94 protein-coding genes, 1 tRNA gene, 1 pseudogene and 1 riboswitch are annotated in these 101,943 nt (G+C 40.7%); of the genes and pseudogenes, 71 read left to right on the forward strand and 25 right to left on the reverse strand.

The features are described from left to right. The first annotated feature begins 134 nt into the window (after positions 1-134). Positions 135-527, forward strand: a complete 393-nt coding sequence (locus ACQRD1_RS09545; RefSeq protein WP_235233791.1) for a PepSY domain-containing protein — start codon at positions 135-137, stop codon at positions 525-527. A gap of 82 nt (positions 528-609) precedes the next feature. On the opposite strand, the gene ACQRD1_RS09550 is transcribed toward ACQRD1_RS09545, so the two are convergent. Then, complete coding sequence (locus ACQRD1_RS09550) at positions 610-807, reverse strand: hypothetical protein (protein WP_235233790.1); 198 nt, start codon at positions 805-807, stop codon at positions 610-612. Continuing rightward, positions 800-2,020, reverse strand: a complete 1,221-nt coding sequence (coaBC, locus tag ACQRD1_RS09555) for a bifunctional phosphopantothenoylcysteine decarboxylase/phosphopantothenate--cysteine ligase CoaBC (RefSeq protein WP_427787402.1) — start codon at positions 2,018-2,020, stop codon at positions 800-802. Before coaBC ends, ACQRD1_RS09550 begins: the two co-directional genes overlap by 8 nt. Positions 2,021-2,217: 197 nt before the next feature. Between coaBC and ACQRD1_RS09560 the strand changes: the two genes are divergently transcribed. Continuing rightward, positions 2,218-2,862 (forward strand): ECF transporter S component, encoded by a 645-nt coding sequence (locus ACQRD1_RS09560; protein WP_427787403.1) that lies wholly within the window; start codon positions 2,218-2,220, stop codon positions 2,860-2,862. Positions 2,863-3,034: 172 nt separating this feature from the next. Here ACQRD1_RS09560 and ACQRD1_RS09565 read toward each other — a convergent pair. Continuing rightward, positions 3,035-3,105 (reverse strand) — tRNA-Trp (locus ACQRD1_RS09565). A 496-nt stretch (positions 3,106-3,601) separates the two neighbouring features. Between ACQRD1_RS09565 and ACQRD1_RS09570 the strand changes: the two genes are divergently transcribed. The 9 genes from ACQRD1_RS09570 (at position 3,602) to ACQRD1_RS09610 (ending at position 15,138) form a co-directional block, all read left to right on the forward strand. Beyond that, complete coding sequence (locus tag ACQRD1_RS09570) at positions 3,602-4,369, forward strand: ZIP family metal transporter (RefSeq protein WP_427787405.1); 768 nt, start codon at positions 3,602-3,604, stop codon at positions 4,367-4,369. 137 nt (positions 4,370-4,506) lie between these two features. Continuing rightward, the gene (locus ACQRD1_RS09575) at positions 4,507-5,742 is read left to right on the forward strand and encodes a dicarboxylate/amino acid:cation symporter (protein ID WP_427787407.1); all 1,236 of its coding nucleotides are present in this window, start codon (positions 4,507-4,509) and stop codon (positions 5,740-5,742) included. Beyond that, positions 5,726-6,169 carry a prepilin peptidase gene (locus tag ACQRD1_RS09580; RefSeq protein WP_235233782.1) on the forward strand — a complete coding sequence of 148 codons (444 nt, stop codon included), beginning with the start codon at positions 5,726-5,728 and terminating at the stop codon, positions 6,167-6,169. Before ACQRD1_RS09575 ends, ACQRD1_RS09580 begins: the two co-directional genes overlap by 17 nt. A gap of 76 nt (positions 6,170-6,245) precedes the next feature. Continuing rightward, positions 6,246-6,444, forward strand: a riboswitch (cobalamin riboswitch). Between the two features lie 169 nt (positions 6,445-6,613). Continuing rightward, a complete protein-coding gene (locus ACQRD1_RS09585; protein WP_427787408.1) occupies positions 6,614-9,736 on the forward strand; it encodes a hypothetical protein in 3,123 nt (1,040 codons plus the stop codon). Positions 9,737-9,790: 54 nt separating this feature from the next. Then, positions 9,791-10,999: an ABC transporter substrate-binding protein gene (locus ACQRD1_RS09590; protein WP_427787409.1), complete on the forward strand. Its 1,209-nt coding sequence runs from the start codon at positions 9,791-9,793 to the stop codon at positions 10,997-10,999. A 41-nt stretch (positions 11,000-11,040) separates the two neighbouring features. After that, the gene (locus tag ACQRD1_RS09595) at positions 11,041-12,105 is read left to right on the forward strand and encodes a FecCD family ABC transporter permease (RefSeq protein ID WP_427787438.1); all 1,065 of its coding nucleotides are present in this window, start codon (positions 11,041-11,043) and stop codon (positions 12,103-12,105) included. Positions 12,106-12,107: 2 nt separating this feature from the next. After that, on the forward strand, positions 12,108-13,199 hold the full coding sequence (locus ACQRD1_RS09600; RefSeq protein ID WP_347376259.1) for an ABC transporter ATP-binding protein: 1,092 nt from the start codon (positions 12,108-12,110) through the stop codon (positions 13,197-13,199). 20 nt (positions 13,200-13,219) lie between these two features. After that, positions 13,220-14,149: a cation diffusion facilitator family transporter gene (locus ACQRD1_RS09605; protein WP_235233776.1), complete on the forward strand. Its 930-nt coding sequence runs from the start codon at positions 13,220-13,222 to the stop codon at positions 14,147-14,149. A 122-nt stretch (positions 14,150-14,271) separates the two neighbouring features. Beyond that, positions 14,272-15,138, forward strand: a complete 867-nt coding sequence (locus ACQRD1_RS09610; protein ID WP_427741946.1) for a DegV family protein — start codon at positions 14,272-14,274, stop codon at positions 15,136-15,138. 95 nt (positions 15,139-15,233) lie between these two features. Here the strand turns inward: ACQRD1_RS09610 and ACQRD1_RS09615 are convergent, their stop codons facing one another. Then, positions 15,234-15,584, reverse strand: coding sequence for a hypothetical protein (locus ACQRD1_RS09615; protein WP_235233773.1), 351 nt, complete (start codon positions 15,582-15,584; stop codon positions 15,234-15,236). Positions 15,585-15,713: 129 nt separating this feature from the next. Here ACQRD1_RS09615 and ACQRD1_RS09620 point away from each other — a divergent pair, with 129 nt between their 5' ends. Both ACQRD1_RS09620 and ACQRD1_RS09625 read left to right on the forward strand, forming a co-directional pair. Next, complete coding sequence (locus tag ACQRD1_RS09620; RefSeq protein WP_235233772.1) at positions 15,714-16,019, forward strand: metal-sensing transcriptional repressor; 306 nt, start codon at positions 15,714-15,716, stop codon at positions 16,017-16,019. Between the two features lie 28 nt (positions 16,020-16,047). Continuing rightward, positions 16,048-18,567, forward strand: a complete 2,520-nt coding sequence (locus ACQRD1_RS09625) for a heavy metal translocating P-type ATPase (RefSeq protein WP_427787412.1) — start codon at positions 16,048-16,050, stop codon at positions 18,565-18,567. Between the two features lie 151 nt (positions 18,568-18,718). Here ACQRD1_RS09625 and ACQRD1_RS09630 read toward each other — a convergent pair whose 3' ends face one another. Next, on the reverse strand, positions 18,719-20,023 hold the full coding sequence (locus tag ACQRD1_RS09630; RefSeq protein WP_347376256.1) for a glycosyltransferase: 1,305 nt from the start codon (positions 20,021-20,023) through the stop codon (positions 18,719-18,721). Between the two features lie 203 nt (positions 20,024-20,226). Here ACQRD1_RS09630 and ACQRD1_RS09635 point away from each other — a divergent pair, with 203 nt between their 5' ends. From ACQRD1_RS09635 to ACQRD1_RS09645, 3 genes are read left to right on the forward strand one after another with little or no spacing between them, the layout of a single operon-like run. Then, positions 20,227-21,045: a pyridoxamine kinase gene (locus ACQRD1_RS09635; RefSeq protein ID WP_427787413.1), complete on the forward strand. Its 819-nt coding sequence runs from the start codon at positions 20,227-20,229 to the stop codon at positions 21,043-21,045. Continuing rightward, complete coding sequence (locus ACQRD1_RS09640) at positions 21,045-21,311, forward strand: TIGR04076 family protein (RefSeq protein WP_235233765.1); 267 nt, start codon at positions 21,045-21,047, stop codon at positions 21,309-21,311. Before ACQRD1_RS09635 ends, ACQRD1_RS09640 begins: the two co-directional genes overlap by 1 nt. A gap of 48 nt (positions 21,312-21,359) precedes the next feature. After that, the gene (locus tag ACQRD1_RS09645) at positions 21,360-22,526 is read left to right on the forward strand and encodes a M20 family metallopeptidase (protein ID WP_427787415.1); all 1,167 of its coding nucleotides are present in this window, start codon (positions 21,360-21,362) and stop codon (positions 22,524-22,526) included. Positions 22,527-22,599: 73 nt separating this feature from the next. Here the strand turns inward: ACQRD1_RS09645 and ACQRD1_RS09650 are convergent, their stop codons facing one another. From ACQRD1_RS09650 to ACQRD1_RS09665, 4 genes are read right to left on the reverse strand one after another with little or no spacing between them, the layout of a single operon-like run. Beyond that, positions 22,600-23,400, reverse strand: coding sequence for an ABC transporter permease subunit (locus ACQRD1_RS09650; RefSeq protein ID WP_235233762.1), 801 nt, complete (start codon positions 23,398-23,400; stop codon positions 22,600-22,602). Continuing rightward, the gene (locus ACQRD1_RS09655; RefSeq protein ID WP_235233761.1) at positions 23,390-24,283 is read right to left on the reverse strand and encodes an ABC transporter ATP-binding protein; all 894 of its coding nucleotides are present in this window, start codon (positions 24,281-24,283) and stop codon (positions 23,390-23,392) included. The genes ACQRD1_RS09650 and ACQRD1_RS09655 overlap by 11 nt, the downstream gene beginning before the upstream one ends. After that, positions 24,280-24,900 carry a TetR/AcrR family transcriptional regulator gene (locus ACQRD1_RS09660; RefSeq protein ID WP_235233760.1) on the reverse strand — a complete coding sequence of 207 codons (621 nt, stop codon included), beginning with the start codon at positions 24,898-24,900 and terminating at the stop codon, positions 24,280-24,282. Before ACQRD1_RS09660 ends, ACQRD1_RS09655 begins: the two co-directional genes overlap by 4 nt. A 54-nt stretch (positions 24,901-24,954) precedes the next feature. Then, on the reverse strand, positions 24,955-25,605 hold the full coding sequence (locus ACQRD1_RS09665) for a YwaF family protein (RefSeq protein WP_235233759.1): 651 nt from the start codon (positions 25,603-25,605) through the stop codon (positions 24,955-24,957). Between the two features lie 144 nt (positions 25,606-25,749). Between ACQRD1_RS09665 and ACQRD1_RS09670 the strand changes: the two genes are divergently transcribed. The 7 genes from ACQRD1_RS09670 (at position 25,750) to ACQRD1_RS09700 (ending at position 33,059) form a co-directional block, all read left to right on the forward strand. Beyond that, entirely contained in the window at positions 25,750-26,652 is a 903-nt protein-coding gene (locus ACQRD1_RS09670) for a DMT family transporter (protein ID WP_235233758.1), read from the forward strand. Next, the gene (locus ACQRD1_RS09675; protein ID WP_235233757.1) at positions 26,645-27,133 is read left to right on the forward strand and encodes an HD domain-containing protein; all 489 of its coding nucleotides are present in this window, start codon (positions 26,645-26,647) and stop codon (positions 27,131-27,133) included. Before ACQRD1_RS09670 ends, ACQRD1_RS09675 begins: the two co-directional genes overlap by 8 nt. A 16-nt stretch (positions 27,134-27,149) precedes the next feature. Then, positions 27,150-27,596 carry a D-aminoacyl-tRNA deacylase gene (gene dtd, locus ACQRD1_RS09680; RefSeq protein WP_235233755.1) on the forward strand — a complete coding sequence of 149 codons (447 nt, stop codon included), beginning with the start codon at positions 27,150-27,152 and terminating at the stop codon, positions 27,594-27,596. A gap of 196 nt (positions 27,597-27,792) precedes the next feature. After that, positions 27,793-28,302, forward strand: coding sequence for a MarR family winged helix-turn-helix transcriptional regulator (locus ACQRD1_RS09685; RefSeq protein ID WP_235233753.1), 510 nt, complete (start codon positions 27,793-27,795; stop codon positions 28,300-28,302). A 29-nt stretch (positions 28,303-28,331) separates the two neighbouring features. Next, positions 28,332-30,575 carry an ABC transporter ATP-binding protein gene (locus tag ACQRD1_RS09690; RefSeq protein ID WP_427787417.1) on the forward strand — a complete coding sequence of 748 codons (2,244 nt, stop codon included), beginning with the start codon at positions 28,332-28,334 and terminating at the stop codon, positions 30,573-30,575. A gap of 1 nt (position 30,576) precedes the next feature. Beyond that, complete coding sequence (locus ACQRD1_RS09695; protein WP_347376249.1) at positions 30,577-32,406, forward strand: ABC transporter ATP-binding protein; 1,830 nt, start codon at positions 30,577-30,579, stop codon at positions 32,404-32,406. A 38-nt stretch (positions 32,407-32,444) separates the two neighbouring features. Then, a complete protein-coding gene (locus ACQRD1_RS09700; protein ID WP_235233750.1) occupies positions 32,445-33,059 on the forward strand; it encodes an HD domain-containing protein in 615 nt (204 codons plus the stop codon). A 98-nt stretch (positions 33,060-33,157) separates the two neighbouring features. On the opposite strand, the gene ACQRD1_RS09705 is transcribed toward ACQRD1_RS09700, so the two are convergent. From ACQRD1_RS09705 to ACQRD1_RS09715, 3 genes are read right to left on the reverse strand one after another with little or no spacing between them, the layout of a single operon-like run. Next, positions 33,158-33,418 (reverse strand): spore coat protein, encoded by a 261-nt coding sequence (locus ACQRD1_RS09705; RefSeq protein WP_235233249.1) that lies wholly within the window; start codon positions 33,416-33,418, stop codon positions 33,158-33,160. A gap of 13 nt (positions 33,419-33,431) precedes the next feature. Beyond that, positions 33,432-33,614 (reverse strand): hypothetical protein, encoded by a 183-nt coding sequence (locus ACQRD1_RS09710; protein ID WP_235233250.1) that lies wholly within the window; start codon positions 33,612-33,614, stop codon positions 33,432-33,434. Between the two features lie 34 nt (positions 33,615-33,648). Continuing rightward, positions 33,649-34,392 carry a gamma-glutamyl-gamma-aminobutyrate hydrolase family protein gene (locus ACQRD1_RS09715; RefSeq protein ID WP_235233251.1) on the reverse strand — a complete coding sequence of 248 codons (744 nt, stop codon included), beginning with the start codon at positions 34,390-34,392 and terminating at the stop codon, positions 33,649-33,651. Between the two features lie 87 nt (positions 34,393-34,479). On the opposite strand from ACQRD1_RS09715, the gene ACQRD1_RS09720 reads away from it, so the two are divergent. Then, on the forward strand, positions 34,480-35,442 hold the full coding sequence (locus ACQRD1_RS09720) for a dipeptidase (RefSeq protein WP_235233252.1): 963 nt from the start codon (positions 34,480-34,482) through the stop codon (positions 35,440-35,442). Positions 35,443-35,504: 62 nt separating this feature from the next. Here the strand turns inward: ACQRD1_RS09720 and ACQRD1_RS09725 are convergent, their stop codons facing one another. Further along, the gene (locus tag ACQRD1_RS09725; protein ID WP_235233253.1) at positions 35,505-36,734 is read right to left on the reverse strand and encodes an argininosuccinate synthase; all 1,230 of its coding nucleotides are present in this window, start codon (positions 36,732-36,734) and stop codon (positions 35,505-35,507) included. Between the two features lie 623 nt (positions 36,735-37,357). Between ACQRD1_RS09725 and proB the strand changes: the two are divergent. From proB to hemW, 17 genes and pseudogenes are all read left to right on the forward strand, one after another. Continuing rightward, positions 37,358-38,327: pseudogene (proB, locus tag ACQRD1_RS09730) on the forward strand (glutamate 5-kinase). Further along, positions 38,302-39,549 carry a glutamate-5-semialdehyde dehydrogenase gene (locus tag ACQRD1_RS09735; RefSeq protein ID WP_235233254.1) on the forward strand — a complete coding sequence of 416 codons (1,248 nt, stop codon included), beginning with the start codon at positions 38,302-38,304 and terminating at the stop codon, positions 39,547-39,549. The pseudogene proB and the gene ACQRD1_RS09735 overlap by 26 nt, the downstream one beginning before the upstream one ends. A 217-nt stretch (positions 39,550-39,766) precedes the next feature. Further along, on the forward strand, positions 39,767-40,807 hold the full coding sequence (argC, locus tag ACQRD1_RS09740; protein ID WP_235233255.1) for an N-acetyl-gamma-glutamyl-phosphate reductase: 1,041 nt from the start codon (positions 39,767-39,769) through the stop codon (positions 40,805-40,807). Between the two features lie 53 nt (positions 40,808-40,860). After that, positions 40,861-41,304 (forward strand): GNAT family N-acetyltransferase, encoded by a 444-nt coding sequence (locus tag ACQRD1_RS09745; protein WP_427787420.1) that lies wholly within the window; start codon positions 40,861-40,863, stop codon positions 41,302-41,304. A gap of 31 nt (positions 41,305-41,335) precedes the next feature. Then, a complete protein-coding gene (gene argJ, locus ACQRD1_RS09750; RefSeq protein ID WP_427787422.1) occupies positions 41,336-42,559 on the forward strand; it encodes a bifunctional glutamate N-acetyltransferase/amino-acid acetyltransferase ArgJ in 1,224 nt (407 codons plus the stop codon). A gap of 78 nt (positions 42,560-42,637) precedes the next feature. Then, complete coding sequence (gene argB / locus ACQRD1_RS09755; RefSeq protein WP_427787440.1) at positions 42,638-43,537, forward strand: acetylglutamate kinase; 900 nt, start codon at positions 42,638-42,640, stop codon at positions 43,535-43,537. A gap of 4 nt (positions 43,538-43,541) precedes the next feature. Continuing rightward, positions 43,542-44,717 carry an aspartate aminotransferase family protein gene (locus ACQRD1_RS09760; protein WP_347376240.1) on the forward strand — a complete coding sequence of 392 codons (1,176 nt, stop codon included), beginning with the start codon at positions 43,542-43,544 and terminating at the stop codon, positions 44,715-44,717. A 56-nt stretch (positions 44,718-44,773) separates the two neighbouring features. Continuing rightward, positions 44,774-45,205: a DMT family transporter gene (locus tag ACQRD1_RS09765; RefSeq protein ID WP_347376239.1), complete on the forward strand. Its 432-nt coding sequence runs from the start codon at positions 44,774-44,776 to the stop codon at positions 45,203-45,205. A gap of 65 nt (positions 45,206-45,270) precedes the next feature. Continuing rightward, positions 45,271-45,864, forward strand: a complete 594-nt coding sequence (locus tag ACQRD1_RS09770; protein ID WP_235233260.1) for a ComEA family DNA-binding protein — start codon at positions 45,271-45,273, stop codon at positions 45,862-45,864. Positions 45,865-45,879: 15 nt separating this feature from the next. Then, the gene (locus tag ACQRD1_RS09775) at positions 45,880-46,569 is read left to right on the forward strand and encodes a response regulator transcription factor (RefSeq protein WP_235233261.1); all 690 of its coding nucleotides are present in this window, start codon (positions 45,880-45,882) and stop codon (positions 46,567-46,569) included. After that, the gene (locus ACQRD1_RS09780; RefSeq protein WP_347376266.1) at positions 46,514-47,992 is read left to right on the forward strand and encodes a sensor histidine kinase; all 1,479 of its coding nucleotides are present in this window, start codon (positions 46,514-46,516) and stop codon (positions 47,990-47,992) included. The genes ACQRD1_RS09775 and ACQRD1_RS09780 overlap by 56 nt, the downstream gene beginning before the upstream one ends. 19 nt (positions 47,993-48,011) lie before the next feature. Then, the gene (locus tag ACQRD1_RS09785) at positions 48,012-48,938 is read left to right on the forward strand and encodes a GerMN domain-containing protein (RefSeq protein WP_427787425.1); all 927 of its coding nucleotides are present in this window, start codon (positions 48,012-48,014) and stop codon (positions 48,936-48,938) included. Between the two features lie 2 nt (positions 48,939-48,940). After that, complete coding sequence (locus tag ACQRD1_RS09790; protein ID WP_427787427.1) at positions 48,941-51,142, forward strand: DNA internalization-related competence protein ComEC/Rec2; 2,202 nt, start codon at positions 48,941-48,943, stop codon at positions 51,140-51,142. A 92-nt stretch (positions 51,143-51,234) separates the two neighbouring features. Next, the gene (locus ACQRD1_RS09795; RefSeq protein ID WP_235233265.1) at positions 51,235-52,248 is read left to right on the forward strand and encodes an alpha-hydroxy-acid oxidizing protein; all 1,014 of its coding nucleotides are present in this window, start codon (positions 51,235-51,237) and stop codon (positions 52,246-52,248) included. Positions 52,249-52,251: 3 nt separating this feature from the next. After that, on the forward strand, positions 52,252-53,232 hold the full coding sequence (gene holA, locus ACQRD1_RS09800) for a DNA polymerase III subunit delta (RefSeq protein ID WP_235233266.1): 981 nt from the start codon (positions 52,252-52,254) through the stop codon (positions 53,230-53,232). A 65-nt stretch (positions 53,233-53,297) separates the two neighbouring features. Beyond that, positions 53,298-55,109 (forward strand): translation elongation factor 4, encoded by a 1,812-nt coding sequence (gene lepA / locus ACQRD1_RS09805; RefSeq protein WP_235233267.1) that lies wholly within the window; start codon positions 53,298-53,300, stop codon positions 55,107-55,109. Then, on the forward strand, positions 55,109-56,221 hold the full coding sequence (gene hemW / locus ACQRD1_RS09810) for a radical SAM family heme chaperone HemW (protein WP_427787430.1): 1,113 nt from the start codon (positions 55,109-55,111) through the stop codon (positions 56,219-56,221). Before lepA ends, hemW begins: the two co-directional genes overlap by 1 nt. 68 nt (positions 56,222-56,289) lie before the next feature. Here the strand turns inward: hemW and ACQRD1_RS09815 are convergent, their stop codons facing one another. From ACQRD1_RS09815 to ACQRD1_RS09835, 5 genes are read right to left on the reverse strand one after another with little or no spacing between them, the layout of a single operon-like run. Continuing rightward, positions 56,290-56,844 (reverse strand): chromate transporter, encoded by a 555-nt coding sequence (locus tag ACQRD1_RS09815; RefSeq protein WP_235233269.1) that lies wholly within the window; start codon positions 56,842-56,844, stop codon positions 56,290-56,292. Next, positions 56,841-57,392, reverse strand: coding sequence for a chromate transporter (locus ACQRD1_RS09820; protein WP_235233270.1), 552 nt, complete (start codon positions 57,390-57,392; stop codon positions 56,841-56,843). The genes ACQRD1_RS09815 and ACQRD1_RS09820 overlap by 4 nt, the downstream gene beginning before the upstream one ends. Positions 57,393-57,408: 16 nt before the next feature. After that, on the reverse strand, positions 57,409-57,921 hold the full coding sequence (locus ACQRD1_RS09825; protein WP_235233271.1) for a DUF4364 family protein: 513 nt from the start codon (positions 57,919-57,921) through the stop codon (positions 57,409-57,411). Positions 57,922-57,923: 2 nt separating this feature from the next. Next, a complete protein-coding gene (locus ACQRD1_RS09830) occupies positions 57,924-58,847 on the reverse strand; it encodes a TIGR01212 family radical SAM protein (RefSeq protein ID WP_235233272.1) in 924 nt (307 codons plus the stop codon). Between the two features lies 1 nt (position 58,848). Then, entirely contained in the window at positions 58,849-59,997 is a 1,149-nt protein-coding gene (locus tag ACQRD1_RS09835; protein ID WP_235233273.1) for an NAD(P)-dependent malic enzyme, read from the reverse strand. A 186-nt stretch (positions 59,998-60,183) separates the two neighbouring features. On the opposite strand from ACQRD1_RS09835, the gene rho reads away from it, so the two are divergent. From rho to ACQRD1_RS09885, 10 genes are all read left to right on the forward strand, one after another. Continuing rightward, positions 60,184-61,521 carry a transcription termination factor Rho gene (gene rho, locus ACQRD1_RS09840; protein ID WP_235233300.1) on the forward strand — a complete coding sequence of 446 codons (1,338 nt, stop codon included), beginning with the start codon at positions 60,184-60,186 and terminating at the stop codon, positions 61,519-61,521. 98 nt (positions 61,522-61,619) lie between these two features. Beyond that, entirely contained in the window at positions 61,620-61,823 is a 204-nt protein-coding gene (rpmE, locus tag ACQRD1_RS09845; protein WP_235233274.1) for a 50S ribosomal protein L31, read from the forward strand. Positions 61,824-61,895: 72 nt separating this feature from the next. Beyond that, positions 61,896-62,834 carry a DUF1385 domain-containing protein gene (locus tag ACQRD1_RS09850; RefSeq protein ID WP_235233275.1) on the forward strand — a complete coding sequence of 313 codons (939 nt, stop codon included), beginning with the start codon at positions 61,896-61,898 and terminating at the stop codon, positions 62,832-62,834. Then, entirely contained in the window at positions 62,797-63,657 is an 861-nt protein-coding gene (prmC, locus tag ACQRD1_RS09855; protein ID WP_235233276.1) for a peptide chain release factor N(5)-glutamine methyltransferase, read from the forward strand. The genes ACQRD1_RS09850 and prmC overlap by 38 nt, the downstream gene beginning before the upstream one ends. A 50-nt stretch (positions 63,658-63,707) precedes the next feature. After that, a complete protein-coding gene (prfA, locus tag ACQRD1_RS09860) occupies positions 63,708-64,784 on the forward strand; it encodes a peptide chain release factor 1 (RefSeq protein ID WP_235233277.1) in 1,077 nt (358 codons plus the stop codon). Between the two features lie 117 nt (positions 64,785-64,901). Next, a complete protein-coding gene (locus ACQRD1_RS09865; RefSeq protein ID WP_235233278.1) occupies positions 64,902-66,875 on the forward strand; it encodes a bifunctional metallophosphatase/5'-nucleotidase in 1,974 nt (657 codons plus the stop codon). Between the two features lie 35 nt (positions 66,876-66,910). Continuing rightward, on the forward strand, positions 66,911-67,828 hold the full coding sequence (locus tag ACQRD1_RS09870; RefSeq protein ID WP_235233279.1) for a DUF2156 domain-containing protein: 918 nt from the start codon (positions 66,911-66,913) through the stop codon (positions 67,826-67,828). Positions 67,829-67,846: 18 nt separating this feature from the next. Continuing rightward, positions 67,847-69,034, forward strand: coding sequence for a pyridoxal phosphate-dependent aminotransferase (locus ACQRD1_RS09875; protein WP_235233280.1), 1,188 nt, complete (start codon positions 67,847-67,849; stop codon positions 69,032-69,034). A gap of 22 nt (positions 69,035-69,056) precedes the next feature. Further along, positions 69,057-70,115 (forward strand): histidinol-phosphate transaminase, encoded by a 1,059-nt coding sequence (gene hisC / locus ACQRD1_RS09880; protein ID WP_235233281.1) that lies wholly within the window; start codon positions 69,057-69,059, stop codon positions 70,113-70,115. Positions 70,116-70,128: 13 nt separating this feature from the next. Further along, positions 70,129-70,641 carry a COG2426 family protein gene (locus tag ACQRD1_RS09885; protein ID WP_235233282.1) on the forward strand — a complete coding sequence of 171 codons (513 nt, stop codon included), beginning with the start codon at positions 70,129-70,131 and terminating at the stop codon, positions 70,639-70,641. Positions 70,642-70,731: 90 nt separating this feature from the next. On the opposite strand, the gene ACQRD1_RS09890 is transcribed toward ACQRD1_RS09885, so the two are convergent. Then, the gene (locus ACQRD1_RS09890) at positions 70,732-70,908 is read right to left on the reverse strand and encodes a hypothetical protein (protein WP_235233283.1); all 177 of its coding nucleotides are present in this window, start codon (positions 70,906-70,908) and stop codon (positions 70,732-70,734) included. Positions 70,909-71,154: 246 nt separating this feature from the next. Between ACQRD1_RS09890 and ACQRD1_RS09895 the strand changes: the two genes are divergently transcribed. Genes ACQRD1_RS09895 through ACQRD1_RS09905 form a run of 3 tightly spaced genes read left to right on the forward strand, consistent with a single transcriptional unit; the run spans position 71,155 to position 74,196 of the window. Beyond that, entirely contained in the window at positions 71,155-72,114 is a 960-nt protein-coding gene (locus tag ACQRD1_RS09895; protein ID WP_235233284.1) for a carbohydrate kinase family protein, read from the forward strand. 7 nt (positions 72,115-72,121) lie between these two features. Beyond that, entirely contained in the window at positions 72,122-73,462 is a 1,341-nt protein-coding gene (locus tag ACQRD1_RS09900) for a MurT ligase domain-containing protein (RefSeq protein ID WP_235233285.1), read from the forward strand. Between the two features lie 14 nt (positions 73,463-73,476). Next, positions 73,477-74,196 (forward strand): type 1 glutamine amidotransferase, encoded by a 720-nt coding sequence (locus tag ACQRD1_RS09905; protein WP_235233301.1) that lies wholly within the window; start codon positions 73,477-73,479, stop codon positions 74,194-74,196. A gap of 20 nt (positions 74,197-74,216) precedes the next feature. Here the strand turns inward: ACQRD1_RS09905 and ACQRD1_RS09910 are convergent, their stop codons facing one another. After that, positions 74,217-74,570 (reverse strand): helix-turn-helix domain-containing protein, encoded by a 354-nt coding sequence (locus ACQRD1_RS09910; protein WP_235233286.1) that lies wholly within the window; start codon positions 74,568-74,570, stop codon positions 74,217-74,219. Between the two features lie 145 nt (positions 74,571-74,715). On the opposite strand from ACQRD1_RS09910, the gene ACQRD1_RS09915 reads away from it, so the two are divergent. The 6 genes from ACQRD1_RS09915 (at position 74,716) to ACQRD1_RS09940 (ending at position 82,678) form a co-directional block, all read left to right on the forward strand. Then, positions 74,716-74,949: a hypothetical protein gene (locus ACQRD1_RS09915; RefSeq protein ID WP_235233287.1), complete on the forward strand. Its 234-nt coding sequence runs from the start codon at positions 74,716-74,718 to the stop codon at positions 74,947-74,949. 84 nt (positions 74,950-75,033) lie between these two features. Continuing rightward, positions 75,034-75,495 carry a hypothetical protein gene (locus tag ACQRD1_RS09920; RefSeq protein WP_235233288.1) on the forward strand — a complete coding sequence of 154 codons (462 nt, stop codon included), beginning with the start codon at positions 75,034-75,036 and terminating at the stop codon, positions 75,493-75,495. Positions 75,496-75,586: 91 nt separating this feature from the next. Further along, entirely contained in the window at positions 75,587-76,642 is a 1,056-nt protein-coding gene (ispG, locus tag ACQRD1_RS09925; protein ID WP_235233289.1) for a flavodoxin-dependent (E)-4-hydroxy-3-methylbut-2-enyl-diphosphate synthase, read from the forward strand. After that, entirely contained in the window at positions 76,635-81,152 is a 4,518-nt protein-coding gene (locus tag ACQRD1_RS09930) for a PolC-type DNA polymerase III (protein WP_235233290.1), read from the forward strand. Before ispG ends, ACQRD1_RS09930 begins: the two co-directional genes overlap by 8 nt. Positions 81,153-81,171: 19 nt before the next feature. Further along, positions 81,172-82,041 carry a DMT family transporter gene (locus tag ACQRD1_RS09935; protein ID WP_235233291.1) on the forward strand — a complete coding sequence of 290 codons (870 nt, stop codon included), beginning with the start codon at positions 81,172-81,174 and terminating at the stop codon, positions 82,039-82,041. Positions 82,042-82,108: 67 nt separating this feature from the next. Next, positions 82,109-82,678, forward strand: a complete 570-nt coding sequence (locus ACQRD1_RS09940) for a tRNA (mnm(5)s(2)U34)-methyltransferase (protein ID WP_235233292.1) — start codon at positions 82,109-82,111, stop codon at positions 82,676-82,678. Here the strand turns inward: ACQRD1_RS09940 and ACQRD1_RS09945 are convergent. Further along, on the reverse strand, positions 82,660-83,838 hold the full coding sequence (locus ACQRD1_RS09945; RefSeq protein WP_235233293.1) for an iron-containing alcohol dehydrogenase: 1,179 nt from the start codon (positions 83,836-83,838) through the stop codon (positions 82,660-82,662). The genes ACQRD1_RS09940 and ACQRD1_RS09945 overlap by 19 nt on opposite strands. 133 nt (positions 83,839-83,971) lie before the next feature. Here ACQRD1_RS09945 and ACQRD1_RS09950 point away from each other — a divergent pair, with 133 nt between their 5' ends. From ACQRD1_RS09950 to ACQRD1_RS09975, 6 genes are all read left to right on the forward strand, one after another. Further along, positions 83,972-84,454, forward strand: coding sequence for a pyridoxamine 5'-phosphate oxidase family protein (locus ACQRD1_RS09950; protein WP_235233294.1), 483 nt, complete (start codon positions 83,972-83,974; stop codon positions 84,452-84,454). A gap of 160 nt (positions 84,455-84,614) precedes the next feature. After that, the gene (gene iorA, locus ACQRD1_RS09955; RefSeq protein WP_235233295.1) at positions 84,615-86,369 is read left to right on the forward strand and encodes an indolepyruvate ferredoxin oxidoreductase subunit alpha; all 1,755 of its coding nucleotides are present in this window, start codon (positions 84,615-84,617) and stop codon (positions 86,367-86,369) included. After that, complete coding sequence (locus ACQRD1_RS09960) at positions 86,369-86,938, forward strand: indolepyruvate oxidoreductase subunit beta (protein ID WP_235233296.1); 570 nt, start codon at positions 86,369-86,371, stop codon at positions 86,936-86,938. Before iorA ends, ACQRD1_RS09960 begins: the two co-directional genes overlap by 1 nt. Positions 86,939-86,967: 29 nt before the next feature. Beyond that, positions 86,968-88,299, forward strand: a complete 1,332-nt coding sequence (locus tag ACQRD1_RS09965; protein WP_235233297.1) for a phenylacetate--CoA ligase family protein — start codon at positions 86,968-86,970, stop codon at positions 88,297-88,299. A 21-nt stretch (positions 88,300-88,320) separates the two neighbouring features. Further along, positions 88,321-88,758: an ACT domain-containing protein gene (locus tag ACQRD1_RS09970; RefSeq protein ID WP_235233302.1), complete on the forward strand. Its 438-nt coding sequence runs from the start codon at positions 88,321-88,323 to the stop codon at positions 88,756-88,758. 23 nt (positions 88,759-88,781) lie between these two features. Then, positions 88,782-89,549 (forward strand): SseB family protein, encoded by a 768-nt coding sequence (locus ACQRD1_RS09975; RefSeq protein WP_235233298.1) that lies wholly within the window; start codon positions 88,782-88,784, stop codon positions 89,547-89,549. A gap of 115 nt (positions 89,550-89,664) precedes the next feature. Here ACQRD1_RS09975 and ACQRD1_RS09980 read toward each other — a convergent pair whose 3' ends face one another. Then, a complete protein-coding gene (locus ACQRD1_RS09980; protein WP_328282612.1) occupies positions 89,665-89,862 on the reverse strand; it encodes a cold shock domain-containing protein in 198 nt (65 codons plus the stop codon). A gap of 313 nt (positions 89,863-90,175) precedes the next feature. Here ACQRD1_RS09980 and ptsP point away from each other — a divergent pair, with 313 nt between their 5' ends. From ptsP to dsdA, 3 genes are all read left to right on the forward strand, one after another. After that, entirely contained in the window at positions 90,176-91,801 is a 1,626-nt protein-coding gene (gene ptsP / locus ACQRD1_RS09985; protein ID WP_235234110.1) for a phosphoenolpyruvate--protein phosphotransferase, read from the forward strand. Positions 91,802-91,945: 144 nt separating this feature from the next. Continuing rightward, positions 91,946-93,328, forward strand: coding sequence for an NCS2 family permease (locus tag ACQRD1_RS09990; RefSeq protein WP_235234109.1), 1,383 nt, complete (start codon positions 91,946-91,948; stop codon positions 93,326-93,328). Between the two features lie 33 nt (positions 93,329-93,361). Next, positions 93,362-94,684, forward strand: a complete 1,323-nt coding sequence (dsdA, locus tag ACQRD1_RS09995) for a D-serine ammonia-lyase (protein WP_235234108.1) — start codon at positions 93,362-93,364, stop codon at positions 94,682-94,684. Positions 94,685-94,757: 73 nt separating this feature from the next. Here dsdA and glgD read toward each other — a convergent pair whose 3' ends face one another. Beyond that, positions 94,758-95,873, reverse strand: a complete 1,116-nt coding sequence (glgD, locus tag ACQRD1_RS10000) for a glucose-1-phosphate adenylyltransferase subunit GlgD (protein WP_235234107.1) — start codon at positions 95,871-95,873, stop codon at positions 94,758-94,760. A 1-nt stretch (position 95,874) separates the two neighbouring features. Then, a complete protein-coding gene (locus tag ACQRD1_RS10005; protein WP_235234106.1) occupies positions 95,875-97,014 on the reverse strand; it encodes a glucose-1-phosphate adenylyltransferase in 1,140 nt (379 codons plus the stop codon). A gap of 258 nt (positions 97,015-97,272) precedes the next feature. On the opposite strand from ACQRD1_RS10005, the gene ACQRD1_RS10010 reads away from it, so the two are divergent. Beyond that, positions 97,273-99,084 carry an ABC-F family ATP-binding cassette domain-containing protein gene (locus tag ACQRD1_RS10010; RefSeq protein ID WP_235234105.1) on the forward strand — a complete coding sequence of 604 codons (1,812 nt, stop codon included), beginning with the start codon at positions 97,273-97,275 and terminating at the stop codon, positions 99,082-99,084. Positions 99,085-99,200: 116 nt separating this feature from the next. Beyond that, positions 99,201-99,701 carry a CarD family transcriptional regulator gene (locus tag ACQRD1_RS10015; protein WP_235234104.1) on the forward strand — a complete coding sequence of 167 codons (501 nt, stop codon included), beginning with the start codon at positions 99,201-99,203 and terminating at the stop codon, positions 99,699-99,701. Positions 99,702-99,746: 45 nt separating this feature from the next. Here ACQRD1_RS10015 and ACQRD1_RS10020 read toward each other — a convergent pair whose 3' ends face one another. Further along, positions 99,747-101,936 carry an alpha-galactosidase gene (locus tag ACQRD1_RS10020; RefSeq protein ID WP_427787442.1) on the reverse strand — a complete coding sequence of 730 codons (2,190 nt, stop codon included), beginning with the start codon at positions 101,934-101,936 and terminating at the stop codon, positions 99,747-99,749. Positions 101,937-101,943: the final 7 nt, after the last annotated feature.

A 101,943-nucleotide genomic window follows, 5' to 3' on the forward strand; every position in this document is an offset into this window, starting at 1 on the left:
CATAAGTTTAAGACAGTCGGTTTGACTGTCTTTTTTGCATAATTTGTAAAAAATATAATGTGAATTTTAGTCTTTCTTTCAATTTAAATGGATATACTAAATGCAAGAAAAAATGAAATCTTAGGAGGAAAGATATGCGAAAAAAATACATTACTTTATTAGTAGCTTTTATGATGTTTTCTACAATAGTTTTGAGTGGATGCACGAATGGAAATTCGAATACTGCTTCCAATACCGGAAAAGATGGAAATACTACGTCAACTAATACGCAACAGAATCAAAATAATAGCCAGAATAACGAACAAATACCTTCACAAGAACAAGTGACTGTCAGTGAAGAGGAAGCAATAAAACTTGTTCTTGAAAAAGTCCCTGGAGCAACAGAGCAAAATGTCAAAATCAAATTGGAATATGATGATGGATATTATAAATATGATGGTGATATTATATATGAGCAGAAAGAATATGATTTTGAGATAGATGCATATTCAGGAGAATTTCTGGAATGGAGCGAAGAAAAGCTATAATATCAGATGATAATTATGAAAATCCTGCCTATTATATGAAAGAAAATCTATATAGTAGGCAGGATTTTTAATGTGATAATATTTAAAATTCCATTTCCACCAAATGTGCTACAGCAATCGGATCGTCTTCTGTAAATCCTTGTGCACAAGTCAAAATGAGTTTAATATAATCTATGGAAAAATCTAGCCGCTCAGCAATCTCAGCCATATTTTTTCCGTTTTCGTTGAGTTCAATTACGTGTGTTACATCTTGTTGAATTTGGGAAAAATCTTTATTCATGAGACGTATTCTCCTTTTTCAATCTTAATTCTAAAATGGCATCCAATAGTCGGAATGCAACTTCATCTTTTTCCATAATTGGAAGCTCAGTCTCGGAGTTTTTAGTAATTAGAGTAACTATATTTGTATCGGTTTCAAAACCAGCACCTTTTATTTTTAAATTATTTGCTACAATCATGTCCAGATTTTTTTTTGCAAGTTTCTTTCTGGAATTTTCAAGCATGTTTTCTGTCTCCATAGAAAAGCCACATAAAAATTGGTTAGGAAGTTTATGTTCTCCGAGATACTTTAAGATGTCATCTGTTCGCTCTAATGGAATTGATAACTCTGCGTCTGCCTTTTTTACTTTTTCATCTGAGACTTGACTTGGGCGATAGTCTGCAACAGCTGCAGCTTTAATTATAATATCCATATCTTTGCTTCTGGAAGTAACGGCATTAAACATATCTTTTGCTGTGATAATTGGAACAACATGAACGAATTTAGGCGGTTCTAATGCCGTCTTTCCAGTTACGAGTGTGACATTGGCACCTCTTAACATACAAGCTTTGGCGATACTGTAACCCATTTTCCCAGAAGAATGGTTGGTGATATATCGAACCGGATCAATAGCTTCCTGAGTTGGGCCAGCAGTAACAAGAACTTTCAATCCTTCCATATCATTTGGACAAGCACAATGACGAAGAATATGTTCATACAAGTCTGAAGGCTCTGGCATCTTTCCAGTTCCGGTGTCACCACATGCAAGATAACCACTGGCAGGGGTTACAATATCCATACCATAACGACGTAAAGTTGCAAGATTATCTTGAGTGATGGGATTCTCATACATGGCTGTATTCATGGCTGGTACTATGATTTTAGGACATTTACAGGCAAGAATGGTAGTAGTAAGCATATCATCGGCAAGACCATGTGCAAGTTTAGCGATAACATTGGCAGTTGCTGGTGCAATCATAACAACATCTGCTTTTTTGGCAAGCGCAACATGTTCTACGTTAAATTCAAAATTACGATCAAAAGTATCTGTTACACATTTATGGCCTGTTAAAGTCTCAAATGTAATGGGATTTATGAAGTTCTTGGCATTTTCCGTCATAAGAACATGGACTTCTGCGCCAGACTTTACCAACAGACTGGTCAGAGATGCACTTTTATAAGCAGCAATTCCTCCAGTAACACCAAGAAGAATTGTTTTATTTTTCAATTGCATAGTAAATCCTCTCTTTATATTGATATAATATAAAATAACTATAGCGTGTTTCTGCTTATCTTGCAAGAATCAAGGACCTAAATTAACAGGATTGTACTCGATTTTATACTTGTTCTCAATAAATTCCGATGATATAATGACACAGTAATTGTATTGTATCCCGGCAGTCGGGAATGATAACAAGGAGGAATTGAATAATGAAAGAAAAGAAACATGACACTCGATGGATGGTCAGTGTCGCACTTATGGCAGCAATTGTCATTGTGTTGGCGAATACACCTTTAGGTATGATCCAACTGCCAATTATTAAGGCGACAACTGTACACATTCCTGTAATTATTGGAGCGGTTCTGTTAGGACCTTCTGCAGGAGCAATCTTAGGATTTGTTTTTGGTATGTGTTCGATGATTAGTAATACAATGGCACCTACACTCTTATCCTTTGCATTTTCGCCATTTATGAGCACAACAGGAATTCCAGGAGCACTGAAAGCAATCTGGATATCTGTAGGATGCCGTATTTTGATTGGAGTGGCTGCAGGATGGTTATGGATTTTACTAAGTAAACTAAAAGTAAATCAGGTAATTGCACTTCCAATTGTAGGATTTGTAGGTTCTATGGTAAATACCATAACAGTTATGGGAAGCATTTATCTGCTATTTGCACAGCAGTATGCAGAAGCAAAAGATGTTGCTGTGACAGCTGTATGGGGACTCGTTATGGGAACTGTAACAGCATCAGGTATTCCAGAAGCAATTGCAGCAGCAGTTCTTGTATTGGCGCTTGGAAAGGTATTGATTCAAGTGTTCAAGAAGATGAATATTAACATAGTGAGCGCCTAGACTGCAAAATAAATTAGTTATGATAAATGAATAGAGATTAAGAATAAAACCAAAAGCCCCGAAAATCCGGGGCTTTTATTTTAAAATAAAGTAAAACAAAAATTTGATTGCTTGGAAATTTTCTCGAAACCAAAAAGAAGTCTTGTAAATTCAAGACTTCTTTTTGATTAAGCAGGGGATGAGAGAATCGAACTCCCGCCAAAGGTTTTGGAGACCCCTATCATACCACTTGACCAATCCCCTATATTTCTCTGTCGCACTAGATATTTATACCATATAACATTGATAGTTGTCAATAGATAAATTGAAAATAACACATTAAATTTTAACACCCTGGAGCGTGATCAATTTTCCGAAGATAGAAGACTGTAAACCCAGCGCAACGGAATCGGCGTATTCCAATTTTATTGGAGGGAGAAGAATCTCGCCCATTTCAGTTGGAATACTGCGATAATGCTTTTTGGATTTTAAAAATTCCGTTTTTTTCTTGTTTGCGAACCTCGCATAGATCTCTGTGATTCCCGCTCAGGAATGGCACATATAGACTTCGATAAAGATATTTGAAATGTCTTTTTTTCTCATATATTCTTTTAAAGGTTCTTCATAATGAAAATTCATGCAGCTTTCTCCTTTTTTATTGTATGGACTAGTTTTATTATAGCCTGGAATAGGAGAGAATTCCAGATATATGAAGAACAATCTTTATTTAATTCCATATATTGACTAATGGGTGAGAAGAATGAATGGAATTATATGGACTTTTTTGGGAACTTTATTGACGCTTTCTGTGACGACACTTGGAGCAGCAGGAGTATTTTTCGTAAAAAAGGAGATTGGAGGAAGATTACAGAGTGGATTTCTGGGGTTTGCCGGCGGTGTGATGATTGCGGCTTCGGTATGGTCTTTGCTGTTGCCGGGAATCGAATACGCAGAAGAGAATGGACAGATTAGCTGGCTGGTCATTACCTGTGGTTTTTTGATAGGTGTATGGCTGTTGATTCTAGTGGATTATTTGATTCGAAAGTGGGAGAGTTTTCAGGTTAAAAGGAATACGGCGATGCTGGTGACGGCAATTACAGCGCACAATATCCCGGAAGGAATGGCGATTGGCATTGCATTTGCATTGGCAGCTCAAGATCTTCAGGATGCATCAAGGTTGTCAGGGGCCATTGCTTTAACGGTCGGTATTGCAATTCAGAATTTTCCAGAAGGGACTGCCGTTGCATTGCCACTAATTAACAATGGAATAAGTAAGAAAAAAGCCTTTTTTATTGGGAGCATGTCGGCGGTTGTGGAGCCAGTCTTTGGAGTTCTGGCAGCTGCAGCAGCAAATATGGTGCAGGGAGGGATGCCATGGTTTCTGGCATTTGCAGCAGGAGCCATGATTTATGTCGTAGTACAGGAGCTGATACCGGAAGCATATATCGGAGAAGAAGAAAAATCAGGGACGTTGGGATTTATTGTGGGATTTCTTGTGATGATGATTCTGGATGTCGCGTTTGGATAAGGGAGTAAATTGTATAGTAAATATGCATAGAAAAACCAGAGTAAGTGAAAAAATAAACAATAATAGTAATAAAATCGGGGTTGTGATATACTAATTTAATATGAGAGTAATAAAAAAGATACTGATGAGGAGGACTTATGGAAAAGAAAAAGTTAAGTATGCCTGTGAAGACATTAATAGGATTAGCGCTTGGTGTCATAGCGGGATTGGCATTGCAGAATCATGCTGATTTTGCCAATACATATATCAGCCCATTTGGAACATTGTTCCTGAATTGCATCAAGATGATTGTTGTACCAATGGTATTTTCTTCAATTATCGTGGGCGTATGTGGAATCGGTGATGCAAAAAAGATTGGAAGAATCGGCGGAAAGACAGTGGTATATTTCTTATGTACAACTGCTTGTGCAGCAACACTTGGTATTATTGTGTCCAATATATTTAAGATTGGTCAGGGCTTTGAGATTACAGGAGAAGTTGCAGAGGTAACGATTCCGGAGAGTACGGGAGTTATCAATACCTTAGTTAATATTATTCCGTCAAATCCGATACAATCACTGGCAAATGGAGATATGCTCCAGATTATTGCGTTTGCCATTGTCATTGGCGGCGGAATTGTGATGATTGGAGATAAGGGTAAACCAATTCTCAAAGCATTCGATTCACTGGCTGAAGCAATGTATGCCATTACCGGAGTGATTATGAAGTTTACACCTGTTGCAGTATTTGCGTTGATTACACCGATTGTGGCAGAAAATGGGGCAGAAGTACTGCTTCCGTTGGTCAGTGTGGTTCTGGCAGTTTATGGTACTTGTATATTGCATGCAATCATTGTATATTCATCTTCTGTAAAATTATTTTCCGGCGTGGGACCAAAAGAATTCTTTCAAAAAGCAGCAGAAGCAATCGTATTTGCTTTTACTTCAGCAAGTAGTTCAGCGACATTGCCATATTCTATGAAATCAGCAGAACAGTTGGGTGTCACAGAAGAGGTGCGTTCTTTTGTGATTCCGCTCGGTTCTACGATCAATATGGACGGAACTGCTATTTATCAGGGAATCTGTGCATTATTTATTGCAAATGTATATGGAATTCATCTGAGTCTGGTGCAGCAGATTACAATTGTGCTGACGTGTACATTTGCGTCTATAGGGGCGGCAGGAATCCCAGGGTCTGCAATGGTCATGCTTTCCATGGTTCTGCAGTCTGTAGGGCTTCCGCTGGAAGGTATCGGACTGGTGGCTGGAATCGACCGGATTACAGATATGGCTCCAACGGCTACGAACATTACTGGAGATATTGCATGTTCTGTTGTGATTCAGGCAACTGAGAACAAAAAACAGAAGGAGAGATCGGATGGTGAATGTCTGTAGAATATTATTTGCGGCAGGATTCTTAAGTTTATTGGCAATGATAGCCTATAATGATTGGAAGACAATGAAGATTCCGAACAAATTAATCATAATAACTGGAGGGGTTGGTCTGGCATCAACCCCTTTTTTCACAGAAATCAGTCTGATGGAGAGAGGAATCGGCGTCTTATGTATCAGCATACTGCTTCTCATTATTACGTGTATTGTTCCGGGAAGCTTCGGCGGCGGTGATATCAAACTCACGGCTGTCTGTGGATGGTATCTTGGATGGCGGTGTATGATGCTTGCATTCGTAATGGCGGTATTTAGCGCAGGAATCTATGTAGTATGGATTCTGGTGCAAAAAAAAGTTGGATATAAAACATCATTTCCATTTGGGCCATTCTTATGCCTTGGTATGGCTACAGCTTATTTTTTGAGAATGTGAAAAAGGAAGGACTTTCTTTGGGAAATATTGTAATTGGCTGATAAGTCTGCTACAATGAAGTAGTGATTGATAATATCAAATATATGGGGTTTTCAGTGCCAGACAGATGTTCATCTGTAGGGGTAAAAGGGAATCAGGTGCAAGTCCTGAGCGATCCGGTCACTGTAAGCAAGGAGTAAGGCTGTGATATGCCATTGCATATATTTTATATGTGAGAAGGTGCAGCCGAGCGTTGATATGTAAGTCAGGAAACCTGCTGAAAATGTTGGTGAATAGCTTCCGAAGAAAGTGTTTTCATGTAATAAAGATAAAGTTGTGGGAATATGTTTTTCACAGCTCTTGAAGAATGTCTGCTTTCGGAATGATAGCAGGCTTTTTCTTTGCAATACCAACAAGGGGCCACTTCCCCAGAAGGCCGAAAATAATCAAAAGGAGAGGATTTAAGTGAAAAGTAACACGAAAAAATTTCTTGCCCTTCTTCTGGCTGTGGCTATGGCAGTAATGCCTGTAACTTCGCTTCGAGCAGAAGAGTCCAATGTACAAGGACAGGAAAATGCAGAGAATGAACAGCAAGAAGAAGTGGCAGAAGGAGAAGAAGATGGACAGGGAAATACTTCTGAAGCTTTGCAGACTGTAGAGGTGCCTAAAGTTGAAGAAAGTGCAGAAAATGGACAGACATCGGAAAATGAAACAGTACAGCAGCCGATGGAATCTCAATCTTCCAATTCCCAGGGAAATGTGGAAGATGACACGGAAGAATTCAAGGTCGTTAAGTCAGAAGCAAAGGAAAATTGTGAGAAGGTCAGTATTTCCGTTTTTACAGCGAAGCTGACTTATAATAAGATCTATATTGGAAATAAAGAAGACACAGTAAAAGAACCAGTGATTGAAGGTCAGAAAAATGACCTGGGCGGTTATACATTTACTTTTGATGTAGAAAAAGAACAGCTTGGACAAAAGATATTGATTGTGCCTTATTATGCAGAAAAAAATGAATGGTATGTAGAAAAAGATGTACGTCTGGAGATTCCTGAAGAGGTAGAAGCAGAAAATATAGATTCGGATGCAGAAGAAGGCACATTTGAATCTGCGAAAATGACAAGGCAACTTCCAATGTTATTGGAAGCAGAAGCATCAGAAGAAACGTCCAAGACAGTGGAGCTTATTAGCGGTGCGGAATATAGTACGACTGTTGAAAGCAGCAGCTCTATGTTTAACATTGTGTCTTGTAAAATGACAAGTGAGAATGGTAAGGTGTGGGCTGACATTACACTCAGTGGAACCTCTTATACAAAACTTTTTATTGGAACAAAAGAAGAAGCGGCAGGTGCAGAAGAGCCACAATATATAGGTTATACAGAAAATGCAGAGGGGCAATATGTATTTAGAATTCCAGTGAGTAAATTGGATGAACCGTTAAAGGTGGCGGCATATTCCAAAAAGAGTTGTGACTGGTTTGACCGTGAATTGACATTCAGTTCGGAAAATCTAAAGATTGAAAAAATACCCGATGGAATATACGAGAATGTTGCTGTGGAATCCAGCAGTACGATGTTTAATGTTGTAGATTGCACATTATTTAATGAAAATGGCACTATGCAGGCCGCAATTACATTAAGTGGAACTGGATATACAAAGCTTTACGTGGGAACTGCAGAGGAAGCAGAGCAGGTAACAGACTATATAGATTATGCGGTAGATGCAGATGGGAAATATGTATTCACAATTCCTGTATCAGGGTTAAATACAGAAATAAAGATAGCAGCATTTTCTGAAAAGAGCCAAAAATGGTTTGATCGTATTCTGGTATTTAATCCGGAAGTAAATAATCTGAAAACGTTACCGGATGGAACATATGATGATATAATCGTGACTTCAAGTAATAAAATGTTTAAAGTCATTGCTTGTACCTTAAGTAGTGAAAATGGTTCAATGCAAGCTGCAATTACATTAAGCGGAACTGGATATACAAAGCTTTATATGGGAAGTGCAGAAGAAGCACAGACTGCAGAAAATTATATAGAATATACAGAGGGTGCAGATGGAAGATATGTATTCACAATTCCCGTATCGGGGTTAAATACAGATATAGAGATAGCGGCACTGGGTTCAAAATGGTATGATCGTACTTTGGTTTTTTCATGGGGAACAAGCAGTATACCTTGTGGCGTACAAGAAGAAAGTACAGATAATCCAGAAAATCCGGGCGGAAGTACTGGAAATACTGGCAACACTGGTAATTCAGGTTCCAGCGGCAGCACCGGTTCTTCCGGCAGTCAGAATAATAGCAATCCAGATTCCGAATCCAAGTATGAGTCTGACTTAAGCGGTTCGACTGGAAAAGTGAACAATACCACCAAGTTAAAAGACGGCGTCTATACACCAGACAGCTTCACATGGTCGGGTGGAACCGGACGTGTAAGCATTTCTTGTACAAAGATTACAATAACGAACGGTCAGGCATATGCGACAATCGTATTCAGCAGTCCGAACTACAGTTATGTAAAGGCTAACGGCAATAAATACTATGCTACAGTTGTGGGCGGAACTTCTGTTTTTACGATTCCGGTTGAGTTGAATAAAAATAACCAGATTATTGGTATGACAACGGCGATGTCAACGGCACATGAAGTTGCTTACAATATCTTTATATATCTTGCAGCAGCAGGAGAAGCAGACGACAAAACAGTTATTGGAAGCGGTATGGGAAGCAGCAAGAAACTGGACGAAGAGGCACCGGATATTCTTGGTTTAGAATACGAAGATGAAGTGACTTTGGATTATGCTGAGTACTTTAAGATCTATAAATATGAACAGGGCATTACGCTTCTTGAGATTGATCTGGTATCAGGTACGGTAAGAGAAGATGCAGAGGACGAAGAGACAGAGAAAGATTCTAAGAAGAAGGTTGAGTCAGAAGACGAGACAGAGAATGTAGAAGATGATGATTCGGCAGAAACTTCGGAGGAAACGGCTTTGGATGTTCAGACACAGGAAGAGATCGTAGCAGAGCTTTATAAAGAAAATGTTGTGAAATATCTGATCGTTCCGGAAGGTGTAGAGATTCCGGCCGGACTTGATAAAGAAGTTGTTGTGATCCAACAGCCGGTTGATAAGACCTATGCGGCTTCCGATGATATTCTGGAACAGTTGGAACAGATGGATATGCTGGATCAGGTGGCAGCAGTTGCCTGTGAGGAAGATGACTGTAAGATTGATGCGATAGCAGATAAGATGGAGAAGGAAGAAATATCCTTTGCAGGTACATATGAGGAACCGGACTTTAAGAAATTAATCAGCAGTAAATGTAATCTTGCCCTTCTTCCGGCTGACATTCTTCCGCAGGAAGATGAGAAAGAAGACCTGACAGTAGAAGAACAGGAAGAGCGTTTCTTTGAACAGGCAGAGAAATATGCGCTTCTTGATATCCCGGTGGTTATAGATTGTTCTGCAGATGAAGAAGAAGAGCTGGCACAGAAGGAATGGGTAAAGGTTTATGGAGCCATTTTCGGGTGTGAAGAGAAAGCAGAAGAGCTTTTTCATGCGGCTGTAGCAGCAAAAAAATAATACGGTAGAGACAGGGACGGCGTAACGGCCGTCTCTGTTAATGGAGATGGTGAAATGAAAAAAAACAGGAAGAAAATAATCAGTCTGCTTTTGGTTTTGCTGATGGTGATGGAAGGAATTATTGGATGTGCTTCTGAAAGTAAAGAGACACCTGATGATGCAGGGCAATCAGAAGAGACGATACAGACAGAGCAGAAAGAGGAAAGTAAAAAGGCTTTGGAGATTCCCGGGCTTACTTATGAACGGACACTGGAACTTGATTATGCAGAGGGCTTCGATGTATATTATTACAATGATGGCTATGAAGTGATTGAAGTTTATGACAGTGCAACGTATCTGCTTGTACCGGAAGATGGAGAAGTTCCGGAAGGAATAGATGAAGATATTGTTATATTACAGAAACCTTTGGATAAGATATATTTGGCGGCAACCTCCGCAATGGCTTTGTTTGATGCGATTGATGCATTGGGATCAATCAGACTCAGCGGAACAGATGTTTCAGGGTGGTATATTGATCATGCGGTCGCTGCAATGGAGGCAGGTGATATCCTGTTTGCAGGCAAATACAGTGAGCCGGATTATGAGCTTATGATTGACGAAGGATGTAATCTTGCGATTGAATCTACCATGATTCAGCATTCGCCAAAAGTAAAAGAGATGATTGAAGATCTTGGCATTCCGGTATTTGTTGACCGCTCCAGCTATGAGATACATCCTCTTGGAAGAACAGAATGGATCAAGTTGTATGGGGCGATGGTAGATAAAGATGATGAAGCAGAAGCCTTTTTTGAAGAACAGACAAAGGTCATTGAAGAATTAAAGGATTTTAAGAATACAGAAAAAACGGTAGCATTTTTCTATGTGAAGTCGGATGGCTCTGTTGTTGTACGTAAAACGGAAGATTATATTCCGACGATGATAGAGATTGCCGGCGGACGTTATATTTTTGATGATCTGGAAAATACAGAGAATAACAGTGCGGCTGTGAATCTTACGATGGAAGAATTTTACGCGACCGCTGTAGAGGCGGATTATCTGATCTATAATTCATCGATTGACAGCCCGATTGCGAGCATCGATGATCTGTTGGCAAAAAGTGAATTATTTGCAGATTTTAAGGCGGTCAAGGATGGAAATGTGTGGTGTACCGGAAAGTATCTGTATCAGGCAACCGATATCGTTGGGAATCTGATCATGGATATTCATCTGATGCTGACGGATCAGGGTGAGGATGGTATGACATTCTTATATAAAGTGCAATAAGCATAGAAGACGGATATATGAAAGAATTTGGTGAGGAAATGATGCAGAAGAAGGTTAGTACTGCACAGGAAACGGGAAGCTTTCACAGTGAGAATTTTAGAAGACGGACCAGATATTCGATGGTTTTCATTGTTCTGGCAATAGCATTTTGCGTAATTACAGTATTGAATATTAATACAGGGAATGTAAGAATCTCTGTACCAACGATTCTCGATATACTATTCCAGCATGGCGGAAATGATGTGGAATACAGTATCATATGGAAGATCAGGCTGCCAAGAATCCTTATGGCTGCTATATTAGGCGGGGCGCTGTCTTTGTCAGGATTTTTACTGCAGACATTTTTTGCGAATCCGATTGCCGGACCATATGTGCTGGGAATCTCTTCCGGGGCAAAGATGGTTGTTGCGCTGACGATGATCATATTTTTGGAATATATGGGATCATTTTCTTCCTATACTTTGATTTTCGCGGCGTTCATCGGATCGCTGATTTCCACGGGATTTATCCTTATGCTGTCAAGAAAGATCCACCATATGGCATCTCTGTTGGTGGGAGGTATTATGATTGGTTACATCTGCTCGGCAGTGACGGATTTTGTCGTAACTTTTGCGGAAGATTCGGATATTGTGAATCTGCATGGCTGGTCTCAGGGAAGTTTTTCAGGTATGAGCTGGAGTAATGTAAAGGTTGCAACGATTGTCGTTGGTATCACACTGGTATTTACTTTCTGTTTGTCAAAGCCGATCGGTGCGTATCAGTTGGGAGAGGCTTATGCACAGAGTATGGGAGTGAATATCAAGGTGTTCCGTGTGGTGCTGATTCTCCTTTCCAGTGTGTTTTCTGCATGCGTCACAGCATTTGCCGGACCAATTTCTTTCGTAGGAATCGCGGTTCCTTATCTGGTTAGAAAATCTTTGAATACGTCCAGACCGCTTGTGGTGATCCCGGCGACGTTTCTGGGCGGGGCGGTGTTCTGTATGTTGTGTGATCTGATTGCACGTATGGCATTTGCACCAATGGAACTGAATATCAGTACGGTGACTTCTGTACTGGGGGCTCCGATTGTGATTATTATGATGTTGAAGCGGGAGAAAGGAAGATAGATATGGCTGATTATTATTTTCAAATGCAGAATACGACGGTCGGCTATAATGGAAAGCCGCTGATCCATGATATTAATATTGGAATAGATCAGGGAGAGATCGTGACACTAATCGGGCCCAACGGCTCTGGAAAATCGACGATTCTTAAGAGTATTACACGCCAGCTGAAACTGATCGGCGGGAAAGTTTTTTTTGATAACAGTTTCCTCCAGACATTATCATATAAGGAATTATCCACTCGTATGGCCGTAGTGCTGACGGAACGTATGAAGCCGGAACTTATGACGTGCCATGATATTGTTGCGACCGGCCGGTATCCATATACGGGCCGACTTGGTATACTGTCCAGGGAGGACGAAGAAAAGGTAGATAAAGCGATGGAAGCTGTCCATGCCCAGGAACTGGGATGCCGTGATTTCAATGCAATCAGTGATGGACAGCGTCAGAGAATCCTTCTGGCACGCGCTATCTGTCAGGAACCGGATATTATTATATTGGATGAGCCGACTTCGTTTTTAGATGTACGTCATAAACTGGAGCTTCTTGCGATTCTTCGCAGAATGGCGAAAGAGAATGGAATTACAGTGATCATGTCTTTGCATGAGATTGATCTGGCCCAGAAGATATCGGATAAGATCATATGCGTGAAGGGTGAGACAATCTCCCATTATGGAATTCCTGAGGAAGTATTTCAGGAAGATATCATCCGGGAATTGTATGAGATAGATAACGGTTTCTTTGACCCGACGCTAGGAAGTATTGAATTGCCGCGTCCTACAGGAGATCCGGAAGTGTTTGTAATCTCTGGATGTGGAAGCGGAATCCCGGTTTATCGTCAGCTTCAAAAAGAGAATACACCTTTTATAGCGGGAATCCTGTATACGAACGATATGGATTATCAGCTTGCAAGATTACTGGCATCACAGGTCATTGTAGAAAAGCCGTTTTTTGAGATTACTGATGGGACCTATAAGGAAGCGGTGCGGGCGATGGAGAGATGTAGGAGAGTCATCAATGCAGGAATAGAGATTGGCCCGTGTAACCGGCGAATCGAAGATCTTGTCAGAGAGGCAGAGCGAATGGGGAAAATGTAGGAAGGGAATGATTAAAGGGTATGCATTCAAATCGAAAAAAGCGAAAATCAGAAATGTCAGCCTTGGAGGTATCTCTTGCAGGGAACTGTCTGTTCGTTATCCTTGAATTGATTATGGCGATATATACATGTTCTCAGGCAGTGTTATTAGATGCTGTTTATGATGGCGTGGAACTATCAATGATCTTTGTGTCAATGTCATTGCTTCCACTTTTGTATAAGCCATCTAATGAGAAACGGCCTTTTGGGTATCTTCAGGTAGAGTCGTTGTTTGTAATGATAAAAGGAATTGTTATGACAGCGGTTACGTTTGGCCTGATTGTCAACAATTTTCAGCTTATGCTGCATGGAGGCCGCCATGTGGACTTTTCAGTGATAGCTTATTTTGAATTGTCTTCGACAATCCTAAGTGTTATTTTTATCGTTATTCTAAGCAAATTGAATAAGAATCTGGATTCTCCAATCGTAACGGTCGAGATTCAGGAATGGAAGGTCGATACGATTGCATCAATGGGAATGACAGTGGCTTTCTTTTTGCCGGTCATTATTACATCAAATTGGTTTCAGCCGTTTACCCCATATCTGGATCAGATTATTGCAATTATTCTATCTGTTTTTATGTTGCCTACGCCGATGAAGAGTGTGGTTGTTGGTCTGCGGGATTTGTTCTTGCTCCCGCCGGAGGAAGAAACTGTACAGCAAATTAAAGATATTATCGTTCCAATCTTAGATGCGTACGGATATGACAAGCTTTATTTTGATATTGTAAGAACTGGGCGTAAGCTGTGGATCAGTGTTTATATTACATTTGACAAGGATGAAGTGTCTATCTCTAGATTTAAGATTGTACAGGATTTTATTATCCGTGCTTTGGCAAAACATTATCAGGATTTTTACTTTGAATTGTTGCCGAATATTGAGTACAATGGAAATACAGAAGTAATAGAATAAATTGTTTTTTGAATAGTTATTAATTTATATATAAATATGTTGTGAACCGATTCATAAGATGATACAATTGTGACGAAATAAGTGTTACATATTATAACGTTTTGTAACAATTGGAGGTTATTATGAACGATTATATCATTTGTATGGATGCTTCCGGTGATATTATTGCGGAAGCGGCCAGAGAAAATAACGTAGCATTTGTCCCGATGGAATATTCCCTGGGGGATGAGATGCGTACATCACAAGGCTGCGAAGAAGAAGAAGTGTTGAAGAAATTTTATGATGGACAACGCGGTGGTGATATGACAAAGACTTCGCAGATCTCACCGTTTATGTACGAGAAGTATTTTAAAAAGTTCTTAGAAGACGGAAAGTCAGTCTTGTATTTCTGTCTGTCGAGCGGGCTTTCTTCCACTTATAACAGTGCTATGCTTGCAGCTGGGAATTTGAAAGAGGAGTATCCGAATCAGGAAGTTCTTCCAGTAGATACATTAGCGGCAACAGGCGGAATTGGGATTCTGGTTGAGAAGGCAATAGAAAACCAGAAAAAAGGAATGGATATTCATGAGAACTACGATGCAATCAATGCGGTGATTCCAAAGCTTCGCCATTATTTTATGGTTCAGGATCTGATGTATCTTAAGCGAGGGGGACGTGTCAGTGCAGCGACTGCAATCGTTGGGTCTGCACTCAATATTAAGCCGATGCTTGAAATCGATAAAAATGGTAAATTGATAACCGTGGATAAAAAACGTGGTAATAAAGCTGCCATCACATCTTTGTATAAGTTTTTTGTTGAAAACTATGATCCAGAGCAAGGAAGTATCATATATGTCTGTGATGCTGATGCACCTGAATTAGCAGAGGAATTAACGCATAAAGTGCAAGATTCTCATTCTGATGTCATAGTGAGACGAACAATGTTGTCACCGATTATCGGGGCACATACAGGCCCGGGAATGTTATCCATGATTCTTGTAGGAAAATAAATAATAGGGAAATGAATATTAAATATTATGAAAAAAGATGCTCGATTGAATCCTTTCAGGATTCGTCGGAGCATCTTTTTACTTTGATATCTGAATTATAATTTGCCGCAGTATTTCAGACAGTCTTCTTCAAAATTCTGCATCTGAGTATCCAAAGAGGCGAAAGAGGCATCAGATAGATTCTCTGTAACTGTCTGCATATCTTTTTCAATCTTTTCTGGATTATAGGGAATCTCCAGAGCAAAATCGCTGAATGCACGAATCTTCTGGAAATACATATTTGTCTCCGGCTCTTCGTGATTGCTTCGGCACATCTGATACATAGAAACACAGTCGGTTGCCTCTATATCTGTACATTTTTTGCAGATCCATTTCCCAAGATAATAATAAGTGCCATTGATATCATAGATAAATCCGGGGTATTTTAATAAACGTTCTGATAACATAGGAATCCCTCCATTTCTTACTCTTTAACAGTAACAAATCTGTCCTCAAAAAGCAAGGAAACAAAAGAATTTGTTGCAATATACCCGATAGGGGTATATAATGATGGATGTAAAGGAGATGAATGTAATATGGAGGAACAAAAGCAATGTTGCTCTCACAGAACCAAAGAGAGATCAGATAAAGAGTATAAAGACCTGATTCATCGGTTAAATCGTGTCGAGGGACAGGTCCGTGGTATAAAAAGAATGGTTGAGGAAGATGCTTATTGTACGGACATTCTAATACAGGTATCCGCAGTCAATGCTGCACTGAACAGTTTTAATAAAGTGCTGCTTGCCAATCATATCCGGACCTGTGTTGCGGAAGATATTCGTGCAGGTAAGGAGGAGACAATCGATGAACTTGTAGCTACCTTACAGAAACTAATGAAGTAATACGAAGTAATTAAAGGAGACCAAGGAAATGAAACAGTATACTGTGACAGGAATGAGTTGCGCGGCTTGTAGTGCGCGCGTTGAAAAGGCGGTTTCACAAGTCCCTGGGGTGACTTCCTGTTCGGTCAGCCTGTTGACCAATTCAATGGGAGTGGAGGGGACTGCCTTGCCGGCTGCTGTCATCGCTGCTGTGGAAGAAGCCGGGTATGGAGCTTCTGAAAAAGGAGCAGGCGGATCAAAGGAACAGTCTTCATCAGGCATGGCGGATGAGGAACTTCTCATAGACAAGGAAACCCCGATATTAAAGAAGCGATTGATCGCATCATTATGTTTTCTGATTCCTCTAATGTATGTTTCCATGGGACATATGATGTGGAACTGGCCGCTTCCGGCTTTTATGGAAGGAAATCATGTGGCGATGGGGTTGATTCAACTCCTGCTTACAACTACGATTATGATTATCAATCAGAAGTTTTTTATCAGCGGATTTCGAAGTCTGTGGCATAAAGCGCCGAATATGGACACACTGGTAGCGTTAGGAGCAAGCGCTTCTTACATCTACAGTACCTATGCATTATTTGCCATGACAGATGCCCAGATGCGAATGGACATGGAGGCTGTCATGTCTTATATGCATGAATTTTATTTTGAATCGGCAGCAATGATATTGACATTAATTACTGTGGGAAAGATGCTGGAGGCCCATTCCAAAGGGAAGACGACGGATGCTCTTAGGAGTCTGATGAAGCTGGCGCCAAAGACAGCAGTGGTAATCCGGGAAGGAATCGAACAGAGTGTGGCGATTGAGCAGGTGAGGAAAGGGGATCTCTTTGTAGTCCGGCCGGGAGAAAATATTCCGGTGGATGGAATTGTCATAGAAGGAAGCAGTGCGGTCAACGAGTCGGCTTTGACAGGAGAAAGTATTCCGGTGGATAAATCTTCTGGCGATTCGGTATCTGCCGCCACATTGAATCAGTCTGGATTCTTAAAATGTGAGGCTTCGAGGGTTGGAGAGGATACTACTTTATCGCAGATTATTCAGATGGTCAGTGATGCTGCGGCTACAAAGGCCCCGATTGCCAAAGTGGCGGACAGAGTATCGGGTGTGTTTGTTCCGGCAGTTATCTCAATTGCTGTTGTTACCATTGTGATCTGGTTACTTGCCGGGCAGAGTATTGGATTTGCACTGGCAAGAGGGATCTCTGTTCTGGTCATCAGCTGTCCATGTGCATTGGGGCTTGCGACACCGGTTGCAATCATGGTCGGAAATGGAATGGGTGCCAGAAATGGGATTATGTTTAAGACGGCAGTTTCGCTGGAGGAGACTGGAAAGATGCAGATTGTGGCCTTGGATAAGACTGGAACTATTACCAGTGGAGAGCCGAAAGTTACGGACATTATTCCAGTAGACATATTAGAAGAAGATCTGCTTCGAATGGCATATGCATTAGAAAGAAAAAGTGAACATCCACTGGCAAAAGCCATTCTTGCGTTGGCAGAAGAAAGGCATCTTACAGAGAAGGAAGTTACAGAATTTCAAGCGGTGCCGGGAAATGGACTGTCAGGAAAACTGGGAGAGGATGTATTGTGTGGCGGTAATCTGGAGTATATTTGTGCAAATGGAACGGTACCGGAGAAGTTACAGCGCCAGGCAGAGGTATTGTCACAAGAAGGAAAGACGCCTTTGTTCTTCAGTCAAAATGGTCAGCTTGTGGGAATCATTGCGGTAGCTGATGTAATCAAGGAAGACAGCCCTCAGGCAGTAAAAGAATTACAGAACATGGGGATTCATGTAGTTATGTTGACGGGAGATAACGAAAGGACTGCACAGGCGATTGGAAAGCAGGCTGGTGTGGATGAAGTGATTGCCGGTGTCCTTCCGGAAGGAAAAGAACGCGTGATACGCAAGCTGAAGAAAAAAGGCAAGGTTGCTATGGTTGGTGATGGAATCAACGATGCACCTGCACTGACACGGGCGGATATCGGAATTGCCATTGGGGCAGGAACGGATATAGCCATTGATGCCGCAGATGTAGTATTGATGAAGAGCAGGTTAAGTGATGTGCCGGCAGCAATCCGTTTAAGCAGGGCAACTCTTCACAATATTCATGAGAATCTGTTCTGGGCATTTTTCTACAATGTGATTGGGATTCCGCTGGCAGCCGGTGTGTGGTATCCGCTGTTCGGGTTAAAATTGAATCCAATGTTCGGCGCAGCAGCAATGAGTCTGTCGAGTTTCTGTGTGGTGACCAATGCACTGCGGCTGAATTGGTATGATATGCATGATGCAAAAAAAGATAAAAAAAGAAAATCAAAAAAGAGACAGGAGGAAATTATAATGGAAAAGACAATGAAAATCGAAGGAATGATGTGTGGACACTGTGAGGCAAGGGTGAAGAAGTGTCTGGAGGCTCTGCCTGAGGTGGCTGAAGCAGCAGTAAGTCATGAAGCAGGTACTGCTGTGGTAACATTAAATGCCGAACTGGCCGATGATGTGTTAAAGAAGACGGTAGAAGATCAGGATTATAAAGTTCTGGGAATTGAATAAGCATCAGAGCAGTAGATTACAGACAGGGCAGGATTCCAACTTTCGGATATCCTGCCCTTAATTGTGCGTTCACGTTGTCTGTGCTCATTAAGTACTTATTATGAGAAAAGAGTCAGACAGACACCTGGCAAAACGGAATTCCACAGTGATATTAAAGGATTTTCTGTGTATTCTGTTTGATCTTTTCCGTAAAATATGCGTATTGGATAAGTTCTTCATCGGTAAAATCTGTAAATCGTGCTTGATCATAGTTATTCTGTACGGCTGCGAGTTCATTTAGAATCGGTGTGGCAGCAGGAAGAAACAGGATATTTAACTGCTTTTGGCTTCGTTTATTCTCAATCTTTATGAATCCTTTAGAAGTAAGTTTTTGAAGCAGCATATTTAGATTCCTAGTAGTGATATTTACAAAATCTGCAAGTTCCCGGCGGTTACTGCTCTGGTGTGGCTGATTCAAAAAGAGAAGCAGGCGTGTTTCGTCCAGAGTCAGATCATTTTTGTGGGCGACAGGTTCCAGATAATAATCCAGAAGCTTGCGATTGCGATATTCATCCATAAGAAATCCCTCTCCGCAAAGAGCAGCTTCGGAGATGCGGCTGCGCTCTTCGCCAAGCTTTTGAGAATTGGGCATAATAGAAGGCGGCACGGCTCCATCTTTGGCAGCATCGATCAGAAAATGATAGACCTGCAGGCGGTTTTTCTCGTAGTCTTCCTCATCTAATACATGCTTATAGAAATTATTATAATACTCAAATACCATAAGCTTCATTTTAATTGTTTTCGTAATATTCATGCCCTGACTTGCCAGCGAACCCTTTGTCTTTACATAATAATAGATCGGTACCTGAAGAGCATAAAAAACATCGGCGTGTCGGATATATTCCAGATTAAACATAAAGTCCTCACACCAGCTGATATCAGGGTTCATGCGAAGGTGATATTTTTCCACAATATCACGGCGGAACAACTTATTCCACAGTACACCATAATAGAAATCAGCCGGATTCTCCATCATATGTGTGGCAAATTCCTCCTGAGTCAGAACACAGTCATCCTCAATATCCCCCTTGTGAGAGACACGCTCCCCAATGACACGATAAAAATCAGAGATAACCATGTCACAATGATAATACTCGGCAGTCTGCACCAAAAGATCCGTCGCATTCGGCGTAATCCAGTCATCACTATCCAAGAATTGGAGATAAGTTCCCCTTGCATGATCCAAAGCCATATTTCTGGAATCAGAGACCCCACTGTTCTCCTTGTGAATAACATGGACACGAGAGTCCAAAGAAGCATATCGATCACAGATGGCACCAGAAGAATCCAAACTGCCATCATCCACAAGCAAAAGCTCAAAATCAGTGTACTCCTGATGAAGAATACTGTCGACACAGCGCGAAAGCGTATTTTCAGCATTATATACAGGAACAATAATACTCACGGTAGGATTCATAGTGAAAAACACCCCTTTTAAAAATCATTTACTATATTTTACACTAAAATGGGGACGTAGTAAAATTAAAAAATACTACGTCCCCATTTGAAAAATGCCCTGTACCTTTTTGAAATATTTTAAGCCATAATCTAGAGAATGTGTTATGATTATTGTATTTAGAATTGGGATTTTTATTGAATATGTGAAGTGGAGGATATATGATGAGTAAGCAGATATTGTTGATTAATGATCTGGCTGGTTATGGGAAGGTTGCGTTATCGGCAATGATACCGGTATTGTCGCATATGGGGCATCAGATTTATAATCTTCCTACAGCGTTGGTTTCGAACACGTTGGATTATGGGAAATTTGATATTTTGGAAACGACGGATTATATGAAGAATACGATTAGTGTGTGGGATGATTTGGGGTTCCAGTTTGACGCGATTGCGACGGGCTTTATTGTTTCGGAAGTTCAGGCGAAGATGATTGCTGACTATTGTCGAAAGAAGTCTGAGAATGGGACGTTGATATTTGTAGATCCGATTATGGGAGATGAAGGGGAACTGTATAATGGTGTATCACAGGAGACAATTTCGCATATGCGAGAGCTGGTAAAGGTTGCGGATTATATTGTGCCGAATTATACGGAAGCGGTTTATCTGGCCAAAATGCAATATCATTCACAGGATTTGACAAAGGAAGAAGCGGATGAATTGGTCGAGAGATTGCGGATAATGGGTGCAAAATCTGTGATTATAACGAGTGCGCGTTTGGATGGAAAGGATGTGGTCATTGGGTATGACCATGAACTGGATGAAAAATTTGTTCTTCCATTTGACATTATTCCGATAAGATTTCCGGGAACAGGAGATATATTTTCATCTATTTTGATAGGGAAAGTACTTTCGGGAAATAGGCTTGTGGACAGTACAAGAAATGCCATGGATGCGGTAAGGGAATTGATAAAAAGAAATCAGGATAATGCTGATAAATATAAGGGAATCCCTGTGGAAAATTATCTGGAGGTGCTTGATTGATGAGGCGACCGAAAATAAAGATCACATTGATAGACCGAAAAGGACCGAAAGGATGCCACAGAGGTCATGAGATTGGGGAAAGTTTCGATTTTGATACGGAACGGGGCAATTTATGCCCGATGGCTATGCATGTGGCGTTTCCATATATTGATATTCTCAGATATGGGGGCGAGATCCCGGGGCAGGAAAAAGGAACTGCAGTATTTGCATGTCCAGATGTGGATACACTGAATGTATTTAAAATAGAAAGAATAGAGGAAGATTAAAAAATTATTTTTGTGGAATAACAAATAAATAAAAGGAGATGCAGAATTATGAATTATTATGAAAGAGCAAAGGAATTAAAAGAAGAAACGATTGAGAATCGGCGTTACTTTCATGAAAATGCGGAAGTAGGACTGGATATGCCAAAAGCAAAGGCATATGTCATGGAAAAACTTAGAGAATATGGCTTGGAGCCGAAGGAATGTGGTCATGGGGTGACGGCCACATTGGGAAAAGGTGGGAAAGTTCTTCTGCTCCGTGCAGACATGGATGCATTGCCGATGCCGGAGGAAAGCGGCCTTTCATTTGCATGTAACACAGGGAAAGTACATGCATGTGGGCATGATTTTCATGCAGCAATGCTTCTTACAGCGGCAAAAATGCTGAAGGAAAATGAATCTGAACTAAAAGGTACGGTTAAGTTCATGTTCCAGCCGGCTGAGGAGACATTTGAAGGAAGTAAAGACATGATTGAACATGGAATCTTAGACAACCCTTCGGTGGATGCGGCTCTTGCCTATCATGTATCACCAGGAAAGATGCCGGTTGGGATATTCATGTATAACAGCACAGGAACCATGATGTATTCTGTAGATGGATTTAAGATAACGATCCATGGAAAAGGTGCACACGGTGCATATCCACAGAATTCAATTGACCCGATTAATATCGGTGTGCATGTCTATCTTGCTTTGGAAGCTCTGATGGCAAGAGAGGCGGATCCGTCCAAATCCTGTGTCATGACGATCGGAAATTTTGAGGCAGGAACAGCTGCTAATATCATTCCAGATACAGCAATCCTTCAGGGAACTATCCGTACAAATGATCCGGATGCCAGAGAATTGCTGGTACGAAGAATGAAAGAAGTCACGGTAAAAACGGCAGAAGTATACAGTGGAACCGCCGAGATTGAGATGATCTCCGAAGTTGCACCACTGATCTGTGATTCACAATTTACAGAAGAAATCGTTGAATATATGAAAGAATTAGAGATTCCAAGCTTGACGCCATATCCGAATATATCCGCAAGTGCGTCCGAAGATTTCGCATCCATTGCAGAAAAAGTACCAAGTGCATTCATGTATCTTTCCGCAGGATATCTGGATGAAAGAGGAGAAAGCCCTGCTCATAATCCAAAGGTACAGTTCAATGAAGATGTGTGCCCGATCGGCGCCGCCTGTATGGCACATTGTGCAACAAGATGGTTAGGGAAGTAAAATGGTAAAAAGGGGACGTAGTATTTTTGCAAAATACTACGTCCCCTTTTTACTTTTGCCCTGTACCTTTTTGTCAAATAGAAAGATTTTTATGGCTAAAGACACGTATTCCCATCAAAAATGCCAGGATTCCGATTATATATAATATTCCGCATCCTACCCAGGCCTTGGAGGCGGATTGTGCCAGTCCGTCGGTGTCGAATAAGGTCAGTGGTGTGACATATTTTAGATTTTCGAATTTGTCTCCTACCTGAGAGATCATCTGGATCAGGATGGAGTAGATAACGATTCCTGCGCTGGCTCCGGTACAGTATTTGCTTTCGTTGAAGAAGCAGGAGAAGAAAAAGCAGATGCCTCCGAGGAACAGGAACAGCCCGAATAGTCCGATGTTTATGCGTAGAAATGCATGAATTTCCAGTTCTTTTGGGAATAATAATTCACTTTCGATGATGATCAGGCTGGTTACGTATACTGCCATGATCAACAGGCAGAATCCCATGAAGATTGCCTGTGTAATTGCGAGCTGGCTGCGTTTACGTGGTATGGCAAGCAGGTAAGCCATGGAGCCATTGTCTACATATCGGGCAATCAGCCGGTTGGACAAGAGAATGATGAATACACCCGGAAATGCAATGAACAGCATTCCATAGAGGTAATTGGTGACAAACTCTAACAGTGTCGTTCCGGCATCTGCCATTCCAAAAGCAGCGAAGATCTCAGGCATGCTGTCTGCCATGGCCTGGAGACTGTCCCCAAGTTTCGGATCAAACATGGAAACGATCATGCAAGAATACATGGTGAGGATGCCAAGAAAGATAAGAAGCAATATGTAATTGGCTTTGAATTCTTTTCGAAATAGTGTTTTATTGATCATCTGTAGTTCCTCCATAAAAATGCATGAATATTTCTTCTAGGGTCTGAGCCTTGATATCCAGGTCGGTGACAGGATAATTGGCAACTTGTTTAATAAAGTCATCCATGTTTCCTTTTATCTTTACAGAAACAATGCTGCCTTTTTGCGTAGAAGAAGGCATGGATGCAGCACATGCTTTGGCAATCTCAACAGTCGGGAAATGTACTTCTACGATTTTTTGCTTGTTCTGGCGCAAGGCGTCTATATTTTCCACAGCAGCCAGCTTTCCTTCACGGATGATAGCAGCGCGATCACAGGTTCGTTCGACTTCTTCGAAAATGTGGGAAGACAGGAGGATGGTTTTTCCTCTTTCTTTCTCTTCTAGTATCAAGTCTATGAATTCATTTTGCATTAAAGGGTCTAGACCGCTGGTTGGTTCGTCAAGAAGTAGAATATCAGGGTCTTGCATAAATGCACATATGATGCCGATCTTTTGTTTGGTTCCCTTGGACATCTTTTTAATTTTGGCAGAAGGATTCAACTCAAATCGTTCCATTAATTCTGGCGCACGTCCCAGATCTTTCATCCCTTTCATATTTGCGATAAATCGGATGAACTTTATACCGGTCATAGCGTCAATGAATGCGATCTCACCGGGAAGATAGCCGAGTGAATCGGCGATTTTATGTGCATCATGGAAACAATCCATGCCAAGAATCTGTACACTTCCGCTGTCTGGTCTGAGGAATCCCATCAGCTGGCGGATTGTGGTGGTCTTGCCGGCACCGTTAGGCCCCAGGAATCCGAGAACTTCTCCTTTTTTTACTTGGAAACTGATATCGAACACACCACGTCCATTGCCGTAATCTTTCGTGATGTGATCTATTTCGATTATATTTTTCATAGGTATTCCTCCTTGTAAAATAATTTTCGGAACATGGTGACCCATTTGTGGAATTCAGCTTTCAGCTCTGCAACATCCAGTGTTTTTTTCATAACGCGAAGCTCGTGAAGATAACCATCGGTCATCCAGACCAGCATCTTGAAGATGTCGTAAAAATTACAATTATCCTTGAACTTGAAAGTATCTACATGTCCAAGATATTGCTGGAAAATAGCAGCCTGCTGTCCATAATTGAGATCCTGAAGCTTATCTGAGACTTCTTCTTTCTCGGAGTAGAAAGATTTTACTGCAAAATCAAGAACATAAGGATTCTTTTGCAGGATTTCTGCCTTTTTATTGGCGGAATATTCCAGAAGTTCAAAAAAGTCGGTAATTTTTGTAAAATCATTATCAACGACCTGTTGCGTGATTATCTGAGTCAGGTAAGTGAATAGATAAAGATAGAGTTCTTTTTTGTTATGAAAATAGTAAAATAATAAACCTTTGGAGATTCCTGCTTTGGAAGCAATTAAATCCGTGGAAGCATGTTTATAATCATATTTTGCAAATACTTCCGTAGCAGCGTTAATAATCTGCAATTGTTTTTCTTCCGGCAGGGAAAAGAATTTTTCGTTCATAATATGTTTTCCTTATTGTTAGATTTGATTGACCAGATGAGTCATTCCTTACTATCAGAATAATGAATTGACTGAAATTTTCAACCCTCTTTTTAGAAATATCCATATACAATGAAAAATCCATGCACCAAAAAGTGTAGAGGCAATGTAGATTGCGATTCCAGCGTTATTTCCAAGAATCAATGCCAACTTGCAGAACACCTTTTGCGCCATTACGTAATACGGGCTGATATAGAACATATTGATATTGCCGTATGGATGAAAAAGAAGGTTCCATATTGTTGCGATTACGCAGCAGATCAGATAGATACCTGCGCTTTTCAGATAATTTCGTATGGAAATGTTCTTGCCTATTGTGAATCCTGCATAAAGGCCAAGAATAATCAGAAGGATATGCCATGCAAAAGAATGAATGGTCAATGGAGGATAGTGATAATACATTCCGCTTGTATCACAAAAAGCAAAGATGCCTCCCAACATCCCAAAGTCCATTAAGAAAGTAAGAAAAGCATCATATATCTGAGGTGATCTGATCCAGGGCAGTATCAGGCAGATGTACATAGGAATGCTGCATAATTGAAATGGAAAATACCACCAGTTATAATGTCCGTTATTTAATATGTAAGTGAGGCACCATTGTTTCCAGACCTCACTGAAAAGCATAAGAAGGCCGCAATAAAAAAAGATGTTTTTGTGTTTCTGCATATGTTTCTCCCAGAGAAGATTATCGGATTATTATTTATTATACACGGAATTGGATAAATATGCTATAATACGAATGTTGTCTGTCCTGAAACTTCGGACAGAGACAATCTACAAGAAAAGAATGACATAAGATGAGGTGCACGTATGAGACCAAAAAATGCATTTATGCTGATATTAACGGCATTTATATGGGGAACCGCTTTTGTGGCCCAGAGTGTAGGAATGGATTATCTGGGACCATTTACATTTAACGGAGTCCGCAGCCTGATTGGAGGTGTAGCGCTGATTCCATGTATCTGGATTTTGCAAAAATTAAATGATAAGTCAGATCCTGTGACAGAAGAAAGAAACAGGAAAGATCTGCTGATCGGTGGTATTTCCTGTGGAGTACTTTTATTTGCCGCCAGCAGTCTGCAACAGGTGGGTATCCAGTATACAACAGCAGGAAAAGCCGGATTTATCACAGCATTTTATATTGTATTTGTTCCGGTGTTAGGAATCTTTCTTGGAAAAAAGACAGGATGGAAAGTATGGACGGCAGTTATACTTGCGTTGGCTGGATTGTATTTTCTGTGTATTACAGAGAAATTTACAATTGGAAAAGGAGATATTTTCCTCTTTGCATGCGCGCTGGTATTTTCACTTCATATTCTTGTCATTGATTATTTCTCTCCTAAAGTGGAAGGTGTGAAGATGTCTTGCATTCAATTCCTGGTCTGTGGAATCATATCATTGCCTTTTATGTTTTTGCTGGAGATACCGAAAATGGGAGCGATTGTTGATGCCGCATGGCCATTGCTTTATGCTGGAGTCTTGTCTTGTGGTGTGGCATATACGCTGCAGATCATCGGACAAAAGAATGTAAACCCCGCAATTGCATCTCTGATTCTGAGTCTGGAGTCCTGTTTTTCAGTATTGGCCGGGTGGGTGATACTTGGAGAGAAGCTGTCTGTCCGTGAGTCCATCGGATGTATTCTGATGTTTGCTGCAATTATTCTTGCACAGCTGCCGGACAAAAAAGATAAGGAAATGGTGAAAAATGGATAACCATGAATTGATCATGCGTATGATAGAATATGAGACAGATTGTCCCAGACATATTCAGCATTTTATGAAAGTTTATGCTTTTTCCAAAATGATTGGGGAGATGGAGTGCATTTCCCCAGAAGAACAGGAGATTCTTGAGACAGCAGCGATTGTTCATGATATCGGAATCAAAGAAAGCAGGAAAAAATATGGGGACAGTCTGGGAAAACATCAGGAACTGGAAGGCCCGCCAATAGCAAAGAATATGCTGGAACAATTAGGATATCCTGAGAAGATCATTTCCAGAGTATGTTACCTGGTGGGACATCACCATACATATTCCAATATAGACGGGATGGATTATCAGATACTGGTAGAAGCAGACTTTCTGGTAAATCTATATGAAGATCAGGAAAGTAAAGAATCTGCACGTACCGTTATGGAACGATTATTTGTGACCAAAACAGCAAAAAACATCTGCAAAACAATGTTTGCATTATGACAGGAGGTTTTAGAATATGAGATTTGTAATACAAAGGGTGAGTGAAAGTGAAGTCAAGGTGGATGGAAAAGTACTTGGCAAGATAGGGAAAGGCTTTATGGTATTGATCGGCGTAAGTGATTCAGATACAAAAGAAATCGCCGATAAGATGGTAAAAAAGATGCTAGGACTTCGAATCTTCGAAGACGAACAGGGAAAGACCAATCTGTCTTTAGAGGCGGTAGGTGGAGAGTTACTGCTGATCTCTCAGTTCACATTATACGCTAATTGTAAAAAAGGCAATCGCCCAAGCTTTATCGAAGCAGGCGCACCTGACATGGCATCCGATATGTACGAATACATCATCGCAAAATGCAAAGAGCAGGTAAACGTGGTAGAAAGAGGTCAGTTCGGAGCAGATATGAAAGTCAGCCTCGTAAACGACGGTCCATTCACAATCGTTCTTGATTCCGACACACTGTAATAGTTGGGGACGGGGGATTTTTCATTTTCCCCCGTCCCCTATTCTTAATTTATCTAATTATTCTTTTGTTAAATTTCCCATAATAATTCTTAAATAAATATAAAAGTGTTGACATATATATCTATAATGCCTAATATAACCGTTAGATATCTAATTAATTTTAGATTTGTTTTATGAATATATAAGGAGGTGCAGTATGGAAAAATTTGAGGATGCTTCTATTTTTATATTATTGCATCAGGTAGCACATATCAGTCGATATCGGGCGATGAAAGGTATGGAAGCGCTGGGTGTCAAGCCAAATCAGGCTGGAATCTTGTTTGTTCTGTATTGTGAGGGGAAGATGTCTCAACGGCAATTGGCAGAGAAGATTGGAATTACACCGCCTTCTATGACGGTTGCGTTGAGAAAGTTAGAGGACCAGGGGCTGATTTTGAAGAAACCGGACGCAAAAGACCAAAGGGTTATTCAGATTCAGTTATCTGATCGGGGAAGAGAATGTATAGAGGAATTAAAGCATGTACTGACTGGCATGGAAGACATTGTATATCATGGAATTTCTCCGGAAGAGAGGATGCTCCTCCGTCGGCTTCTTATGGAAATGAGGCAGAATCTTCTCGATTCCAGAGAGTTTAAGGGTATGGACATCAAAACGGTCATGGAAAAGACGCGTCCCCCGATGCCGCATGATTGCAGACTTGAATAGAAAATACTAGTTGAAAGGAAAGGTAAGATATGCGCAAATTAATAAAATTCTTAAAACCATATGCAGGTGTTGTTTTCGCTGTGTTGTGTGTATTAGTTGTACAGGCGTACTGTGATCTGTCTTTGCCGACATACACATCTGATATTGTCAATATAGGAATTCAACAAAGTGGTGTTGATGAGAAAGTTCCTTTGACGATTGCAGAAGAGGACTTGAATCATTTGCTTCTGTTCGTGCATTCTGATGATCAGGAGACAGTGAAAAATTCTTATGAAAAGAGTGAGCAGGATTATGATTATGACGGAACTGTACTGGAATTGAAAGAATCGGTAGAAGATAATAATAGGAAAATGGATGATCTGGCAGCAATTCTTGGGAAACCGATGCTTTTGACCGAAGGCTTTGACTCGGGAAGTGACACCACAAAACAGATGGAAGAGCAGATGAAGAGTCAGATGGAAGAGCAGATGCAGCAGGTACCTGATATAAGTCAGATGTCCATCTATGATCTCTTCGGTATGATGGAAGAGGAACAGAGAGATTCGGTCATAGATGAGATAGAGAGTCAGTTGGATTCCATGCCGGACTCTATGGTTGAACAGACGGCAGCAGTGTATATTAAGCATGCTTATGAAAATGTAGGAATTGATACAGATGCTTTAGAGAAGAAGTATATTTTGATTACAGGAGGAAAAATGCTTGCGCTGGCAGCGTTGGGAATGGCAGCAAGTATTATTGTTGGTCTGTTGGCTTCGCTTGTAGGTGCAAAGGTCGGCCGCGGACTTCGAAGAGACGTCTTCCGTAAAGTAGTCGGATTCTCCAACAGTGAGTTTGACAAGTTTTCAACAGCATCTCTGATTACGAGAAGTACGAATGATATTCAGCAGATTCAGATGCTGACAGTTATGATTCTCAGGATGGTCCTGTATGCTCCAATCATGGCGTTTGGAGGCGTCTGGAAAGTGTTTAATACCAACGTTGATATGTCCTGGATTATAGCACTTGCAGTTATCTTGATCTTAATGGTCGTCAGCGTATTGTTCATCGTTGTAATGCCAAAGTTCAGAATTGTGCAGAATATGGTAGACCGGTTGAATCTGGTCAGTCGTGAGATTTTAACAGGCCTTTCAGTCATTCGTGCTTTCAGTACAGAAAAATATGAAGAGCAGCGATTTGATAAAGCGAATAAAGATCTGACCAGAATTAACCTGTTTGTAAATAGAGCCATGACCTTTATGATGCCATTGATGATGCTGATCATGAACTGTATTTCTATATTGATCGTATGGACTGGCGGTCACAGTATCAATGACGGGAACATGCAGGTGGGAGATATGATGGCGTTTATTCAGTACACGATGCAGATTATCATGTCTTTCCTGATGATATGTATGATATCTGTTATGCTGCCGAGAGCGGCTGTCTCTGCAGATCGTGTGGATGAAGTCTTGACCAGTGATGCATCAATTCTGGATCCTGACCAGCCTCAGAGTCTTCCAGAAGATGGAAAGGGAGAGGTTACTTTCGATCATGTGTCATTCCGATATCCTGGAGCGGAAGAAGATGTTCTGCATGATATTTCATTTACCGCGAAGCCAGGACAGACAACTGCGTTTATCGGAAGTACCGGATGTGGGAAATCAACATTGGTAAATCTGATTCCAAGGTTCTATGATGTGACAGAAGGAAAGATTACAATTGACGGGGAAGACATTCGTGATATCACACAGCATGACTTACGTGCGAAGTTGGGATATGTTCCACAGAAAGGAATCCTTTTCTCTGGTGATATTGCTTCCAATATTCTGTATGGAAACTCCGAAGGAACAGAGGATGAGATGAAAGAAGCGGCAGAGATTGCACAGGCAACCGAGTTTATCGATACGAAGAAAAAGAAGTATCATAGTACGATCTCACAGGGAGGCTCCAATGTATCCGGTGGACAGAAGCAGAGACTATCCATTGCCAGAGCAATTGCGAAACATCCGGATGTCTATATCTTTGATGATAGTTTTTCTGCGTTAGATTATAAAACGGACGTAACCTTACGTGCTGCATTAAAAGAAAAGACGGAAGACAGTACAGTAATGATCGTTGCACAGAGAATCAGTACTATTTTGCATGCGGAACAGATTATTGTATTGGATGATGGAAAGATTGTGGGCAAAGGAACGCATAAAGAGTTATTGAGAAACTGTGACACTTATTATCAGATTGCATCTTCCCAGTTGTCAGAAAAAGAACTGGAAGAAGATATGAAGGAGGTAGGTTAATATGGCAAAAGGCATGGGACATGGACATGGACCTGGCCACGGCAATATGCCGGGTGAAAAGGCCAAGGATTTTAAAGGAACAATGGGAAAATTGATGACCTACCTCGGGCGGTATAAGATTGCATTGCTTTTTGTGATTTTATTTGCCATTGGAAGTACGATATTTAATATTGTAGGTCCAAAGGTTCTTGGAAAAGCGACCACAGAGATTTTTAATGGTCTGGTTGGAAAGATATCCGGCGGAAGTGGAATTGATTTTGACAAGATTGCCAGAATATTGCTGACGTTATTATGTCTGTATATCTGTAGTGCATTATTTTCCTTTATCCAGGGATACATTATGACGGGAGTGTCACAGAAGTTAACTTATCGTTTAAGAAAAGAAATCTCTGAGAAAATCAATCGGCTCCCGATGAATTATTTTGATAAGATGACTCATGGAGAGATATTATCTCGTATTACCAATGATGTAGATACGTTAAGTCAGAGCCTTAACCAAAGTGCAACACAGGTCATTACATCGGTAACGACAATTATAGGTGTACTGGTCATGATGCTTAGCATCAGTCCTCTGATGACTGTGATTGCTATTTTAATCCTGCCGCTTTCCATGGGATTGATTTCTGTAATCGTTAAGCATTCTCAGAAATATTTCATGAGGCAGCAGGAGTATCTGGGACATGTCAATGGACAGGTGGAAGAGGTCTATGGTGGACACAATATTGTGAAGGCATTCAATAAAGAGGATGACGTAATCGCTGCTTTTGATAAGGATAATGATATCCTGTGCCAGTCAGCCTGGAAGTCACAGTTCTTGTCAGGAATGATGATGCCGATCATGCAGTTTGTCGGTAATCTTGGATATGTAGCAGTCGTTATTCTGGGCGGATATCTGGCAATGAAAAATGCCATTGAGGTTGGTGATATTCAGTCATTTATCCAATATGTACGTAACTTCACACAACCAATTCAACAGGTGGCACAGGTAGCAAATATGCTACAGTCAACGGCAGCAGCTTCTGAGCGTGTGTTTGAATTTTTGGAGGAACCAGAAGAAGATCAGACAGTTCCAAATGCTGTATCTGTAGAAGGTCTGGAAGGCCGGGTGGAATTTGACCATGTAAAATTCGGATACAATCCGGATCATACGATCATTAAGGATTTCAGCGCAAAAGTCGAACCGGGACAGAAGATTGCAATTGTGGGACCGACTGGCGCCGGAAAGACAACTATGGTAAAATTATTGATGAGATTCTATGATGTGAACAGTGGCTCTATCAAAGTTGACGGGCACGATATCCGTGATTTTAACAGAAGTGAATTGCGACAGATGTTCGGAATGGTATTGCAGGATACTTGGCTGTTTAAGGGTAGTATTGAAGAGAATATCCGTTATGGGAAGCTGGATGCAACTCATGAAGAAGTGGTAGAAGCAGCCAATGCGGCATATGTACATCGGTTCGTTCAGACGCTGCCGGGTGGCTACAATATGGAATTGAATGAAGAAGCAAGTAATGTGTCTCAGGGACAGAAGCAGCTTTTGACCATTGCGAGGGCAATTCTGGCAGATCCAAAGATCCTGATTCTGGATGAAGCGACCAGTTCTGTAGATACACGTACAGAAGTAAGAATCCAGAAAGCGATGGATAACCTGATGCGTGGAAGAACAAGTTTTATTATTGCACACCGTTTGTCTACGATTCGGGATGCGGATCTGATACTGGTCATGAAGGATGGAGATATCATAGAACAGGGCAATCATGAAGAACTGCTGGCTCAAAATGGTTTCTATGCAGAGCTTTACAATTCGCAGTTTGAGAGAAGTGCCTAAGATAGAAGTGTTTGGTCAGGATAATGGAGGAATGAGAGATGGATCGTCTGGAACAACAATTTGAATTTATACGTGAGATTGACAAAGAGAAATTTATCGGCCGTCAGACCTATCTGTCGGATGGCAGGCGTAAGGAAAATGATGCGGAACATGCATGGCATATGGCAATCATGACGATTCTGCTCAGCGAATATGCCAATGAAGAGATTGATGTGCTTAAGACGGTCACCATGCTTTTGATCCATGATATTGTCGAGATTGATGCCGGCGATACGTATGCTTACGATGAAGAGGCGAAGAAGACACAGAAGGAACGTGAACAGAAAGCGGCAGAACGAATCTTTGGGTTGCTGCCGCCTGATCAGGGTGAAAAATTCAAAAAGATATGGGAAGAATTTGAAGCAAGAGAGACGAAGGAAGCCCGTTTTGCACGAACGATGGATAATCTGCAGCCGGTGATGCTCAACGATGCAACCGATGGAAAAGCCTGGGTAGAGCATGGAGTGCATCTGGAACAGATTATGAAAAGAAACCAGAATACTGCCGAGGGGTCAGAGACTCTCTGGGAATATGCTTATCAGAATTTCATTCTTCCAAATGTAGAGAAGGGACGTATTAAGAGCGAGAATATCCAGGGAGAACAGGAAGTATAAACATCCTGGGATTATTTCATAAACAAGGCGCTGTCAGTCAGGGATATCCTCTCTGTTTTCTGACAGCGCCTTGTTTAGGGTAAGACTTTTTATTTTTGCTATTTCATGGAAAGTCCGGTCAATACTGATTTGACATGATTGATTTCCTGCTGTGAAGCTTTTTGAGCAGGGACATAATAACTTTTTTCTCTTGCTACCTGATAGAGCTTTTCCTGTGACATTTCACACTGATTGCGGATCTGTTTCAGGCATTGCTTTAATTCTTGGTTTTCTGTCTGGGAAATCATTTCTCCATAGCGGACAAGCTCGCCGTTGACGCCAGCCAAAGCGTCACTCACCATTGTCTTTTCATCTAACATCTCTTATTACCTCCTATAAGAATTTCATCAAGTCCTGCTTATTTTTCATGGCAGAATCGGCAGCATCCTGAAAAAGTTTTTTTACTTCAGGGTCTTTTGCCTGAGAAGCATAATCCTGCATTTTGCAGTGACTTGTGTCGTATCCGCCGATCAGGTGGCGCAGGTTCTGTAAATCGAGTACTGATATTTCAGCCATATCTGTTTCCTCCTTTTTCCCTATGGTTTCCTGATTATTGTGTCCTGTGATGAGCGGAAATATACGGAATATCTTTTGCATTTTTTGCTTTTTCCACAAATGTAAGAAATAATTTCTGCATGGGCTGGAAAGAATGATACATACATTCTGGATGCCATTGAACACCAATAATGAAAGAAGAAGTAACAGATTCAATAGCTTCTATAACACCATCGGAAGCGATGGCTGTAATTTTAAGATTTGTGCCAAGAACATGGATGCTCTGATGATGAAAACTATTAACAGAAGCAGAAGTACCAAGAATATTATATAGTATGCTATTTGATGAAATGGTAATCTTATGGCTGGTATCTTCTCGGTTCTCCGATAGCTGCATGTGATTCAGAGAAGAAATCGGGCGCAGAGACAGATCCTGAAAAATGGTTCCGCCAAGTGCAATATTCAGAATCTGCATTCCACGACAGATAGCAAGGATGGGAAGGTGGGACGATAATACATATTTCATCAAAGACAGATGGAAAAGATCTGTCTGTGTGTCTGTTCTGCCTTGCGTTGTCAATAATTCCTCTCCAAAAAGAAGGGGCGTGACATCGTCACCTCCGCAGAATAAGAAACCATCACACATTCTCACGTAATAAGAATAAGATTCTTCTGCCTGTGTGCAAGGGAGGATGACAGGAATACCGCCTGCATCCTGGATGGCTTGAAGATAGGTCTGGGTGACAAACTGGCGGTTATTCGTGTATCCACAAGAAACGACTCCAATAATTGGTTTCATAAGATAATTTCCTTTCAGAATGGGATTCATTTCGGGGCAAATAAGAGTATACTTGTAATATGAAGGTATGAGAAGGAGACAGTAGATATGAAACTTATTGATATGCATTGTGATACTTTATGGAAACTCATAGATCTCGATCAGACCGGTGATTTGATGGATAATCATTGCAGTGTTAACATTCCTTTTATGAAACAGGCCGGAACAAAAGCACAATTTTTTGCCTGCTTTACACATTTTGATGACTATAAAAATATAGGAGGCTATGAAAAAGCGTATGAACATGTACTGGAAATGATCTCTTATCTGAAGAGGCAGTTGGAGGAGTATTCGGATGAGATCGCATTTGCCAGATCTTATGCGGAACTTAGACAGAATGTGGAAAAAAATAAAATATCCGCTGTCCTTACTGTGGAAGAAGGAGGAATTCTAGAAGGGAAGATGGAACGTCTGGAAAAACTTTACAAGGAAGGGATCCGCCTGATAACGATTTTATGGAATTATAATAATTGTATTGGACATCCCAATAGTAAGGACGTAACTTGCATGTGGCAGGGGCTGACGTATTTTGGAAGAGAAGTTGTAGAACGAATGGGAGAACTGGGAATGATTATAGATGTATCCCATGCATCAGACGGAACATTTCGGGATGTTATGGAGCATGCAAAAGGACCGGTCGTGGCTTCCCATTCCAATTGTCGAGAACTCTGTAATCATCCAAGAAATCTGACGGATGAAATGATTCGGGAACTGGCTAATTGCGGTGGCGTAGCCGGATTGAATTTTTACGGACCATTTCTGGGCAATCCCAAAGAGTCCAGAATTAATGAAATGACCGCACATATCTTACATATGATTCGAGTAGGAGGAAGCTCATTTCCAGCAATAGGTACGGATTTTGACGGATTCGACGGTATGGAAGTCCAGGAGATTGCAGATGCTTCTCAAATGGAACGATTGTGGGATGCGTTAAAAAAAGCCGGATTAACAGAACGACAGTTAGATAAGATCTGGGGAGAAAATGTCGAAAGAGTACTTCGAAGAATATAATTAGGGACAGGGTAAATTTAATTTGGGACGGAGGAAAATGAAAAAACCCCCGTCCCAAATTACTATTTTTGATTATTTTTATCTAATTCTTGCATTTTCATTGCGCGAACTTTTAATGGAAGTCCGAACAGGTTGATGAATCCGCTGGCATCGTGATGATCGTATAAATCACCGGTTGTAAAGCTTGCCAGAGATTCGTTGTACAGTGAGTATGGAGAAGTTGTTCCGGCTTTAATGATATTTCCTTTGTAGAGTTTGAATTTCACTTCACCAGTTACATATTCCTGTGTGCTTTCAATGAATGCCTGAATTGCTTCACGCAGTGGTGTGAACCATTTTCCTTCGTAGATAACCTGAGACAATTTGTTACCCATCTCTTCTTTTACTTCATATGTAGCACGGTCTAATACCAGTTCTTCCAATTGCTGATGAGCTTCATACAGGATGGTTCCACCAGGAGTTTCATATACGCCACGAGATTTCATTCCGACAACACGGTTCTCTACGATATCGCAGATGCCAATTCCGTGCTTGCCGCCAAGTTCATTTAACTTGCGGATGATGTCGGAGACTTTCATCTCTACGCCATTAATGCTCTTTGGCACACCTTTTTCAAATGTCATCGTTACATATTCACCTTCATCTGGTGCTTTTTCTGGTGTTACGCTGAGAACCAGTAAATGCTCATAATTTGGTTCCTTTGAAGGATCTTCCAGTTCCAGACCTTCATGACTGATATGCCATAAGTTACGATCGCGGCTGTAACTGTGACTTGCATCAAATGGAAGATCGATACCGTGCGCTTTACAATATGCAATTTCATCTTCACGAGACTGCATAGTCCAGAGATCTGTCATTCTCCATGGAGCAATGATCTTGATGTCCGGAGCGAGTGCACGGATACCAAGTTCAAAACGAATCTGATCATTTCCTTTTCCGGTTGCACCGTGACAGATAGCGACAGCACCTTCTTTTCTTGCAATCTCAACCAGGCGTTTTGTAATTGCCGGACGTGCCATGGCAGTTCCTAACAGATATTTGTTTTCATATACTGCATGTGCCTGTACACATGGGACAATATAGTTGTCGCAGAAATCGTCTACAATATCTTCAATATATAATTTGGAAGCACCGGATAATTTTGCTCTCTCATCCAGCCCCTCTAATTCTTCTCCCTGTCCGCAGTTGATACAGCAGCAGATAACCTCGTAACCAAAAGTTTCCTTTAACCATGGAATAACCGCTGTGGTGTCAAGTCCACCAGAATAGGCTAATACAACTTTCTCTTTCATGATAGATATCCTCCTAAAATAACATATATTTTTACACGCAAGTAAATTCTGCATTCTTAATCGCAAGGATTACTATACACCATTTTACATAAATATGCAAGAATAATTTATAAAAAGATTGAAGAGTGTAATATTATGCAAAAATAATGTATAATATATGCAATTATGCAAGGGCGCAGATAATATTTATAAATATTGGTTAAAATAAATATGGTAAAGTATAAATAAAATTTGACAAATTGATTTGAGAGTGTAAAATAATTAGAAAAAATGAGAAATGATTAATAGTTATGACACAACAAGGAGCGGTTATAATGAAAAGCTTATACATTAAAAACTTAGATAACATCATTTATAACGTGAACTCTACTCTGCCATCTTATGACAGTGTTGTTTTTGTGCCGTGTAACCCCAATCCCTTTGGGGTATATTTGGCATAAAATTCAATAGTGACATGAGATAGGATAGGTTGTACTTGGAAGGGTCTTTATAGATTTTTGTAATTTATAATTAAGAAACAGAAGTGTAACATATGCTTCTGTTTTTTTGTTGCTGTGAATCCAGATGGAACTGCCGGCAAAAGATTCGAAAAGAGACCAGTAACTGATGGTGGAGGAGAAGACATGGACTATAGACAGGAATTGAAAAGTAAGAAAAAAATTGTAATAAAGGTTTGGGACTTCGACGATTACGTATCCGGAGACGGGAAATATTAATCTGGAAAAACTAGAGAAGTTTGTGAGAATACTAATCAATCTTAGAAATAAAGGGAAAGAAGTAATTGTCGTATCATCAGGGGCAGTTGGAATCGGAAGAAATGTTTTGGGTTTTTCAAAACGCCCGAAAGAAAAACCTGTCAGGCAGGCCTGTGCGGCAGTTGGGCAGGGGAGGTTGATGATGATGTATGAGAAATTATTTGCGGAATACAGTCAGATTACTGCTCAGATTCTTTTGACAAAAGAATCGATTACAGATCAGGAATGTGCCCGAAATGCCAGGAATACATTTGACCGGTTGGCGGCAATGAAAGTGGTGCCGATTGTTAATGAGAATGATGCGATCTCAGTTGCGGAGGAAAACCATGGTAATTTCGGGGATAATGATACGATGGCGGCTTATGTTGCGGCATTGGTGAAGGCAGATCTTCTGATACTGATGTCGGATATAGAGGGGCTATATACGGACGATCCTAAGAAAAATCCGAAAGCGCGTTTTGTCCATACAGTAGGTCATATTGATGAAGAGCTTGAAGCAATGGGGAAAGGCGCAGGAACAGAGCTGGGGACGGGAGGTATGGCGACAAAGATAGAGGCAGCGAAGATTGCAACCTGTGCAGGTGCTGACATGGTGATTGCGGATGGACATAATATTTATACAATTAACGATATTATGGCTGGAAAAAAGATAGGAACATTGTTCTTATCTGAGGATAAAGAATATATCGGGGAAAATGAGTACGCACCGGCCAGAGAGGAATTTCGCAGGAAGGCAAAGCGGAGAAAAAAAGAGCATATTTGCAAAAAGGATATTCAGAAACATAGTCAGACATGCAAGGGAGGAGTTACAAATGAGTTATATGCAGGTAATTGGTAAAAGAGCAAAAGAAGTATCCAAAACAGTACAGTTTTTGGGGCAGATAGAAAAAAATGAAGGATTGCGGTCTGTGGCCAGAGAACTTCGGCTTCAGACACCCTATATTTTACAGGCAAATGCAATAGACGTGGCTAAGGCAAGAGACGAAGGTATGAAACCATCGTTAATTGATAGATTACTCCTTACTTCACAGCGGATTAATGGAATGGCAGAAGGACTGGAACAGGTTGCAGAATTAGATGATCCGATTGGCGAGATTATCTCCATGAAAGTAAGACCAAATGGCCTGCAGATTGGAAAAAGAAGAGTCCCTCTGGGAGTGATTGGAATTATCTATGAATCCAGACCAAATGTAACGGCAGATGCATTTGGCCTGTGTTTTAAGACTGGAAATGTAGCGATATTAAGAGGTGGCTCGGATGCATTTTACTCGAATCAAGCAATCGTAAAAGTAATAAAAGATGGACTCAGGAAAGAGCATCTTCCCGAAGATGCAGTTCTCATGATAGAAAAAACAGATCGGTCAATTGTACAGGAGATGATGAAACTGAAGGAGTTTATCGATGTATTGATTCCAAGAGGTGGGAAGGGATTAATCTCAAATGTTGTGCAGAACAGCACGGTGCCTGTAATAGAAACCGGAACTGGAAATTGTCATATATATGTAGATGAATATGCAGATATCGATATGGCGGTTGAGGTTATCGATAATGCAAAGACTCAGCGGATGGGAGTCTGCAATGCATGTGAATCATTGGTGATACATGAGGATATAGCAGAGGAAGCAATTCCTGCAATTTTTAGCAGGCTAAAACAAAAGCAGGTTGAAGTAAGAGGCGATGAAAAAGCATGCAAAATTCAAAGCGGAATAGTCCCTGCTGTTGAAGAAGACTGGGGAAGCGAATACCTGGATGCTATGATATCGATAAAAACAGTTTCTTCTATAGAAGAAGCAATCACGCATATCAATCGTTACAATACCGGACATTCCGAATCAATTATAACCAAAGATTATGATCATGCTTTAAAGTTTCAGAATGAAATAGATGCAGCGGCAGTATATGTCAACGCGTCGACCAGATTTACCGATGGTTATGAGTTCGGATTCGGAGCAGAAATAGGCATCAGCACACAGAAATTACATGCAAGAGGACCAATGGGACTGGAGGCATTAACAACGACAAAATACATCATATTTGGAAATGGTCAGATACGTTCCTAAAGATTGTTATAAAGAAAACCCCCGAAAAGTGCTTGCATAATATACATTTTAGATGTATACTTATGCAAGCACTTACAATTTGGGACACGGCAAATTTAATTTGGGACGGAGGAAATTGAAAAAACCCCCGTCCCCGACCTAGACAACCTGCGTAAATTGGTTTAATATTGTCAAGTGTGCAATTTATAAAAATTCAATCGGGAAGGATGTAATATATATGATTAAAGTTGGAATTATTGGAGCAACTGGATATGCTGGCGGTGAACTGGTTCGATTGCTCATGGGGCATAAGGATGCGAAGATTGTGTGGTATGGTTCCAGAAGTTACATAGATAAGAAGTATGCGGATGTGTACCAGAATATGTTTCAGATTGTGGATGCGAAGTGTCTGGATGATAATATGGAAGAGTTGGCCGAGCAGGCGGATGTGATTTTTACTGCGACGCCGCAGGGATTCTGTGCTTCTGTAATTAATGAGGAGATTCTTTCCAAGACGAAGATTGTAGACTTGAGTGCAGATTTCCGTATTAAGGATGTGGCAACTTATGAGAAGTGGTATGGTATTGAACATAAGAGTCCTCAGTTTATTGAAGAGGCGGTGTATGGGCTGTGTGAGATTAACCGCGAGGCTGTGAAGAAGGCAAGGCTGGTTGCAAATCCTGGTTGTTACACAACCTGTTCGATTCTGACGGCTTATCCGCTGGCAAAAGAAGGTATCATTGATATGAATACATTGATCGTGGATGCAAAGTCGGGCACATCGGGAGCAGGAAGAGGGGCTAAGGTGCCGAATCTGTTCTGTGAAGTCAATGAGAATATGAAGGCTTACGGAGTTGCCTCTCACAGACATACACCAGAGATCGAGGAACAGTTGGGATACGCATCAGGAGAAGAAGTCGTTATCAACTTTACTCCGCATCTGGTTCCGATGAACCGAGGAATTCTTGCTACAGAATATGCAACTTTGAAAAAAGAAGTTTCTTATGAAGAAGTAAAAGCAATTTATGATAAATATTATAAAGATGAGAAGTTCATCCGTGTTCTGGAAAAGGATGTCTGTCCTGAGACCAAATGGGTGGAGGGAAGCAATTATGTAGATATTAATTTTAAGATAGACCCGAGAACGAACCGTATCATTATGATGGGAGCAATCGATAACCTGGTAAAAGGAGCAGCCGGCCAGGCAGTACAAAATATGAATCTCATGTTCGGATTGCCGGAAAGTGAAGGTCTGGAACTAGTTCCAATGTTCCCATAGACATTTCTGGCATGGAACAATCATATCAAAATGAAATCAGATGGGAGATACATATGGTAAGAGTTATGTCAATCGATGATTACGATCAGGTATATGCACTTTGGACGAAGATTCATGGCTTTGGTCTTCGAAGTGTCGATGATTCACGAGAAGGAATCGAACGTTTCTTACAACGCAATCCGACGACCAGTGTGGTGGCAGAAGAAGAGGGTAAAATCGTTGGGGCGATCCTTTGTGGGCATGACGGACGACGAGGCTGTCTGTATCACGTGTGTGTGGATGAAGAATATCGTATGCGGGGAATCGGGAAGTCCATGGTCGTATTTGCAATGGAGGCATTAAAAAAAGAAAAGATTAACAAAGTTTCTCTGATTGCATTTACAAAAAATGATATTGGAAATGCATTTTGGAACGAAATCGGCTGGACAAAGAGATTGGACTTGAATTATTATGATTTTACTTTGAACGAAGAGAACATTACAGCATTTATTCAGTAAGAAAAATATAGCAAGAGAGGAAGAGATGAATATGAAACAGATCAAAGGCGGAGTAACCGCAGCAAAAGGATATGAAGCAGCAAGTACAGCAGCAGGAATCAAGTATAAGGACAGAACGGATATGGCAATGATCTATAGTCAGGTACCATGTGTGGCTGCAGGAACATTTACGACAAATGTTGTAAAAGCAGCACCGGTCAAATGGGACCAGCAGGTAGTAAAAAGTGGCGCAAAAGTACAGGCTGTTATCGTGAATTCAGGAATTGCCAATGCCTGTACGGGTGCGGAAGGCTTTGGATACTGTAAGGATACGGCAGTGGCAACAGCAAAAGCACTGAATATCTCGGAAGATGGTGTCCTGATCGGTTCTACCGGAGTCATTGGAAAGCAGATGCCGATCAATCGTCTGGTGGCTGGTATCGATGCTCTGGCAGGAAAGAAGAATGACACTTTGGAAAATGGAACCGAAGCAGCAAAAGCAATTATGACCACAGATACCTGTGAAAAAGAGCTGGCAGTAACGATTGAAGTCGGAGGAAAGACGGTGACTATCGGAGGGATGGCAAAAGGATCTGGTATGATTCATCCGAATATGTGCACGATGCTTGCATTTATCACAACAGATGCAGTGATTTCCAAAGAGACTCTTCAGAAAGCATTGAGTGAAGATGTGGACGATACCTATAATATGATTTCTGTAGATGGAGATACTTCTACAAACGATACCGTTATCTTGCTGGCAAATGGACTGGCTGAGAATCCGGAGATTATATATGGAAGTGATGACTACAAGAACTTTGCAGAGGCACTGCATACCATCAATGAATATCTGGCCAAAAAGATTGCTGGAGACGGAGAGGGAGCTACTGCTTTATTTGAGGTAAAAACCGTTGGCTGTGAGAGTGTGGAGCAGGCAAAGACGCTGGCAAAATCAATCGTTTGTTCAAACCTTACAAAGACAGCAATTGCAGGACATGATGCGAACTGGGGAAGAATCCTTTGTGCAATGGGGTATTCTGGAGCACAGTTTGATCCGGAAAAAGTGGATCTGTTCTTTGAGAGCAAGGCCGGCAAGATCCAGATTATTGAAAATGGAACGGCGGTAGATTACAGTGAGGAGGAAGCAACGAAGATACTGTCAGAAGCTGAAGTAACTGCAATTGCAGATGTCAAGATGGGTGATGCCTCTGCAACGGCATGGGGATGTGATCTGACCCATGGATATATTGAGATTAACGCAGATTACAGAAGCTAATTGTGATGCTATATAATGACAGAAGAACATAATGCTGCAATCATGGCGATACAGCAATATAGAAAGGAAGTAGATGAGATGAACAAAGATATGCAGAAGTATCTGGAAAAGGCAGAAGTACTCATAGAAGCACTTCCGTATATTCAACGGTTCAACCGAAGGATTATCGTAGTAAAGTATGGCGGAAGCGCCATGGTAGATGAAGCATTAAAGGCACAGGTGATTCAGGATGTGACTCTTCTGAAACTGGTAGGATTTAAGCCGATTATCGTGCATGGAGGAGGAAAAGAGATCAGCAGATGGGTCAGCAAGGTCGGTATGAAGCCAGAATTTGTCAATGGACTTCGTGTGACGGATGAGGCAACTATGGAACTTGCAGAGATGGTATTAGGTAAGGTAAATAAAAGCCTGGTGCAGTTGGTAGAGAGTCTGGGAGTCAGAGCAATCGGAATCAGTGGAAAAGATGGAAAGCTCTTATCGGTGAATAAAAAGTATTCAGAAGGAGAAGATATCGGATTTGTGGGTGAAGTAAAAGAAGTCAATGCGCCGATTCTGTATGATCTGCTGGAGAAGGATTTCCTGCCAATCGTATGTCCAGTCGGCCTGGATGATGATTACAATACTTATAATATTAATGCAGATGATGTGGCATGTGCGATAGCCAGAGCAATGCGGGCGGAAAAGCTTGCATTTCTGACGGATATTGAGGGTGTATACAAAGATCCAAAAGATCCGTCAACTTTAATCTCAGAATTGACGGTATCCGAAGCACATAAGCTTATGAATGACGGATATGTGGGAGGCGGTATGCTTCCGAAACTTCACAATTGTATTGATGCAATTGAACATGGAGTGTCCAGAGTACATATATTGGATGGACGGATTCCACACTGTCTGCTTCTGGAAATATTCACGAATAAAGGTATTGGTACAGCAATTATTAATGACAGCGATCGAAGATTTTACTATGGAGAATAAGCATATGAATAAATATATTGAAGCAACACAAAATGGACTGGTCCATACTTATAATCAGTTTCCAATTGTGTTAGAAAAAGGAGAAGGCGTCTATCTGTATGATACCGAAGGGAAAAAGTATCTGGATTTTGCTGCAGGCTATGCAGTATCGTCTCTTGGATATGGCAATCAGGAATTGAATGATGCACTGAAAGCACAGATAGATCAACTGTTTCATACATCCAATCTTTATTATCATACGGCATGTGGGAAGGCAGCAGAAGATCTAAAACGAGTAACAGGTATGGATCGTATTTTTTTCACCAATAGTGGAGGAGAGGCTGTCGAAGGAACATTAAAAGCTGCAAGAAAATATGCCTATAAGAGAAAAACAGGGCGTTATGAATTCATTGCGATGAAAGAGTCTTTTCATGGAAGAAGCTTTGGCGCAGTATCTGTTACTGGACATGATGCTTACAGAGAGCCGTTTGAACCATTGGTTCCTGGTGTATCATTTGCAGAATACAATAATCTTGAAAGTGTGAAAGCGCTTGTGACAGATAAGACCTGTGCAATTATTCTTGAGCCGTTACAAGGTGAAGGCGGTATCAATGTGGCTTCGGAAGAGTTCATGAAAGGGATCCGTAAGCTCTGTGATGAAGAAGGAATTTTGATGATCTGCGATGAAGTACAGTGTGGCATGGGACGGACTGGTTCGATGTTCGCATGGCAGTCTTATGGCATTAAGCCAGATATTATGTCCATGGCAAAAGCAATCGGAAGCGGAATTCCTGTCGGTGCATTTGCTATGACAGAGGAAGTAGCACAATATTCTCTTGAACCGGGGGATCATGGCACAACATACGGAGGTAATCCACTGGCATGTACAGCTGTCAGTAAGACGGTAGAGATCTTTGAACGGGAGAATCTTGTATCCCATGTGCAGGAGATTGGAGCATATCTGTCAGAACAGTTGGATATTCTGGTACAGGAATCTGACTGCGTGACAGCAAGAAAGGGCAAAGGTCTGATGCAGGGAATTCAGGTTACAAAACCGACCGGAGAGATTGCGAATGCTGCTTTGCAGGAAGGTCTTCTTGTAATCGGTGCAGGAGCGGATGTAATTCGTTTTGTTCCGCCACTGATTATTGAAAAAGAACATGTGGATGAAATGATAGAGAAATTGAAGAAAGTGCTGTAGACATAAAAAATCAATCGTTGGATATACTATTTACAGGAATGTAGGAGGTAGATCGGATGATTGGTTTTTTAATTGCTCTTTTGTCAGGGGCTTTAATGAGTGTACAAGGCGTGTTTAATACACAGGTGACGAAGACGACAGGAATGTGGGTCAGTAACGGATGGGTACAATTGAGTGCTTTTGCATTATGCTTTGTGGCATGGTTGATCTCGGGCAGGGATAATGTAATGACGCTCGCAAAGGTAGAACCCAAATATGTACTTTTAGGCGGTGTGATCGGGGCCGGAATTACATGGACAGTAATCAAGAGCATGGAACAGCTGGGCCCGGCAAAAGCAGCGTTGTTGATCGTAATCTCTCAGTTAATCGTTGCGTATATTATTGAATTGTTGGGATTGTTCGGGGTAGAGAAAGAACCACTTGAGTGGAGAAAGGTAATCGGCATGGGGATTGCTTTGATTGGAGTTGCAATTTTTCAGTGGAAATAGTACAATAACTTTATCTAGGCATATGCGGGGTATTTGCAGTTACGACAGACTGTAAAGGAGAATTTATGCGTAGAAAGATCTGGAAAAAAAGAAAAGTTATCATTATGGCGGCAGTTTTGCTTCTGCTTGCAGGATGTTCAAAAGAAGCGGAAAAAGAGCAGGTGCAATTGGCAGAAGTAAAAGAAGATACATCGCAAGATGCAGAGACAGAAGATACGGAAGAGAAACAGGAGGCAATCTATGTCCATGTATGTGGCGAGGTTGTGAATCCAGGAGTATACAGACTTCATACAGGCAGCCGTATCTATGAGGCATTGGAAGCGGCTGGGGGACTTAGTGATGAAGCATCAGCAGAAGCGTTGAATCAGGCGGAGCAGATAGAGGATGGACAGCAGATATATGTTCCTTCCAGAGAAGAAAAAGAACAGCAAATCTTAGAAAATCAAAGCGCAGATCCAGAAGAAGATGGCAAAGTGAATTTGAATACAGCATCGAAAGAGCAGCTTAAGACTTTAAATGGAATTGGTGAGGCAAAGGCAACAGCCATTATCCAGTACCGAGAAGAGCATGGCGGTTTTCAGAAGATTGAAGAATTAATGGAAGTGGAAGGCATTAAAGAAGGTACGTTTCAAAAGATTATGGATCAGATAAAGATTTAGCGAGGGAGAGCGTGAATGGGTAGAAGAGTATTGGTAGTAGACGATGAAAAATTAATTGTAAAAGGAATTCGTTTTAGCTTAGAACAAGATGGAATGGAAGTAGACTGTGCTTATGATGGGGAGGAAGCATTGAAACTTGCCAGAGAGAATGCCTATGACATGATTTTATTAGATGTTATGCTGCCAAAGCATGATGGATTTGAAGTATGCCAGCAGATTCGTGAATTTTCAGATGTTCCTATTGTTATGCTGACTGCCAGAAGTGATGATATGGATAAGATACTGGGATTGGAATATGGCGCAGATGATTACATAACGAAGCCATTTAATATTCTGGAAGTAAAGGCACGTATCAAAGCAATCATGCGTCGTGTCAGCAAAAGTAATCAAAGCAAGGTGAACGATAAGATTATTGTGAAAGGTGATATGACGATTGATTGTGAGAGCCGGCGCGTGGTTATCGGAAAAAAAGAGGTTAATCTGACGGCAAAAGAATTCGATCTTCTGGAATTGTTGGCAATGAATCCGAATAAAGTCTATAGCCGTGAAAATCTGTTGAACATTGTATGGGGATATGAATATCCTGGAGATGCAAGAACAGTAGATGTACATATACGTAGGCTTAGGGAGAAGATTGAGACGAATCCAAGTGATCCAAAGTACGTATATACAAAATGGGGAGTGGGTTATTATTTTAGGGGTTAAAAAGTATTTTAAACAGAATGTATTTAAGAGCTTGCGTTTTCGAATCACCCTGTTGATATTTTTGGCTGGGATTGTGCCGGGCCTTATTATGAGAGGGGTGATTCTGAGCAGTTATGAGAAAAGAGCAGTAGAAGTACGAACTGCAGAGATACAGAATCAATGTACTATTCTTGGCAATCAACTGAGTAATTCCAATTACTTGGCTGGTGAAGCGTCTGAAGTGATCAGAACGGAGCTGGTGCAGCTATCCAATATCTATAGTGGACGTGTTCTGATCATAGATCAAGAGTTCCATATTGAAGAAGATACATATGATATGGATATGGGAAAAACCATCGTATCCGAAGAAGTAATCCGGTGCTTTCAGGGAAAGGGCACCAGTAATTATGATGCAAAAAACAGGTATATAGAGGTGACTTCTCCAATCTATGAGATGGGATCGGATAAAGTATTAGGAGTCATGCTTGTAAGTGTATCGACGGATTCGATTGTTGACAGTATGCAGATATTAGATGAAAGAATCTTGATTGTGGAACTTACGATTGCTGTAGTACTGTTGGCGTTGGCTTTTGCGGCAGGTATCATTATGGTGAGGCCATTCCAAAGAATCAGTCGTTCTTTGGCGGCGGTAACGGATGGATATGAGGACAATTATCTGCATGAGAACACCTATACAGAGACTATATTGATCTCAGAATCATTTAACAGAATGGTAGAACGAATGAAAGTGTTGGATGATTCTCGCAATGAATTCGTGGCAAATGTGTCACATGAATTAAAGACACCGCTGACATCAATGAAGGTATTGGCAGATTCGTTGTTGGCACAGGAAGATGTTCCGGCAGAACTATATCAGGAATTTATGGGAGATTTGTCAGAAGAGATTGAAAGAGAGAATAAGATTATCAATGATCTCCTGTCTCTGGTGAAGATGGACAAGACGGCAAATACTTTGAATATCAAGTCTGAAAGTATCAATGCCCTGGTAGAAAGAATACTGAAGCAGCTTCGGCCAATAGCAGCGACACGCAATATCGAAGTGGTATTTGAAAGCTTCCGTCCGGTAACTGCTGAAGTAGATGAGATGAAACTGTCACTTGCGATTACAAATCTTGTAGAAAATGCTATTAAGTATAATAAAGAGAATGGATGGATTCATGTATCTTTGAACGCGGATCACAAAAATTGTTATATTGAAGTTGCCGATTCTGGAATTGGAATCCCTGAAGAGGCGCTGGAACATATATTTGAAAGGTTTTATCGTGTCGATAAATCCCATTCCAGAGAAATCGGTGGAACTGGGTTGGGTCTTGCCATTGCAAGAAGTGCGGTGGTGATGCATCGAGGCGCAATTAAGGCTTATAGTCAGGTGGGAGAGGGAACGACATTTACAATACGAATTCCGCTGACTTATGTATCTTAGGACAGGAGGAAAGAGCAATATGAGTCGAAAAAGATGCTATACGATTGTTTGCATACTGCTGTGTCTTTCACTTCTGGCAGGATGCAGAAAAGGAAAGGAACCAGAAGAAGGAGAGTCTTTTATCTGTTACGTGAATACAGAAGATACCGCTTTGGTAAAAGAAAAGTATGAGATGAAAGGAGAGAATGCGGAGGAAAAGGTTCAGAACTTATTGAATGCGATGCAAAAGGAACCAGATTCTATAGAATATAAAAGCGTGTTCCCGGAAAAATTAAAGATACAAGACTGGACGTTATCCGATAAAAAATTAGAGATTCATTTTAACAGTACTTATGAGAAACTGAGTGCTACCAAAGAGGTGCTGCTGAAAGCAGCTGTGGTACAGACTTTGTCGCAGCTTTCAGAGGTAGAGTATGTCTGCTTTTTTATTGAGAACAGTCCATTAACTGATAATCTGGGTAAAGAAGTGGGGTATATGCGTGCAGAAGATTTTGTGCAGAATACAGGTTCATTGTTGTATTCTTACCAGGTTGGAGAATTGAAACTATATTTTGCCAATGAGCAAGGAAATGCTATGATAACAGAAAATATCAGCGTCCGTTATAATAGTAATACATCGATAGAAAAGCTGATAGTAGAACAATTATTGAAGGGTCCGTCTAAGGAAGGAATGTATCCGGTGATTCCGCCGGAAACTAAGGTGCTTGGCGTGTCGGTCAAGGATAATGTGTGTTATGTGAATCTTGATGAAGGATTTCTGAATAATACTTACACGATAGATCCTAAAATTACAATATATGCAATTGTTAATTCTATTGTTGATGGAGGTGCATCCAGTCAGGTGCAGATTCTGGTGAATGGGGAATCCGATATCACATACATGGGAACAGTAGATCTTAGTAAGCCATTATCACGAGATCAGAACCTTGTGGAGGAGAAAGAATAGTCATGAAAAACAGGCCATTGTTAAGTGTGTGCCTGATAATATTGATGATGGTTGCTGTGAGTATAGCGGTTGGAGGAGAGAGGTTTGTAAAAGAACTTCGTCCTTCACCGCTTGAATGTATTGTGTCCCAAGGCGATACAATATCTTTACAGGGACAAATCTATTATTTTGAGCAGAAGGATAAATATCAGGCAGTATATCTAAAGAACAATTCTATTCAATATGAGAAACAATCGTTTCAAGAATCTAAGATTATCGTATACATAGATCCCGATTTACAAGTGAATATAGGAAATGTCATACAGGCAGAAGGAGAAGTCTCATTTTTTCAACATGCCAGAAATCCAGGAAATTTTGATCAGAAACAGTACTATCAGTGTCAGAATATTCATGGGTTGATGTGGGCAGAAAAAGTGACTGTAATTGATAGACAAGAATGGAAATTACAGTCTGGGCTTATGAAGTTCCGGCTTCAGTGGAAAGAGCAATTGATCAGAATGATGGGAGACGAAGATGGGACTGTATTAAGTGCCATGATGTTGGGGGAAAAGTCCTCTATGGATCAGGATTTAAGAACGCTTTATCAGGCAAATGGGATTGCGCATATACTTGCAATTTCAGGGCTGCATCTTTCCTTTGTAGGACTGGGAATGTATCGGATGTTACGTCGGCTGACAGGTTCATATTCTGTTGGAGGGGTGGCTGGAATATTTTTTCTGTGCATGTATATCTTGATGATCGGATGTACAGTATCAGCTATGCGTGCACTTGTAATGTTCCTGTTCAGAGTCGGGGCAGATATGACCGGTCGGCATTATGATGCGCCGACAGCATTTGCTTTTGCCGCAGTGGTAGTATTGTTGTGGAGACCGCTTTATCTGTTCGATGGCGGATTTTGGTTATCTTTCGGAGCAGTGTTGGCAATTCTACTGGTACTTCCAGCGTTTCAAGACTTCGCGTTTCAGGGAATTTGGGCCAGCGTCAGTATCAATCTCGTATTACTTCCCATTTTGTTATACTATTTTTTTGAGTTTCCACTTTATTCATTTCTGTTGAATCTTTTTGTAATTCCACTTATGTCAGTCTTGTTATTCCTGGGAATGGCAGGAAGCGGAATCTATGTGGTGTGTATGCCAATAGCTAAAATCCTTATGAAGATATGTGGAGTAATTCTCTGGATTTATAAAAAGGGTTGTAACATCGCCATTAGGCTTCCGGCATCTAGAATCGTGACTGGCAGACCACAGTTGTGGCAGATTGCAGTATATTATGTTGTGTTGTGTATGGTCTTACTTTTGCTATGGAAGAAATCAAACCGGTGCAAAGTACTGGCAGCAGCACTTTTGGGAATGGCAGTATTTGTGCTGGGATTACGCTGGGGTGAAGATGGAAAACTGATGACGACAATCTTAGATGTCGGGCAAGGGGATGGGATTTTTATCAAAGGACCGGATGGAGGAACATATCTGATTGATGGAGGAAGCAGTGATGTGAAAAAGATAGGACAATATAGAATTGAGCCTTTTTTAAAGTCACAGGGAGTATCTAGACTTGACTATGTAATCGTGACGCATGGAGACAGTGATCATATGAATGGGATTGAAGAATTGATAGATCGGAAGAAAATAGGAGTGACCATAGATACTCTGGTTCTTCCGGTGCAGGAAGTGTGGGGAGAAGAATTGGTGGCATTGGCAGAGAGAGCAAAAAAAGAAGGGATTCGTGTAGTTGTGATCGCTCCAGGTCAGGAGATCATGGAAGAGGAGCTGACTCTGACTTGTCTGCAACCAAGTGAAGCCGAAGAAGGATTAGAGACGGGAAATGAGACATCCATGGTAATGGCAGTGTCCTATGGGGAATATGATATGCTCCTTACTGGAGATGTAGAAGGCAAAGGAGAAGAAGAATTGACGGATCTTTTGAAGCATAAGTATAAAAATTGTTCTTGGGAAGTACTGAAAGTAGCCCACCATGGCTCTAAGAACTCTTCAAGCAAAGAATTCTTAGATGTGGTGAAACCACGATATGCTATTATATCAGCGGGACAAAAGAACCGATACGGACATCCGCATCAAGAGACGATTGCCAGGCTGGAAGAAGCAGAATGTAAAATTAAGTCAACACAAGAAACAGGTGCGGTAATGATAATTATCCATAAAAATGAGATGTACATAAAGTGGAATTGTTACGCAGACAATTCGTGATTACATTGGGGAAACAGTTGAATTCAAGAAAAAGATTCAGTATAATTCTAAAAGGAAGTTGATTTAAATGATACGAAAAGAGGTAATAGAAGATGACATATGAAGAAGTATTGAATCATGCAAAAACTTGCATGGGAGAACATTGCAAAGCCTGTCCGGTATGTAATGGAAAGGCTTGTGGCAATAAGATGCCGGGACCTGGAGCAAAGGGAAGTGGAACGGTGGCAATTCGTAATTATGATAAATGGCAGGAATTATGTGTGAACATGGATACGATCTGTGAAAATAAACCAGTAGACACTACATTGAATATTTTTGGAGAGTCTTTTAAATATCCGATTTTTGCCGCTCCAATCGGAGCGATGAAGTTGCATTATGGAGATAAATATGATGATCTGGAGTACAATGATATCCTGGTATCTGCCTGTGCAGATGCAGGAATTGCAGCATTTACCGGAGATGGTACTAATCCGGCAGTTATGGTGGCAGCAACCAAAGCAATCAAGGGAAAGGGAGGAAAAGGAATCCCGACAGTAAAACCGTGGGACATGAATACTTTAAGAGAAAAGTTGTCTATGATTCAGGATTCTGGTTCTTTTGCGGTGGCAATGGATATCGATGCGGCAGGTCTTCCGTTTTTGAAGAATCTTACTCCTCCGGCTGGAAGTAAATCAGTGGAAGAACTTCAGGAGATTGTGCGAGAAGCAAAAGTTCCTTTTATTCTGAAAGGTATCATGACTGTAAAAGGTGCGTTGAAGGCGAAAGAAGCCGGGGCGGCAGCAATTGTTGTATCGAATCATGGAGGACGTGTGCTGGATCAGTGTCCGGCAACAGCAGAAGTATTAGCAGACATTGTGGATGCAGTCGGAAAAGATATGAAGATATTTGTCGATGGAGGAATTCGTTCAGGTGTCGATATCTTTAAAGCGTTAGCACTTGGTGCAGATGCGGTTTTGATTGGACGTCCATACGTGACGGCTGTATATGGTGGAGCCGGAGAAGGTGTCGCAGCCTATACGGAAAAACTGGCTTCAGAATTAAAGGATACTATGGCAATGTGTGGGGCACATTCCCTGGAAGATATTTCAAGAGACATGGTAAGATAATTCATGAAAAGTTTGAATGAGGATATTAAATTAGGTCAATTTAAGCAAATATATCTCCTGTATGGGGAGGAGGCTTATTTGAAAAAACAGTATAAAGATAAGCTTACCAAAGCGATACTCCCAGATGGGGATACCGTGAATTATGCTTATTATGAGGGGAAAGGAATCAATCCGGCAGAATTGATCGATCTGGCGGAAACGATGCCGTTTTTTGCTGAGCGCAGATTGATCGTGATAGAAAATTCTGGCTTTTTTAAAAGTGCAACACCAGAATTAGCAGATTATATGAAAAATATGCCTGACACTGTCTGCTTCTTATTTGTAGAAAATGAAGTGGACAAGCGCGGTAAGATGTATAAGGCGGCAAAAGATAAGGGGCGGATCGTTGAAATGGGACGCCAGGATGAGAAGACACTTTTGTATTGGATTGCCGGTAATGTGAAAAGAGAAGGCAGACAGATCAAGGAATCTACAGCTCGTTATCTGGTGTCAAAAACAGGCACAGACATGGAGAATCTGGAAAAAGAGATGGAAAAGTTATTCTCCTATACATTGGGCAGAAACGAGATTACGGTACAGGATATTGACGATATCTGTACGACCCAGATTACCAACAAGATTTTTGAAATGGTGGAAGCGGTAGCTGTAAAACAGCAGAAAAAAGCCTTGAATTATTATTATGACCTGCTTGCATTGAAAGAACCGCCGATGCGAATCTTGTATCTTCTGGCCCGCCAGTTCAAACTACTTCTTGAAGTGAAGGATCTCTGTGGAAAAGGATATGAAAAATCACAGATTGCAAAGACTGTAGGACTCCATCCTTTTGTGGCTGGCAAGTATATACAGCAGTGCAGAACTTTTTCCAGGGAAGAGCTTAGAAGTATCATGGAAGAAGCAGTCAATACGGAAGAAATGGTAAAAACAGGACGTCTGAATGATGTGATGAGTGTGGAACTTTTCATTGTAAAATACAGTGCTGCGTGATATACTGAGCGCAGCGATTGCTGAAAATAATAATTGTAAATTTATGATTAAGGGGAAAGATATCAGTGGCAATAGATCAGAGTAAAATTCGTAATTTTTGTATTATAGCGCATATTGATCACGGAAAATCTACGCTGGCAGACCGTATTATTGAGATGACAGGTCTGCTTACCAGCCGGGAGATGCAGTCTCAGGTTCTTGACAATATGGAATTGGAGAGAGAGCGAGGAATTACCATCAAAGCGCAGGCGGTGCGTATTGTTTATAAGGCGAAGAACGGGGAAGAGTATATTTTCAATCTGATTGATACCCCAGGGCATGTGGATTTTAATTATGAAGTTTCCAGAAGTCTGGCTGCCTGTGATGGAGCAATTCTGGTAGTTGATGCCGCACAGGGTGTGGAGGCTCAGACACTGGCGAACGTCTATCTGGCATTGGATCATGATCTGGATGTTATGCCGGTGATTAATAAGATTGATCTTCCAAGTGCTGAGCCGGAGCGTGTGATTGAGGAGATTGAAGATGTCATTGGCATCGAGGCAACGGATGCACCATTGATCTCTGCAAAAACCGGATTGAATGTGGATCAGGTTCTGGAGCAGATTGTTGAGAAGATTCCGGCTCCTGTGGGAAATCCAGAGGCACCTTTGCAGGCTTTGATTTTTGACTCTTTATATGATTCTTATAAAGGTGTTATAGTATTCTGTCGAATCAAGGAAGGATCCGTTCGAAAGGGAACTCCGATTCTGATGATGGCGACCGGAGCAAAGGCTGAGGTCGTGGAAGTGGGCTACTTTGGCGCAGGACAGTTCATTCCTTGTGAGGAGCTAAGCGCAGGAATGGTAGGATATATTACGGCCAGTCTGAAGAATGTGAAGGATACTCGTGTGGGAGATACGATTACCAATGCGGTGGAACCATGTGCTGAACCACTTCCCGGATATAAGAAAGTAAACCCGATGGTTTATTGTGGCATGTATCCGGCAGATGGCGCGAAATACCCGGATCTTAGAGATGCGCTGGAAAAATTGCAGTTAAATGATGCGTCTTTGCAGTTTGAACCAGAGACATCTATTGCATTAGGATTTGGTTTCCGATGTGGCTTTTTGGGATTATTACATCTGGAAATTATTCAGGAACGTCTGGAGAGAGAATATAATCTGGATCTGGTAACGACCGCACCAGGTGTTATCTACAAGGTTCATAAAACCAATGGAGATGTTATTGAATTGACCAACCCGTCTAATCTTCCAGATCCATCAGAAATAGAGTATATGGAAGAACCTATGGTTAAGGCTGAAATCATGGTAACTTCCGAGTTTATCGGTGCCATTATGGATCTGTGTCAGGAACGCAGGGGAATCTATGATGGGATGGAATATATTGAAGAGACTCGTGCAGTGCTGAGATATCATTTGCCATTGAATGAGATTATCTATGATTTCTTTGATGCATTAAAATCTCGATCCCGAGGTTATGCATCCTTCGATTATGAGATGGATGGTTATGTACAGTCTAATCTTGTGAAACTGGATATTTTGATTAACAAAGAAGAGGTAGATGCGCTTTCCTTTATTATTCATGCAGATACAGCATATGAACGCGGACGTAAGATGTGTGAGAAGTTAAAGGAAGAGATTCCAAGACAGTTGTTCGAGATTCCGATTCAGGCTGCAATCGGAAGTAAGATTATTGCCAGAGAGACGGTAAAAGCGATGCGCAAAGATGTGTTGGCGAAATGCTACGGTGGTGATATCAGCCGTAAGAGGAAGCTTCTGGAAAAGCAAAAAGAAGGTAAGAAGCGTATGCGACAGGTGGGAAATGTTGAGATTCCACAAAAAGCATTTATGAGTGTATTAAAGCTGGATGATAAGTAATGAGACCATTAGAATTATATGTTCATATACCGTTCTGTGTGAAGAAATGCAGGTACTGTGATTTCCTGTCAGCACCTGCTTCGGCTGAAGAAAGACAGCGGTATGTAGAAGAACTTTGTGAGCAGATACGTGCTTATGGAGTGTTGTCAGGGGATTATCATATTGTCAGTGTTTTCATTGGCGGAGGGACACCGTCTATTCTGGAACCTGGGCAGATTCATGCGATTTTTGATGCTGTCAGAGGAACCTTTCCGGTAGATTCAGATGCAGAGATCTCAATAGAAGTGAATCCTGGTACTGTAGACCGGATGAAGATGAAGTCCTATCGGAAAGTTGGTATTAATCGTCTGAGTATAGGTCTTCAGTCGACGAATAATCAGGAATTAAAGATGCTTGGCAGGATTCATACATATGAAGATTTTCTGGAAACTTTCGTACTTGCAAGAGAAGAGGGATTTGACAATATTAATGTAGATCTGATGTCGGGAATACCATTTCAGACGCTGAAAGATTGGATGAAGACCCTGAGTACAGTGGCAGAATTGGGACTGGAACATATATCAGCATATAGTCTGATTATTGAGCCTGGCACGCCATTTTATGAAAAGTATGGCGAAGGAGAGCGGGCCAAAGCAAGAAGAAAAAGAGAGTTTCCCGATGAAGATACAGAACGTCTGATGTATCAGCTTACTGCAGATATTCTTAAGGAATATGGATATCACAGATATGAGATATCGAATTATGCCAGAGAAGGATATGAATGCCGTCATAATCTTGGATATTGGAATCGGGCAGAATATCTGGGTATTGGGACCGGAGCTGCATCTCTGATGCAAAACAGACGTTGGACACAGGGAGAAGAGCCAGAAGTCCTAAGCAGGGCAAATCAGATGGAGGAGTATATGTTCCTGGGGCTTCGAAAGATAGAAGGCGTGTCAAAAAGTAAGTTCCAGAAAGACTTTGGATGCATTATGGAAGATATTTATGGAAATGTCTTGCAGGATATGTATGATAAAAAACTGTTAGAAGAATCAGGAGATTATGTGAGACTGACAGAGAGAGGGATTGATATCAGTAATTATGTGATGAGTGAATTCCTTCTGGAAGACTAAGTATATAACCAATAAATGTAAGGCGCAGGGATTACTGCGCCTTCTCTATAGATAGAGATATATTATATTTACATTTGAAATAAAATTCCAATGATTGCACCCATAATAATCCATACAAGGGGGTGCAGTTTTTTTAATGGCTTGATCTGCATGAAAATAAATGCTATCAGGCAGACAGTAATGCTGATCAGATTGAGACGTGTCTGTCCATCGGTGGCACAGACCATCGTAATCTGTAAGAGCTCCCATACTGCATAACCTATCAGGGCGGCTACTGTAGGACGGATTCCATAAAAAACAGCTTTGACTGTAGGATTTTCACTAAAGTTTTCTAAGAATCTGGCGATCAGGACAATAATAACTAATGCTGGAGCTGTCAATGATAAAGTTGCAATCAGAGCGCCAGGAATACCAGCTGCCTGGTATCCGGCGTAAGTTGCCATATTAATGCCGACGGGTCCAGGGGTACTTTCACTGATTGCGACCATATTCGCAAGCTCACTGGCAGTAAACCAATCGTATTTTTCTGTCAGATCCATAAGGAAAGGAAGTGTAGCCATTCCACCGCCCACAGAAAATAAGCCGATTTTGAAAAATTCAAAAGCTAGTGTCAGATATATCATTTGGCACATCTCCTTTCTAGTTTTTTGGCAATGATTCCAACGAGACCTGCCAATATGATAATTACAGCAGTAGGAATCGGAGTAAAGCATGCCAGAAGAAAAGCTACAAGAAACAGAATAGCTCCGAGCTTATCGATAATACCCTTACGCGCCATAGATACAACGGTGTTGAGCATTAATGCACAGACAATAACGCGAATTCCTGCAAGTGCATGTACAACGAGTGGAAGATGGATAAAGTTCTGTAAAATGGATGCAATCAAACAGATAATAATGATGGAAGGTGAGATAACACCAAGTGTTCCGGCAACTCCTCCTGTGAAACCTGCTTGTTTATATCCGACGTAAGTTGCAGTGTTCACGGCAATGATACCCGGAGTACATTGGCCGATTGCATACATATCGAGAATTTCTTCTTCGGTACACCAATGGCGTTCTTCCACTACTTCTCTCTGAAGCATTGGCAGCATTGCAAGTCCACCGCCGAAAGTAAGTCCTCCTATTTTAAAAAAACTAATGTATAAGTCTCTTAATTTCTTTAATTTCATAAAATCCCCCTTTTGTTCACAGCAGATTTGACATAATCATTGCATAGACTTCCTGGTTCTTTTTGGTCCAGTTATTTGCTATGGTTTCGGCTTCGGCTTCTGTCGGAGCAGTGACTGTCAAGTCAATGAGAGGAACACCATGTTCGATTACCTGACATCGTACCGAATATTCCTGATTGGAATTGCGATAGTAATCTGATTTGACAGAAACTTCATTTTTTAATTCGTATTGCTTTTCTTTTAAAAAAGTATTGATATCTTGCTGAATGGCAGGAGATATATCATTTTTAAAGAAATGAATCGTCTCTGCACCTTCTTCAGTAAGATGGTAGAAGGTTCTGCTGTGCGTTGATTCTTCGCGGATGAAACCAGACTCGATGAGTTCCGATATTGCCTGCTGCAGTTTAAAATAAGTGGTATATCCTTCGTCCAGAATGAATTCTGATATCTGAGCATTGGTCAGAGGAAAATCTACTTTACTCAGCATATAGAGAACAATTAATTTATATAATTTGAAAGACGTGTCCATGGTCATAACTCCTTTCCTTGCCATATGTCGTGAGTTTTCAAATATGCCTGCATATTGTTTAATACCTGACGTTTATTTCCCGTCCATAAGGGGGCAATCAGAAGCGATTTCGGTCCGTCACCAGTAAGTCTGTGTATGACGATATCTGGGCGGAGATGACACAGGCACTGGCCAATGAGCGAAAAATATTCTTCCATATCCGGAAGCGAGAATGGATGTTCGTTGTAGTAATCGGCCAGATCTGTATCTTTTAGTATGTGTAATAATTGCAACTTCACTCCTTGAATATCCTGCGCATTCAGATAATGGACGGTATCAAGAATATCTTTGGTACTTTCTCCGGGGAGCCCTAGAATCATATGAACGATGACTGGGATATGAATAGCGCGAAGCTTCTGGACTGCCTGCTCAAATACAGGAAGTTCATAACCTCTTCTGATAAAATGGGCAGTCTTAGGGTGAATGGTCTGAAGGCCCAGCTCAACCCACACAGGCTTTATCTGGTTTAATTCATCTAATAATTCTATGATATCTGACCCGAGACAATCCGGTCGTGTGGCAATATCCAGAATCTTTATGTCAGGGTGATGAATTGCTTCAGTGAAGACTTCTCTTAGATAAGAAACTGGGGCATAGGTGTTGGTGTATGCCTGAAAATATGCGATGTAAGATACACCGGAATGCTTTTTGGCTACTTGAGATTTACCCTGTTCAATCTGTTCTGTAATTGACAATCTTCGATTAGAGGCAAAATCACCTGAACCGCCGGTACTGCAAAAGATACAGCCCCGGCGGCCCAAAGTGCCATCTCGGTTCGGACAGGTCATTCCTCCATCCAGAGAAATCTTATATAGTTTTTCTCCATAAGTCTGCTTTATATAATAATCAAGAGAATAATATCTTTTTTCTCCCCATCGGATAGTCATGTTAGATCAATTCCTTTACTGCGCGGCTGACAACATCGGCAACTCGCGGATCAAAAGCTTCTGGCAGAATGTTGTTTTCATTCAATTCATCATCAGAGACCAGACTTGCAATTGCTTTGGCGGTTGCTAATTTCATTTCTTCGGTAATCTGAGTTGCGCGTCCTTCTAAAGCACCTTTGAAGATACCAGGGAATGCAACAACATTATTGACTTGATTCGGAAAGTCGGATCGTCCGGTTCCTACGACTTTGGCACCAGCAGCTTTGGCAAGATCAGGCATGATTTCCGGTACTGGATTAGCCATTGCAAAGAGAATAGCATCCTGATTCATAGAAGCAACCATTTCCTGAGTCACGATATTAGGTGCAGAGACACCTACAAAGATATCTGCGCCCTTCAATGCATCTGCCAATGTTCCGGCCTTCCCTTCCAGGTTTGTAACTTCCACCATCTTCTGCTGCATCCAGTTCAGATTTGGGGAATCTTTACCTATAATTCCATTAATATCACACATGGTAATATGTTTGAAACCATAGGTAAGAAGTAATTTTGTTATAGCGACACCTGCAGATCCTGCACCGTTAACAACGACTTTGGAATCTTCTTTATTTTTGCCGGTTACTTTCATCGCATTGATGATTCCGGCAAGAACTACAATTGCTGTTCCATGCTGGTCATCGTGGAATACTGGGATGTCCAATAATTCTTTCAGTCGCTCTTCAATCTCAAAACAACGAGGAGCGCTGATATCTTCCAGATTGATACCGCCGAATGCCGGAGCAATATTGACGACAGTCTTGATAATCTCTTCTGTGTCTTGTGTGTCGAGACAGATAGGTACAGCATTTACTCCGCCGAATTCTTTGAATAATACTGCCTTGCCTTCCATAACTGGCATAGCGGCAAGAGCACCGATGTTGCCGAGACCAAGAACTGCGCTTCCATCAGAAACGACAGCAACGGTGTTGGATTTGATTGTATAGGTATAAGCAGCTTCTTTATCTTTTGCTATGACTTTGCAAGGTTCAGCGACACCTGGTGTATAGGCAATTGCAAGATCTTCACGGGAATTTACATGGGATTTTGCGGTTGTTTCAATCTTTCCCTGCCATTTTTCATGCATCATAAGTGCTTTTTCATTTGTTGTCATGGGGATACCACCTTTTCATTTATATTTTCATTGGTTATAATCATATCATTCCTGGAAAAGCAAATCAATAAAAAGGCTTTTAAAAATAGAAGAATTGTAGTATAATCATACCATATTCAAGAGAAGCTCAATCGAGCCTGAAAAATCCCATTGTGTTATATGGAGAATATGTGAGGAACGTTTATGATGAGAGAGAAGTATGAATCTTTGCCTTTGTCTACTTTAAAAGACCTTGCAAAAGCAAGGGGATTAAAAGGTATTTCAACCATGAAAAAGGCGGAATTGGTTGAACGTATGCTCGAGGAGGATGAAAAAGAGAAGCAGGTTTCCAGAGATGCGGTGAAAGAAATGTCTGCCAATACAGGAGATAAAGAAATGCATGACATAGACAGGTTGGACAGTGGTGTCAAGGCACGGGGAATTCTGGAGGTTCATCAGGATGGTTACGGATTTATCCGAAGTGCGAATTATCTTCCAGGAGAGAATGATGTCTATGTATCACCATCCCAGATTCGTAAGTTCAATCTGAAGACTGGAGATATTCTGGAAGGGAATACTCGAATTAAGACACAACAGGAAAAGTTCAGCGCGTTGTTATATTTGACGAAGATTAATGAGATGGATCCGATGAAAGCGATGCGCAGAGCGAATTTTGAAGATATGACTCCAATTTTTCCAAACGAAAGGTTGCGTCTGGAATGTGGTAAGACAAGCACAGCCATGCGTATTGTGGATCTTCTGTCTCCAATTGGAAAAGGACAGCGTGGAATGATCGTGTCACCTCCGAAGGCTGGTAAGACGACCTTGCTGAAGCAGGTGGCGTTGTCTGTACGTAAAAATAATCCGGAGATTCATCTGTTAATTTTGCTGATCGATGAGCGGCCGGAGGAAGTAACTGATATAAAGGAAGCAATTGAAGGCGATAATGTAGAAGTGATATACTCTACGTTTGATGAACTCCCGGAACATCACAAACGTGTGTCGGAGATGGTCATTGAGCGGGCAAAGCGTCTGGTAGAACATAAAAAAGATGTTATGATTCTATTGGATAGTATTACAAGGCTTGCAAGAGCATATAATCTTACGGTTCCGCCATCAGGAAGGACTTTATCAGGTGGTCTTGATCCGGCTGCCCTTCATATGCCAAAGAGGTTCTTTGGTGCGGCAAGAAATATGCGTGAGGGAGGAAGCCTTACGATATTGGCAACTGCATTGGTAGATACGGGAAGTAAGATGGATGATGTGGTCTATGAAGAATTTAAAGGTACTGGCAATATGGAATTGGTATTAGACCGCAAGTTATCAGAAAGAAGAGTGTTCCCTGCAATAGACATTCCAAAATCTGGGACAAGAAGAGAAGATCTTTTGTTGTCCAGGGAAGAGCAGGAGGCTGTGGATTCTATGCGCAGAGCATTGAATGGAATGAGGGCAGAAGAAGCGGTCGACAATATTCTGAATATGTTCAGTCGAACAAGAAATAATGCAGAATTGATTCAATTAGTAAAAAAGACAAAATTAATCTAGACAAGATACGATATTTATGATACAATGACAAAGCTGTTTAGAAAACGAAATTTAATTGCACATCGTGCATGTGACTAAATAAAGAAGAGGTGAAAATCATGAAAGAAGGAATACATCCAGCATATCATCAGGCAACTGTAACTTGTAACTGTGGCAATACATTTGTAACAGGATCTACAAAAGAAGATATTCACGTAGAAATTTGTTCTAAATGTCATCCATTCTATACAGGACAGCAGAAAGCAACTCAGGCTCGTGGTCGTGTTGATAAGTTCAATAAGAAATACGGAATGGACAAATAATATTTACAAGTATCGGGTTGAGGTTGATATAATCTCAACCCTTTTATGTTTATAGAAATAAAGGAGTTGTGTATGAAGTCATCAAATATTGGCGGACAGGCAGTGCTGGAGGGAATCATGATGAAGCATAAGGATGATTATGCTGTGGCAGTGCGCAAGCCGGATGGAGAGATTTTTGTACAGAAAGAGACTTATCAGAGTATTACGGGCAGATGGAAGAAACTGACGACAGTACCATTTGTCAGAGGAATCTTTAATTTTATTGATTCTATGGTACTGGGGATAAAGACATTGACGTTCTCTGCAAGTTTTTATGAAGAGGAAGAAGAGGTTCAGGAACTGACAGAAAAAGAAGCACAGAAGAAGGAAAAGCAGGAGAGCATTATTATGGGAATTACTGTGGTATTTTCCGTAGTCGCAGCAGTTGCAATCTTTATGGTATTACCATATTTCCTGTCTTTATTATTGAAGCCGTTGATTGCTTCCTATACTATCAGAACTGTCATAGAAGGATTCGTAAGAATAGGGATTTTTGTAGTGTATGTGCTTCTGATATCCAGAATGGAAGATATCCAGAGAACATTTATGTACCATGGGGCAGAGCATAAATGTATCAATTGTATTGAACATGGCTTGCCGCTTACAGTGGAAAATGTCCGTATCAGTTCCAGACAGCATAAGAGATGTGGAACTAGTTTCTTATTCTTTGTGTTGGCTATCAGTATTATTCTGTTATTGCTGATCAGAGTAGAATCTCCATTTATGCGGATAATTATCCGAATTGCTTTGCTTCCGGTAATTGCAGGAATCTCCTATGAAGTATTGAAACTGGCAGGATGCAGTGAAAACCCGCTGATCAACCTGTTCAGTAAGCCGGGACTCGCTATTCAGAAGTTGACAACAAAAGAACCGGATGACAGTATGATAGAAGTTGCGATACAGGCTGTGGAAGCAGTTTTCGATTGGAGAGCATATGAAGCAGAAAATTTTCACACTGCAGAAGATATATAAAGAAGGCGTTGCTGCACTGACAGAGGCTGGGATCGCAGAGGCTGCATTAGATGCGTGGTATCTGCTTGAATATGTGACAAATATCAGCAGAGTGTCTTATTATGGAGATCCTGAAAGAGAGCTTACAGAAGGTCAGGTAAGACAATATCGGGATTGCATTGCAAGGCGTAAAAGCAGAATCCCCTTGCAGCATATCACCGGTGAGCAGGAATTTATGGGATATTCGTTCTATGTTAATGAACATGTGTTGATACCCAGGCAGGACACAGAGGTACTGGTAGAAGAAGCGATAAAGGTAGTTCGTGCAGGGACACCTGGAATGAAAGTGCTGGACATGTGTACCGGCTCAGGATGTATCTTGTTGAGTCTCTTGAAATTATGTCCGGGAACTGTGGGAACCGGATGTGATATATCAGAAGATGCATTGAAGGTGGCAAAAAGAAATTCCGAGAGGTTGGAAGTCGCGGCAGAATTTGTACAGAGTAATCTTTTTGAACATATAGAAGAAAAATATCAGCTGATTGTATCAAATCCACCCTATATTCGTACTGCTGTTATCAAAGAACTTCAAGAGGAAGTCCGTTTTCATGATCCAAGGATTGCGTTAGATGGAAGAGAAGACGGTCTGTACTTTTACCGTAAGATAATAGAAGAAGGCAAAAGATATCTGGAAGATGGAGGATTCCTGATGTTTGAAATCGGTCACGATCAGGGATCGGATGTGTCGTATCTTATGGGAGAAAGTGGATATAAGGATATAAAAGTAAAAAAGGATTTGGCAGGTCTTGACCGTGTGGTTACAGGCATGTACAATAAAAGATAACGTGCGCAAGGGAAATGTCTTGCGTAAGGATAGATTGAGGAGGAAGAGTTATGTTTGACAAATTAGAGGATTTGCTCATTCGTCTGGAAGAGATATTGAGTGAGTTGCAGGAGCCGGATGTGGCCAATGACCAGGCCAGATTCCGTAAGCTCATGAAAGAACAGAATGAACTGACCCCCATTGTTGAGGCATATAAGGAATATAAAGCATGCAAGCAGACAATCGCAGACAGTCTTGAGATGTTAGAAGAGGAATCTGATGAAGAGATGCGTGAGCTTGCCAAAGAAGAATTAAATGAAGCGAAGGCAAGAGTAGAAGAACTGGAGAAAGAACTTAAGATTCTTCTGTTGCCAAAAGACCCGAATGATGATAAAAACGTTGTGGTAGAGATTCGTGCAGGTGCCGGCGGAGATGAAGCTGCACTTTTTGCAGCAGAGATTTATCGTATGTATCTTCATTACGCAGAGAGCAAACGTTGGAAAGTAGAATTGGTAGAGTGTGAAGAAATCGGTATTGGTGGTATGAAGAATGTTACCTTTATGATCAATGGGCAGGGTGCCTATTCGGTAATGAAGTATGAGTCTGGTGTTCATCGTGTACAGCGTGTTCCAGAGACAGAATCAGGCGGACGAATTCATACATCTACGATTACGGTCGCTGTGATGCCAGAGGCAGAAGACGTAGACATTCAGATCGATGAAAAGGATATCCGTATCGATGTTATGCGTGCATCCGGTAATGGTGGACAATGCGTCAATACCACTGACTCCGCGGTGCGTCTGACCCATTACCCGACAGGAATTGTAATCTACAGTCAGACGGAGAAGTCTCAGCTTCAGAATAAGGAAAAGGCATTCGCGTTATTACGTGCAAAGCTGTATGATATCGAATGTCAGAAGCAGCATGATGCGGAAGCAGAAGCAAGAAAGAGCCAGATCGGTACCGGAGACCGTTCCGAGAAGATCCGTACTTATAACTTCCCACAGGGACGTGTGACAGATCACCGAATCGGATTGACACTGTATAAGCTTGATAAGATTATGAACGGAGATATCCAGGAGATCATTGATGCGTGTATCGCAGCTGATCAGGCAGCGAAACTTGCAAATATGAATGAAAATGAATAGGATGAAATAGCAATACAAGATAAACCTTCCGAAAAATGCAGCAGAGGAAGGTTTTATTGTATTCAAAAGGGGAAAGATAATTTTTAACAATATTGTTGATAAAAAGGGGAATAAGATATGAACTTTAGAAAAAGAATGATGGCATCTATGCTGTTGGTTATCATGCTTTGTCTGATGTGTGTGACATCCGTGGTGGCTGAAGAGACGACATCTGTTGATTCGGATGGAGAGCAGAAAGTAAAAATATTATTTACTCACGACATGCATTCCCATCTGGATGCATATAAATCAGAGGAATCCGTCATGATTGGCGGGCTTGCTAAGATGAAGACGTTGATTGATGAAAAGAAAGCTGAAAATCCGGCGACGTTTCTGGTGGATGGCGGAGATTTTTCCATGGGAACGCTTTATCAGACCATTTATGAGACAGATGCAACAGAGCTTACGATGCTGGGACGCCTGGGGTACGATGTTACTACCTTTGGCAATCATGAGTTTGATTATCGAAGTGAAGGTGTCAGCAATATGTTTCATGCAGCTTTGAAAAATGCAGAGGAAGATTCATCGCTTCAACTGCCAGCTTTTGTATGTGCGAATATTGACTGGGCGAAGAATACATCTGAAGATAATGAACGGATTCACCAGGCGCTTGAGGATTACGGAAGTACACCGTACGTGATTGTCGAGCATGGAGGAGTAAGAATCGGTGTCTATGGTGTCCTGGGAGAAGATGCAGAGGACTGTGCGCCGGAGAGTGGGCTTACTTTTGAAAGTATAGTGGATACTTCAAAAGAAATGGTCGATCAATTGGAAAAAGAAGATGTAGATATGATCGTATGTCTTTCTCATAGTGGGACCAGTGAAGATGAAGGCAAATCGGAAGACGAACTTCTGGCAAAAGAAGTGCCGGAGATTGATGTGATCATCAGCGGTCATACTCATACGAAGTTAGAGGAACCGATTCAGAAGGGGGATACTTACATTGTGTCTGCCGGCTGTTATGGGGAGAATCTGGGAGAACTGGATCTGATCCAAAAGGAAGATGGACGATGGGAACTGGATGAATATCAATTGAATCATCTGGATGATTCGGTGAAAGAAGATGAAGCGATAACGACGGAACTTGAAAAATATAAAGAAAAGGTAGACGAAGAGTATCTGAAGCAGTTTGGCTATACATTTGATCAGGTGTTGGCAGAAAATAATGTAGAATTTACACAAAGAGATGATTTTGCGGAAGAATTAGAAGAAGATCCACTGGGAAGCATTATTGCAGATTCGTATATCTATGCGGTAGAAAAGGCGGAAGGAGCGGAATATAAGCCGGTGGATGTTGCAATTGCTCCTTCAGGAGTGATTCGTGACACTTTGCAAAAAGGAAAAGTAACAGTGTCAGATGTGTTTAATATCAGTTCATTAGGAATCGGTGCGGATCGTATTCCAGGTTATCCGTTGGTGAGTGTATATCTGACAGGAAAGGAATTGAAGACGGTCGCAGAGATTGATGTATCTGTGTCGCCAATCATGACGGCGGCCCAGTTATATCCAAGTGGAATGCGCTGGACTTATAATCCGAGCCGTATGATTCTGAATCGTGTCATAGAAGTTGAACTGTCACAGAATGTTCCATATACAGAAGAAAAACAGACGGAGGAGATTCAGGATGACAAGCTCTATCGTGTAGTAGCAGGTTTGTATTCTGCGCAGATGCTTGGAACAGTAGAAGATACATCAAAGGGACTTCTGAAAATTACACCGAAAGATGAGAATGGAAATAAGATTGAGGATTTTGAAGATTATATTGTGCACGACCAGAGTGGAAATGAAGTGAAAGAATGGTATGCACTTGCATCTTATCTGGAATCATTTGAGCAAAATGAGAAGGGTATATCACAGATTCCTTTTTATTACGGAGAAAAGGAAGGAAGAAAACTGGAAGATGACAGTAAGAATATTATTGAATTGGTAAAACAACCGAATAAATTTGCATTTATGTTATATGCCTTGATTCTTTTTATTGTGCTGATTATCGTGTTTGTTATAAGATTTATAATAAAAAGAAGAAAAAAGAAAAAAAATATGCTATACTAAAAAACGTTCAATGAAAAGAGAAAAGAAGGTAAAGTATGTTAGAGATACAATTTAAGAGAGCTGAACTGGAAGATAAAGAAATTATATCACATTATTTTAATCATCATACCAGCAGAAGCTGTGAAAGAACATTTGCAAATGTTTTTTTGTGGTCCAGGCAGTATCCGGTGAAGTGGGCAATCGTAGAAGATGCACTGGTGTTCAAGAGTGAAGATGAGACACATCTGGCATTCGCATATCCGGCGGGTGAACCCGCGAATGTGAAAAAAGCATTAGAAGTATTGATGCAGTACAGTAAGGAACGCAATGTTCCGTTTGCGATGTATAATGTGACACCGGAGTATTTTGCACAGTTAGAAGAATGGTATCCGGGAAGATTTCAGATTGAGTATGACCGTGATAGTGCAGATTATGTGTATGAATCTGAAAAACTAGCGACCTTGTCGGGGAAGAAGTTACATGGGAAGCGGAACCATATCAATAAATTTAAAGCAATGTATGAAGACAGATGGTCTTATGAAAGTGTAACGAAAGATAATATAGAGGAATGTTTTCAGATGGCTTTGAAATGGCGTAATCAGAACGGATGTGAAGATGACCCCGAGAAAAGAGGAGAAGTCTGTGTTACTATGAATGCCCTTCGACTGTTTGAAGAACTGGAACTTAAAGGTGGAATCTTAAGAATTGATGGTGAAGTTGTTGCTTTTTCGTTGGGAGAACCGATATGTTCAGATACTTTTGTTGTTCATATTGAAAAGGCATATGCAGATGTACAGGGAGCATATCCAATGATTAATCAGCAGTTTGTAGAGCATGAGTGTCAACAGTATCTATATGTCAACCGAGAAGAGGATACTGGAGCAGAAGGCCTGAGAAAGGCAAAATTATCCTATCGTCCCGTATTTATGGTAGAAAAGGGCGATGTAACAGAAAAAAACCAGAATAGAGAATAATACAAAGGAGAGAGAAAAATGATTGCAGAGAAAATGAAAAATATGGTAGCTAATAGTTCTGCTATTCGTGCAATGTTTGAAGAAGGAAACCGTCTTGCAAGCATCTACGGGGCAGAGAATGTGTTTGATTTTAGTCTGGGAAACCCAAATGTGCCGGCACCAGAGGCAGTAAAAAAAGCGATTATTGAATTGTTAGATGAGAATGATCCGGTTGTTCTTCATGGTTATACCAACAGTAACTCAGGATATGCAGATGTAAGAGAGACTGTTGCGAATTCTTTGAATGAGCGTTTTGGAACGAATTTTGAAGGAAAAAATATTATCATGACGGTTGGTGCTGCCGGAGGATTAAATGTAATTTTGAAAACTTTGATTAATCCAGGGGATGAAGTAATCACATTTGCGCCATATTTTGGTGAATATCGTTCTTATACCAATAACTACGATGGAGTCTTAGTGGAAATATCACCGAATACTGTAGATTTTCAGCCGAAATTAGATGAATTTGAGCAGAAGATCACACCGAAGACCAAGGCTGTTATCGTAAATACTCCGAATAATCCGACCGGTGTTGTATATTCAGAAGCAACAATCCAGAAATTGGCGGCAATCATGGAAGCAAAGCAAAAGGAATATGGTACAGATATTTATCTGATTTCAGATGAACCGTATCGTGAACTGGTGTATGATGGAGTGGAGGTTCCATATTTGACGAAGTATTATGCGAATACGATCGTAGGGTATTCATATAGTAAATCATTGTCTCTTCCTGGAGAACGTATTGGGTATCTGGTCATTCCAGATGAAGTGACAGATAGTGAAGATGTGTGTTCTGCAGCAAATGTAGCAACGCGTATTCTGGGATTTGTCAATGCACCTACATTGCAGCAGAAACTGGTGGCAAAATGTATCAATGAGAAGACAGACATCTCTTTCTATGACAGAAATAGAGAAGCTTTATACAATGGACTGAGAGATTGTGGATTTGAATGCATTAAACCAGAAGGTGCTTTTTATCTTTTTGTAAAATCTCCAATTGCAGATGAAAAAGAATTCTGCGCGGTAGCGAAAAAATATAATTTACTTCTGGTACCTGGAAGTTCCTTTGGATGCCCGGGTTATGTAAGACTTGCTTATTGTGTAGCTTATGAGACAATTATTAATTCACTGCCAAAATTCAAAGAACTGTCAAAGGAATATTTTTAACTACATAGCAAAGGATAAGAATATGAAAGCATTTGAAAAAAACATTCGTAAGGTAGAGCCTTATGTACCAGGAGAACAGCCTCAGAATAAAGTTGTCAAGCTGAATACGAATGAGAATCCATATCCACCGGCACCGGGAGTTGAGAAAGCTCTGGGAATGATGGATATGGACAGACTTCGTTTGTATCCAGACCCGACAGCAGCACCGTTGGTAAAAGAGCTGGCAAAATTCTATGATGTGAATCCAGATCAGGTTTTTGTTGGTGTGGGATCAGATGATGTGTTATCTATGTGCTTTCTGACATTCTTTAATTCAGAAAAGCCAATATTGTTTCCGGATATCACCTATTCTTTTTACAAGGTATGGGCAGATCTCTACAGGATTCCTTATGAATGCCAGAAACTGGATGAGAACTTCCGAATCAGAAAAGAAGATTACTATAAAGAAAATGGCGGTGTAATCTTCCCAAATCCGAATGCTCCTACGGCAATTTATGAAGAGTTGGATATGATTGAGGATATCATTACAAAGAACCAGGATGTAATTGTAATTATTGATGAGGCATATATTGATTTCGCGGAAGGGCATTCAGCAGTAGAATTAATTGACAAGTATGATAATCTGATCGTAGTTCAGACATTCTCAAAGTCTCGCTCTATGGCAGGAATGAGAATTGGATATGCAATCAGTAATCCGACATTGATACGTTATCTGAACGATGCCAAATATTCTTTTAATTCTTATACCATGAATCAGACTTCGCTGATCTGTGGTGCAGAGGCAGTGAAGGATAAGGAATATTTTGAAACAACAGTCCATAAGATTATTGAGACCAGAGAATGGGCCAAAGAAGAATTGAAAAAAATGGGATTCCAATTTGGAGATTCCAGGGCGAATTTCGTATTTGTTACGCATCCAGAGTATGATGCGAAAGAATTGTTTGAAGCATTGAGGGCAAATGGAATCTATGTTCGTTTCTGGGGAAGTGAAAGAATTGAACAATATCTTCGGATTACGATTGGAACCAGAGAAGAGATGGAGATTCTATTTTCATTTTTAAAGAAATACATGAACAAGTAAAAAGGAGAATTCTATGACAGAAACTTTAGTACAGGGAATTATTGATGCCCTTGGCGGAAGTGTAGGAAAAGAAGCCATTGTATTTATCATATCAATGATACCGATTCTGGAACTTCGTGGAGCACTTCTGGTCGCAGGACCATTACTGGGAGTTCCGGTGGCAAAAGCCATTCCAATATGTATCATTGGGAATATTATTCCGGTACCATTTATCCTGCTTTTGATTACGCCAATCTTTAACTGGATGAAGGGAACAAAAAAATTAAAACCGATGGTAGACAGATTAGAAGCCAAGGCTATGAGCAAAAGTGATAAGATTGAGAAATATGAATTCTGGGGTCTGGTACTCTTTGTGGGAATTCCGCTTCCGGGAACAGGTGCATGGACTGGATCATTGATTGCTGCATTACTTGGTGTAAAGTTTAAAAAAGCATTTCCAGCAGTTATCCTGGGAATCTGTATGGCTACGGTTATTATGTGGTTTATTTCTTATGTACTGTTAGGTGGAGTACATCTGCTGGGGTAGTATGAAAGAGAGTAAAGTTAAAACCCCCCTTTGTTGTGATTGAGTCATAACAAAGGGGGGTTTGTATGAACATTACTGAAAACAAGTTTTCTATCTTGCGCATAGAACAGTAGTGCGGACAACTGCAAAACCTTCATTTTCTTTTCTGTATGCATCTAGTGTTTCCTCAGATTTTACAGCCTCCTTAATAGTATGAATCTGAGCACCAATCACATATGCAAGATATCCAAAAAATAATATGCCTGTTAATATTAATGAACTACTCATGATAAAATCCTCCTTAAAAAAGTTTGTTAAATAATTATCTACCTGAATATTATTTTACCAGTATACCGGTGCTTCGTAAATGGGCAATGTGACAAAAAAATAACAAAATCATCTTGAGATTTGTTCATCATGCATGTTTGCCGGAAATGAAGATAAATTGTTCTTGTTATAGCGGCCTTGTCCTCTTTTAAAATTGATTATTGTATGGTAAAATATTAAGAAATATCAGAATAAGGAGTTATGGTTATGGAAAAATTATATGATGTAACAGCATTGGGTGAGATGTTAATAGATTTTACATTGAACGGACAGAGCGATCAAGGGAATAATCTTTTTGAGGCTTGTCCTGGAGGAGCTCCATGTAATGTACTGGCAATGTTAAATAAATTGGGAAGAAAGACAGCATTTATCGGAAAAGTAGGCGAAGATCAGTTCGGACGTCTGTTAAAGGGAACGATTGATGAACTGGGAATCGAGACGAAAGGACTGGTTCTGGATCAGGAGATTCACACAACACTTGCGTTTGTACATACATTTCCGGATGGAGACAGAGAATTCTCTTTTTATCGTAAACCGGGAGCAGATATGATGTTGACAGAAGATGAGGTGGATTATGATCTGATTCGCCAGTCAAAGGTATTCCATTTTGGAACCTTATCTATGACGGGCGAACCAGTTAGAACTGCAACAAAGAAAGCGTTAGAAGTGGCAAAGGAAGCTGGATGTCTGATTACATTTGATCCAAACTTACGGCCACCTCTTTGGGAGTCTCTGGAGGAAGCAAAAAAGCAGATGGAATATGGATTCCAGTATTGTGATGTTTTGAAGATTTCAGATAATGAGATTCAGTTTATATCCGGCATGGAAGATTATGATGACGGTATTCGCTATTTGCAGGAAAAATACAATATCCCTTTGATATTCCTGACTATGGGCAAGGAAGGAAGCCGTGCATATTACAAGGAGATGAGAGTCGAGCGCAAAGGTTTCCAGGTAAAGGCAATTGAAACGACAGGTGCTGGAGATACTTTCTGTGGATGTTCCATTCATGGTGTGTTGACACATGGATTGGAGAATTTAGATGAAGAGAAACTTGGTGATATTCTGACATATGCCAATGCGGGTGCAGCTTTGATTACAATGAAGAAAGGCGCTATTCGTTCTATGCCAGAACCAGAGAATATTTCAAAATTATTAGAGGAATAATCAGACCATGAGATTACGCAGAATGCTGGCTATATGGGCAGCGAAGATAACGGAGAAGATAAGTGTTCATGTGTTTCACCGTCAGGGAGTGACATGGGCCGGAAAAATTGCATTAAAGATATATCCTACTATATTAAAGGAATTGGCAGGACAGGTAAAAAACGATATCTTTATCGTATGCGGAACGAATGGTAAGACGACAACAAATAATATGCTCTGTGCGGCGATTGAGGCAGAAGGATATAAAGTGATCTGTAATCATACCGGTTCTAATATGCTGAATGGAGTCGTGGCAGCATTTGCTCTGGGAGCTGGGATTGGAGGCAGCCTAAAAGCAGATTATGCGTGTATAGAGGTAGATGAAGCCTCTACCAGAAGGGTGTTTCCGCATTTTAAACCAGATTATATGGTGTTGACCAATCTGTTCCGAGATCAATTAGATCGATATGGTGAGATTGACATAACCATGAATATTTTAAAAGAGGTCATGCAGCAGGCTCCAGATATGAAAGTTATCGTAAATGGAGATGATGCGTTATCCGCATACCTTGCAATGGACAGTGGAAATCCATTCGTTACTTATGGAATCAGTGAAAAGGTCATGGATGACAAGGATTCTCATGAAATCAGAGAGGGGCGTTTCTGTAAGCGATGCGGAGCGCAACTCCATTACAATTTCTATCATTACAGTCAGTTGGGAGATTATGCTTGTACAGGCTGTGATTTTAAGCGACCGGAGATTCAGTTCAATGGTTCGGAGATTGAAGTTGGGGATCATTTGGCATTTACAGTTGAAGGGAGAAGACTTCAGGCGAATTATAAGGGCTTTTATAATGCTTATAATATACTGGCTGCATATTCTGCAGCCAGAACGGCTGGCCTTAAGGTAGAGCATTTTAATGATATGCTGGCCAGATTTAACCCGGAAAACGGACGTATGGAACAGTTCATGATCAAAGATACCCGGATTGTACTGAATCTTGCCAAAAATCCGGCAGGTTTTAACCAGAATATATCTGCCGTTATGCAGGATGAGACCTTGAAGGATATTATCATTGTTATTAATGATAATGCACAGGATGGGACGGATGTATCCTGGCTGTGGGATGTAGATTTTGATCGTTTCAAAGAGGCGAACATTAATTCTATTACAGTCAGTGGGATTCGGTGCCATGACATGGGATTGCGGATGAAATATGTGGATATTTCTTCTATGTTGGAACCTGATGTTGGAAAGGCGATCTGCGAACGTGTAGAGAATGGCTGCGGCAATCTCTATGTGTTGGTGAACTATACAGCGTTGTTCAGCACCAGAAATGTGTTAAAGAAACTGGAAGGAGATAGATAATGGATACGAAGGACATGAAGATTACCATAGGACATCTCTATCCGGATCTTTTGAATCTGTATGGAGATCGCGGAAACATTGCCTGTATGATGCAGCGATGTATATGGCGAGGGATTGAAGCAGAGACTATTGAATTCAATACTGGGGATTTGATTGATTTTTCTAAGCTGGATATTGTACTTCTTGGAGGTGGCTCTGACCGAGAACAGGCCATTGTGTGCCACAATCTGTTGGAGATTCAGAGTCAATTCAAAGAATATGTTGAAGATAATGGCGTTGTGATAGCTGTCTGTGGAGGTTATCAGCTCCTGGGCAAATACTATAAAACAGATGCTGGAATGATAGAAGGTCTGAATCTTGTCGATATCTATACAGAACAGGAAGAAGGACGTCTGATCGATAATATTGTTTTGCAAAGTGATTTGGTCAAGATGCCGGTAGTGGGGTTTGAAAATCATGGAGGAAGAACGTATATTAATGATAATCAACCATTTGGTAAAGTGCTTTATGGAGCAGGAAATGATGGGAAGAGCGGATATGAAGGGGTTGTGTATAAGAATGTAATCGGAACATACCTACATGGTCCTCTGCTTCCAAAAAACCCGCAGATATGTGATTACCTGATTCAGAAGGCATTGGAAAGAAAATATGGAACAGTGGAATTAAGTCCGCTGGATGATAGTCAGGAAAATATGGCTAACGAATATATTTATCATAGATTTGTAAAGGAATAGAAACAAGAAACCAGCGGATATTATAGCTGGTTTTGTTTTTCATCACGCAATTCTAAAAGCTGAATGTAGGTAAAAAGATCCTCTTTTGAGCGTGAAGAAAGATTGTGATATTTTGATAAAAGTTCCTGGTCGTCAATCGAAGATGTGCCTGATTGAGACAAAGAGAGAACGATAGTTTCATCATCATCAAGGAGATAATCAACAGACACATGAAAAAGATTAGCGAATGCGGTCAGCTTTTCATGAGAGGGCTGACGATTTTTTGTTTCATAACCGGCAATTGTTGATCGTGCAACATTTATGCGCTTTGCAACATTATCTTGCGTCATATGATTTTCAAGGCGTAATGTTTTCAACTTTTCGGAAAATGACATGGCTGCAACCTCCTTAATATATTTGGTATATTTTACCAATTGTTGCGAAAAAGAACATAAAAAGTGCCGAATATCAACAAATAGTTGCGCAATGGAACATATGTGCCAGATATGGTTTGTAAGACCGGAAGAAAGGAGAGACACGATGAGACAGGAAAGATTTAAAATGGAAAGAGAAGGACTGGTGGAGGAAGGGCAGGAAGTTGAGATCAGTGAGAGAAGTGCTGTGACAGGACAATATACTTATCTGGTTGAGCCTTCCATTGCAATGTCAGGCATCTATCGTACAGGCAAGAGAATAAAGGCGCGCAAGGGAATCATAAAAAAAATAGAAAAGACAGAGAAAGGGTTTTATCTGTTGGTAGAGGTGGAGGAATAAAGAAAACTCCCCCGTTGACACCAGAGAAAAAAGCACCTATAATTTAAGACGAACACAATAATAAAGACGAGAGGAACTGGATAGATGATAATAGCAAAAAATGACGAAGCAAAAAGAAGTAAGATCTGGAGGATTGTTACGAGTGTTTCATCTGTCCTGATTATAATAATAGCTATTTTTCTTCTGACGAAATTATTTACAACGAATCCATTGGAAGGTGATTGGGCAAGTGATGATGGGAATCTGAATATGTCTATCAAGAGTAATGGTAAGATGTCGGTTACGATTTCGGAAGTTGCAGATGTCAGTGATGTGAAAGTCAATATGAATTATACAATGGACAAAGAGGAAAAGACGATTATAATTACGGCAGATGAGTCAGAACTGAAAGATATGGCAGAAAAGTCAGATGGTCAGTATACAGAAGATGCGTTGGAAAATGCACTGGATTCCATAGTAGATACTTTTGATTACAGTGTAGATCAGGGTCAGTTGACACTGACAGAACGCGAATATGGCGATCAATTGATATTTATACAAGAGTAATACAGACACACACCCCTCTATCGAAGCAAGGTGATTGATAGAGGGGTTTTATCATTAAGTGGCAAGATTTATAAGGAGAGGTGAAAAGTATATGTGGAGAGATCAGACAAAGAAGATACAGATTGGGAATGTATGTATTGGAGGCGGCTGTCCAGTCGCTATTCAGTCGATGACGAATACGAAGACGGAAGATGTAGAGTCAACAGTAAAGCAGATTCAAGCGCTTGAGAAAGCTGGATGTGAGATTATCCGATGTGCTGTTCCGACGATGGAAGCAGCTGAGGCACTTGCCAAGATAAAAGAACAGATTCAGATTCCGTTGGTGGCGGATATTCATTTTGATTACCGACTTGCTATTGCAGCAATTGAAAATGGTGCAGACAAGATTCGTATTAACCCGGGGAATATCGGTGATGAAAGCCGTGTAAAGGCAGTTGTAGATAAGGCAAAGGAATATGGTATACCTATCAGGGTTGGCGTAAACAGTGGTTCGCTGGAAAAAAATCTGGTGGAAAAATACGGGGGTGTTACTGCCCAGGGACTGGTGGAAAGTGCCATGGATAAAGTGCACCTGATTGAAAAAATGGGATATGATAACCTGGTAGTAAGTATCAAATCATCGGATGTCATGATGTGTGTCAAAGCGCATGAATTGATTGTAAGCGAATGCCCATATCCATTACATGTAGGAATTACAGAGTCAGGAACGCTGCTTGCCGGTAATATCAAATCATCGATTGGTTTGGGACTTATCCTGAATCAAGGAATCGGGGATACTATCCGTGTATCTTTGACAGGGGATCCAGTAGAGGAAATCAAGTCAGCAAAATTAATTCTTAAGACACTCGGTCTTCGAAAAGGTGGGATTGAAGTAGTTTCCTGTCCGACTTGCGGAAGAACGAAGATTGATTTGATTGGACTGGCTAACCAGGTTGAACAGATGGTAGCGGATATTCCTCTTGATATTAAAGTGGCAGTTATGGGTTGTGTTGTGAATGGCCCTGGAGAAGCGAAAGAAGCAGATATAGGTATTGCCGGCGGTATAGGGGAAGGATTGTTGATCAAAAAAGGGGAAGTTGTCAAGAAAGTAAAAGAAGATCAATTATTAGAGACATTAAGACAGGAGTTGTTACACTGGAATGAATAAACCGTTCTTTGAAGTATTTCCAACCTTAAAAGTGAATCAGGAAATCCAGATGTTGTTTGAAGGTGTGGAAGTCAGTAAAGTGTCTACGAATACAAGCCGAGACTTCATTAAAATATATCTGTACAGCCAGCATCTGATTCAGAAAAAATGCATTTATGAAGTGGAAAAAAGAATAAAAGAGCAGTTATTTGGACGCAGTCATATTCAGGTGGAGGTCAAAGAGCAGTACGAACTTTCGGAACAGTATACCCCGGAGAATCTGATGAATGAGTATTTTGACAGTTTTCTGTTGGAATTGAATGAGAGAAGTGTGGTTGAGCGAAGCATGCTCCAGGGAGCTGAGTATGAATTTGAGGAAGGAAATATTCTTTGCCTGAAGTTAAAAGATACGATTGTGGCAAAAGGAAAGAAAGAATCTCTTTCAAATTATCTGATAGATGTGTTCCGGGAACGGTTTCAACGTCCGATTGAAGTGAGAGTTCTGTATGAAAAACCGAAGGAGAGCCAGTTAAAATACAACAATGCCAAGATTCAGCAGGAAATTGAAGCAATCATGGAGCAGGCAGAGGCGGCTCGCGAAGAAAAAGAACTGAAGAAAAAGGAGAAAGAGTCTTCTGATAAAAATCAGGCAGAGGTGGTGTCAAAAGCTTCTGGAAATGAGAAGAATCTGAAGAAAAAATCAAATTTTGATAATGGGAAAAGAGACAGATTCTCTTATAATAAGCGCAATTCAGATGATCCGAATCTGATATACGGAAGGGACTTTGATGATGAGACAATCGAGCTTAAGCAGGTAGTTTCAGAGATGGGAGAGATTACGATTCGAGGAAAGGTTATTAGTTTCGATACACGTGAACTTCGAAATGAAAAGACTATTATCATGTTCGCCATTACTGATTTTACAGACACAATCATGGTAAAGATGTTCGTAAGAAATGAACAGCTTCCTGATGTGCTGGCAGAGATAAAGCCAGGAGCTTTTTTGAAAGTAAAAGGAATTACCAATATCGATAAGTTTGATGGAGAGCTGACGATTGCGTCTATCGTTGGAATCCGTAAGATCAGTGATTTCACAGAATCCAGAAAAGACACAGCGCCGGAGAAAAGAGTAGAATTGCACTGTCATACGAAGATGAGCGATATGGATGGTGTAACTGAAGTTAAGAATCTTCTGAAGCGTGCCCACGACTGGGGGCACAAAGCTCTTGCAATTACAGATCATGGAGTGGTGCAGGCATTCCCGGATGCCAATCATTATATAGAATCATTAGATAAAGATGATCCATTTAAAGTCATCTATGGAGTAGAAGGATATCTGGTAGATGATCTGACCGATGTGGCGGTGAATGAAAAAGGGCAGTCTCTGGATGATGCTTATGTAGTATTTGACCTGGAGACTACTGGATTTAGCCCAATCAAAGATAAGATCATTGAAATTGGTGCGGTGAAAGTTGAACAGGGAAAGATTACAGACAGATTCAGTACATTTGTGAATCCGAAGATTCCCATTCCTTATCAGATTACACAGCTGACCAGTATTACAGACCAGATGGTTATCGATGCGCCGGACATTGAGACCGTTCTCCCGCAGTTCCTTGAGTTTATCGGGGATGCTGCTCTGGTTGCTCATAATGCATCTTTTGATGTTAGTTTTATTGAACAGAATTGTCGATATCAGGATATGATACCGGACTTTACTTCCGTAGATACAGTAGCGATGGCAAGAATCTTGTTGCCGACTTTGTCAAAATACAAATTAAATGTGGTGGCAAATGCGCTTCATATTTCTTTGGAAAATCATCATCGTGCAGTGGATGATGCACAAGCGACAGCAGAGATATTCGTGAAATTTGTAGAGATGTTGAAAGAGCGAGGGATATATAACCTTACAAAACTCAATCAATTTGGCTCGCATAATGCAGATGCCGTGCGAAAATTGCCGTCATATCATGTGATTATCCTTGTGCGTAATGAAGTGGGAAGAGTGAATCTATACCAGTTGATTTCTAAGTCTCATCTGGAATATTTTGGGCGGCAGCCAAGAATACCGAAAAGTGAACTTTCAAAATATCGAGAAGGCTTAATTGTTGGAAGTGCCTGTGAAGCAGGAGAGTTGTATCAGGCGATTTTAAATGATAAGTCCGAAGAGAAAATTGCCAGAATCGTGAATTTTTATGATTATCTGGAGATACAGCCTCTTGGCAATAATCACTTTATGATTGCCAGTGACAGAATAACAAAAGTACAGAATGAAGAGGATTTAAAGGAAATAAACAGGCAGATCATACAGTTGGGCGAACGGTTTAATAAGCCGGTGGTCGGGACTTGTGATGTGCATTTTATGGACCCGGAGGATGAGGTGTACCGGCGGATCATTATGGCCGGAAAAGGATTTACGGACGCGGATGAACAGGCACCGCTTTATCTTCGTACGACAGAGGAGATGCTAGAGGAATTCGAATATCTGGGTTCGGCCAAAGCAAAAGAGATTGTAATCGATAATCCGAATAAGATTGCAGATATGATTGAGAGGATTACACCTGTACGCCCGGATAAATGTCCTCCAGTCATCCCGGATTCTGATAAGATGTTAAGAGAAATCTGTTATAATAAGGCGCATTCCATGTACGGAGAAGAACTGCCTCCAGTTGTAACGGAGCGGTTGGAAAGAGAGTTAAATTCCATTATATCTAATGGATTTGCCGTTATGTATATTATTGCACAGAAACTGGTATGGAAGTCGAACGAAGATGGATATCTGGTGGGTTCACGTGGATCGGTAGGTTCATCGTTTGTAGCTACAATGGCAGGTATTACGGAAGTAAACCCATTGAGTCCACATTATTATTGTCCAAAATGCCATTACAGTGATTTTGATTCTGAAGAGGTGAGAGCATTTGCAGGAGGCTGCGGATGGGATATGCCGGATAAGAACTGTCCGGTTTGTGGAGAGAAACTGGTAAAAGATGGATTCGATATTCCGTTTGAGACATTCCTTGGATTTAAGGGGAACAAGGAACCGGATATCGACTTGAACTTTTCTGGTGACTATCAGAGTAATGCCCACAAATATACAGAGGTCATCTTTGGTGCGGGACAGACGTTTCGAGCCGGGACCGTTGGAACGTTGGCAGATAAGACGGCATTTGGATATGTAAAGAATTATTTTGAAGAACGTGGACAGGGAAAACGAAAATGTGAGATTGACCGTATTGTGCAGGGATGTACCGGAATACGAAGAAGTACCGGGCAGCATCCAGGCGGTATCATAGTTCTTCCGTTGGGGGAAGAAATCAATTCATTCACGCCGGTACAGCATCCGGCCAATGATATGACGACAGACATTATTACTACACATTTTGATTACCATTCCATTGACCACAACCTGCTGAAGCTGGATATTCTCGGTCATGATGATCCTACGATGATTAAGACGCTGGAAGAATATATTAATTCTCCGGCGATGGATAATGAATACAATGAGACGGATCATCGTTTTGTTGCCACAGAGATACCGTTGGATGATAAAGGCGTGATTTCGCTGTTTCATGATACATCGGCATTAGGAATCAAGCCGGAAGATATCGGAGGATGTCCGGTGGGATGTCTCGGAATACCGGAGTTTGGAACAGATTTTGTAATTCAGATGGTTGTTGATACAAAGCCGCAGACATTGTCAGATCTGATTCGGATATCAGGACTGTCTCATGGAACCGATGTGTGGCTGAATAACGCCCAGGAACTGATCAAAAGTGGAAAAGCAACGATTTCTACAGCTATATGTACTCGTGATGATATTATGACATATCTGATCAATAAAGGAATGGACAGTGAAGAATCGTTTACGATTATGGAACGTGTCCGTAAGGGAACAGTAGCGAAGGGAAAGTGTAAAGAATGGCCTGAATTTAAGAAGGACATGGCAGAACACAACATACCGGACTGGTATGTCTGGTCATGTGAACAGATCAAATATATGTTCCCGAAAGCACATGCAGCAGCCTATGTTATGATGGCGTATCGAATTGCATATTGCAAGATTAATTATCCACTGGCTTATTATGGAGCATATTTTGGAATTCGTGCAGATGCATTTTCTTATGAAATTATGTGTCAGGGAAAAGAAAAGCTGCAGTATTATATTGACGATTATAACCGGCGCTCCAACTCTCTAAGTAAAAAAGAGCAGGATACCATGAAAGATATGCGGATTGTTCAGGAAATGTATGCGAGAGGTTATGAATTTGAACCGATTGATATTTATAAGGCAAAAGCTACAAAATTCCTGATTATTGACGGAAAACTGATGCCCCCGTTCAGTAGTATTGATGGAATGGGAGAGAAGGCTGCGGAAGCAGTGGAAGAGGCTTCCAAAGATGGGCCATATCTGTCTAGAGATGATTTCCGACAGAGGACCAAGGCAAGTAAAACGGTGATTGATTATATGGCAGAGCTTGGAATCCTAAGTGGGTTGCCAGAGTCAAATCAGCTGTCATTGTTTGATTTATAAAAATTAGGAGGACTAGGTCATGAGCATAAAAAAGCAGTATAAAGGAATTTTGTACATCGTGTGTTCAGCGTTCTGCTTTGCGCTTATGAATATGTTTGTACATATGGCAGGTGATCTGCCATCTATACAGAAAAGCTTTTTTCGAAATTTTGTGGCGGCAATTTTTGCCGGAATTATTTTGGCAAAAGAAGGAATTCCGTTTCGGTGTAAGAAGGAGAATCTAAAATATATGTTTCTTCGATCTATTTTCGGTACATTGGGAATTCTGTGTAATTTTTATGCAGTGGATCATCTGGTATTGGCAGATGCCTCTATGTTGAATAAAATGTCGCCATTTTTTGCGGTATTATTTAGTTTCTTAATTCTAAAAGAAAAAGTAAAGGTTTTGCAGGCGTTGATAGTAGTTGGAGCATTTGTCGGCAGTCTGTTTGTTGTAAAGCCGACGGTGACGAATATGGATCTGTTTCCATCCTTAATAGGGCTTCTGGGAGGAATTGGAGCAGGAATTGCTTATACAATGGTGAGAAAACTGGGAGAGGCAGGAGAAAAGGGACCATTTATCGTGTTCTTTTTCTCGACATTTTCCTGCCTGACAACATTACCATGGCTTTTGTTCGATTATCATCCCATGACGGCAGAGCAGATTGTGATATTGCTTTTGGCAGGCCTTTCGGCAGCAGGTGGACAATTCTCTATCACAGCAGCTTATTGCTACGCCCCGGCAAAGGAAATCTCAGTATATGATTATTCACAGATTATCTTTTCCGCAGTATTGGGATTTGTTGTATTTGGACAGTTTCCGGATATGCTGAGCTGGTTGGGATATGGAATCATATGTACTATGGCGATACTTATGTTTTTGTATAATAAAAACCGTAGTAGTGATTAATCCCTTTATGATGGATTTCAAGAACCAATCAATGAAGGAAAGACGATAATAGTTCAGGAGGAATAGAATGAACCCATCTCAGATTACGGATTGGTGCCATGAGATTATTCGCTCTCAGGTGCCGGAAGAAGGTTTCTATATTGATGCGACCATGGGAAAAGGAAAGGATACCCTATTGTTATGTCAGATGGCAGGGCATAATGGGAAAGTACTCGCGTTTGATGTCCAGGGACAAGCCCTGGAACAAACGCGAAAGCTGTTGGAAGAAAACCATGTAGCGGATCGTGCCAGCCTGATCTTAGACGGACATGAACATATGGATCAATATGCTGAAGAAGAGTCTGCAGATGCGATCTGCTTTAACTTTGGTTATCTGCCTGGCGGAGATCATAATATTGCAACTTCTGCTGATACCAGTATCGAAGCGATTCAAAAAGGGCTGAAAATCTTAAAACATGGCGGTCTGATGAGTCTGTGCATCTATAGCGGTGGTGATACCGGGTTCGAAGAAAAAGAAAGGATACTGGAATTCCTGAAAAAGATTCCTGCCAGAGAATACACAGTAATCGTAAATGAATATTATAATCGCGAAAACCATCCGCCCATACCAGTATTCATCTACAGAGCCATACGGTAGATCTTGGCGATATCTTCTCGGTTCAGCACTTTCACTTTTCCGATGGTGCGTGTGTTTTGGAAGCTGCATTTGTCTGCCAGTTCCTGAATCTGTTCTTCGGTTGGTTCAATGCCAAGTTCCCGAAGGGAGGTTGGCATGTCTACACTGCGGTAGTAGTCTTCCATGGCTTCGATGCCGGCAAGAGCAGTTTTTTCCAGATTATCATCGTGTGGAACCATCAATACATTTTCTGCCAGTTTAGCAAATCTGTCTGCCCGGTCTTTGTAGACATAGCGAGCCCAGCTTCCCCATACAGCAGCCAGTCCGGCACCGTGAGTGACATCGAACATTCCACCAAGTTCATGCTCTAACTGATGGGATGCCCAATCTCCACCATCGGTTCCGCAGCCGGTTAGTCCATTATGAGAAAGGCTTCCTGCCCACATAACTTCGGCACGGGCCTCGTAATTTGTCGGATCTTGCTTTAAGATTCTAGAGTTTTTCATGACGGTACGGATCAGTGCTTCGCTGATTCCATCCGTCATTTCCATATTCGTGCTGTGATTCAGATAGCGTTCCATAGTATGCATCATAATATCTACACATCCACTTTGCGTCTGATAATCGGGAAGTGTATAGGTCAGTTCCGGATTCAAGATTGCAAATTTGCAGCGGCAGTAGTTACTGCTGTATCCGCGTTTGATCCATCCATCTTCGTTCGTAATAACAGAAGAATCACTCATTTCACTGCCGGCAGCAGAGATCGTAAGAATGGTGCCAATTGGAAGACAGGCAGAAGCGGTACGTTTCTTTGCGTAAAAATCCCAGACATCGCCTTCATTGGTAAGACCATATCCGATTGCTTTGGAAGAATCAATGACGCTTCCACCTCCAACGGCAAGAATAAAATCTACACCTTCTCTTTGGCATAATTCGATTCCTTCGCGTACTTTTGACAATCTTGGATTGGGAACAACTCCGCCTAATGTAGTATATGCGATACCTTCGGCTCCTAAAGAGGTATATACGCGGTCTAAAAGTCCGGAACGAATGACACTTCCGCCTCCATAATGTACCAGAACCTTTTTACAATTCTGTTCTTTGATCAGTTTTCCCACTTCGTTTTCGGTCCCTTTTCCGAAAACGACTCTGGTAGGTGCATAATAGTTAAAATTTTGCATATATATGATCCTCCTTATTTATGGCTTGATTTGCTTAAAATATTAAGGTATTTTAAACGTTTTTTCAATTCTTATTTTCAGGTCATATTGATGAATGGTATAATAAGGCAGAATGATTTGGAGGAGGAATAATATGAGAAGAAAAGATCGTGAAGTGACAAATTCCGTAGAAATACAGAAAATATTAGACACATGTAAGGTGTGCAGACTGGGATTGGCTGGAGAAGACGAGGTCTATATTGTGCCAATGAATCATGGGTATACATTTGAAAATGGTAAATTGGTTTTGTATTTTCACGGAGCAAGAGAAGGCCGGAAAATAGAGATGATACAAAAGAATCCACAAGTTGGGTTTGAAATGGATTGTAATCATGAGTTGGAAGAAGGAAAACTGGCCTGTCAGTATAGTTATATTTATGCCAGCGTGATTGGAAGTGGTAAAGCAGAAATAATTGATGATCCTGATCAGAAGCTTTGTGCGCTTTCGGTTATTATGAAACATCAGACTGGAAAAGAGTTTGAAGAATTTCAGACAAATCCAAGGCTTGAGAAAGCAGTTGCAATTATTCGGGTTGAAGTAAATGAATATACATGCAAAAAGCATATGAGAGATTAAAGAGAGAAATCATATATATTTTGGTAAATTAATGCTTTAAACAGCAAAAGTATTATGATATACTATTAAAAGACGAGTCGAAAATTCCTCGAATTTGTGAAAAATTACCTATATATGACTATAAAAGGAACAGAAAGATATGAAAGGGTGGATTTCTAGAATGTCAGAAACGAAAAAAGTAATTATGCTTGGCAATGAAGCAATTGCCAGAGGAGCGTATGAGGCGGGTGTAAAGGTCTCTGCGGCATATCCTGGCACACCAAGTACAGAGATAAGTGAATGTCTTGTTCAGTATAAGGATGATTTGTATTGTGAATGGTCTCCGAATGAAAAGGTTGCAACAGAGGTTGCAATTGGAGCATCTGTGGCAGGAGTACGTGCGATGTCCTGTATGAAACACGTTGGATTTAATGTGGCAGCAGATCCGGCTTATACAGTCTCTTATATGGGCGTTAATGGAGGTCTGATGATCGTAGTTGCAGATGATCCTGGATTATATAGTTCTCAGAACGAACAGGATACAAGAATGGTTGCACGTGCGGCACAGCTGCCGGTAATAGAGCCTTCTGACAGTGCAGAGGCAAAAGACTTTGTGAAGATTGCATTTGAATTAAGTGAGAAATATGATCGCCCGTTTGTATATCGTACAACGACAAGGCTTGCTCATTCTCAGGGAATCGTAGAGTTACATGAGCGTGAACAGGTTGAAGATAAACCTTATGTGAAGGACATCAAAAAAACAGTCATGATGCCAGGCAATGCAAAATTGCGTCATGTTGAGATTGAAAAGCGGAATTTGGAATTGGCAGAAGCTGCCAATACACTTCCAATTAACAGGGTGGAGATGAACGATACCAGGATTGGTGTGATCACCAGTGGAATTCCGTATCAGTATGTAAAGGAAGCTTTACCGGAAGCTTCTGTGCTGAAGCTGGGAATGGTCAATCCGCTTCCGAGAAAATTAATTGAAGACTTTGCATCAAAAGTCGAAAAACTTTATATTGTAGAAGAATTGGATCCTGTGATTGAAGAACAAGTGAAGTCCTGGGGAATCCAGGCTGTCGGGAAAGAGATATTCACGGTACAAGGTGAATATAGTGCGAATATGATTCGTACGGCGATTCTTGGAGAAAAATTAGATATTGCTGCACCGGCACCGGCACCGGGAAGACCGCCGATCTTATGTCCGGGATGTCCGCATAGAAGTGTTTATTATGTGTTAAATAAATTAAAATTACATGCTGCAGGAGATATTGGATGTTATACATTGGGAGCTGTTGCACCTCTGAGTGTTGTTGATACTACAATATGCATGGGAGCAAGTATTTCAAGTCTTCATGGTATGGAGAAGGCAAAGGGAAAAGAATATATTAAAAACTGGGTTGCTGTCATAGGAGATTCCACGTTCTTACATACAGGAGTTAACTCTTTGATGAACATGATGTATAACCATGCAACAGGAACCGTCTTGATATTGGATAACTCTACAACCGGTATGACCGGACATCAGGATCATGCGGCAACAGGAAAGACCTTGCAGGGAGATCCTACTTATGCAATCAATATTCCAGAACTTTGTCGGGCTATTGGAGTAAAGAATGTAGTTGAAGTAAATGCATTTGATATTGATACACTGGAAAAAGTGGTAAAAGAAGAAGTTGCAAAAGATGAAGTGTCTGTAATCATTACCAAAACTCCTTGTGTACTTCTCAGTAAAGCAAAGAAGCCATTATATATTGCACATGAGGATAAATGTAAAAAGTGCGGTATGTGTATGAGACCAGGTTGTCCGGCGATGACGAAGAACCCGGATGGAACGATACATATTGATGATACGATGTGTACAGGATGTGGACTTTGCAAGAGCCTGTGTAAGTTTGATGCGATTGAATTAGTAAAGGAAGGTGACCGGTAATGGCAACGAAGAATATTATGATCGTCGGAGTCGGCGGGCAAGGAACCCTGTTGACCAGCAGAATTTTAGGAGGACTTGCCATCGAAGGTGGATATGATGTAAAGCTTTCCGAAGTACATGGAATGGCTCAGAGAGGCGGAAGTGTCGTAACATTTGTCCGTTATGGTGAAAATGTAGCAGAACCTATCGTAGAAGAGGGACAGGCTGATGTCATCATAGCGTTTGAACGTTTGGAAGCATTACGATATGCACATTTCCTTAAGAAAGATGGAGCTTTGATCGTGAATGACTGGAGAATTGATCCGATGCCTGTTGTAATAGGCGCGGCGCAATACCCGGAAAATATCATCGAGATGTTGCGTAAGGATCATAAAGTTTATACTGTAAACGCAACAGAAGAATCTAAAAAACTGGGGAATCCAAGAGTATTTAACCTTATTGTGTTAGGGATTGCGGCTCAACATATGGATTTTACAAAAGAACAGTGGTATCGTGTGATTGAAAAAACAGTACCGCCGAAGACGATTGATATAAATAAACAGGCATTTGATGTGGGATATCAATTATAAAATAAGAAAGAGGAGAGGAGAAAAAGAAAATGGCTAGAGTAGCGTTGGAAGACTGGAAGGAGCAGATCCGTGATCCAAAGATTGAATGTATGAGCAGAGACGAAATGCGGGCTCTGCAAAGTGAGCGGTTGGTAAAGCAGGTAAAGAATGTATATGATAATGTGGCATTCTATCGGAAGAAAATGGATGAGATGGGGATTGAGCCTGGAGATATCAAAGGAATTGAAGATATTAATAAGCTCCCATTTACGACCAAGGAAGATCTGAGAGATAACTATCCGTTTGGGCTACTTGCAGTTCCACAGGAGAAGATTGCCAGAGTGCAGGGAACATCTGGAACAACTGGTAAACTTACCTTGGCATCTTACACACAGAATGATGTAGATGTATGGGGAGAATGTGTGGCAAGAGCACTTACTATGGCAGGCCTTACAGCTGCAGACCGTCTTCATATCTGTTATGGATATGGACTGTTTACCGGTGGTATGGGACTGGATCTTGGTGCCCGTGCACTGGGCTGTATGTCAATTCCAATGTCATCTGGTAATACAAAACGTCAGCTGATGTGTATGGAAGACTTTGGTGCAACTGCATTCGCATGTACGCCTTCTTATGCATTATATCTGGCAGAAGCAGCTCAGGAGGCGGGAATCGTTGACCGTTTGCAGTTGAAGGCAGGTATTAATGGTGCAGAACCATGGACAGACGAGATGCGCTTGAAGATTGAAAGTGGTCTGAATGTTAATAGTTTCGATATCTATGGACTGTGTGAGATTACTGGACCAGGTGTCGCTATGGACTGTATCCATCATAAAGGACTCCATGTATACGAAGATTACTTCTATCCAGAAGTTTTGAATCCGGCAGATCAGACAGCATGTGCAGATGGAGAGACTGGAGAACTGGTATTTACGACTCTTGCGAAGGAAGGTATGCCACTTCTCAGATATAGGACCAAGGATCTGACCAGCATCGATCACAGTCCTTGCGAATGTGGAAGAACACTCCCAAGAATTCAGAAATTTACCGGACGTACCGATGATATGAAAGTTATCCGTGGTGTCAACGTATTCCCAACTCAGGTTGAGGCAGCACTTCTTTCTATCGGCGGCGGCGTAGCACCTCATTATATGATGATCGTGGATAGAGAGAATAATCTGGATGTACTTACTGTTATGGTAGAAGTGGATGAAAAATACTTCTCAGATGAGATCCGCAAACTGGATGAACTGAAGAATAAAGTGGCAGCAGTTCTGAAACAGGCACTTGGAATTGCAGTAAGAGTTAAACTTGTAGAGCCTAAGACTATCCAGAGAAGTGAAGGCAAGGCAAAACGTGTAATTGATAACAGAGAACTGTAAAAGGAGGAGTATAGAATGGGTATGAGTAATACAATTCAGCAGTTGTCAGTATTTTTGGAAAACAGAGAAGGACGTCTGGATGAAGTGTTAAAAGTCCTGGCAGATAATGATGTCAATATTGTTGCACTAAGTCTGGCTGATACATCCGATTATGGAATGCTTCGTATGATCGTGTCAGATCCGAATAAGGGACGTGCAGCTTTGAAAGAAGAAGGAATTACAGCGATGTTAACGGATGTAGTTGCTCTTCGTGTTCCACATGCAACAGGATCTCTTAGCAAAGCAATGCATCAGATCGTAGATGGAGAAGTCAATGTTGAATACATGTATGCATTTGCAAATGGAAGTGATGCTGCAGCGGTAGTAAAGAGTGATGATCCGGCAAGAGTTATTGATATTTTGAAGGGCAGTGGATTTGATGTATACAGTGCGGATGAAGCATATACCGCAAACCAATAAAAGAATCCAAAGGAAAAACTAGAATGAGCATAGACAGAAAAAAAATAGCATTATCCATGCTCCGGAATTCACAAGTTATATACGTCATCATGTCTCAATGTACACATCTGCCTTATGTGGCGTGTGACACTGAGACATATGATGACGAGATTTTCGTTTATTTTACCGAAAAAGAAGCGAAAGAAAAGGCTGGTCAACTGATAAAAGAAAAGAATCCGGTGCAGATTTTAAAAGTTGAGAATAAGAGCTTCTTGGTATTTTATACAAGTCTCTATTCAATGGGAGTGAATTGTCTGGTAGTGGGTGATGGTACCTCTCAACGAACCGCAGTACAATTAGATGAATTTATTCATAGACATTCGGTTGAGAAACTGCCAAAGGGGCAGGTTCGTGTGGAAAATCCTGAATTTCATCTGACAGCAATTTATTTTGTACAGGAACTGCGCAAGCAACAGAATTCCGAACAGAATGCAGAAATGACAAAAGAATTGAAAGAACTCAATGATGAGATGCTTGTGCATTTCAGGGAGGGACGATTTATTCTTGCAACACAAGAAGACAAAGGGATTCCAATCTTAAAACAGAAGGATGGCCAAGTATATCAGCCGCTATTTACGGATATACAGGAATTTCAAAAATTTAACCGAGAAAATAAGTTCAAGGCATTAGTGATTGATTCTGATAAAATCGTAAATGTCCTTTCAAAAGAGAGTGTTGGCGTTGTAGTCAATCCTTTCGGTGTGAATGTTCGATTTCAAATAGCGAGGAAAGATATGAAAAAGACCAGATAACTTTAGTTATCTGGTCTTTTTCATAATCTTCATTGCATGTATAGCTTTTAGATATCTAAATTAAAGTGCGAATTTGCATATATAAAAGGTACATTCAATATGTGATTAATTCAAATTAAAGCTTCGTTACATTAACAGCCTGAGGACCTTTTGCGCCTTCGGTTATGTCGTATTCCACAGCTTGTCCTTCTTCAAGGGTCTTAAAACCTTCCATGTTTAAGCCGGAATAGTGAACAAAAACATCGTTGCCAGATTCATCAGAGATAAATCCATAACCCTTTTGGTTATTAAACCATTTCACTGTACCTTTCATCATTGCACCTCCATTTAATCTTATTATGAAAAAATCTATAAATATATTTTATAAATTTTGCCATATTAGATTAGCACATATTTATAAAAGAGTCAATGCATTTAAAATTATTTTCAATATTTTTTACAAAAAGTGTCGAAAAAAATTGTTACATGTATCATTTTTCGGTATAATAATTAATAGATATTTTGCATGAAAGAATTGGAAATGTTGAGGGATAACAGTCTCTTGACGAAATGAACGGAAGCGTGTAAAGTATAATTGCATGATTGAAAGCTTCTATAGCTGTAAATGAAACGTAGAGGGAAAAAATATGATTACATTAACGGGGAAAAAGGTATCTGAAGGAATTGCTATAGGTAAACTATCTTTTTATAAAAGAGATTCAAAAGAAATTCGTCGCATCTATGTGAAAGATGTTGAGAAGGAAGTGCAGCGTTTTCAAAAAGCTCGTCAGAAGGCAGTATTTGAATTAGAGAATTTGTATGACATGGCGTCAAAAGAAGTAGGAGAAGCAAATGCCGCAATTTTTGAGATGCAGCAAATGATACTGGAAGATCAGGAATTAAAAGATAAAATAACGAATATCATCGTAGAGCAGAAGCTGAATGCAGAATATGCAATTCAGAGTGCAGTAGAAAGTTTTCTTTCGACAGCATCGACAAGTGAGAAGTCTTACATACAAGGGCATGATGCAGATGTGAAGGATGTGGCAAATCGAGTTCTGCGTATTCTCTCCAGAATATGGAAAGATAAGATGCTGACGGATGAACCGTTTGTTCTGGCAACGGGGGAATTATATCCGAGTGAAGCTGTTCAGCTGGATAAGACAAAGGTCCTGGGATTTGTAACAAGATATGGAACGATTAATTCTCATACGGCAGTTTTGGCACGAACCAAAGGGATTCCTTCTGTTATAGGACTTGGAGAAGCTTTGAAAAAAGATTATGAAGGAAAGACCATTATTGTAGATGGATTCGAAGGAAAGGTCTATATTGAACCGGATTATACGACTATCACAAAGATGAAGCAGAAGCAAGATGCTAACCATACACATGTACAGAATCTGGAACGCCTGAAAGGAAAAGAAAATATTACCCAGAGCGGTCAGAAGATAGATGTCTGTGCGAATATCGGAACAAAAGAAGATGTCGAAAATGTATTACGCTGCGATGCGGGAGGAATTGGCTTGTTCCGCAGTGAGTTTCTATATATGGAAAATGGAACGAAGCTTCCGACGGAAGAGCAGCAGTTCCAGGTATATAAGCTGGCAGCTGAATCTATGGGGACTAAGAAGGTAGTTATAAGGACTGCAGATCTTGGCGGGGATAAGTTGGCAGAGTGTCTGGATCTCGGGGAAGATGATAATCCGGCAATTGGATATAGAGGTATTCGTGTATCGCTGGATAAAGAAGAGATATTTAAGACACAGCTTAGGGCAATCTTAAGAGCTTCTGCGTTTGGTAATATTTCTATTATGCTTCCAATGATCACATCGATTGAAGAGGTGACGATGGCAAAAGAAATGATTGGAAGAGCCAAGAAGGAACTACGCAATGAGAAGACAGCATTCAATGAAGAAATTCCAATCGGTGTCATGATTGAGACACCAGCAGCGGTTATGATTAGCGGAGAACTGGCGCGGGAAGTTGATTTCCTTAGTATCGGGACAAACGATTTATCACAATTTACGCTTGGTATGGACAGACTGAACAGTAAACTGGAAAGATATTATGATCCACATCATCCGGCATTGCTGAAGATGATTCGTATTATTACAAATAATGTTCATCTGGAAGAAAAACATATCAGTATCTGTGGAGATCTGGCAGCGGATTTGGAGATGACAGAGTATTTTATTCAGATAGGAATTGATGAATTATCGGTGGCTCCGAATCAGGTACTTAGCCTTCGCAAGAAGATAAGGGAAATTCAATAACATAGAGAATAAGAATCACTGTAATGTCACAAGATATTTGCAGTGATTCTTTTTTGTTCTAAATTCATTTACTTTATCCGGTTATTTTGCTAGAATAATATATGTTATTAATTTGTCGAATGAGAGAAACAAAGGAGGAGAAAGATGTTAGAGAAGTTTTTCAAATTAAGTGAAAATGGTACAGACGTAAAAACAGAAGTCGTTGCTGGTATTACAACATTTATGACGATGGCTTATATTCTTGCTGTAAATCCAAGTATTTTATCTGCAGCAGGAATGGATCAGGGAGCTGTCTTTACAGCAACGGCACTTGCCTCTTTGATCGGTACATTGTTGATGGCCATTTTTGCAAACTATCCATTTGCATTGGCACCTGGTATGGGATTGAATGCATATTTTGCATATACAGTTGTCCTGGGAATGGGATATAGCTGGGAGATTGCACTGACAGCGGTATTTGTAGAAGGTATTGTGTTTATTATACTTTCTCTTACGAATGTACGTGAGGCGATTTTTAATGCTATTCCAAAGAATCTGAAGGCAGCAGTCAGCGTTGGTATTGGTTTGTTTATTGCGTTTATCGGTCTGCAGAATGCGAATATTGTAATTGGAGGTGCTACACTTCTGCAGTTATTTTCATTGGATGAGTATAATGCAGTGAATGGGGTAGAAGCTACATTTAATGACGTAGGAATTACGGTTATTCTTGCAATTCTTGGTATTCTTATTACTGGTATTCTTGTTATTAAGAATGTTAAGGGCAATATTCTCTGGGGAATTCTGATCACATGGGTTCTTGGAATCGCTTGTCAGTTTGCCGGTTTGTATGTCCCGAATCCAGAATTAGGATTCTATGGATTGCTTCCAGACTTCAGCGGCGGATTATCGATTCCAAGTATTGCACCGATTTTTGCAAAAATTGATTTTAGCGGTATTTTCTCTTTGAATTTTGTTGTTGTTATTTTTGCATTTTTATTTGTAGATATGTTCGATACAATCGGAACTTTGATTGGAGTATCTTCGAAAGCAGATATGCTGGATGAAGATGGGAAGTTACCTCGCATTAAAGGAGCACTTCTTGCAGATGCGGTTGCTACGACAGCAGGAGCAGTTCTTGGAACATCTACGACAACAACATTTGTTGAGAGCGCGTCTGGCGTATCTGAAGGAGGAAGAACAGGACTTACAGCAGTAACCACAGCAATTTTGTTTGGCCTTGCATTATTCTTGTCACCAATCTTTTTGGCAATTCCTTCATTTGCAACAGCGCCGGCATTGATTGTTGTTGGGTTCTATATGTTAACGAATGTTGTAAATATTGATTTTAGTGATATTGCAGAAGCTTTGCCATGTTATATCTGTATCGCATCAATGCCATTTTTCTATAGTATTTCTGAAGGTATCTCTATGGGAGTTATCTCATATGTAGTACTGAATGTTGTAACAGGAAAGACAAAAGAGAAAAAAATCAGTGCATTAATGTATGTGTTAGCAGTATTATTCATATTAAAATATCTGTTCTTATAAGATAGAAGCGAAGAAGAATTGCGGGGCCATAATATGGGAAAAGAGTATTTGGAGATGCCGATTGTAAGAGCGATTGCTGCTGCCAGAGAAGTTGGCTGGGTGAATCCCAAATTACAATCATGGATTGAAGCAAAAGATACACTTGGAATCACGATGGAAGATATTGACGATGCAGAAGCGAGACTGCAGCGCTTCGCACCGTTTATTATGAAGAGCTTCCCGGAAACAATAGAAACAAAGGGAGTCATTGAATCTGTCTTGACACCGATACCGGCAATGCAGGATTATCTGAATGAAACCTATGGAGATGCCATTCAGGGAAAACTCTTTTTGAAGCAGGACAGTCATCTTGCTGTTGCAGGTTCCATTAAAGCCAGAGGCGGCATCTATGAAGTTTTAAAGCATACAGAAGAACTTGCATTGGAGGCAGGATTGATTACGCCAGAGGATGACTATTCAAAACTGGCTTCAGAAGAGTGCAGAGAATTTTTTGGTCTGTATACGATACAAGTGGGATCTACGGGCAATCTTGGTCTGAGTATAGGCATAGCCAGTGCGGCTGTAGGTTATAGAGTAATCGTGCATATGTCAGCGGATGCAAAGCAGTGGAAAAAAGAGCTGTTGAGAAGTCATGGTGTACAGGTTATCGAGTATGACTCTGATTATAGTGAAGCGGTAAAAAATGGGCGAAAGGAATCAGACGCGAATCCGAAAAGCTATTTTGTAGATGATGAAAATTCAAAAAACTTGTTCCTGGGATATGCAGTCGCGGCAAAAAGATTGAAAGCACAATTGGAAGAACAAAAGATTGTTGTGGACGAAAAACATCCTTTGTTTGTATATATTCCATGTGGTGTAGGCGGGGCTCCAGGAGGAATTACTTTTGGATTAAAGGAGCTTTGGGGAGATAATGCACATGTTTTCTTTGTGGAGCCGACACAGGCTCCGTGTATGCTTCTTGGAATGACAACGGGACTTCATAATGCAATCTGTGTACAGGATGTTGGTTTGACAGGTATTACACATGCAGATGGCCTGGCGGTAGGCCGTCCCTCAGGTTTTGTCGGAAAGGTAATGGAACCACTATTAAGTGGGGAGTTTACAGTAGAAGATAAGTGGTTATATGAATATATGCGTGCACTTTGTAGGACAGAGGATATCTTTATTGAACCAAGTTCTTGTGCAGCATTTGAAGGTCTGTTAAAATTAATGCAATATGAAGAAACCAAAAAATATGTGGAAATACATCATCTGTCTGAAAAGATGGATCAATCGTCACATATTGTATGGGCGACAGGAGGAAGCCTGGTGCCAGAAGAAATTCGGGAAGAATACAAGAAGACATATCTTGATTAGAACAGGGAAATATAAAGAAAAGCGTATTCAGAAAAATGAATACGCTTTTCTTTATATTAGTTAGAATAAAGTTTTAGATAACATCTTCACGACGGATATAACCAGGATTATCAGGTGTTCCGATAATCTCTTTTGCATGAATAATCTTAGCATGCTTGTCAACTACCTGGCAGTCAATGGTGATATCTTCGCCAATCTGTGTGCCTGGTAAGATAACACTGTTTTTGACAACAGCCCCTTTCTTGATTATACATCCACGTCCGATTACAGAATTCTCAATGGTACCTTCAATCAGACATCCATTGGATACAACGGAATTTTTAACATTTGCCGTTTCAAAATACTGTGTTGGGCAAGAGTCGTTTGTTCTGGTATATACCGGCCAGTCTTCATCAAACAGAGTTGTTGCTGTCTTAAAATCAATCAAAGAGATATTTGCATTGTAGAAACTGTTCAGGTCTGTAATAGATGCAAAGAATCCACGATGGGAAACGCCACGTACATCCAGTTCATTACATGCATAATTAATAGTATCTGCTAATGTATACATGGAAGAAATAGATTTTGCTTTTTTCACCAGATCGATAAACAGTTCCCTTTTCATAATATATGTATCCATGAAAATGTTTCTGTTTTTTGCAGTTCCACGATTTGGTTCCAGGGACAATACACCTTTCTGTCGGTTTAAATTCAAAGTATTACAATTCAGGAAAGAGTCCTTGGCATTGTCTACAGAATGATATAGTAATGTAATGTCTGCTCCAGAATCAATGTGTGTTTTAAGCAGAGTATCAAAATTAGCAGAATATACCATATAACTTGGGGCAATAATTACGTAAGGATTATGTGCCCGTTCAATACATTCCATATTTTCTGAAAAAGCAGCGATATCAGTGTTATATAAATCATTTTCTGCTTTTGGGTCAGTGAACAGGATATGTAATTTACCACGCTTGGAGTTGATATTATAGTGACGTCCAGTTCCAAGGTGTTCAGTCAAGGAACGCGGTTTTCTTCTAATGTATACTTGAATACGGTCAATTCCACTATTGCTCATGTTAGAGATAGGAAAGTCGATCACACGGTATCTTCCTAAGAAAGAGAATGCACCAATCGGGCGATAGTCCTCCAATCCATTTACCCAGATGTGATTTCCGGAAAAATTAACAATACCTAATGCATCACACATATTATTCTACCCCCTTTACACGTTTTGCAACAAGCTCAATGTGCTCGCTGTCAGCGCTTCCGACAACAGCGCCTTTTCCAATCTTAATTCCGTCAGCAACAAGTGCACGTGTGACAACAGCACCTTCTTCAACTTCAACGCCTGGCATTAGTACGCTGTCAATAATCTTGGCACCTGCTCCGACTTTTGCACCGGTAAACAGGACAGAATTCTTTACTTCACCTTCGATTCTGCAACCCTGAGTAATAAATGCACGTTTAATTGCGGCATCAGGTCCGATATAATGAGGCAAAGTTGTAACATCTTCCGTATAAATCTTCCATGTCGGATCATTCAGATCAAGCTCGTTATTCTTGTCCAGAAGATCCATATTTGCTTCCCACAAAGAATCGATGGTTCCTACATCTTTCCAGTAACCTTTGAATTTGTAAGCATAAAGAGTTTTATTATCATTCAGGAGCTGTGGAATGATATCCTTACCAAAATCGTGATTAGAATCTGGATTCTTCATGTCAGCAACCAACAGTTTGCGAAGCAGCTTCCAGTTAAAGATATAGATACCCATAGAAGCAAGGTTGCTCTTAGGATGCTCTGGTTTTTCTTCAAACTCTACAATACGTCCGGTCTCATCGGTGTTCATGATTCCAAAACGGCTTGCTTCTTTCATTGGAACTTCGATTACAGCGATAGTTGCGTCTGCATTATGTTCCTTGTGAGCAGCAAGCATTCTGGCATAATTCATCTTGTAGATATGGTCACCGGAAAGAACGAGGAGATATTCCGGTGAATAGGTATCGATAAAGTCGATATTCTGAGAAATAGCATCTGCAGTTCCACGATATACATCCAGATTGGCATCTGCTTTCTCACGTGGTGGAAGTACATATACGCCACTGTCTTTTGCATCCAGACCCCAGCGACCACCGGCAGCTACATAACTGTTCAGCAGAATAGATTCATACTGTGTCAATACTCCGACAACATCAATACCACTGTTTGCACAGTTACTTAATGGGAAGTCAACGATGCGGTATTTACCACCATATGAAACGGCCGGTTTTGCAACTTTGTTGGTTAATTCATGCAAGCGAGACCCCCGACCACCAGCTAAAATCATCGCTAACATATTGTTTTGTTTCATAGTGAGTCCTCTCTTTCCATTTGTGTTACATGTTATTAAATATTATACAATTTTTTGTGAATTCTTTCCATATTTTAAATCAAAAATATGCAAAATTCGTAAAATTTTTTTGATTGAAATGGAATATCTGAGAAAGATTTTCAAATTAATGTGTAATTTAGAGATTTGCATAAAGAATTGATATCTTGAAGTTGATTATAATTTCAGATATACTGACAATTAAAATGAGAATTAAAAGAATAGTGGAGAAGAAAAAGTATGAATTTACTGACGATGGAGCATATTATCAAATCTTACACCGATAGAATCCTCTTGAACGATATAGGATTTAGTATTAGCGAGAATGAAAAAATCGGAGTGATCGGAATTAATGGAATGGGGAAATCAACTCTGCTGAAAGTTGTAGCGGGTATCGAACCTTATGATTCTGGGAAAATCAGTATGAGGAGCCAAGTGAAGATATGTTACCTTCCACAGACTCCGGTATTTGAAAGTGGAACGACCGTATTAAAAGCAGCAGTAGAAGGAAATATCGATGAAATGAATCAGTGGACCGTCGAAGCAGATGCAAAAGCGATGTTAAATCAGTTGGGATTTACGGAATATGATGAGAAGATAGAGCATATGTCAGGCGGTCAGAAGAAGCGGATTGCGCTAGTAAATGCACTTTTAACATCCGCAGATATCTTGGTGTTAGACGAACCTACAAACCATTTAGATAATGCAATGTCTGAATGGCTGGAAGAATATCTGATTCAGTTCAGAGGAGCAGTTTTGATGGTCACACATGATCGTTATTTTTTGGATCGTGTTGTAAATAGGATCGTAGAAGTAGATAATGGGAAATTATACAGTTATCCGGGGAATTATTCAGAATTTGTGCGTTTAAAAGAAGAACGTCAAAATATGGCACTTGCAACGGAACGAAAGCGGAAAAGCATGCTCAGAACAGAATTGGAATGGTTAAGTCGGGGAGCAAGAGCAAGAAGTACCAAGCAAAAAGCCCATATTGACCGTATAAAAGCAATGCAGGAGATTCAGGATATTCAGGAGGAAAAGAGAGTTTCCATGAGTTCTGTTGCTTCACGGATGGGGAATAAGACGATTGAACTATCTGATATTTCTAAGTCATATGGAGAGAGAATCTTAATTAAGAATTATAATTATATTTTTTTGAAAAATGACCGAATTGGCATCATTGGTCCTAATGGCTGTGGAAAGACAACGCTTCTTAAGATTATCAATGGAATTATCCGGTCAGATACAGGGACCGTAGAGATGGGACAGACAATCCGGGTAGGTTATTTTTCACAGGAAAATGAATATATGGATGATTCTGAGAAAGTGATTGATTATGTAAAGGAAGTCGGGGAATATATTACGACTCCAGAAGGAAAGATTACTGCTTCACAGATGCTGGAGAATTTCTTGTTTGACGGAGCTATGCAGTGGTCCAGAATTGAAAAGCTTTCGGGAGGGGAGAAGCGGAGACTGTATCTGCTTCGTGTGCTGATGAGCTCTCCGAATGTCTTGATTCTGGATGAGCCTACCAATGATCTGGATATCCAGACGTTGACAATTCTGGAAGATTACCTGGATCGGTTTGACGGAATTATCATTATTGTATCTCATGACAGATATTTTCTGGATCGCACGGTAAATCGAATTTTTTCATTTGAGGGAGAAGGAGAGATTCGTCAGTTTGAAGGAGGATATTCAGATTATCTGATTCGTAAGGAATTAGAAGCTGTTCCAGAAGAAAAAGTGTCTGCCGGAAAAGCTGAGAAAGCTGATAAAGATGCGAACAAAGATGCATGGAAACAGCATGAAAAGAAAATAAGATTTACTTATAAAGAACAGAAGGAATTTGAATCTATTGATGATGATATTGCAGAATTAGAAGGGGAAATAGAAAAACTGGATCAGGAGATTGCACAGAATGTAACAAATTCTTCCAGATTAAATGATCTGTTGAAGGAGAAAGAACAGATAGAGCAGGCATTGGATGAGAAGATGGACCGCTGGGTATATTTAAATGATCTGAACGAGCAGATTAAGCAGATACAATAGTTTTTTGAACGATAAATCAGGCAAGTTTTGTAAAAATCTTCTTACATCAAAAAATTGAGCATGATATAATATTTATGTATCAGAGACTTAAAAATAACTCCAGACAGGAGGTAAATATGTTTGAGATAGGAGATTACGTAGCACATTATAAAGAAGGTGTCTGCGAGGTAACGGCCATTGGAAAATTGGATATAAGCTGCTCAGATAAGAAGAAAAAATATTATACATTGAAGCCCTTATATGATGCTGGCGGAACACTTTATACACCTGTAGATAATGAGAAAAATCAAATCAGAAAGATCATAACAGAAGAAGATGCACATGCATTAATTGGCGATATGCCTAATGTTGACACTCTGTGGGTGCCTGATGAGAAGCGAAGAGAAGCATTATACAAAGAAGCATTGTTAAAAAATGAATGCAGGGAATGGGTCGCAATCATCAAGACTTCTTATCTGCGTAAGATGAAGCGTCTGGCATCTGGTAAGAAAGCAATTAATGTCGATGATAAGTATTTGAATATTGCAGAATTTTTCCTGTATGGAGAGTTGGCAGTGGCTCTTGGAATGCCAAAAGAAAAAGTGAAAAGCTATATTGTAGAACATGTAGGAGCATAAGAAATAAAAGACTGCCTGAATCTGTTTGAGATTCAGGCAGTCTTTTTAACATCTGGTAATATGAATGCGGAAGCTTTCGTATTCTGCCTTGGCAAAAGGAAGCAAAAGTCCGCCGTTCATCAGTACATCTCCAGGATATTTCTTCCCATCGATCAGATAAGCACTGTGCGGATCCAGTCCTTTTAATTTGATATAATTTCCAGGACCATTGGGATGAATCTGTAAAGATACAATACACAGAAGGGCCTCGCTTTTATCTTCGGCAACAAATTCCCAGCTATGATAGCTTTGGGCTTCTGAGGGATCTGTCAGCCGATAGTAATTACCATTCTGGATTAAAGAATCATAGCTTTTGAATTCTTTGATCTGAGCTTTTACAAGAGCTTTTTCTTCATCGGACATTTGATTTACGTCCAATTCATATCCAAAAGTTCCTGACATAGCAACAGTTGCTCTGGTGTTCAGAGGAGTTATGCGCCCAGTCTGCTCATTAGGACATTTTGAAACATGAGATCCCATGGTGCTGACAGGATAACCGAAAGAAGTTCCATATTGGATGCTGAGGCGTTCAATAGCATCTGTATCATCACTGCACCAGATCTGCGGTGTATAATATAACATTCCGGCATCAAATCGTCCGCCTCCTCCGCTGCATCCTTCAATCAAGATATCAGGATAACGCTGAATCAGTTTTTCCAACATATCATATAAGCCCAGAATATAGCGATGGGCGACTTCTCCCTGCCTTTTGGCGGGAAGCTTAGCACTGTATATATCAGAAATACTGCGGTTGAAATCCCATTTCAGATATTCAATTTTGGCAGAATCCAGAACTTGGCAAATATGAGTGAAAATATAATCCCGGACATCTTCCCGGGAGAAATCCAGTACCAACTGGTATCGAGAACGACAAGGCGCCTTACCAGGAACCTGAAGAGCCCAGTCAGGATGTGCGCGGTATAGATTGCTGTCTTCGTTGACACATTCAGGTTCAAACCAGATGCCGAATTTCAGGCCTAATTTGTGAATCCGCTCAGAAAGCTCGCCAAGTGTGCAACCTAATTTCTCTTCATTGACGAGCCAGTCACCTAGTCCGGAGACGTCCAGGTCGCGCTTGCCAAACCATCCGTCATCCATGACGAAGAGCTCGACGCCTAGTTCGGAAGCATCTTTTGCCATCTGGACTAATTTATCCCCGTCAAAATCAAAATACACGCCTTCCCAGCTGTTCAGAAGGATCGGTCGTCTAGCTGTTTTGTATTTGCCTCGGCATAGATTATTGCGGTATGCTTTATGATAGATATGCGACAGATTGCCAAGCCCACAGTCAGAAAAAGCCATAGCAGTTTCGGGTGCATAGAATTTTTCACCGGGTTTTATACAATAATAAAAATTATCAGGATGAATGCCCAGGAGAATCCGTGTCTGATCATATTGATCATATTCTGCAAGGCCTGAGAAATCTCCGCTGTATAAAAGTGAAAATCCATAACAATTACCGGTATCTTCCGTTGTGTCTTGCTCAGACAGAATGAAGAAAGGATTGTATTGGTGGCTGGAAGTTCCACGGGTGCTTCCGATGGACTGAATGCCATGCTGCAGAGGAGATTTTTGGTGCGTGCGTTCTTTTACATGTCGCCCATAGAATGTATGAAAATTAAAGTTTCCATGCAGATAGTCTACACAAGTACTTTGTATATTTTCAAAATAAAGATCATCACTACAGTGATTTTCAATACATACTGCTCTTGTGATAATGTCCAGATTTTCAAGAACTCCATAGTATATATGAACATAAAAACAGTGTCTGGTATCTTCCAACGTGATGATGAGGGTATATGCCTTTGTGTCTTCCGTTGCATAGATAGCGGGAAGCCCAGGAAGAGAATACTTACCATTTAGAATCTGATAACTGTAGTATCGAAGCTCACAAGCATTGGAACCGTCAGGATAACGGACTTTTAATGCCGTAGAGCGGTAGTCTCCGCTTCCATAGACGGGATACTCTTGTGGCAATGCGTCTAAGGAATAGGTCCTTTCGTTTTCCGTTTCATAAGGGTTCCCGGAAAAGCCCCTGTCTTCGTATGTAATCAGATAAGAATAGTCAAAAGAGGTTCCGTTATTGCCGAACCAGGTATGGAGTAATACTCCATACCTGTCGGCTTTCATCTGGTACATGCTATGGTCTGTCTGTAGTGTAAATATTCGTTTTGTATCGTCAAGTAAAATTGCCATATATACG

It is taken from the genome of Bariatricus sp. SGI.019 (assembly GCF_050315235.1).
Taxonomy (GTDB): domain Bacteria; phylum Bacillota; class Clostridia; order Lachnospirales; family Lachnospiraceae; genus JAFBIX01.

What these genes read in the sequence shown, in the direction of transcription:
- ACQRD1_RS09660 (WP_235233760.1), bottom strand. Translation starts at nt 24,900, where the DNA reads ATGAACGAAAAATTCTTTTCCCTGCCGGAAGAAAAACAATTGCAGATT.
- ACQRD1_RS09890 (WP_235233283.1), bottom strand. Translation starts at nt 70,908, where the DNA reads ATGAGTAGTTCATTAATATTAACAGGCATATTATTTTTTGGATATCTT.
- ACQRD1_RS09570 (WP_427787405.1), top strand. Translation starts at nt 3,602, where the DNA reads ATGAATGGAATTATATGGACTTTTTTGGGAACTTTATTGACGCTTTCT.
- ACQRD1_RS09820 (WP_235233270.1), bottom strand. Translation starts at nt 57,392, where the DNA reads ATGAAATTAAAGAAATTAAGAGACTTATACATTAGTTTTTTTAAAATA.
- ACQRD1_RS09875 (WP_235233280.1), top strand. Translation starts at nt 67,847, where the DNA reads ATGATTGCAGAGAAAATGAAAAATATGGTAGCTAATAGTTCTGCTATT.
- rpmE (WP_235233274.1), top strand. Translation starts at nt 61,620, where the DNA reads ATGAAAGAAGGAATACATCCAGCATATCATCAGGCAACTGTAACTTGT.
- ptsP (WP_235234110.1), top strand. Translation starts at nt 90,176, where the DNA reads ATGATTACATTAACGGGGAAAAAGGTATCTGAAGGAATTGCTATAGGT.
- ACQRD1_RS09785 (WP_427787425.1), top strand. Translation starts at nt 48,012, where the DNA reads ATGAGTCGAAAAAGATGCTATACGATTGTTTGCATACTGCTGTGTCTT.
- ACQRD1_RS09695 (WP_347376249.1), top strand. Translation starts at nt 30,577, where the DNA reads ATGGCAAAAGGCATGGGACATGGACATGGACCTGGCCACGGCAATATG.
- ACQRD1_RS09815 (WP_235233269.1), bottom strand. Translation starts at nt 56,844, where the DNA reads ATGATATATCTGACACTAGCTTTTGAATTTTTCAAAATCGGCTTATTT.
- ACQRD1_RS09965 (WP_235233297.1), top strand. Translation starts at nt 86,968, where the DNA reads ATGGCTAGAGTAGCGTTGGAAGACTGGAAGGAGCAGATCCGTGATCCA.
- ACQRD1_RS09615 (WP_235233773.1), bottom strand. Translation starts at nt 15,584, where the DNA reads ATGTTATCAGAACGTTTATTAAAATACCCCGGATTTATCTATGATATC.
- ACQRD1_RS09545 (WP_235233791.1), top strand. Translation starts at nt 135, where the DNA reads ATGCGAAAAAAATACATTACTTTATTAGTAGCTTTTATGATGTTTTCT.
- ACQRD1_RS09765 (WP_347376239.1), top strand. Translation starts at nt 44,774, where the DNA reads ATGATTGGTTTTTTAATTGCTCTTTTGTCAGGGGCTTTAATGAGTGTA.
- ACQRD1_RS09735 (WP_235233254.1), top strand. Translation starts at nt 38,302, where the DNA reads ATGAGTTATATGCAGGTAATTGGTAAAAGAGCAAAAGAAGTATCCAAA.
- ACQRD1_RS09980 (WP_328282612.1), bottom strand. Translation starts at nt 89,862, where the DNA reads ATGAAAGGTACAGTGAAATGGTTTAATAACCAAAAGGGTTATGGATTT.
- rho (WP_235233300.1), top strand. Translation starts at nt 60,184, where the DNA reads ATGAGAGAGAAGTATGAATCTTTGCCTTTGTCTACTTTAAAAGACCTT.
- ACQRD1_RS09610 (WP_427741946.1), top strand. Translation starts at nt 14,272, where the DNA reads ATGAACGATTATATCATTTGTATGGATGCTTCCGGTGATATTATTGCG.
- ACQRD1_RS10020 (WP_427787442.1), bottom strand. Translation starts at nt 101,936, where the DNA reads ATGGCAATTTTACTTGACGATACAAAACGAATATTTACACTACAGACA.
- ACQRD1_RS09825 (WP_235233271.1), bottom strand. Translation starts at nt 57,921, where the DNA reads ATGGACACGTCTTTCAAATTATATAAATTAATTGTTCTCTATATGCTG.
- ACQRD1_RS09665 (WP_235233759.1), bottom strand. Translation starts at nt 25,605, where the DNA reads ATGCAGAAACACAAAAACATCTTTTTTTATTGCGGCCTTCTTATGCTT.
- ACQRD1_RS09720 (WP_235233252.1), top strand. Translation starts at nt 34,480, where the DNA reads ATGAAACTTATTGATATGCATTGTGATACTTTATGGAAACTCATAGAT.
- ACQRD1_RS09690 (WP_427787417.1), top strand. Translation starts at nt 28,332, where the DNA reads ATGCGCAAATTAATAAAATTCTTAAAACCATATGCAGGTGTTGTTTTC.
- ACQRD1_RS09580 (WP_235233782.1), top strand. Translation starts at nt 5,726, where the DNA reads ATGGTGAATGTCTGTAGAATATTATTTGCGGCAGGATTCTTAAGTTTA.
- ACQRD1_RS09895 (WP_235233284.1), top strand. Translation starts at nt 71,155, where the DNA reads ATGGAAAAATTATATGATGTAACAGCATTGGGTGAGATGTTAATAGAT.
- ACQRD1_RS09775 (WP_235233261.1), top strand. Translation starts at nt 45,880, where the DNA reads ATGGGTAGAAGAGTATTGGTAGTAGACGATGAAAAATTAATTGTAAAA.
- ACQRD1_RS09605 (WP_235233776.1), top strand. Translation starts at nt 13,220, where the DNA reads ATGCATTCAAATCGAAAAAAGCGAAAATCAGAAATGTCAGCCTTGGAG.
- prfA (WP_235233277.1), top strand. Translation starts at nt 63,708, where the DNA reads ATGTTTGACAAATTAGAGGATTTGCTCATTCGTCTGGAAGAGATATTG.
- prmC (WP_235233276.1), top strand. Translation starts at nt 62,797, where the DNA reads ATGAAGCAGAAAATTTTCACACTGCAGAAGATATATAAAGAAGGCGTT.
- ACQRD1_RS09910 (WP_235233286.1), bottom strand. Translation starts at nt 74,570, where the DNA reads ATGTCATTTTCCGAAAAGTTGAAAACATTACGCCTTGAAAATCATATG.
- ACQRD1_RS09885 (WP_235233282.1), top strand. Translation starts at nt 70,129, where the DNA reads ATGACAGAAACTTTAGTACAGGGAATTATTGATGCCCTTGGCGGAAGT.
- ACQRD1_RS09675 (WP_235233757.1), top strand. Translation starts at nt 26,645, where the DNA reads ATGGATAACCATGAATTGATCATGCGTATGATAGAATATGAGACAGAT.
- ACQRD1_RS09715 (WP_235233251.1), bottom strand. Translation starts at nt 34,392, where the DNA reads ATGAAACCAATTATTGGAGTCGTTTCTTGTGGATACACGAATAACCGC.
- argC (WP_235233255.1), top strand. Translation starts at nt 39,767, where the DNA reads ATGATTAAAGTTGGAATTATTGGAGCAACTGGATATGCTGGCGGTGAA.
- ACQRD1_RS10015 (WP_235234104.1), top strand. Translation starts at nt 99,201, where the DNA reads ATGTTTGAGATAGGAGATTACGTAGCACATTATAAAGAAGGTGTCTGC.
- ACQRD1_RS09575 (WP_427787407.1), top strand. Translation starts at nt 4,507, where the DNA reads ATGGAAAAGAAAAAGTTAAGTATGCCTGTGAAGACATTAATAGGATTA.
- ACQRD1_RS09745 (WP_427787420.1), top strand. Translation starts at nt 40,861, where the DNA reads ATGGTAAGAGTTATGTCAATCGATGATTACGATCAGGTATATGCACTT.
- ACQRD1_RS09945 (WP_235233293.1), bottom strand. Translation starts at nt 83,838, where the DNA reads ATGCAAAATTTTAACTATTATGCACCTACCAGAGTCGTTTTCGGAAAA.
- ACQRD1_RS09595 (WP_427787438.1), top strand. Translation starts at nt 11,041, where the DNA reads ATGCAGAAGAAGGTTAGTACTGCACAGGAAACGGGAAGCTTTCACAGT.
- ACQRD1_RS09725 (WP_235233253.1), bottom strand. Translation starts at nt 36,734, where the DNA reads ATGAAAGAGAAAGTTGTATTAGCCTATTCTGGTGGACTTGACACCACA.
- ACQRD1_RS09560 (WP_427787403.1), top strand. Translation starts at nt 2,218, where the DNA reads ATGAAAGAAAAGAAACATGACACTCGATGGATGGTCAGTGTCGCACTT.
- ACQRD1_RS09915 (WP_235233287.1), top strand. Translation starts at nt 74,716, where the DNA reads ATGAGACAGGAAAGATTTAAAATGGAAAGAGAAGGACTGGTGGAGGAA.
- holA (WP_235233266.1), top strand. Translation starts at nt 52,252, where the DNA reads ATGAAAAGTTTGAATGAGGATATTAAATTAGGTCAATTTAAGCAAATA.
- ACQRD1_RS09625 (WP_427787412.1), top strand. Translation starts at nt 16,048, where the DNA reads ATGAAACAGTATACTGTGACAGGAATGAGTTGCGCGGCTTGTAGTGCG.
- ACQRD1_RS09600 (WP_347376259.1), top strand. Translation starts at nt 12,108, where the DNA reads ATGGCTGATTATTATTTTCAAATGCAGAATACGACGGTCGGCTATAAT.
- dsdA (WP_235234108.1), top strand. Translation starts at nt 93,362, where the DNA reads ATGGGAAAAGAGTATTTGGAGATGCCGATTGTAAGAGCGATTGCTGCT.
- ACQRD1_RS09710 (WP_235233250.1), bottom strand. Translation starts at nt 33,614, where the DNA reads ATGGCTGAAATATCAGTACTCGATTTACAGAACCTGCGCCACCTGATC.
- ACQRD1_RS09790 (WP_427787427.1), top strand. Translation starts at nt 48,941, where the DNA reads ATGAAAAACAGGCCATTGTTAAGTGTGTGCCTGATAATATTGATGATG.
- iorA (WP_235233295.1), top strand. Translation starts at nt 84,615, where the DNA reads ATGTCAGAAACGAAAAAAGTAATTATGCTTGGCAATGAAGCAATTGCC.
- argB (WP_427787440.1), top strand. Translation starts at nt 42,638, where the DNA reads ATGAACAAAGATATGCAGAAGTATCTGGAAAAGGCAGAAGTACTCATA.
- ACQRD1_RS09830 (WP_235233272.1), bottom strand. Translation starts at nt 58,847, where the DNA reads ATGACTATCCGATGGGGAGAAAAAAGATATTATTCTCTTGATTATTAT.
- ACQRD1_RS09850 (WP_235233275.1), top strand. Translation starts at nt 61,896, where the DNA reads ATGAAGTCATCAAATATTGGCGGACAGGCAGTGCTGGAGGGAATCATG.
- ACQRD1_RS09620 (WP_235233772.1), top strand. Translation starts at nt 15,714, where the DNA reads ATGGAGGAACAAAAGCAATGTTGCTCTCACAGAACCAAAGAGAGATCA.
- hisC (WP_235233281.1), top strand. Translation starts at nt 69,057, where the DNA reads ATGAAAGCATTTGAAAAAAACATTCGTAAGGTAGAGCCTTATGTACCA.
- ACQRD1_RS09640 (WP_235233765.1), top strand. Translation starts at nt 21,045, where the DNA reads ATGAGGCGACCGAAAATAAAGATCACATTGATAGACCGAAAAGGACCG.
- ACQRD1_RS10010 (WP_235234105.1), top strand. Translation starts at nt 97,273, where the DNA reads ATGAATTTACTGACGATGGAGCATATTATCAAATCTTACACCGATAGA.
- ACQRD1_RS09550 (WP_235233790.1), bottom strand. Translation starts at nt 807, where the DNA reads ATGAATAAAGATTTTTCCCAAATTCAACAAGATGTAACACACGTAATT.
- ACQRD1_RS09920 (WP_235233288.1), top strand. Translation starts at nt 75,034, where the DNA reads ATGATAATAGCAAAAAATGACGAAGCAAAAAGAAGTAAGATCTGGAGG.
- glgD (WP_235234107.1), bottom strand. Translation starts at nt 95,873, where the DNA reads ATGTGTGATGCATTAGGTATTGTTAATTTTTCCGGAAATCACATCTGG.
- ACQRD1_RS09930 (WP_235233290.1), top strand. Translation starts at nt 76,635, where the DNA reads ATGAATAAACCGTTCTTTGAAGTATTTCCAACCTTAAAAGTGAATCAG.
- ACQRD1_RS09650 (WP_235233762.1), bottom strand. Translation starts at nt 23,400, where the DNA reads ATGATCAATAAAACACTATTTCGAAAAGAATTCAAAGCCAATTACATA.
- argJ (WP_427787422.1), top strand. Translation starts at nt 41,336, where the DNA reads ATGAAACAGATCAAAGGCGGAGTAACCGCAGCAAAAGGATATGAAGCA.
- ACQRD1_RS09940 (WP_235233292.1), top strand. Translation starts at nt 82,109, where the DNA reads ATGAACCCATCTCAGATTACGGATTGGTGCCATGAGATTATTCGCTCT.
- ACQRD1_RS09870 (WP_235233279.1), top strand. Translation starts at nt 66,911, where the DNA reads ATGTTAGAGATACAATTTAAGAGAGCTGAACTGGAAGATAAAGAAATT.
- ACQRD1_RS09975 (WP_235233298.1), top strand. Translation starts at nt 88,782, where the DNA reads ATGAGCATAGACAGAAAAAAAATAGCATTATCCATGCTCCGGAATTCA.
- ACQRD1_RS09960 (WP_235233296.1), top strand. Translation starts at nt 86,369, where the DNA reads ATGGCAACGAAGAATATTATGATCGTCGGAGTCGGCGGGCAAGGAACC.
- ACQRD1_RS09770 (WP_235233260.1), top strand. Translation starts at nt 45,271, where the DNA reads ATGCGTAGAAAGATCTGGAAAAAAAGAAAAGTTATCATTATGGCGGCA.
- dtd (WP_235233755.1), top strand. Translation starts at nt 27,150, where the DNA reads ATGAGATTTGTAATACAAAGGGTGAGTGAAAGTGAAGTCAAGGTGGAT.
- ACQRD1_RS09990 (WP_235234109.1), top strand. Translation starts at nt 91,946, where the DNA reads ATGTTAGAGAAGTTTTTCAAATTAAGTGAAAATGGTACAGACGTAAAA.
- coaBC (WP_427787402.1), bottom strand. Translation starts at nt 2,020, where the DNA reads ATGCAATTGAAAAATAAAACAATTCTTCTTGGTGTTACTGGAGGAATT.
- ACQRD1_RS09795 (WP_235233265.1), top strand. Translation starts at nt 51,235, where the DNA reads ATGACATATGAAGAAGTATTGAATCATGCAAAAACTTGCATGGGAGAA.
- ACQRD1_RS09670 (WP_235233758.1), top strand. Translation starts at nt 25,750, where the DNA reads ATGAGACCAAAAAATGCATTTATGCTGATATTAACGGCATTTATATGG.
- ACQRD1_RS09950 (WP_235233294.1), top strand. Translation starts at nt 83,972, where the DNA reads ATGAGAAGAAAAGATCGTGAAGTGACAAATTCCGTAGAAATACAGAAA.
- ispG (WP_235233289.1), top strand. Translation starts at nt 75,587, where the DNA reads ATGTGGAGAGATCAGACAAAGAAGATACAGATTGGGAATGTATGTATT.
- ACQRD1_RS09900 (WP_235233285.1), top strand. Translation starts at nt 72,122, where the DNA reads ATGAGATTACGCAGAATGCTGGCTATATGGGCAGCGAAGATAACGGAG.
- ACQRD1_RS09590 (WP_427787409.1), top strand. Translation starts at nt 9,791, where the DNA reads ATGAAAAAAAACAGGAAGAAAATAATCAGTCTGCTTTTGGTTTTGCTG.
- ACQRD1_RS09700 (WP_235233750.1), top strand. Translation starts at nt 32,445, where the DNA reads ATGGATCGTCTGGAACAACAATTTGAATTTATACGTGAGATTGACAAA.
- ACQRD1_RS09630 (WP_347376256.1), bottom strand. Translation starts at nt 20,023, where the DNA reads ATGAATCCTACCGTGAGTATTATTGTTCCTGTATATAATGCTGAAAAT.
- ACQRD1_RS09705 (WP_235233249.1), bottom strand. Translation starts at nt 33,418, where the DNA reads ATGTTAGATGAAAAGACAATGGTGAGTGACGCTTTGGCTGGCGTCAAC.
- hemW (WP_427787430.1), top strand. Translation starts at nt 55,109, where the DNA reads ATGAGACCATTAGAATTATATGTTCATATACCGTTCTGTGTGAAGAAA.
- ACQRD1_RS09835 (WP_235233273.1), bottom strand. Translation starts at nt 59,997, where the DNA reads ATGACAACAAATGAAAAAGCACTTATGATGCATGAAAAATGGCAGGGA.
- ACQRD1_RS10005 (WP_235234106.1), bottom strand. Translation starts at nt 97,014, where the DNA reads ATGAAACAAAACAATATGTTAGCGATGATTTTAGCTGGTGGTCGGGGG.
- ACQRD1_RS09685 (WP_235233753.1), top strand. Translation starts at nt 27,793, where the DNA reads ATGGAAAAATTTGAGGATGCTTCTATTTTTATATTATTGCATCAGGTA.
- ACQRD1_RS09905 (WP_235233301.1), top strand. Translation starts at nt 73,477, where the DNA reads ATGAAGATTACCATAGGACATCTCTATCCGGATCTTTTGAATCTGTAT.
- ACQRD1_RS09645 (WP_427787415.1), top strand. Translation starts at nt 21,360, where the DNA reads ATGAATTATTATGAAAGAGCAAAGGAATTAAAAGAAGAAACGATTGAG.
- ACQRD1_RS09635 (WP_427787413.1), top strand. Translation starts at nt 20,227, where the DNA reads ATGAGTAAGCAGATATTGTTGATTAATGATCTGGCTGGTTATGGGAAG.
- ACQRD1_RS09760 (WP_347376240.1), top strand. Translation starts at nt 43,542, where the DNA reads ATGAATAAATATATTGAAGCAACACAAAATGGACTGGTCCATACTTAT.
- ACQRD1_RS09970 (WP_235233302.1), top strand. Translation starts at nt 88,321, where the DNA reads ATGAGTAATACAATTCAGCAGTTGTCAGTATTTTTGGAAAACAGAGAA.
- ACQRD1_RS09865 (WP_235233278.1), top strand. Translation starts at nt 64,902, where the DNA reads ATGAACTTTAGAAAAAGAATGATGGCATCTATGCTGTTGGTTATCATG.
- ACQRD1_RS09655 (WP_235233761.1), bottom strand. Translation starts at nt 24,283, where the DNA reads ATGAAAAATATAATCGAAATAGATCACATCACGAAAGATTACGGCAAT.
- ACQRD1_RS09935 (WP_235233291.1), top strand. Translation starts at nt 81,172, where the DNA reads ATGAGCATAAAAAAGCAGTATAAAGGAATTTTGTACATCGTGTGTTCA.